We start from the raw sequence: 115343 nt of genomic DNA, 5'->3' as shown, positions 1-115343 counted from the left end.
CACTCAATTTATGGGTTTTATCTAGTACCCTAATTGTCGCAGCTGTGCTCGGTGATAGTTGTAACTTTGAAATTGGCAAGCGTTTTGGTACGCATGTCTTGCACAGCCCGCGTCTCAGTCGTTGGATTAAGCCTAAGTACCTTCAGGAATCACAAACCTTTTTTGCCGATCATGGTAGTCTTGCAATTTTTCTTGGGCGCTTTGTACCAATCATTCGGACACTGATTCCATTTACTGCCGGAATAAGTACCATGCATTACCCTACCTTTGTCCGATACAATCTACTAGGTGGTATTGCCTGGATTTCAATTGCAATCGGTGCTGGTTTCCTTTTTGGCAACATCAGCATTGTACAACAAAATTTTGAACTAATAATGCTATTAATCGTCATAATATCTTTAATTCCAGCTGGAATTAGTTTACTAACAAGTCGTTCAGCCTAATAATTAAAATTGCTTATTCTGAAACGTTAGGCTGCTTAAAATAACTTAGTTTCAACCTTTCTAATTCATTAATCATTGTTGGGCACTTCAGTTAGGAGTGCTTTTTTATATACACTGTAAGTTCTACGTCAAGACAAATCCATTAGTTCGATCCATATCACTAGCTGTTTCATATTTCTTATTGCTAAATCGTTCAATTGTGGCTAACACATGGATAAAATGATCCTAATCAGGCCGTACAATAGCAAAATGGAAAAATTCACTTAATTTTAAAGCACTAAATTCCTGAACGCTCACCTTTTTAAATCCATTGACTACTCATTGAATACACTAGACAAGTCGTCAAAATTCAATTGCCTAGTCTCGCAGCAAAGTATCCACTGACACACCTCAAATCAATTTCTAATTTTCAGCTTCTATGTCAAATAACTTTATTATCAGATCCATCCATAGGCCTCTAGATTACACTTACCTTTACCATCTCCATACTGCTTAAAACATACTAAAATTCTGAATATCGATAATTAGATTGAAAGTATCCATCAATATATTGACAAATAAAAACAACTAAATGCCATTTCCAAATTTTATCATTTGTGAACGCATTCAATTGTTTTAAATTAAATTGCTATATCCAATTTCAAGAAACGTACGTCTCGCCTATACAATAGGTCACCAGGTTACCGCTCATCCTTACTAATGTAAATTGGCCGCCGTTTTGACTCCAAATAACTTTTACTAATATATTTACCAACTATCCCTAAACAGAAAAGTTGCAAACCTCCCAACATCAAAGTAATTGCGACTAATGATGGCCAGCCCCCAGTTGGATCGCCAAATAACCAGGCACGCCCCACAATAAAAATCAAGGCGCCAATAGCTATTATAAATGAAATAATGCCTAAAAACGATGCCATTGCTAGCGGTTTATCTGAAAAATCAATTACGCCATCAATCGAATAATTGACCAAATTCCAAAATGACCAGTGGGTGGTGCTGGCCACGCGTTCCTGGTTTTCATAACTTAAATACTTCGTCCGAAATCCAATCCAACTGAACAAGCCTTTTGAAAAACGATTATACTCAGGCATATCTAACACTGCATCCACGACCTGTCGTGTCATCATGCGGTAATCTCGAGCACCCTGTTCAATCTTAGTCATCGAAATTTGATTGATAAACCAGTAAAACAACCGTGAACACAAAGAACAGATCACGGGTTCATCCTGACGATCAAGCCGCTTAACGCCAATAACATCATATTGTTCCGTTAGCACACCACTCATCATCTGCGGCAACAATGCTGGTGGCTCTTGTAAATCGACATCCATCACAACCACTAAATCACCTGTAGCATGTTGTAAACCAGCATATAGTGCGGCTTCTTTACCAAAATTGCGCGAAAACGAGACGTAATGGACATGGTCTGAATCTTGGCAAACAAGCTGTTGCAACGTCACTAATGTTTCATCCGTCGCACCATCATCAATAAACCAATATTCTAGCTGGTACTGTGGCCAAAGTGGCTGAATTTGAGTTTGATAAACTTGCTGAACAGCTTTGTAAAACAAAGGGATAGCTGTTTGTTCGTTATAACAGGGAACAATAATTGAAATCTTTTTCATTTACTGAATGCTCCTTTACATGCTTCAAAAATGTCGGTGGGATAAATGCATCAGATAATCTTGAACATGACAACGCCATCGTCCATACCACGCTTTTGCTTGATACCAACAACCGCATGCTAATAACCAGCTACCAATTGTATCCGAAGCATAATGATCTCGTAAATAGACACGGGAAATCATCACAATTAGTATCCACACCACCCCTAATCCAATCAGACTTACCCGTTTACAACTGGAGGTGATAAATGGCAACCCAATCGCTAATAAAATCGTCACTAACAAGATGGTGCCAAACACATGGCCACTAGGAAAACTATAACCACTATCCGTCACTAGTGGTTGTACTGGTCGTGCGCGATGAACAAGATATTTGAATCCTAATGCTAGCGTATCTCCACCAAGTAATGTAGTGAGAGCTAATAATCCCAAGGTGCGCTGATGATTCAGATACAACCAACCACTGAAAATAACAATAATTAATACTGAGACTGCTGGACTAGCTAATAATGCAACTATCTTAAACATAGCCGTCAAACTTGGATTGTCTATACGCACCAAGCTATTAAAAACAATGTTATCGATATTTTGAATAACATCCGCATTCAGACCTACCAAAATTGCTAAGAAACCGAAAGCCCCCCAAAAGGACCAGGCAATTTTGGTTTCATTTCCATTCCGTGCTAACACAATCTTCACTCCTCTTAGATTAAAGATAAACAATATACTAATGTCTATTTTGATTTAAAGCTTATTTTTCTTACTAAAATCGGTCAGTCACCATACCGGCTTAACGCTTTGACAGCTAAATAATTATCTGCCACTAAACTAAATTTTCAGCATGATTTAGTTGACACTCGATTATGATGATCGTGTGATAATCGAGAAACTCACCATCAATTAATTAACGCGACCTTATGGCACCATTGACAAACAATCCTCACCTGCAATGAAGAGCTCCTGAATTTTTCTCAGCAAAAAACAATTCCAGAAATCGAGTATTGTTGACTACGGGCCTTAATATGGCCGTTTGTAACGCATTATTAACGCTAAGTAGCCGCATCCCAAAACAACTAGAATAACCCATCCGACTATCGGTCCTAGCTTGATAATGTGAGTTGTTGCAACAATCGCCAACTGACTAATAAAAGTTAGCATGTTAATCACCCCAATCTTGACTGCTTAAATTGTACACAGTCGACGATGCTCGAAAAAGCACTAGCAAATCAGAACTTTATTAGTTTTTCTCAGTAATGATCTAACAACTATTATGAGAAAATTTCAGAAGGTTTTCAGGTTCACTAGGGTCCATTTTTTCACAAAATTGCTTATACTAAAGATTGGACATTAATACAACAATGGATTTATTAAAAATACATCATTTCAAGGAGCCCTTTATATGCCAAAAATTTTATTAGTTGATGATGAAGCTAGTGTGATTGATTTTTTACAACAGGAGCTGGCCTTCGAAGACTACGCAGTTCTAACTGCTACGGACGGACAAGCGGCCTTTACGACCTACCAGCAAAACCAAGACGATCTCGATTTAATTATTCTAGACTGGATGCTACCAAAAATGGATGGTTTAGAAGTGCTTCGGCGCATACGTAAACACGATACAATTCCAGTCATTATGATGACTGCCCGTGATTACGTCAGCGATAAAGTTGCCGGTTTGGACGGTGGTGCCGATGATTACATTACAAAGCCTTTTGATACTGAAGAATTGCTTGCCCGAGTACGCGTTATTTTACGGCACGCTGACCAACAACAAAACTTACAAGCAGTGTACAAATTTGCCGATTTAGAGTTAAATACTAAATCTCGCCAAGTTAAACGTAACCATCATCTCGTTCAACTCACTCAGCGTGAATATGAGCTCTTATTAACGCTAATGAAAAATGCACCCATCACTTTTACCCGTGATGAATTGTTAGACCAAGTTTGGGGCGTTGATTTTGAGGGTCAACCAAATATCGTTGATGTCTACATTCGCTATCTACGTCATAAAATCGATACGGATACCCAGCGAAAATTGATTCATACCGTCCGCGGAGTTGGCTACTGCCTGCGAGATGATACTCATGCGTAATTTTAGTGGTCAATCCAATGCTGCCCAAATCACCCGGACATTTACCGTAATAATTTTACTGATAATTCTTCTGACAGGTGTTTCAATTGCCGGTGTCGTTGGTTATCGTTTAACTAAAAATCGAATGGACGATGCCCAAATTCTCATAACCAGTCTGAAACGTTCGTTTATTGATGATGCGCCCGACTGGCAGCAATGGAAAATGAATAGTCCAATTAATACTAAAGATACTTACGTTAAAGTTAGTACTAAGATTTCCAACCAAAAACATCAAATCTTCTATTCACCGAACGCGCGCAAATTCTTGCACGCCAAGGAATGGCAGGTCCCTGGATTCAACAATATTCGTTACCGTAATGGTTTTGGTTTCTTTTACCGCTCTGGAGCTGAAAGTCGTCATATTTACTATGAGACTTGGACTAGCCTTCATGATGTCATTCATATTTTTCGTTTGATATTAGAAGATTTATTACTAGTTATTATTATTGGTGGCATTCTGGGTTACCTGATTACCGCCTGGTTAGCTCGCCGACTAAACCGACCATTGGCAGCATTGACGAACGCAGCAGCCCAAATCAATCATGCAGAAAACATCTCCTATCATGAGGCGTTACCCGTTCCCATCGAGCCAACAGAAGTTCATGATCTCGGCGTAGAAATCAATCAACTGCTACAATCACTCAACAAACAAGTCTTGCGCGATCATCAATTTGTGGCAGACGCATCACACGAGTTACGAACCCCCCTTACAGCCATCCGGGGACATATTAGTTTGATTAACCGGCGTGGAAAAGAACACCCAGAAGTCATTTCTCGATCATTAAAATTCATTGATCACGAATCAATACGAATGCAGACGCTCGTTGAGAATCTATTACAACTAACTCGCATGGATCATACTGAAGCGACCTTAAGTTACCAAAGTGTTGACAAAGTTATCCGTGAAACGGTTACCAATTATGAAACAAGTTTGCCACAAACTATCACCATGGCGTTGACCCCAACGAACGCCTACTTCAATAGTGCCAATTTACAACAAATTTTACTAGCCTTGCTCAGCAATGCTAGTAAATACTCACCGGAAAGTGGCACAGTTCAAGTCACTGTTGCTATTCAGAACGACCAACCAACTATTACGATTGCTGATCAAGGAATTGGTATCAGTGATGTGGACAAAAGCCATGTTTTTGAGCGTTTTTATCGCGTTGATCAGGCGCGTTCACAAGCAATTCCTGGAACCGGCTTGGGTTTAGCAATCGTTGCCCGGCTTGCTGAACTTAATCAAGCCCAAATCAGCGTTAGTGACAACCTGCCTCATGGCACAATTTTTACAATTCATTTAGCACGACAACTTAAGTAACCAGCATCTTCAAAACCCGTTTATTTAAAATTAAGTGACAGACTTATTATTAACCGCAACAATTCATTTAAGCTAACAAAAATGGACCTTCATAATTTCTGAAGGCCCATTTTATAACTCTAAATCCATTGTATCCTAATTTCAGTCAAATAATAACTTATTTAGCTGGTAACCATACAAGCATCAACAACAATACGGCATGTCCAAGTATTGCAATGAGCAAGCTCTGGTGATTCTCGCTCGTTTGTGGTAGCGTTGCTGCCTTCGAAACTTGACCGGATTGATCTGTGGCCACAAGCTAGTAGTTAAAAACAAATTGACGTTGACCCCCAAAATCTCTAAAATTAAGCCATTAGTCTTTTTACTAAATTAACTTTAAGGAGTATCTTCATGGCACAAATTTATATTGCTAGTCCGTTTTTCAGTCCCGAACAAGTGACGCGGGTCACACAACTTGAGGAAGCTTTAGCGCAAAATCCAACCGTCATGGATTTTTATTCACCACGTCTACACCAGGACGCTCAAGCCGAACAGTTCACCAAAACTTGGGCGACCGAAATTTTCCACCGCGATATGGCCCAAATCGCAGCCGCGCAAGTCATCGTGACTGTCTTAGACTTTGAAGCCAAAAACTTAGATTCTGGTACCGCCTACGAGCTAGGTGTGGCTACCATGCGCGACTTGCCCATCATCGCCTTGCAGGAAAAAGATGAGGCCGTCAACCTGATGATTACCGAAAGCTTACACTGGTATACCAAACAAGTGAGTGATTTTGAAACTTACGACTTCCAACAATTACCTAAAGGCGACTTTATCGGTGAAATTTTATAATAAAAAACGAAGCCAGACTTTCGACTATTATCGAAAGTCTGGCTTCATATTTTGTAGTTCTTAACTTTGCTTACCAGTGGGCCCCAATCGTCTGTTGCCAAGCAAAGTACGGGGTGCCCTTTGTCAATGCTTCAAATTGATCATCCGTCAAATTGGGCCAGTTGATATCACTGGTTGCCAATTGTAACGAATCGGTTAAGTGAAGATGAAAGTCGGTGATCCAAGCCAACAGCGGTTTCAACACTGACAAATCGGTATTTAACATCTGATAAGTAGCGGTATCGCTGGTCAACGTCACCGCCAATGTATAACGGGCCTTCATTCGTACGCCATTACCAAGTTGCCGCACGATTGAGCGATACAATCCCAGCTCGATGTCCGTGATGACTGTGGGTATTGGCGCCAAGGTTTGAAAGACTGTGCCGCGCTCATCGGCCAAACTCAGCCGACTAGGCGTGATCGTCAAACGCCCATGAGCAGCCGCGCCCTCATTCAACGCTTTCAAGATAAACGGCGTCTTTTTGCGCGCGGTCGAATACTTGTGATCATTTAAAACAATCGTCATATAAGCTGGTTGGTGCGTAATATTGTCCGCAATGTTCGTCACCGCGACTGGCATTGGTTTTTGCATGTGATAATCTCCCTTGTCGATCTGCTTCTCTCTACGGTCGATTATACACTAACACGACTCAACCAACGTAGCGACTTAATAATTGCCTTAGGCCGTCACCGGATCAACGTGCTCAGCAACAGCATGAGCAGCCGCGATTCGACCGAACGTAAAGATATCACTAAGCGAGTTACCACCTAGCCGGTTACCCGCGTGAATTCCGCCGGCTACTTCTCCCGCCGCGTATAGCCCGTCGATAATCTGACCGTCCGTATTTAAAACGTGAGCATCCGGATCAATCTTCAAGCCCCCCATCGTGTGGTGGGTTGCTGGTTTACGCGGCGTTGCGTAAAATGGTGCCACGGCAACTTTCAAATCAAAGGCTGTCTTATGAAATTCAGGATCCTCGCCGGCATCAACGTAACGATTGTAATCCGCAATCGTCTTGGTCAGGGCTGCCGGGTCCATGCCAATTTGTTGCGCTAAATCTGTCAAAGTATCAGCACGGAACAAGGTCCCATTCGCCACCTGCTGGTCAATTTTAGCTTGTGTCGTGTTGTAAGCCGTCTTTTTAATTTCATCATCGGCAATTAAATAGAAAAGACTCCCATTATCAATGGCCGCCTGAGTTAACTCATCACGACTGCCGTACTCATTGACGAACCGTTTTCCTTGCTGGTTTACCATCACAAAGTTAGCCGGTGGCACTTGGAGCCCACTGAATAATTCGCCGGTCTCCGGATCAGATACCGGCATCATTTGTGAGAAGCCCATCCCAACTAATGCTGCACCAACACTAGTCCCTAGCCGAATTCCATCACCAGTCATTGCGGGTGAATTAGTCGTCTTGACATCATCGTCGATGGCCGTCCAGTACGTATTGTACTTTTGTAACATTTTAGTATTCGCTGCGAAACCACCAGAAGCTAAAATCACCGCATCAGCATGGACAATAACTTTCTCATGAGCCGCATTAGTCGCAATGACGCCACGAACTTGCCCATCTGTCACCAGTAATTCTTTTACCGGCGTTTCCGTCATAATCGTACCACCCTGTTGTTCAACAAAGGCCCGTAAAGTCTTGATGTAAGCAAACCCTAGATCGCCCATTGGCTTATGCCCGCGCCGCCAGATGGCTCCAACTGGCATTGTCACTTGGCTTTCATCAAATTTCACACCAATCGATTGTAACCACTTGACTGAATCCAGGGCGTTATCCGTCAATTCTTTTACCAAATCATACTGACCGTGAATCTCTTGACCGTTCAAATCAGTCCGTTGACCACCTAAATAAGTTTGAATCCGATGTAACAAGGTTGAATCAAATAAGGTGCCCTTTTGATTGGTATTGGCAGTCAGGTATGCGTCAATCTGCTGTTTCAATTTACGGAAATCAGCCCGATATTCAGGTGCAATTGTACTTTCATCACGCTCACTCAGATCCTTCAACGTTTGCTTTTCACCTGGCAAAGCTACAAACTGTCGTTGCCAATCCGGATCAGCCGCATTCATGGGCCCCCCAGCGCGAACGGTATTACCACCGACAGCTGGGTATTTTTCTAGGACAACGGCTTGATGACCAGCCTGTAACACTTTGGCCGCTGCCGTCATACCAGCCCCACCAGCACCAACCACTACGACATCAGTCGTCACTTCTTTGACAGCAGGTTGAGCGACCTGCTTAGTCGCACGCCGTTTCTTCAAATCATCAGGATTGGCACCAGCTTCTTTGACCGCACGAGCGACCCCATCGATAACACCATGACTGGTAATTGAAGCCCCGGAAATCGCATCAACAGCGAGCGTTTGACCCGCAATAATCTCCTTGGGAATGCGTTCAAAAGCCACATCGGCAATCCCCTGCGTTTCACTACTGGTATCAATTTCAATATTTTCAATCCGGTCAGCGGAGAGGGTCACTCGCATTGGCAATTCGCCATTATGTCCAGTGGCCGTCACCTGATAAGTACCCGGGGCAAAGCTAAGCGCTTCTGGTGCCCGCATCTCGGCGACGATGGTCGCAAACTTCTGAAACTTTGCAAAACAACTGTCCAGAAAATCAACCGTCCCTTGCACCTTTAAATTACCTTGATCGTCAAAAGCCGTTTGGGCACGACCTAATAAGAATTCTGAACCGGGCATGACACTGGCGTTAACACCGGGAGCGTCTAAAATCTGACGCAGGTGTAGTTGCGCGCGTGACGATCCTTGGACGCTGTATGAAGCCCCAACAATCATTACTGCTTGACCATCTAATGGGTGAATTTTGAATGATAACCATTCAATAATGCTTTTCAACGCGGAAGGCACGGAATGATTGTGTTCCGGTGAGGCAATGATAACCCCGTCAGCCGTCGCAATTTTAGTGGCAAAGTTTTGAATGATGGTACTGTCAGTTTGATCATTCGATTCATCAAACATCGGGACATCAGTCAATTCTAAAATTTCGATTTCGGCTTGTGTCGCAAAATGTCGTTGCATAAATTCCAGCAACATCCGATTGTACGAATGCTGAGCATTCGTTCCAACAATTCCAACAAATTTCATGTTTATTCCTCCCCAGTCACTTGCCGCCACGAGAACTGCTTACTCTTTTCGAAAAACTGACTCGACGGCATGATTTTATTCGTTAAATCTACAAAATCAATGAATTCGCCAAACGCATTGTCTAATTCCTGAACTTTATCCGGATAAGTCAGGTCGCCCTGATCATCAAAAGCTTGTAGTGAACGGCCTAGTAAGTATTCAATATTTGGCATCACCAGTGCTTTTAATTCCGGCGCTTCTAAAATCTGGCGTAAGTGCGCTTGAGCGCGTGAGGTTCCCAGTGAGCCGTTCGAGGCCCCAACAATCATAACTGGTTTATTAATTAACGGCCGCGTGGTATATGACAGCCATTCGATTGCACTTTTTAGTACGGCCGGAATTGAATGATCATACTCCGGCGTGGCAAAGATCACGCCATCTGCTGCGGTGATCTTATCACTGAGCTGTTGAATTGCTACTGGTGCTGTTCGGTCTTCCGGTTCATTAAAAGCCGGTAAATCTTTTATTTCACAAATTTCAATCGTGGCTTGTTGCTGAAAATGCCGTTGCATATATTGCAGTAACTGCCGGTTGGTCGATTTGGTTGCATTCGTCCCAACAATCCCAACAAATTTCATAATTTCAGATCCTTTCAGGATGATTTAAACAGTCGTTTTCGACGAGTAGCTATTGAATGATTGGCCACTCTTAATACTGATTAGTGTAAGTGAAAGCGCTCTGCTTGTGAAATATTTATTTATCTATACCCCGATAACAAATTTACTATGTCGACGATTCGCGTTAAAATTAATTACGTTAAAATGGTTGGTCATAATGCTATTTGCCACTATCGCCAGGATGTTGACAGAACTTATTGAACATGTTTTGAACGTCCTTATGGCGATGCAACTAACTCAACATGACCAAATCAGCAATCAAACGAATACTCACCTAATCACAATGCGAGAGGAAGGCGCTTTATGCCAAAATCAGATTCCAGCGAAATGCGACGGTTTTTAGATGTGTTGCTCAAGCACGGCAATTTTACCCGGGCGGCTAAAGATCTCTACATTTCACAACCTTACCTCACCCAAAGCATCCGCAATGTTGAAAAAGAATTGGGCGTCACCATCATCAATCGTGAAGTCACGCCACTGCGACTGACCACGGCTGGGCGGACTTATTATCAATATTTGACGGCGCTCGAAAACGAGAAGGATTACTTTAATAAGCAAATTAGGCAATACACACATGCCAACCAGCAAGTAATTCGGCTGGGCGTCTTATCTAGCCTCGGCTATTACTTATTGCCCCTATTTTTACCTGCTTTTTTGAAAGCCCACCCGGCCACTAAGATCGAATTAACCGAAGATATCGCTAGTCGCAACGAACAGCGCGTGCTCCACGGTGAGCTGGACTTCTTAATTGGTCAAAATCCGGAAACCATCGCGCCGGGGCTTGAAAGTTATGACCGCGGTCGGGACGGGTACTACGCGATTATCCCGAACACCGTCAACTGGTACCAACCCCATCAGGCCTTCATTAATCCGGGAGCGCTACCCCTTAACGACCTGCTACAAGCGCCTCTAGTTTTGTCTCCCCACGGGTCATCGATTCGACGCCAAGTTGACTACTTATTACAAAAGCACAACGTGACACCGAATATCGTAATTGAGAGCACGAATACCGCCACCATCACCAAACTAGCCACTGCTGGACTGGGTATTACCTTTTTACCAGACAGTGTGCATACCCAGCCTGATCCAGAACGCTATAACATCTTACCTTTGCCCCAAGCGTTAATGTCCCTGAATTATTTCATTGCCTTTCCAGCCGAGCATTCACTGAACCAGGTGGAAAAAGACTTGGTGACGATCTTCTTAACCCAGTTAGAAGCCGATCTGGCACAATCGTCAACAATTTCATGATACAACAAATACCCATCTACTTAGCCGTTAAGACGGCCAATGTAGATGGGTATTTTAACAGGAACCATTATTTCAAAGACGCATCAGTTAAGATATGCTTTTCGTTGCGAAATTTTGACGCCACGCCTACAATTTAGCTAACCAATACATGCTAATCTAGTCACGAAAAGTAAGGATGGCTTATCATGATAACGAATAAATGCCGTTACGGACTGGTAGGTCTAATTTCGATAGTCCTAACGTTTGGTCTTTCCGCTTCTAATCGGCTCCGTGCGTCCTTCAACGCTATGCCGGCTATCACCTACATGTCAAAATATGGCATTATCAACCATCGCCCGCAATGGCAAGCCATGCTGCATGCGACTGATCATGGTCGCAAAATCACGTCACTGACCCAACTCAATCAAATTCTGCGCGCTGCAAATTTACATTCATTCGCCGTCGCCAATCTCCGCCAAGTTGAACATGCCACCCGTCCGACCAAGACACTGAGTGCCGGCCTCACCATCATCAATGTGCCAGCATTTTACAGCAGTCAGCACCAATTACAAAAACAGTATTGGACACAACTCCAGCACCTGATTAAACAAACTAAGCCGACAACCGATTTAATCTTAAACTTCGCAGCCAATACTGGTGGTAGTTCGGCACCGATGATTGCTGGCCTGGCCGCCATCATTCCAGACGGCACCCTCTACACCGGCATCACGAACCATCATCGCAACCGGCCGCGTGTGATGTACCATGGCCGCATCACTGGTGGACTTGGTCAAGATGACTTTAACTTTTCGCAACCAACAGCGGCCCACTTTCGTCATATTTATGCCATTATTGGTAACCAGACAGCGAGTGCCGCGGAGGTGACCATCATGGCGCTAAAACGTAACCCGCACGTTACTTTAGTTGGGCGTTCTTCCGCTGGATATACTAGTCTCAATGGTGGCGTCTTTTTAAATACCGCCGTGGCCGTCATGACGATTGGCACGCTCAAAGCGACCGTCAAAATCCATGGTCAGCAATACTTCAATAACCAGCCGTTAAAGCCAGACATACCAACGTTATATCAGCCATTGGCACCATTACAATTAGGACAATCGCCCCATTTAGATGCCGACTTTCTGTCCGAGTTACGAACCATCATGAAGCACTACCACTGACACCCCGTCCTTTCAGCTTCAACTACTAGATTCACAAACTTCAGCCTAGTCAATCGGCACTATTGTGATTCAGTTGGCCGTTCAGCTGCACTAAAAAATCAGCTTACGCAGCCACCGCCATCCCCAAATTACAATTGTAATCAGAATAGCTGTGACCAGCCAAGCAACTAACACGATACCAATACTGACGGTAGCTGCCAGTGCACGGTTCGCCATCTTCACAGTTGCCATACCAGGCACACTCTCAGGCCGCAGTACACCGTAAGCGACTAAGCGCATTGCAATCAAAACGGTACTATAACTCGCACCAAGTTGCCAAGCTGGCCGAGCCGCGCCATCTTCTTCACTCTCGTCTTCATCTTCTTCATAGTCGTCCGCCGGATCAAACCGTCGGGCCCACTGTTCAGTTGTCAACGGATCTGCTAAATCCCAGTGTTGCCAGGCATCCGCCCAGTTGGCTGTCGTCTCATCATTGAGCGTGTCATCGAGCGTGCGTTGCATCAATTTATTCTGCAAAGTTGCCTTGGCAGTCAAATCACCGTCCCACTCAAGCTGATCAAAGAACTCAATCGCTAACGACAAGCCCTGCATGAGCGTAATTGCGGCCGGATCAATCTGACTTTTCGCCACAAGCTGTGACCATTGCGCGTCCAAATCTCGATCAGCACTTTTTTGCCATTGTTCAAGTTGATTAACCAATTCAAAAATCTCAAAAGAGTCCTCAGTATCCTGGTACTTATCGAAAAAGGCCCACATCACGGCTGGTAATTGTTCAGCAGTCAACGTCAGCGGGGCGGCAGACTCCGGATGCATGCTCTGACGATGTGCACGCCACACTTGCCACCCGGCACCACTGACCTGAGTGGCCGCCCGTTTACCAATTTCTTGCAGATATTCCTGATCTTGTGCCTGCAAAAACGCGTTCATCGCTGCATAGGCTTGAACTTCTTCTAATTGACGTTCTGGTCGTACCCCAGCTGGTAGCACTAATTCGTCATCTCCGTCGGTCTCATCAACTTCATGTTCAGCATGATCATTGGGCGTAAGCACGGCCCTAACTGCCCGCTTCCATGCTTGCCACATTGGATCATCCGCCGTTACCTCATAAATTGCCCCGGCTTGCATCCGATTTAGTAGTGACTTGACGGCGTCATCGATTTCATCGTCGTCAAATTCATCCTCAAGTCCCAGATAGCTAGTTTCCAACCAACAATCCGCGAGCCAATAAAATGTCGTTACATATGCTTCGTGTTCGTTCATCCCGATAATCTCCCCTAATGCGTGCAATTTTAAATCATTTGTCTCTGTGACGGTCCCGTCACGTGCCACAGTTGCCGGATTATCGTTTAATCAATCAGTCTGGCCGCTAGATTACGCGCATCGTGCACGCCAATACTGCTCAACGTGCCCTAATTCAACACGTATGCAATGGTCAACGATAACAACTAATCACTCGTAGTAACTTATCATGTCAGGATATTAATTGCAATTAAAATTTTTATTTTATCTTTAATGACGGCCCACGCTAATTAATGGTGCACCGTCTCACCCACCCCAATGGAATTCGTCATCAAAAATAAAGGTCACAAAAAGAACTGTTAAAATCATTGATTTCAACAGTTCTTTCAAACACCGTATCGATTTAGTTAGTTTTGTTCGTCTGGTAATTCGCCCTTCGTTTGATCACCAGTTGGCCGGTAAAAATTACGACCATCCATAGCAAAGATCCGCTCCGTATACGTGCCCGGCTCTGCGTGTCCAAGTGAAGTCTGCATCATTTGAATCGACGCGTCCAACTCGTCCAAGTCATGTAAGATTTCAGCTTCCATAATATGGGGCCGAACGGGTGACCCATATTCTAACAAACCATGGTGCGCAAGAATCGTATGCCGCAAGACTAAAACAGATTCCGACTGCTCGTCAATTTTCAACTGTTGACAAGTCTCCACGATTTGTTCATCGATCAGGACAATGTGACCGACCAAGTTCCCTGCCAACGTATAAGTCGTCGAGACCGGCCCCGACATTTCAATCGTCTTACCCATGTCGTGCAAAATCGCACCGGCATATAGTAAGGCCCGGTTAACGTGGGGATACTGATCGGCAACTGCCTTAGCTAAGCGCAAAATTGATAACGTGTGATAAGCTAAGCCACCGGCGAACGCGTGATGATTTTTCTTCGCCGCGGGATAGCTAAAGAACCGGTCATGAAATGTCGTTAACATGTGGCGAACAATTCGATTCCAATTAGGTTCAGTAATTTCAAAGACAAACTGATTGATTTCATCCGCCATCGTGTCGGTCTTTAGTGGTGCGTGTTCCACAAATTGTTGCACTTCTTGCGGTTCGCCACTATGAGTGAGCCGCATTTGTTGAATTTTGATTTGCGGATTACCCTGATAGTTTTCGCGTTTACCTTTCAGATGAACGATCCGACCTGCCTGAAAGTTTTCGACATCTGTATCGCTTGCATCCCAAAACTTCCCGGAAATCTCGCCGGAAGTATCCTGAAAATTAATGGCTAAAAACTTCTTGCCGTTCTTGGCGATGCGAACTTCCGAATCTTTCAACAAAAAATAGCCATCCACGGTTTCATCTAATTGATAATCAAATAACTTCTTTGCCATGTTATCCCCCCTAGGTTAACTGCTGTACAGTCGCTGTCTTCAGTTGGGTCAGTGCCGCTGTCTCATTCGTAAAGTAGAGCACTTGATGATGCTGAGCAACTGCTGCTAAGACTTGCCAAGCAGCTTGCTTACGTTGCTCATCAAAATTCACCAAGCCATCATCAATCATTAGTGGTAGCTGAGCTGCTTGGCCCAAATGATTGATCAACGCTAGCCGTAAAGCCAAGTACAACTGTTCCTTAGTCGCCGTTGAAAGTTCCGCGACCATGAACTGCGTTGTTGCCGTCTTCACAACCATTTCATCACCGTCTAAGTCAATCTTATTATACCGCTGTGCCGTTAATTGCGCGAAAATCGTGGTTGCTGCGGCCAAAACAGTTGGTAATTGCTGTTGTGTCAATGCCTGCAGCGCCGTATCGATCCAGTTCGCACCCAACTGCCGCGTTAGCCATTGACGTGCCATGACTGTGATTTCCGTTTGTAGATCCGCCTGTTGCTGACGTAGCGTAGCGTACTGGCCATCCGCCGTCAACTCTTGGAGTTGTGCTTGCGCCGTGGCAATGTCCGTAGCTAACTGTGTCAGTTGCTGCGCCGTTTGGGTACGTTGTTGCCGTCTTTCAGCCAGTACCGCTTGCAACGCTTCAAGCGACGTATACTGCTTTAACGCCGATAGCTCAGCAGAACTGAGTTGTTGCTGTAATTGTTGACGACTCGTGGCGTTGGCCGTTTGCTTTTCGGCATCACTAACCGCTTGCGTCAACGCGTCTACATCCGCTAAACCGTTGGTCGTTGCTAACGCCTGTAGCTGCTCGGTCAGATTACGGACCTGCTGCGTCAACTGCTGGACTTGCCGCTGGACAAAGGCAAAGTCGGGGCCGGACATGGTCTGCTGTTGCATCACTTGATGGACTTGATCATAGAATTGGGCAATTCGAGTAACACTTGTCGTTAAATGATCCTGATCAACAGGAATCCATCCTGCCGCAAATTGATAAGGCTGAATCAATTGCCAGAGTTTGGCAGCCTGTGTTGCTAATGCTTGATCAGCAGTCGTGACCGCAGCTTGTGCGCGTTGCAGTGCCGCGACTAGTTCCAATTGCTGTAAGGCTTCACTGGCAGTCAGATTCGGTGCCAGACCAGCAGCCACTAATTGGTCTGATAAGTGGTCGGTTGCTTGCACCGGTTTACCCTGACTACGGGTCATCCCAAACCAACCAAGTAGGGCCACACCTGCTAACATCAAGATCCATTTAAAGCCGCCTAATGGTAGCAATAATCCCGCGACAATCCCGATTGCACCACCAATCAAGCGCCAATCAAGCGATGGACTATTCGGGGCCGGATGTTGGCGACGCGTGTTCGCCGTCGCTGCCAACGTCGCCTTCAAGGTCTCGATTGCGGCCTGTTTGTGCGGAGAGAGGCAACCTAACAGCTCAGGATGTGCATTACTTTGCGCTTGAAAATCAGCCTTGGCAGCACTTCCCTGCTGGGTCAACGTTTGGTATTGGCCTAAGGTTTGTTGCAGGGTTGGTAACTGAGCTTCTAATTGGTCAAACTGGTCTTGATGTTGGACGTAGAAGCCAACTAGTCCTTGAGATTGTGTATCAACTGGTTGCTGACTTAATTGCTGACGTGCACTCGCCAAGGCGTGTTGCAATTCCGTTCGCTGTTGGCTTAATTGTTGATAGCGTGTCCTAGTCGCCGTAGTTAGTGTCGTCGTCATATTAGTGGCTTGCAGTTGCTGCAATTGTTGATAGACCGGCCACTGATTTCGTAAATTGGCGAGCTGTTGCTGTTCATGATCCAACTTGGTTAAATCACGTTGGGTACTTGTCCGTTGTGCCTGCAAATCCAGCAATCGATTTTGTAATGTTTCGTATTCTGGGTACCGTTGCTTGGCCGCCTTGACCTGTTCTGTCAACATGCGATAGTGCTGCAATGCTTGATTCAACCTGGGTTTGCGGCCGCGGGGCTTATATAACGCCTCCGCATCTGTCCGTAACGTAGTCGCCGTTTCTCGCCATGGTGCACTGCCCACCAATCCGACTTGTTGTAATTGCACGTTCAAATCGCTGGCGTGCATAGTTTTGAGCACCGTCAATTCAGCCTGGTTAAACGTAAACAATCGCAAATACTGGTCACGATCATAAGGCGCTAACCACTTGTCAAGTAAGGCCAGCGGTTGAGCGGCCTGCGTCTGCACGTTCACCAAGGTAGCGGGTTGATCACCTAACCGGGTCAACCGGTATGTCGTCTCGTCAACCACTAGCTCTATCGAACCACCGTACTGATTCGTACCTTGTGGTTCATGGCGTTCAAGTGGGTGACGGCGGGAGGGAAAACCAAATAACATGCCGAGAATAAAGGCCCGCATTGTTGATTTACCACTTTCATTGAGGCCGTAAATCACTTGAAGCCCATCACCAAACTCGAACTGCTGCTGTTGAAATTTGCCAAAGCCCGCAATTTCAAGACGCTTAATCTGCATCATCATTCACCCCCGTCGTTAAATGGTACTGATCATTTAAGAGTCGCACCACTTGTTGTTGCCAAGCAGTGGGTGACATATCTTCCAGCAACGCGGTGTTCAGAAAGTCTTCATCCAAGAGTTTGCCTGCAAGTTCAGCGACTGCTTGATCGGTCACGACCTGCTCACCAACTTGTTGCCAGGTCGTCGCGTTAATACCAAACAAGGGGGTCATCGTATCCGTCGTTGCTTGCTCAATCGCAACCGGCCACCAATGTTCATTTGCCTGTTCCTGCAACTGGGCTAGAATGGCCCCCTGATTTAAGGCTAATTCCGCCATCGCACTCAGTTGAAGACTAGCTGGTAACGTAATCGTTACTAATTTTAAGCCGGTAACCATCTTCAATGATAATTGATCAGCTAACTGATGGACGATATGTGAACGGGACATGGGTTCTGGACTAGTGAGCGTTGGCGTCCAATCCGCCCATTCAATATCAGTCAAGGCGTGAAATACTGGTTGCAAGGTCTGATCGGCCTGGCTATTCACAATGAGGCACCCCTTCGCCCCAGTTTCACCGCGATGGCGCCCCTGCGTGTTGCCGGCATATACGATTGGTGGTTGCGAATTGAGCGTTTGCCGCTGATGAATATGACCAAGTGCCCAATAATCATAATGTTTCGTTAATAATTCACTAACGTTGAACGGGGCGTAGTGGTCACCCGCCACACCAATCTGACCGTGCAAGGTACCAATCTGATAATCAACGCCCGTGGCTTTAACAGGATAATCATCAACTGGGTCCGTCGTCACCCACCGCTGCGCATAGCTAAACCCACTAATCGCGACCCGTTCTTGTGCCACAGTCGTTAAGGTAGCCGTTGTTACCTGCGGGCCAAACACGTGCACATTGGCCGGAAAGTGCCAGCGACTTAAATCCGCTTGAAAATCATGGTTACCGAACGATAGCAGCACCGGAATCGAAGCCGTATTCAACCGCGCTAGCGCCGTCATCAGTGCCGCCTGGGCCTGAACACTTTGGCCCTGTTGGTCAAACAAGTCACCAACGAGCAGGACGAAATCGACTTGCTCAGCCACCGCCAAATCGACTAGTCGGCTGAGTGCCCTCAGTGGTGCCGTCACTAACCGTTCCTGCAAAGCTGGTGTTAAGCCACTCAGTCCTTGAAACGGTGTATCTAAATGTAAATCTGCCGCGTGTAGAAATTTCATGATAACCCCCACTAAAAAAGGGGCAATCACGGAACAGATTCCGTCATTGCCCCTCGATCCTTAATTTACTTAGTTCTGGTATAATTCTTGAACTGGTTTAGTGATAATTTGATTTAAATCATTCATCAATTGGTTCAAGTTACGTTCTTTACCCATTAAGGACTTAATTTCGTCAACGTTGCCAACCTTATCAGCTAAATCATGGGCCTTTTGAACTTCGTCATCCGTCAATTCTTCCCCATTCATCTGCTTTTGTGACAATTGCATCTGAACTTCTTGAAAGTCCTTAAACAGTGAAAAGGCACTGTCATTGGTCTTCATCGTGTCATAAGCGACCTTTAATTCCTTGAATTCTTTAGTCTGACGTAATTCTTGTTCCAATTGGTTCGCAGTATCGTAAATATTTACGGCCATCGTGAGTTCCTCCTCGAAGTATGTGTCGTCATTATTTTAGCATTTTTAACGGAACTTGAATAGCATTAGTACGTTCAGAAGCTAGCTTTACTAGTTGCCAAGGAAACTTTTGGCTTTGGAGAACCAGTCTTTAGCCTTGTTCTTAACTGCATTAGCGCCCTTCTCAACGTTTTCCCATACGGATGATCCACTATCAGAACTATCCGAATCACTACTATTAGATTCGGTTGCCAGCGTCGCAGCATCCTTCGTACCAAAACTAGTATTATTCGTATTCGGCAAAATATTTTGTAATTCATTCTTGAATAACGAGGAAAGTTGATTTTCAGATAAACTCTTCAAATAATGAGTACTGTTCGTCGTATCAAATCCGATCCAGGTCGTGACCACAATGTCCGGGGTATAAGCAATCATCCACTGATCCTTCGTTCCCGAACCCGTACTGTAATCAGCCTGCGTACTCCCAGTCTTACCAGCAACCGAGTATCCATACGGCTTGGCCGCAGCCCCGGTCCCACTATTGTACGTGCCAAGCATCATACTGGTCATTTCTTTAGCAACGCTGGCGGACATAATTTTCTTCGTCTTAGTCTTCGTATTATCGACAACGACATTGCCACTAGCATCGACAATTTTCGTAATAAAGTGGGCCGTCGTTTTCTTACCACCATTCGCAAACGCTGTATAGGCACTGGTCATTTGAGCGGGTGATACCCCCGTCGTCAAACCACCTAAGGCAAGTGCCAGGTTATCATCCGACTTGGTAACTGGTAAGCCAAACTTTTTCACCGATTGATACCCTTTATTCACACCAATTTTATTCAATAACCAAACCGCCGGAATATTCATACTTTGCGATAACGCGGTATACATTGGGACCGATTTACTATAAACATTATCATAGTTTTTGGGCGCATATTTATTGGCCCCAAAAGTTTGCTTCTTATTAGAAAGGTTCGAATCATACGTATAACCATTTTGTAGTGCTGGTGTATACACTGCCAACGGTTTGATCGTCGAACCCGGCTGCCGCTTAATCTGAGTCGCACGGTTAAAGCCCCGGAAGACGTGTTTGCCCCGACCACCGACTACGGCTAACACACCACCCGTCGACGGATCAACCGCAATTGAGGCCCCTTGGACCTTCGTACCATCGTCCGCGTTGGCCGGGAACAACGTACTATCCTTAAAAGAATCTTGCATCTGTGTCTGATCATCTTGATCAAGCGACGTATAAATCTTATAGCCCCGATTCATAATGTCAGATTCCGTTAGCCCGTACTTATTAATTGCTTCATCAATCACCGCATCGAAATAATATGGATAATTATAACCACTTTCATAATGGTAGTTATTCGTCAGCGTCATCGCCTTTTGCGAATAAAGCTTATACTCACTTTTGGAAAGCTTATTATTAGCGACCATGTTATTCAAGACGACGTTTCGACGAGCCGTAGACGCTTTCGGATGATTGATTGGATCATAACCACTGGGCGAGCTCAGCATTCCGGCCAAGGTCGCCGCCTGGTCAACAGACAACTCTGACGCGTGTACGCCAAAATATCGTTCAGACGCATCCTCAGCTCCCCAGACACCGTGGCCGAAATAAGCGTTATTCAAATACATCGCTAAAATTTGGCCCTTAGAATAGACATTTTCAGTTTCAATCGCCAAAAAGATTTCCCGAAACTTACGTGAGAAGGTCTGTTGTTGTGTTAGGTAGGCGTTTTTGACCAATTGTTGCGTCAACGTACTCCCACCACCACTAATGTAGTCACGGCCAAGTATCTTATTGATAACGAGCAGGACAAATGCCCGCCCGATTCCTTTGACTGAGAAACCATGTTCTTTATAGAAATTACGGTCTTCAGTCGAAATTACCGCGTTCTGTAAGTTTTTTGAAATACTACTCAAATGGACATAGGTTCCCTTTTGTGAATAGAGTGAACCGGCCTTTTTATTGTCCTTATCATAGATTTCAGTTGTCTTTTCTAGCTCCGCCTGTAAATTACCAACTTTAGCCGTCTTGGCTTCATAAGTTAAATAGGCACTCCCAATTAAGATGACGGTCAAGACGAGTACAATTAGCCACCGTGTGATTTGTCGCCGGTGCCATTGGTAGCCGACGACGGCAGCGAATCGCTGCCAATAGGGTGCTAACCAATTGCCAATGACTCGTAAGCCGTCTTTGATCGTGGCCCAAAAACCATTTTTTTGCATAATCTTCCCCTTGTTCAGCCGACGCACCTGTCACAACGTCCGCGTTACTTGTTAGCTTTTACAATTGTATCATAAATTTTCCGATGCTCAGTAATTGACCACAACCTTGAAAAAATCTTCAACAATCAAACGCAACTCATTTTGTAGATAACCCGATGTTTGCCAGTTGTTGCCGAAATCACTGATTTAGGCCACGTGTTGTAACCAGATTAAAGGTCACTACGATAAAACGGCCATAAACAAAAAAAGCTTCCGAGCCGTCCATATGACATACTTGAAAGCTAGCTCAGCCATTACTTGCGCCGGACACCCCGGCGGTTAGCGTTGAGCTCATTTTGTTGTTGTTTAAATTTATCGAAGGTCGCATCGCGTTGTTTTTGATTCTTTCGAGGCGCCCGTTTCTTCGTATATTTCATATCTCACACCTCTTTTAATGACAATAATCATACCGTGAACGACGGCCTAGTGCAACCAATTAGACTGCTCACCACAGTCAGTCTTCATTACTAATGTGACTAGCAAAGGATTCGTATAGCTGCTTTGCCACCGTCGTATTCGGACTCACGACAAAGATCGTGTCGTGACCAGCCAAGGTCCCACTCACTTCTGGCAAGTTCAAATCATCAATGATCGCCGCCAATAGATTCCCATTACTCGGTAACGTATGAATAATATTCATGAATTCAACACGGTCAATGCTCGTCACCACATCGTGTAGCGTTTCAAATAGCCGGTCCTGTTCATTTTTGTTAGTTGTTTTAAAAATCGCGTACCGCGTCTGACCGTGCTCATCCGGCGTCTTAACGATCTGCATCTCTCGGATATCGCGCGAAATCGTCGCTTGCGTCGCAGCAATGCCCTCTGCTTTAAGCTTAGCCATCAATTCTTCCTGGGTAGCGATCGGATATTCACTAATTAATTGTTCGATAACTGCTTGGCGCTCTGACTTTTTCATGTCGCGAAACCTCCCCAAATCTTGTAATGAATACATTATAGCAAATATTCACTTGGCAAACTACGCACAGAACTTCAAAAAGCACATTTTCCGCCACTATTAGGAAAATGTGCTTAAACAAATTTGTATAATTATTTAAAAGTAATGAGTCAACCACGGTTACCAGTCCACTAGTAACTAATCAAAGCGGCGTAAATATTGCCCTAATAAATCCAGACCCCGTTGTAACGTCGGCGTATCCGTACAGTAACCTAAACGGGCGTGCCCCGGAATATCGAAACGTGAACCAGGCACTAATAAAACACCGGTATCCCGCAGTAATTGTTGACAGAACGTCTCATCATCGATCGGTACTATTAGTTTAATACACGACACTGAAATGCCATGTGGCGTAATCAATTCGACCCGCGGTTCCTGTGCGACCCACTCTGTCAGAATTTTGAGGTTGCGACTGACTAGCTCCCGATTTCGCGCCAGAACGCGTTGGCGGTGCGCTAAAATTCTAACGGCCAGTTGGTCATTCAAAACGCCCCCGCAGATCATCGTATAATCACGATACTTCCGAAAAATATCAGCAATGGCTTGACTAGGTGTCGCCGTCCACCCGATCCGGATACCAGGCGCTGAATAGGTCTTGGATAAACTGTTGACCGCAATTCCACGCTCGTATAAATCGGCAATTGAGACGAACGGGGTTTCATCCAGTGGCTCGTAGACCTCATCGGCCAAAACGTACGCTCCAACTGAGCGAGCTAATGTGACGACCTGTTCTAACAGTGTTCGATCTAGTAAACTCCCAGTCGGATTGATGGCATTATTGAGTAAAATCATCTTTGTTTCCGGCCGGATCAAGCGTTGCAGTTCCATAATATCCGGCAACCAGCCCGCTGACTCATGAATATGCCAATAATCAACCGTAGCGCCCAATGACTTGGGAATATCATACAGCTGCTGATAACTCGGGTACAGTGCAATCACGTGATCGCCGGGTTCCACCAAACTATAGATTGCTAAATGATTAGCCCCGGTCGCCCCATTTGTTTGGAGAACATTGGCTGCTGGCACTTGCTCGTATAACTGACTAACGAGTTCTTTAAATCGTGGTGAGCCCTCGATCCAGCCATAATCCAGCCGGGCCGCCCCTAGTTCTTCGTAAAAATCCTGTGGTGCTTGTTGGTCGTCTAAAGCCGCAATTTCTGCCATCGTTAAGGCTGCGATTGAGCTTTGACTAATATCGGTGGTTGCTTCACGCTCATGTGCGTTTAACCAGGCCTCCACTCCGAAACCAGCAATCTTCATGCGTATCGTCCCTCTCATAAAAAGTCCAATACGACTAGCATACCGATTGTCAGAGGTAACCGCAACTATATTTTCGTGATGAAGGTTGCTAGCAACTTCACGCCGTATAGAATAATGATGCCACCACAGATTCGATTGATCCAGAGTAGGACTCGTGGTTGCATGAGATGTTTAAACTTACTGATCAAGCTGGTCAGACCGATGAACCAAATAATGGATGCTAGGATGACCCCCAACATAAAGAAATGGGTCAGTGCCGCCGGGATTGACACCCGAAACGCCGCCAACAACACGGAACCATCAATCAGTGCTTGCGGATTCAGCCATGCTACCGAAAAAGCGGTCAGAATCGCTGCTTTATATGAAAAGTCCGCGTCGAGGGTCCCCATTGCCGTGGCCTTTTGCCGCAACAGATTCCAGCCAATGTAAAAGACCAATAAACTCCCAATCAACAACACCCCTAATTCGAGCCAGGGAGTGGTCTGCAACAATCGGCCCACCCCATAAAAGCAAGCCAGGGAGAGCGACGTATCGAACGCAATTACAATTAAAGCCACCCGCAATGCCCGTTGCAATGGTTGTTCAATAGCTGTCGAAACCACAAATAAGTTTTGCATCCCGATTGGTGCAATGTAAACAATTCCAAATAATAATCCTTGTAAAAACACTTGCATGTTTTGACCTCCTTAAGACCAGCCAATTCGATTCTTTTACCAACCAATTATCGTTTAATCAATTGGTCATATCCGACTAGCTTTTAATTCAGAGATGATTATAATAGAGATAATTTCATTTGTAGCCAACCAATTTAACAATTTTCACCCAACCACCTGAATCAATCATCAAACTTCTGGCTAGTAGAATGACAGCTTAATTCGCCCGCATGGGCACTCAGGAGGCGTTTGCCATGGCAATTTTAACGATCAACTGGCAACCAAATAAACAGGTCAGCACACCAATTTACCAACAAATTACTAACTATTTTCAAGAACAAATCGCTAAAGGCAATTGGGCCGTTGGGGCTAAGCTTCCTGCGCAGCGTAAACTGGCCGAACAATTCGGCGTGAATCGTAGCACCCTAATTACGGCACTTGATGAACTAATGGCAGTCGGCTTAATTACGAGCAATCCAGGCTCTGGGATGGTTATTTCCGGTAACCATTGGTCCAGCTTATTGGCGGAACACGTCAACTGGTCGCAATATGTTAAAGCAGGCCAATTCAAGCCCAATTCCCACGCGCTCCAAAAAATCAACCAATTTGAAACCGATGCGGTTATTCGTTTAAGTACGGGTGAACCCGCACCAGAACAATTTCCCCGTCCACTTTTTCAACGGGCCTTTGCACATCTAGGCGAACAGTTAACGAGTTTGAACTATACCGAGCCTGCGGGCATTTTGGCTTTGCGACAACAAATTGCACGTCACTTGGAAAAAGTTGGGATTCATACCCATCCGGAAAACATTCTGATTACTTCCGGATCATTACAAGCGCTCCAACTGGTCTCAATGTCACTATTTCCCAAAGATGCCACCATCTACACGGAAGCACCTACTTATGTCAAATCTTTACACGTCTTTCAATCGGCCCACACCCATCTCGCTGGCATCCCGATGGACAGTCAGGGCTTGGCGTACTGGCAGATGAACGCCCCCATTCAGGGACACCATGCCATTCTTTACACGATTCCGACATTCAATAACCCGACTGGAATCGTCATGAGTGCCGAGCGACGTCAACAGGTCTTACAAACCGCACAAGAACACCGCTTACCAATCTTAGAAGACGCCGCTTATCAAGATGTCTGGTTCGATCAGCAGCCGCCACAGCCACTGAAGGCACTCGATAAGACTGGCAACGTTATTTATTTTGGTAGCATCTCAAAGTCCCTTGCACCGGGATTACGCATCGGCTGGACGGTGGCCGCCAAACCGGTCATCGATCGCTTGACTGACGTGCGCATGCAAACCGATTACGGCGCTAGCTCACTGTCACAACTTGTACTGGCAGAAATCTTAGCTGATCCTGAATATGAAACGTATCAAGCTGATTTCCGGTCCGTACTTGTCAAGAAGGCCGCGGCGGCAGAACAAATTCTGCATCATTACTGGGACGATTTTGCGACTTGGCAGACGCCCACGGGTGGCTTTTATCTGTGGGTCCGCTTAGCCGACAACATTAATATTCCCAAATTATTCGACCTTGCCACTGCGCACAACGTTCTCTTCAACCCTGGTAGTATCTACGATTTCCAGCCGAATCAGTACATTCGTCTGAGCTTTTCTTATGAATCCAGCGACCGCTTTGAACAGGGGATTAAAATTCTAACTGATTTAATTCACGCCAATTTTAACGTTTAATCAAGTAAAGATTTCGTTAATACACCTGATTAACCATCATCGATGATAAAACTATGCTAGAATGAAGACTGAATAATTCACAATAATGATAAGGGGCGTATTTTGATCATGGATGATGTTAAAGCAACGGTACTATCGATCTTGCAAGATTTAACTGGGGAAGATGTTTCAAACAATATGGATGCCAATTTATTTGATGAAGGTATCTTAGATTCCATGGGTTCCGTACAACTGTTACTAGAACTTCAAAATCAGCTTGGTATTGAAGTGCCCGTTTCCGAATTTGAACGTTCTGAATGGGAAACGCCTGCTAAAATCGTAGCTAAGGTCGCTAGTTTACAATAAATAAAAATTCAAATCGCCGTTAAGCACGCTGCTTAATGGCGATTTTTTAATTAGCTGGAAAAATTGTCTAATTAACAGCTGATTTCCTGCAAATAACTTTAATTTGCCGATTTCCGACATTACCCGTGGCACCAGTAATAACGACTATCACAACTTATTTTGGAAAATTTTACGAAAATGATATGCAAAGTTTACACAATTTTGATAAACAAACGTTCGCTAACTGAGTAAACTAAAATCACTAAAATCATTTTTGTAAGGGATAGTATTTTGAAAATCAGTGTTCATCAGCTCATCTGGGTCACGATTGGCGCAATTAGCTTAACTATTTTTACCGGATTCGGACACCTATTTGCCCGGCACCACCAGGCCATTGCCAGTAATCGGCCAATCACTAAAGTTAGTCATTCAGCAACTAAGGTAACCACGCCAGTCCCGGAGACCGTTGACTGGCACAAGCCCTCCCTGTCACGGCCGTATCCCAAACTGGCTAAATACGATGACATCAACATTCAGGTTTCAATCAAAAAACAGCGAGTCTACTTAAAAAACCACGATCAGACCCTTTATACCATGCTTGCTTCTACGGGCAAACATGGCTCTGATACCCCCAAAGGACACTTTGAAATCCAAGCCGAACGAGGACAACACTTTTTTAACACGCAATCGGGTGAAGGCGCCAATTACTGGGTCTCATTCAAGGATCATGGGATTTACCTATTTCACTCAGTCCCAGTCGATGCTAACGATCAATACATCGTTAAAGAAGCCCAGCAACTTGGTAAAGTCGCCAATTCACATGGTTGTATTCGCCTGACGATTGCTGATGCCAAATGGCTCTATGAAAACATTTCAACCCATACACCGGTGGTTGTCAGTTAATGAAAAAAGAATTTAGGCCACATCCTAACGACCGCCATAATCTACTCTGCTATCTCAGCAGCATGTTAATTACCTTTTTTGGCTTCTATGGCTTTACTTACCTAGTCACCTGGTTAACGATTGAAAAGACCGGTGATCCCCAGTTACTCGGCAACGTCATGGCGATGACAATGCTGCCGGCAATCGGTCTGAACCTAGTAGCTGGTCGGGTACTTAAATACTACTCAGCCAAACAAATGATGTTCATTACGGATATTTTGACGGGAATACTCTTCATTGGTGCCTATTACGCACTAAATACGGTTAGTTGGCAAATCACTTGCTTAGTCATCGTCGCCGTTCTTAATAAATCAATTGGGGTCTTTTATAAGCTCAGTAACAAAACGATTTTGCCAGACCTTTTTGCGCCCGTAAATATTCAAATCGTCAACGGCTATCAAACTCAGATTCGCCAGTTGGCCATCGTTAGCGCGACAATGCTCGTCACGATGGCATTACTATGGGTAACACCGGCTACCCTAATCTTAATAATGGGGATAGCGTTCTTGGTTTCAGCCGGCCTCGATTGGCAATTCCGAACACGTTCCAATCTCTCCTCGGATTCGGTTGTCACCGTCAAGCTAGACCGCCATCGATCATGGCCGACATGGTCGTTACTGTACGCCGTTCTCGGTTATCTGGTCGACGCGACGATTGCAGTAGCCGTTCCTTGGCTCGTCGTCAGCAAGTTGCATAGTCACTGGCCACTTAGCTGGTTCTTAACAGCTAACGCCACAGGTATCTTATTGGCACCACTATTGCTAAAACGATGGTCAAAGCAATCCCTGCTAACTTTGACGGCCTTCACCGGTGGGTGCTTACTACTTATGTGGCCGACCTTTGCCAGTCTTATGATTACCATGTTCTTAATTGGTGCATTACGCGGACAGACCAACATTAGTTTTTTCACCACTATCCAACAAATCCCCACAAACAATCGTAATATTCTAATGACGGGGGTCTTAACCGTCATCGACACCACTACCGTTATTGGTAGTTTGCTAGCACCCCGTTTGATCTTAATGCTCGGTTCTTGGACCCTCCCCTTGCTTGGTGGTGGTATCCTCTTGTTTTGTTTGACGCGGCTAATTATCTTATTGAACAACTAAAAGCAGTCTTCATCCGATATCGACGAAAACTGCTGAGCAACACTCATTTAATTTGAGGCCGAGGGACCCAGATCTTGACCATTGGATGCAATCACTCGCTGATACCAGTAGAAAGAGTCCTTCGGGATTCGGGCCAGAGTTCCACTACCATCGTCTTGACGATCCACATAAATCAATCCGTATCGTTTAGACATTTGCCCTGTACCTGCAGAAACTAAATCAATACAGCCCCAACTGGTATAACCAATCAGTTTGACGCCATGGTGAATTGCCGTTGCCATTGCTTGAATATGTTTACGTAGATAGCTAATCCGGTATACATCATGGATTTGACCATCTACTGTCAAATAATCCTTGGCACCCAATCCATTTTCAACAACCATTAGTGGTAAATGATATCGATCATTCATCAGCTCCAAATAATATTGTAGACCAGCCGGGTCATCCGCCCACTCCCATTCAGAGTATTGTAGATATGGGTTACGCGCGCCCATCGAAAAATTACCGCCAACAGTTGCACTGACCTCATGTGTTGTAACTGCCGTTGACATGTAATACGAGAAGGTATACCAGTCAACCGTACCGGCTTTCAAGGCTTCTAAATCACTGTCCGTAATGTCTAAATCAACTTGATGCTCATTCCATAAACGTCGTGCATAGGTTGGATACTGTCCCTGGCACTGCACATCACCACAGTAATAGATGTTTTGTTCCCAGACGTACCGATTCTGCAAGACATCCGCCGGATCACAGGTTAACGGATAAGACGTGATACAGCAAATCATGCAACCAACTTTATTTTCGCCATCAATCGCATGTGCTTGCTGTACGGCTAAAGCACTAGCAACAAATTGATAATGTAATTGTTGATAAGCGCGTTGGTAATCTGCATCACCGGCTTTGGCACGCAATGCCAGAAACATGATTGTATTATTAATTTCATTGAAGGTAATCCAGTGCTTTACCAGCCCACGATACGCCGTAAATAGCGTTTCCGCATAATGCTGGTAAAAACCAATCATTCGACGGTCATTCCAGCCACCATACGTTTCCTCCAGATACAGTGGCATATCGAAGTGTGAAATCGTCACCAATGGTTCAATTTCATATTTTTTCAAAGTTTCGAACACCCGGCGATAAAAATCCAACCCTGCTTGATTAGGTTCATTTTCATCGCCGCGTGGGAAAATCCGTGACCAGGAAATCGACATTCGATACATTTTGAAACCCATCTCTGCAAACAGCGCAATATCTTCTTGATATCGATGATAGAAGTCAATACTAGTCTGATTAGGATAATAGTCATCTGGCAGTACCGCTCCGTGTGCTCCAGCAGGAATTGAATCCCCTTTTCCAGGAGTACCATCCGCTTGCAAATAAGTGACTTGCCGTCGCTGATTAAGGCCTCCCATTGTCGTAATATCCTTCATAGTCAGGCCCCGACCATCAACATCATAAGCACCTTCGCATTGATTAGCTGCAGTAGCCCCACCCCAGTAAAAATCAGCCGGAAATTGCATGTTCACACCTCTTTCTCAGGCTTCACAGGTTGCATGGGCACATTACCTTGATTCGAAACTGCCGCCCGCTTTTCTTCAGCTTCAACTGCCGCCTCTTTGGCAATCAGTTGCTTTTCATAAACTTTAAAGAAGGGATACCAGATAAGCGCTGACGGAATCAGCATCAAATAGTCAGTCAATGCGTTGCGCCAACTGAGCGTACTGAGATAACTTCCAAAACCCATGGGTAAAATCGCGGTAATTACAATCCACCCCGGTGTTAAAAATCCAATCTTGTATAGTACGAGTGCACACAACATAACTACCGGAATATTCAGGACAAACGGGATACTCATAATCGGATTATACATAATTGGAATACCAAAAGTCATGGGTTCATTAATTTTGAACCAGCCGGGGATAATTGACAGCTTACCAACGGCACTCAGCTGTTTAGATTTAGAACGCATCGCCATTAGCGCTAACGGCAGGGTATTCCCAGTTCCACCTGCTACGGTCATAAATGAGAACAACATCACAGGTGCAAACACCACCGGCTTCCCAGCTGCCTGCAATGCGGCATTTTCAGAAACCGCTTGAATCACTAACGGCATCACAATTGGGACTAAAATCATCGTACCATGAATGCCAAAGGTCCATAATAAAGCACCCAAGATACACAGGAAAAAAATACCTATGGTTGAAGTCAGTGCACTCAGTGGAATTGCCAGTAATTCCATAAAACCCGAACAAATATTATACTTACCGGCTGTTCCAACCGTGACTAATAACGATGCGCCCAAGAAAATCACGGCGTTAAACAATAATGGCACAATGGATGCAAAACCGTCTTGGAGAAATTGGGGGACTGCATCTGGCATGTTGATTCGAATATTCTTGTCTGTACATAATTTCTCAACGCGGACGGAAATCCAAACTACGACGAAGCCAATAAACATTCCCTGAGCACCTAAATAGGTTGTATCAATGCTAACTGTTCCAGTCTTACTGACAATCAACCCACCGGCCACAATCCAAAAACCAAATAATGCGTCAATCGCATTCATGATTGGGGCCGTCATTTTTAAATTCTTGGCGTAATGGAATCCCAAGAATAAAACAACCCAAATTGATAAAGAATTCATTGAGAATTGGAATGGAATCTTCAAGTAGGCTAACAGAATACTCTTTGCTGATAACACGCCAAAAATCGTCGGTCCAAGTACTGACATCGTGATTTGAAAGATCGCGCCAACCATTAGAATACCCATCAAAGACATCATAGCTGCCTGTAATGCGGTAATAAACTTATTATTGCCAAGTCCCTGGCCGGCGCGTTGTAAGCCGACCATCAGTTTACTATTAAAAAAGCGTTCCATCGTCCTTCACCCCCGAATACTAATCCCTCGTCATCACACCAAGTTCTCGGCCAGTTTGAAAATATGGGCACTGTCACCCACCGCATAGTCCAATGGTGGAATAGCAGCGACGGGCAACCCAGTTGCCGCCTCAACTTCACCCTGCCGATAAGCCACTTGCGGCCCCATTAAAATAACGTCATAGTCCTGATAGACATCTTCATACGCGGACAAGCCTACTGCCTGGATTTGCCCTGCAACACCTTGTTCGTCACGATACTGCTGTAACTTTTTCATTAAAATGCTGGTTGACATACCGCCCGCACAAACTAATAACACGTTGATTGCCTTCATAAATCGACCATCCTTTCAAATTTTTGAGACATCTTTAACATCTCAGCGATTAACTCGTTAGCTAACAGACTCGTCATAAAATGATCTTGAGCATGAATTAGTAAAATATCAATGGAAACCTGTTGACCATTCGCCTCAGCCACCAGTAGTTGGGTTTGAACATCATGTGCTTTCCCCAGTGCTTCACTAGATTGCTTCAATAACATCTTAGATTCGGAGAAAGCATCGCGATGCATCGCATCTAACGCATTAAAAGCCAGCGTACGACCTTCACCAGAATACGCGATAAGTGTCATTGCAATATCTTGAGTTTCAGTATTATTGGCTAATGTCATTATCCGGTTACCTACTTTCTGTATTTGTCGACAAACATATCGTAACAAGTTTTGTCATTAACCACAAAAGCGCTTACATATGCTTGTGTATAGATTTAAGGTCCATGAATTAGCAGTATCAACACACACGTGGCGTCATAATAGCTGAATTAGACTAAATATCCAACTTCATCACTATTAGTGTATAGGTTTAATGACCAATTTATGTATTGTGTATAGCTGATTCATCGGGTGTATAGCTTACTCATTTCAACACGTTTTTTTCAGCCTTGAACTGTCTAAAATGTCTCGCTATAATCGAATCATGAAAATCATTCGCACACTTGCCGTCACGAACACGGAATTTTATGACTGGTTAGAAAAACAACTACTCATAGAGATTCAAGCCGCTACTGGTGAAATACTCACAGCAACGTCAATCAAGAAAGGACTGACATATACAAAAATGACCGCCAAAACGGCCGCTCAGATTAAAATTACGATTGACGATTATCAGCGTGGGATTAAGTACCAAATGACAGCTATTTCACCACTGGATACCGTAACCGTGACCTATTCGACCATTGCTGAAGGCACCAAAACAACCGTGACATTTCTAGAAGATGTTGACAGTTATCGGCCACAACAACACCATTGGCTACTCAGAAATTTTAGTCAAGCACTGCTACTCGGACGGATGTCTGACAAGTTATTGCAACTCGAACAACAAATCATTGCTCACCGAACGACAACTTGCAAACCGAGCCAACCATAGATACTTTGTCAACGGTTAGGCCTTTAAATTCATACGAATCGCTGACCATCTAAATAGTCGCTTCAAGCAATCGCCACCGCTTGAAGCGACTTATTTAAGTCTCATTTAAAAACTGCTCCGTCAATGCTAGAACCAACCATCATCTCCCCATCAAAATCAAAGCTGACACCTTCCTGATATCAATCTCAAACGATTATCCGTGGCACTTAAGATTAGTGTAATTGCTTTAAGATGACCAGTAACGTCCCAATCATCTCATCATTCACAATCAGTTTAAATGTCTGCTCGACCGGCCGTAGACACCGTCGTAATTGCTGATAATCTTGCGAATACTGGGTCACTAATTTCCGCGTTTGCGCCGTTGTCGTCACAATCTTGCCAGCCAAAATACGGTCAATCATGCTACCCAAGTGAACAAACAGGCCAATTTGTTGATCCTCAGTTAGTTGGTATAAGGTTGTCAAATCATCCATGAGTGGTGGTAACACACGCTGCAACTTAGCAACTTCTGCGTATTCGAACTGCGTCTTAAAATACTGATAGATCTGATTATAAGTATCCCAGCGACCAGCTTCCGGCCGAAACATCAGCACTTGATCTAACTGTTGATGTGAATGTTCAAAAATTGCTGCCATCGAAATAAACGGAATGCCGAATAATTGAGGATCAAAGGTGCCGACAAATGCATGAATCTGATAAACCTGTTGTAGTCTAAGTACGGTTGCCACCAACTCATCACGATGCCCAATTGCCAACGCTTTGACGCGCATCTGTAACCGTGAATATTGGTCAATATAATCTTTTAATTGCGCAGCACCCCCCTCACCCGTATGACACAGCGTAATAATCAATTCATCTTTTGTTGTCTTTTCGGCGTTCAGTTGGTTTAGATCGACTTGCACTAGATGATAAACATCGTCCACGTCCATTACGCGCGCACTCTTTCGAGCAGCATCGACTCCGACTAAAGTCACTGGGACTTGAATCATCCGAATTTTGGTCGCGAGTTCGCCTTGAATGGTCGTCAACATCCATTTGATTGCCCCCATATCATAAATGACTAGCACACCTGCACCGCAATCAATCTCGCTGATTTTATGCTTCAGTGCCTTCATCACCATCGTGCTATCGGCTGATAAGTCAACATCATAAGCATAAGTATTGCTAACAGCGCTGAGCGTGTTCGTTGTTCGCATCAGGGCCTGGGCAGTCCCCATTCCTTGCATGACGTAAAGCACAACCGGGTGATGACGCGTCACTGGTGATTGTGCAACTAAAAACGTTGCTAATAAAGCAACTTCAGCCGGTGAAATGGTCAAATCTAATTTTGTCGCTAAGACCTGTGCTAATTTAACAGCAGCCTCATATTCGGCCACATGTTGTGACTGTAATTGCGTGATCATTGTCGCTGATGCAGGTTTGGTCGTTGGCATTTGGCGATACATCCCATTAATGTGTAAACATAATCCATTAAACACACTCTCGGTCAACGGCCGTGCCAATAACCATTCACAATCTGGTTGCCAGTCTTTGACAATCTTAATAATTAGTGGCGCAACGATTTGTGCTAAATTTTGCGTATTGGACGCACGCTGTTGGACGATACTCGGTTTTATCACTGACGGTGATTGTTCAACTGACCTTGGCACTTGGACACTGCGAGGATTTGTTCCCGGCTCAACTTGTTGCCGACTCGCTTGCAATGAATCTGAGCTCAAACCCGAAGACGACTTGGCCGCAAACGATAAATCAGCTGCTGCCAACACGGCCGCCAATTCTTGTTGATAGTCCCGTTCGTGCGCTAACGCTTGTTGAACGGCGGGCGATAGATCCGCAAGGTACACGCGAACTTCACGGTCAGCATCAGCCATAAATCGGACATAAGCCTGCGCACAGGCCATCGTGATGGTCGCTTTCATCGTTTTCAAATTCTGATCATAATTTGCCAGCATGAGCGCCTGGGCAACGGCTAGTTCCAATCGAATCGTCCGCTTGGATTGTTGAGCTTCAATCGTCAAAAAACGACGAATCAACGCCCATCTTTCTGACCACGGTCGTTGCTTAAAATCAGGTAATTCAATTTTCATTATCAATTGCTGCGTCCTAAGAATTTCCTGATCAATCCCGCTCACTAAAATGATTAACGGTGGTTGCTTATGGGACGCCACGGCTTCCATGACACTCGTCAATTGTGCGCGTTGCGGGCCATCTAAATAGTCGTAATGGTCGATCACAACAATACCGCCCTCGGAGTGTGCCCAAAGACTGTGCGCTAGCTGGCCATGCTCACCAAATAATTGACTATCAAGTTGGTGAATATCGTCTGCATAATCACGACACTTAACAATGATGGGGCTGCTAGCTGCCGTTAATATACCCCGTTGCTCAACAAAATTCTGAATTTCGTGTACAAACGTGGTACTGCCCGCCCCACCGTTTGCCACAATGTGAATATTCAAAGGACCACTCGGATACAAAACAGCCGCTTTTGCTAGTTTGATTGCATGTTGCAAGCTATTTAAACGACCAATTAGTCCCGTAAATGGCTCTTGGAGATGGGACGCAGCTAATAAAAATTGAACTGGCCGCGTCTTAGTCTTGACCAATTTTTGTTCGCGCACTAAGGCATTCAAAGCCGCGCTAACATTTGTGCGTTGCATTTTCAATTGTGTAGCAATGACCATTGCTGTCACACCATCGTGATACCGCGTATCCGTTAAAACCAATTTGCGTACCTTATCATAAATAAGCTCTCGTGTCGTTTCCATTAGATTTCCCCCACAAAATTCACATCACTACATTTATACCAGATTTGTACATATTTCGCTGTGATTGGCATCCGCAAAAAAAGCACCCGTTGCTCATCACAGCGCGTGTCGTTTTGATCAATAATTAGCCATAATTACGCCACAAGTTTGGTTAAAATTTGCGTGGCATCCGCCAAAACTTTTTCTGGGTGCTGGCGGGCGTCAGTCAACATACCCAATGGCTCTAAATTCATTGCAGCAAATTCTGCGTGCCGAGTTTGAAATTGACGATGGAATGGGAGTAAGTCACTGGCCGTCATCGCTGACCTAACAGCTACTGGTGCTGGATAACGATTCAACACGGTGTAGATTTTAGGATTGGTCAGTGTGTATTCCATGCTAAACTGTAAGGCCCCTAAATCTTGATACAACAACGTGTTGACATCCGTTTCAGTCGAATAGGTTAAAATAATTTGTTGCGCTAATGGCAACCAGCACTCGTTGAGTAACCAAGTATAGTTATCGTGTTTCGGACCCGTAGAATCAAGATCTATCAATAAATAATCCGTCTGGACACCCTGCAACGCTATCCAAAAGTTGTTGAGCTCGTTAGCCGTTCGAATATCTGACTGCCACTCATGGCAGTGATGCTTTTGAATGGTCCGCCACGTAACGGTTTGATAATTGCAACTAACGATGGTGACCGTCATTTTCCAATTAGTCAATACGTTCGCTAACGCCAGTGTCAACAAGCTCTTGCCACTAGCAACCTGCGTTCCACCAATGACTAGTGTCTGTGGTTGTTTCCTCAAAACAAAACCCTCCTTAGCTTAATTTACACCAACAGCATACCCGGACAGTCGCTGAATTACTAGTGTTTTGCATGTATAACAGGGGGGACTTTGGGCTTTTTATGAGAAGTCACTGATAAGTTTGTTGGCGAATTAATTCACTCGTTGAATAAGTCAAGTGGGCGATGGATTAATTCTGCATAGGGTTGACAAGACACGGTTTTGGCCATAAAAAGTAAGCGCCAACATGTATGGTAATCAATTTAAACGGATACAATTGAATTTCACCATTGCTACTTATCTTCTCAAAAATTAGTTTTTACTAATAATGTTTAGTTATGTCAATTAACTAACTAGCACCCGGTTTGTAAAGAACCATCATCGACGTCTCAAGTACACGCTAACTGCCAAATAACCATCCCCAGTTACCTACGACCAGAAGATATTAATCAAAATTAGCTCGACTAGTAATGCAGAACCTAGCCGAGCTAATTTACTTTTCTCAATCAGAAGTTTCTACGTACCCTGGGCGAGCCAATATTAGAACTGGCTGCTGTCGTTAATACCAGCCCTAATGAATTAATGATCCCCACCCCTGAATAAAACGACTATTTTGCGACATCTCGCACAGTTTTTAACCACTCCTTCAAACAAGTTGACTGGTTAACATAACTTTTCCATCACGACAATTATCCAATCACTTGTTATTCAGCGGCCAAGGCTTTGATCGGATTAGCCCGCGCAGCCCGCCTTGCTGGTAAAATAGCCGCAAGCCAAGCGATAACAATTGCGATTATAAAAATTGCAATTACGTTGCTGAGCTGAATCTGAACTAGCGCATACCCGCCAGTTAGCTTAGCCAGACCATGATTGAGCCCTCGTTCAGCTAAATAGGACAGCCCAGTCGCTAACGTGGCACTGATAATGCCTAACATCAGCGCTTCACTAGTAAATAGCCGGCGAATATCACGCCGGCGCTCCCCCAGCGACCGCAGAATACCAATTTCTCGCATCCGAGCACTGACCGACATGAACATCGTTACAATAATCATTAATGCGGAAACGATTAATGAAATCCCCGCAATCGCCGCCAACACTTTAGTGGCAATATTAACGTAAGTATTGAACGAATCCAAAGTGGCCGCAATACTAGTCGCGGCAAATGGATGCTTGCCATTAATTGATAAGTGGTTAATTTCATTGACCACGACCTGATTTTGCACCCGACTCTTAATTCTAACGCTCACAAACGTTGGTTGTGTTGAGACACGTGCTGCTGAACGCATCGACTGCATCGTGGTGTAGTTAACTGCATTCAAACCGACCTCAGAGGTACTATCTACTATTCCGGCAACCGTCAACACACGCGCCACGGTCACGGGTTGCCCTTTTTGATTGAAGGTTTGATAACTCACAGTCACAGCCCGACCCACTAACTGACGCCAACGCGTTGCCGACCATTTCTGCGCAATTGAAGACTTATCTAATACGATTTGATTGTCACCCGCCACGTGGCCTGCTTTCAACTGCCGGGTCGGATCACTACTCGTCCAGGTCGTCAGTTCAGGTGCGGCATACTTTTGTTGTCCAATCGCAATCGTTGCGTTTGTAGCTGAAATCCCGGGTTCCACGTTGGTCACGTGCTTAAGGTCACGCAACGCTGTGAGTTGTGAGTCGGTGAACACCGGCATCCGGGCTGCGATACCGCCGGCTACAGCTGGATCATAGACGGCCGCAGCCTGTTCATCACGATCCTTCGCGTTATCCGCTTGGTGCATGACCATAATTGATTGTGGGTCCACCAACGCATTCATTTCGTGGTTAATATACCCTTTTATGCCGGTCCCCAGACCATTGAAAAGCATGACGGCGAATAATCCAATCGCTGTGCCAACGACAATTAGCGTATTCCAGATCCACGTATGCCACATATGCTTGAAGGCCATCATGACTGATACCCAATACGAAAGTGGCCGCGCAGGTAGTGACGCAACTGTTTGCGTGGTGCCGACATTTTGGGTGGTCACTGGTTGTGACTTAATTCGTCCATTCACCAACTCGGCAATCCGGGTCGCCGCACCCGCCACGCGCTGTGAATGGGTCACACAAATCACCAAGCGCCCTTCCCGTGCGATTTTTTGAAGCATGGCCATGACATCGGCGGTATTGTCTGCATCCAGCGCACCAGTCGGCTCATCCGCAATCAAAATTTTAGGATCACCGGCTAATGCTCGAGCGATTGCCACCCGTTGTTTTTGACCACCTGATAATTGTTGCGGGTATTTTTTTATTTGTGCCGTCAAGCCAACGTTTGCTAGGAGCTCGTGTGCCCGCCGCAATCGGTCACCATGGCTTAATTTAGTCATATCTAAGGCTAGCATGACATTCTCAAGCACGGTCAAATGACCGATTAGATTGTAGGTCTGTGAGATATAGCCAATGACTTCACGCCGGTACTGATCCAGCTGGCGCTCATGATGATAATCAAGTGGGTGTCCAGCGATACTGACGGTTCCCGTGAAATCATGGTCTAGTCCTCCAATAATATTCATCAAGGTTGTCTTACCACCACCTGATTCACCGACAATCGCCACAAACTCACCGAGTTCAAACTGCAAGTTAATGTCCTTCAAGACGTTGAATGTTTGTTTGTCAACCTGATAGTTCTTACAAATATTTGTTAGTTCTAAGTAGCTCATCACCAAGCCCCCAATATGGCATTTTGAATTAGTTTTCAGAATACCACCCCGGACGACTAAACAGGTCATTAAAATTTTAGTATTGGAAGTTGCCTTATTAAGATTTTAATGTTTGTTTCGATCATCACACCGACTTATAATCAGACATAAATCATGCTTGGTTTCACTAACTCGGATGGGCGGTCATTTGTAAGCATCACGACGCCCGCAACCCAGTTTGAGCATTTATCTGAAGAAAACACAGCCAAGCCTCAAACGGAGGGATAACCATGAAAAAGGCTTTCAGCTTAATCGGTTCCGACTATATTCGTTGCGCGATTTTTTTCGTGATTGCTTTTTATGCCGTCACCGCAGACCCCAGCGGCCGGTTTCACCTACATTGGACGTTAACCAACCTCTATCTGACTTCCGCATACTTCTTCGGCCATCCACTCCTAATGTGCCTATTGCCACGACTTGCCCATAACCCCTTTCGAATGACTTCAGTCGCTTCACGTGCCCTGAATGATGCGACCGGTCAACATCAAACAATCACTCAAATTTATCATAACGCCGTCAATCCCGTCAGTAGCCGTGATATGTTGCTCTCTCAAAATGAATATCGTGACGATATGATATCGATCAGTGTTTCCTTTGTCATTCATGGTTGCCTATTGTTACTATCTTGGCCGTTGATCGGGATCATTTTACTCGGCCGGGGCGGTAAAGCCTTGATCCGTCGACTGATAATCCACTTCACACGATAAGTCTGGTTCCAGTTACAATAGTGGGCCTCCGCTACCTACTTGCGATTTCTGCGATTGGTTCACAACTTGCGTTCGCCATCGGATGTATATCGAGTTCCGTGCCTCTACGGCCGCAACAAAAAAACGCCACGCATTCTCGCCCGGCTTTAACGGCCGGTTTAGTATGCGTGGCGTTCAAATTTGAACAGTTGTTAATTAATTCTAATTACATTTCATCGGGAGCCTTAACGCCAAGTAAGCGAAGGGCTTCCTTCAGGACGATGCTGACACTCTTGACCAAAGCCAGACGAGCGTTTAATTCATCATCTTCAACTAAGATTTTGGTGTTAGCATAATACTTGTTGTATGCCTTGGCTAAGTGGATCGCATACTTAGCAATAACGGATGGTTCGTATTCCGTGCTGGCACGTACTACAGTCGCTGGGAATTCACTCAATAACTTCAAGGTATCCCAAGCGGCTGGGTCGCTTAACGTTTGCTCGGTTGCCGCAATTTCTGGGCTACCAGCTTTACGTAAGATACTTTCAGCGCGTGCATGGGCGTACTGCACGTATGGCCCAGTCTCACCCTCGAAACGAACAACTTCTTCCAAGTTAAAGTCAAAGCTGTTCATCCGTTCGTTCTTCAAATCATGGAAGACCACAGCGCCAATCCCAACCGCATCCGCAACTTCATCCTTGTTAGGCAAGTCCGGATTCTTGGCTTCGATTTGTTCATGGGCTAACGCAACCGCATCGTCCAAGACCTTATCAAGCAGGATGACCCGGCCACTCCGAGTTGACAACTTCTTACCACCAGAAGTAATCAAACCAAATGGAATGTGGTGGATCTGGTCAGCCCAGTCAAAGCCCATCTCGGTCAACACAGCCTTTAATTGCTTAAAGTGGTTGGTCTGTTCATTCCCAACGACGTAGAGGGACTGCACGAAATCATAAGTCCGTTTCCGGTAGATCGCAGCGGCCAAGTCCCGCGTGATGTATAAAGTCGCGCCATCTGATTTCTTAATCAATGCCGGATTCAAGTCATATTTGCTTAAGTCCACCACTTCGGCGCCTTGACTTTCTTGCAAGAGGTGCTTGTCTTCCAAGATGTCGACAACTTCTTGCATCTTATCATTGTAGAAGGCCTCACCCTTGAAGGAATCAAAGTCGATATCCAAGCGTTGGTAAATCTTCTTGAACGCTTTCAATGATTCTGAGCGGAACCATGACCACAGATGGGTGGCTTCTTCATCACCATTTTCCAATTTCTTGAACCATTCACGCGCCTCGTCATCCATTTCAGGATGATCGACGTCTTCTTTATGGAAACGTACATAGTATTTTAATAAGTTATTGATTGGATCAGCTTTGACCTCAGCTTCGCTTCCCCACATTTTGTAGGCCGTGATCAACTTACCGAACTGCGTGCCCCAGTCACCTAAGTGGTTGATCTTAACGGGTTGGTAATCCAACTTACTTAAAATATTTGCCAAAGAATTCCCAATCACTGTTGACCGCAAATGCCCCATTGAGATTGGTTTGGCAATATTTGGCGATGACATATCGATGGGAACTTGACCCGCTTCACCGAGCTTAGCATCACCAAAATGGCCACCATTCGACAATACTTGATTTAAAATATCGGCTGCAAACGCATCTTTCTTGAAGAAGAAGTTAACGTACGGGCCCATTGCAACAACTTTTTCAAAGTCACTGCCATCGACTTTTTCGACGATGTCGCTGGCAATCATTTGAGGTGCCTTGTGTAACGTTTTTGCTAAGGTGAAGGTCGGAAAGGCCAAGTCCCCCTGCTTAGACGTCTTTGGTTGTTCGATCTTATCTAGAATCGCTTCCTGCGTTAAATCTGGTAGTGCTGGCGCTAAGGCCGCTGCGACGAGTTGTTTATAATCCATATTGTCCTCCTTGACTGTCTTACGGGACAAAAAAAGTCCCTCACATATTTAAAAACATGTAAGAGACGAGACGTGCCCGCGGTACCACTCTAATTGATATGACATCCACTTATTATCGAATTGTCGTCTTCAAAAGCGCGCTTCCAATAATGTTTAGATTCGGCTCCCATCATCCCGAACTCGCTGGTCTAAACGTTCATCGTACTATTCTTTCTCATTAGACGTATATATTTTTACCATGCGTTAGTATAACAGAATTCAGCCGTTTTGACTAGTTCAACGTTAAAATCATATTCTGATGCGGAATCCCATCTTCTAAATAAACGCCAGAGACTGGTTGAAAACCAAATCCACGGTAGAAGCGATCTAAGTAATGCTGGGCCTGAATATTGATTTGCGTCGTGGAAGGCCACAACGCTTGAATCTGCACAATCGCCTGTTGGAGCAACTGCTGCCCGTAGCCGTGCCCCCGTACTATCGGATTAGTGATCACCCGGCCGATACGGGCCTGCTGGTTGGCTTCACGCATTAATCGCGCATATACTAGCAGCTGTCCCGTTGAATCCAGCCCCCGTAAATGCCAAGCCATCAAGTCCGTATCGTCGACTTCTTGATACGGACAGGCCTGTTCGACGACAAAAACCGCCACTCGTAACTTGTAAATCTGTTGTAACTGCCGAACAGTTAACTCATCGAAAGATGTTGTTATAAATTGCATTTGCGCTCCTTAACGATTACTGTTGATCACCCATTCGGTCAACTATTTAGTCATCTTGATTTTTACTCAATAAAAAAGAACGGGTCATTGCTGACTAACGTTCTTGATTATCATCATCTATTGACGGTCCGTACGAGACTCGAACTCGTGATCTCCTGCGTGACAGGCAGGCGTCCTAAACCAACTAGACCAACGGACCATGCGCTCAAGGAGCTTGAGAATACAATGACTACTAACCGAAATGATTAATAGCAAAGCGGGTGACGGGAATCGGACCCGCGACGCAAGCTTGGGAAGCTTGAATTTTACCACTAAACTACACCCGCATTTGACAACAGAAATTAGTATAGCATACATTTTTTCTGTTGTCATGGTTATTTATAAATTTTTAGTCTTCTTTTTCTGGGACGACTTTCGGCTTTGGCGCCGCTTTAATGAGCTTAGCATCATCCTTACGAACAACTGCGCGGTGGTTATACTCGTTAACAATTGGTTCGTCAGCTTTTTGAAATTCCTTAATTAAGATCAAGACTGAATTTTCATACACTTTTTCAATTTCACCCTTGAAATCATGTTCCAATGAAGCAAACTTCTTACCAGCGACGTAATCGCCAATTTTTAATTCTACGGCCATTTGTAAACTCCTTAACGTTTTTCAATTCATGCCCCGTCCACAGGTGTCCGGGAGATTATATGAGTGACTTTAAAATAAAATTGATAACAAATACTATCAAATAATCCACTTGGTTGCAAGCCTTAATTACAATTTTTCCGAATCGTTTAATATCGGTTCGGCCCCTTCTGCGACCGTGTTTGTCATGCGGGCCTGTTGTCGTAAATCGTGGACTGATTTAATATAAGCAGGCAAAAGCACGGCACACGACCCTAACCAAGCTAACGGTTCCGAACTACAAGCACCGGCGTAATCGAAGATCCGAACTAAGATCAGCGCTGCAAACACCCGCATAAAGAGTTCCGCCGCGCCTGCCAAAGTTGGAATTGCGCTGCGTCCAAGCCCTTGCAAGGTATTACGCATAATAAATAACATTGATAATAGGATATACGTGCTCCCGATGACGTTAAAATACGTCTGGGATAAGTTCAATACCGCCATGTCCTGATGACCGACGAAGAACCCCACAAGCTGTTTACCCCAAATAATTTCAATCAAACCAGCAGCCACACTAAAGCTCCCCGACAGCCACATGGTCTGTTTGACTCCCGTGATAATCCGTTCATACTGATGAGCACCATAATTCTGAGCCGCGAAAGTCGCCATGGTGACCCCAAAAGACATTAATGGCTGAGTTGCGACTTGGTCGATTTTCTGAGCGGCAGTCGTCGCCGCCACTGAATTAGTACCAAGACTATTCAGTGCTGCTTGTAACACAATCGTTCCAATCGCGATGATCGACATCTGAAAGGCCATGGGTAACCCAACATTCAGGTGAGCCTTCACTTCCGACCAAACTAACTTGAAGTGGCGCCGTCCAATGTGCAAGATGGGTACTTTGACGATGATGTAAACGACACACATGAGCGTTGCAATGGTTTGTGCTAAAATGGTTGCCCAGCTCGCCCCGGCAATGCCCCATTTGAAAACCAAAATGAATAACAATTCCAAGCCAATATTAATTAACGCGCTGATAATCAAAAACCATAAAGGCGTGCGACTATCACCGAGTGCGCGAATGATGTTTGACAACAGGTTGAACGCAATTGGTGCCAGCATCCCGCCAAGCATAATTTGTAAGAATGTTCGCGCATCCGCAATGATATCCGTTGGCGTTTGCATTAACAACAAGATATGGTCAACGAAGATCAACGACAGAATCGTCAAAATGATCCCAACAATTAGACTAACTACGATACTAATCGCAAAGCTGCGCCGCACCGCTTTAAAATCACGTGCCCCAAAATGTTGGGCTGTTAATATGGATAAGCCAGCGGTTAACCCCTGCGCAAAGCCAATGATCAAAAACTGAACACTCCCAGTTGATCCAACTGCCGCTAGGGCTTTAACCCCTAACGTCTGACCAACGATCAACGTGTCCGATAAACTATAAAATTGCTGAAAAATGTTACCGATTAGTAACGGAATCGTAAACCAAAAAATTAATTTTAGCGGTTTTCCCTTTGTTAAATCGTTCATTTTCGCACTCCTTTCATTAATTAAGATGACGTACTTGTAATCGTTTTCTTGGTGCTTTACCAGACAAGCAAACTTTGCTAGTATATCAACTTTAGATTTATAATACTAGTCCTTTGTTCGCAAATATTAAATATTTTATTTTAATTAGTGAATTGGCCGTCTTGATTTACTTTTTAAGGTTATTTCACTGTGCTAAGCTGTCACCGATTTACTAACCAACACAAAAAAACTTGTCAGCAGCCACTCACAAGTCTTTTAGATTCGATTAAGTCACATCACAGCACCATATAATAGTAATAGGACACAAACACACAAACGACCATACAAATCAAATTTAACGGAATTCCGACTTTAAAGTAGTCCGTGAACTTATAATGTCCAGGGCCGTAAACAATCAAGTTTGTTTGATACCCGATTGGCGTTGAAAAGTCCGCCGTCGCAGCAATCGTAATCAACATAACAAGCATCATCACGGGTAGATTTTCCAACTTCGCTGCGGAAACGACCACTGGAAACATCAGTGATAACGCCGCCGCATTGGACAAGATGGCCGTTAAGAAATTGGTCACGAAATAAATCAGGAACATATAGATGATTGGTGACGCATTCCCGGTAATTGCTACCAATGACTTCGCGATAAACTTATCAGCACCCACGTTCGACATCGCAAGCCCAAGTCCATAACTACTAGCCACTAAAAACAACACGTTCATATCGACAGCCTTCACAATATCGCTGATTGAAACGCATTTCGTCAAGAAAAGTACCACGCACGAGGCCGCCAGACCAACGAACAAATCAATCACGCCCATAGTCGACACGATGATCGTTGCAACCAATAAAACAATCGGTAAAACATCCTTATAAGTATGTTTCCGGGACTTCACTGGTTGTGAATTAAAGACGTGTAAGTCTTTGAGACTTGCCAGCTCGTCTGGTTCACCAGTGGTAATCATGACCAAGTTGTCCCCGCCTTTTAAGCGAATACTTCCGAGATGCCCTTCGAGGTTGACATCGTTGCGTCGAATTGCGACGACGACACTCCCAAAGACATTGCGAAAACGCGCTGATTTGACCGTTTGGTTCACCAAACTGGACGTTTCCGGAATGGAGACTTCGACGAGCCGAACCCGTTCATTGGTGATATCAGTCATATTGATTTTCTGAGTGCTTGGTATTAGACCTTTAATATTCATAAGATCATTAATACAATCAAAATTTCCAGTGAAGTAAAGACGGTCACCTAACTGTAGAATCGTCTCATCCGTCACCGGCACGATCGACTGACCACTCCGATTAATCGCCACTAAGAAAGAGCGCGGTAAATTACGAAGTTTGGCGGCGACCACCGTTTGATTGAGGTGTTCAAACTCATCGCCGATCGTCATTTCAATCAAGTAATCATTCGGTTCAGCAACAACATCGTCAACACTACTCCCATAATAGGTCGGTAACATGCGGTACCCGATCGTCAGTAAGTAAATCAACCCAATAATCGTGATGGGAACCCCGATGACGGCCAAGTCAAAGGTACCAAATTGTGCTAATTTGTACTTAGACAATAATCCTTGTGCCACTAGATTGGTCGAAGTCCCTAGAACGGTCAACAACCCACTCAGAATCGTGGCGTAGGATAGTGGGATCAAGAACTTTGAGATTGCCATCCCTTTCTGCTTCGTCCAACGCTGGACCATCGGTGTCAAAGTGGACACAATCGGGGTATTATTCATAAACGGTGAAATCACACTCACGCTCGCTAACAACCGTAATAAGGAACGCTTTTCGCTGTGACCATCGCCGAGAATCCGGTCAAATAAGCGGGTAATAATATTACTTTTGGCAATGGCATAGGCAATAATATACATCAGGGCAATTGTCGCTAACCCGTCGTTAGCAAAACCTGACAGTGCGTCCGTTGGCGACAAGATGCCGACAAACATCAAGAACGCTAAGGCACACAAGATTACGGCGTTCGGGGTCGTAACTTCCATGGCCATTAATATAAATGATACTAATAACGTGATTAAAACAATTGCAATATTTAAGGTCATCGTCATCGCTCCGCTTCAACTAATTTTCATCTTGCTGAGTCTTGCGCCACTGCTCATAATCAGCCTATATCCGTCGCGCCGTTCAACATAAGAACCATTGTAGACTTGGAATGTGAACATAAATGCGACACGGTATGAAATTATTCTAGCTTTGCGGATGATTTTGCGACCAAATTGTGACTTTTTCATTAACGTTCAGTCACAACTTTGAAAACGACCTTTTCGGGCCGACAACTGGTTTAAGAACGGACGCGCTTGAAGTCGTGTGGATGACGAAATATTGATTATCAAGCATTCAAAAGTGACGCCTAGCTAGTCAACCGGCAATCATTATCCGCAGTTATTGATCAACCGATATTATGACTAGTCCGCCATTGAGCCATATTTTCATACCGGGCTACTAACGACCATCGCGCCATCAGTATCTTGGTTAGCGCAACACGCAAATAGGCGCCCCCGACCAGATGAGCCATCTAGTCAGGGGCGCCCGTTTTACATTCAATTCTTATTCATTAATACCATACGTGTGCTTCGTCGGATACAACGAGAAGCGTTCGGCCCGGTAGACATAACCACCGCTTGGAAGACCCGTTAATTCAACGTTAAACACCTGTTGCTTGCTCTTCAAATCGTATTCAATAATATTAGCTGATTTACCATTATTCAACCAACCAAAATCAATTAGCCGATTCGAAGCACTCAAGTAACGATTAGAACCAATAATATTGGCAAAGTTCTTCTTACCTAATGACTTGCCGTAACTGCCAACTTGAGAAATCGTCTTCGTCTTTTCATTAATATGATATTCGACACCTTCTGAATATTTACCAGAAGAGTCCGCCAACGATTTCTTGGTCGTACCAACTGCCACGTTATTGTTGAAGATCATCACGTTGAGCGAGTTCTTCTTGCCCAAGGTGCTTGGATCAACGATGGCGGCATGTTGCCCACCCGGCCAAGCAATCTTACCACTAGCCTTCAGCAAGTACTTGCGGTACGATTTCGGCCAAGCTGAAGTCTTCTTACCAGACAAGATCCACTTGATCTTTTCAGTCTTGTAATCGATCTTCATCACTAAGTTCTGGTTGCGACTTGAAATAATCAAGCTCTTATCCGTCTTATCATAATAGACGGAGTTCTGATGGAACCAGTCCTTCTTACCCATATATTTACTGGACTTCGTCGCGTTGTACTTCGTATAGAACTTCGCAGGTAGGATATTCTTCATGTTGATGACCTTGGTGATCTTACCCGTCTTATGCGATATAACGATCATCGTGTCTTCGACATAGGTCCGGCCGCCATCGGAAACGGTCGCAATCAGATCACCGTTTGGCAATTCCGTTACGTCATGGTGGACCTGATTATGGTTCTGCTTCTTAGAACCCTTAGCCTTACCCCAGGCCTTATGATTAAATTTATAAGTCTTATAAACTTTACCCGTATAATCCATTTCAACTAACTCATCAAAATATGAATTCTTAGCATTCGATTTGGTCCAAATCAATAAATGCCCATTGTTAAGTTGTTTGAAAATGTGGGAAGTTGGCCGCGTTGTATACCACCGAATATTACCATCCGCATCCATCCCGAACGATAAGTTTTTAGACTGCTTGCTCCCAGAGATCGTCGTCCGAACCATAAATGTCAGCTTCGAATTACCAGTCCCTAAGACCATTTTTTGTTTGTTAGCCTTCTTAACGTTGATCTTAAAATCGGTCAACGCCAATGGTAACTTCGCCGTTTTCAGTCGGATCGTCTTGGTCGTCGACGTGCCATCCTTATAAGTCACCTTAATCTTGACCTGGTTATTCGTGTTGGCGTATAACCCCAGCACGGTCAAATCATGACTCGTTGTGTACTTATTGACCGTATTAGAAATTGAAGTCTTACTACTCTTGCCGACCACCGTATAACTGACCTTGGCCGCCTTGCTCGTCTGGAAAATCACCTTGGCGGATAACGGAGACACCCCGTATGGGTTAACCTTCGTGTACATGTTATTAACGGTATAATTCTTATTGGCGACCGCCTTCTTCAGCGTCGCCGTCTCACTCGACTGGGTCTTAATCTCAGTCTTGACTAGCCGCGTGTTGATGTCCTTCTTCGTTGCACTCGCCGAACGTACTTTACTAGTGGTCGTTGTCGTTGCAGTTGACTGATGATATTTGTAATACCCAAAACCACCGCCAATCGCGACAATCACAACGACAATTAGTGCAATCAACCAATTTCGCTTTTTCATTTACCTTTCACCGACCCTATCTCACTATTTTTTCTGACGCCAATCAATTCCTCACGACTGCTACTCCAACGACATACCCGTTTTGTCAGCCAGAATATTAGGCTCATACGCTGATACTGGCGGTCTAACCTTCCCGTGGCAACCCACGTGACCGACACAGAATGACTAACAATTGCCATGTCAAACCGAATCAGTGCAGTTTATATTAAATTTATTATACTCAATCTACGGCCGTCGCAGCCAATACTTGCGCCTGCATTTGCTCAATGACTTGTCCAACTGTCACTAGATCCGGGACAAATGCCCCACTTGCTAACGGATGACCGCCGCCATTGAACGCTTTTGCGACCGCATTGACATTGATTGCTTTCGACCGAAAATGTACGCGGTATTGCCCCTGTGGGGTTTCAATGAAGAACAACCAAACTTTGACCGTCGTCAGGTTACCGGGCAACGGGACAAGCGCATCCTCATCGCCATATTCCAGACTCAAGTCACTAAATATCCGTTGTGGTAAGACAACGTGTGCCAGACCACTTGGCTCAATAGTTTGTTCACTCAGGACGTACCCATACAACTTGCTGAGTGCTGGCGTTAAATCCATTTCGTGGTGACTAATAGTGGCAATATCAATGTCCGTTGCCGCGAGTGCACTAGCAATCTTCAGAGTTCGAGTGGACGTCTCAGGAGTTGAAAAGCGAACCGTATCGCCGATAATGCCGGCATATAGCTTGGTTGCAACGGCCGCCGTCACTGTAAAGCACCCCGCTTGCGCCAACTCATAAATCATCTCCGAGCAACTGCTATAAGTTTCATCGACCCAGTTCAGTTGCCCATAGGGATCGTGATTCGGGTGATGGTCGATTTTAATCACAAAGGCACCTGTTGGCAACTCCTCAGCTAGGCGCTCATGGTTAGCACAATCTACGGCAATGACTAAGTCCGTTGCTTGGGGGGTCACTAACTGCTCATCGGTTGTATCGATCCACGCCAAATGGCCCGGAACTGGGGCCATCGCCACAACGAGTTTCTCCGGGTAAGCCGCTTTGAGCAAGGCGACTAGTCCAAATTGTGCCCCGATTGCATCGGGATCCGGATTCGTATGACGATAGACCAAGATTCGGTCCATTTTCACAATCGATTTTGTGATGGCAGTAATGATTGCACTAGTTTTCATTTGCAGTAGCCAAACTGACGTAATGATGTTCCGCCAAGTAATTCAATACTTGTTGGACGGAAGCGGTCAGTGGTTGTTTGGACGTGTCAATCGTAATCTCAGGATCGATAGGTGCTTCGTATGGTGCATCGATGCCTGTAAAGCCCGTGATTTCACCACGACGCGCCTTCGCGTACAATTGTTTCACATCTCGTTGTTCGCAAACTTCAAGCGGCGTGTCGACGAACACTTCAATAAACTCATCGACCTCAAGGTTCGCCCGCACTTTATCACGGTCGGCCCGATATGGTGAAATGAAAGCTGTCAACGTAATCACGCCAGCATCGACAAATAGTTTGGCAACTTCGCCGATTCGGCGAATATTTTCTTCACGGTCTTCAGCTGAGAAGCCTAAATTCTTATTCAAGCCAAAGCGCATATTATCGCCGTCTAAAACGTAACTACCAACTTGTTGGTCAAATAATGCTTTTTCAACGGCATTCGCAATCGTCGACTTACCGGAACCGGACAGGCCAGTAAACCATAAAACCACACTCTTATGATGGTTCAGCGCTTGCCGTTCGGCCTTGCTAACTTGCGATTGATGCCAAGTAATATTATCTGATTTTACCATGCTTAGACCTCCTGTTGCTGTTCACGTTTACGCTTCAACCCATCAATGAGAACCCGGGCAACTTCGGGACGTGAAACTTCCTTTGGTGGTACAACACCATCAGCCAGCATCTTACGCACCTTCGTCCCGCTTAATGAGATGTGATCTTCGGCACCGTGTGGACAAGTCTTCTGCGTTGCCATTGAACCACACTTTTTGCAGTAGAAGGAATTATCGAATTTGAAGAAGTGCATGCCCATCTCATCTTCGACCGAAGTGATTAATTCTTGGGCTTCATAGGTTCCGTAATAGTCACCCACACCAGCATGGTCACGACCGACGATAAAGTCAGTACAACCATAGTTTTTACGAACGATTGCGTGTAGGATGGCTTCCTTAGGACCAGCATACCGCATCGCGGCTGGATAAATGACCAACCGAACACGGTCTTCTGGATAGTAATACTTCAGAATCGTCTTATAACTTTCCATCCGAACATCTGCTGGAATATCATCCGCCTTGGTCTCACCAACCAATGGATTTAAGAATAACCCATCGACGTTTTCCAAAGCTAATTTTTGAATATATTCATGCGCCCGATGAATTGGATTCCGTGTCTGGAACCCAACGATCCGCTTCCAGCCGAGGTCATGGAACATCTTCCGAGTTTCTAATGGTTCCATATAATAATCACTAAAAGCACCATGATCTGGCTTATGCAACAATTTAATTGCGCCACCCAAGTAGACGTCACCATTGGCATACAAGCGTTTAACACCTGGATGGGCTTCGTCGGTGGTCTTGTAGACGTTTTGGGCTTCCAATTGCTTGTCTGGAACAAACTTATCTTCAACTTGCATCGTGCCATAAATGACGCCGTCAGCGCCCTTCAAAGCAATCTTAGTATTCAATTCAATCTTATCAGCATCCGCTTGGGACACACCCAGCGTAATTGGTACACTCCAGATAACGCCACTCTTCAAGTGCATCGTGTTGACCACTGAATGGTAATCATCACTGATCATGAAGCCAGTCAGGGGGCTAAAACCACCAATCCCAATTAATTCCAAGTCGGAGATATTCCAATTATTGATGGTTAAACTTGGCAGCTGCTCAGCAGCCTGACGCGCTGCTTCACTAAAATCTTCTAAATTAACTAACTTACCACCATGAGCTTTAATTCCGTACACTGTTTGCATATTGATCACCTTTCACGTTTAAAATTTCATCATAATTAAGACTTACAAAATGGTTCAATGCGGCTTGCTGTTGTTCATCCTGACTCGCACGTCGACACAACACTGTTAAAGTTGCCGCCACCTCATCCATGTCTAGCGGGGTCCGCAGCTTGAACGTTTCGTCCGGTTGTTCATCTCGTAATGGTGCTGCCTTAGTCGGTTCAGCAGCAATAAAAGCCGTCACCGCACTTTGCGACGCAGGGGTTCCCAGTTCGTCAGCCATCAGGACCAAGTATGGTGGCTGTTCAACCGCGTGCAACGTCCGTACTAAATGTTGAATCGCTAATCGGCGCTCACGTTCATCAATGATGGCTGTTAAGTCATCTGCAATCACCACGTTGTGCGTATCCGCACCTAACTCGGCACTGACCGTCGTTAACATTTCAACGATTTCATTGTTTTTAGCATCCCCAATCCCCCATAACGTCTCGCGTTTCGCGTTTTTACGGAGATAATTATTCAGGGCTTCCTTTTGCTCGACCACTAAATAGTCCAAGGGGTACGTCTGAATGGCAATCGTATTATTATTCAACCGTTCGCTCAAATCTTCAGCAACCTCATGACTGTCAGCTTCTGTGCCGACCATCTTGACTTGACCATTTCGTAAAGTCGTGTTGACCTGATCAACTTGGGCCTGATCTTCGCCGAATACAAAGAACGTTTTACTATTGATCTTGACGTTAAAGTCCCGATATAAAGCGCCATACTTGGCTAAATACTCGTCAGTCATCTCGTCGATGCGCTGTTGAAATTCAGCCGAGGCAAAGTAATCCGGGTCAGCCGCAGCTTGACGGCCTAGTAAGTAAAGTGCCTTAACATCGGGTTCCACGTCCGTTCGAGCTTCAAAATCAGCTAAATTTTCACCGCTATCACTCTTTTGGAGTGCTGGATCGATGAAGTCATCGATTTGCGCTTGGAGGGCCGCCTCGTCGCTCGTCCACGGTAAGTTAAATTGGGTCGCGATTCGTTTCAACGTCGTCAACGTCTGACCAAACAAATCTTCGTACGTGACTAAAATGCGGTGCTCACGGTCGGTATCACGTAATGAAAGCAACGTCCGGACTTGCCACTGACGCATTGCGAGCGTGGTATCGCGGTGCCAGGCGCGCTCATTCGAATTGACCACGTCCATCGGATTACGTAGCAAGACGATTTCAGCCGGCTGAACCTCAACGTCAGCCAAAACACGTTGCCACAATTCGATATAATCATTCATCCGTGGGTCTTTTATCGCCAGATACTGTTCATTCTCAAAAAAATTTCGTAGATACGTGGTTAACGCCGCCCGGTCCTTTTTAATCTTCGGGCTATCATAGTAACCCTTGAAGGCTGGCCGGTACCGGATGCGACTTCCAAGTGACTTGTGAATATTGATGACATCTTTATTTTCAAAATAGCCTTTCGGATTGATCCGCTTACTAGGTGCCAACAGGTTATCAGTCCCGAGAGAAATGCCCATCAAATTAACACACTTAGTCATTACCGATGTTCCGGAACGGCCACTCCCAAGAATTAATACGGCCTGCTTCGTTTGTTGACGGTGATTAAACAATCGTTGCCATAAGCTTTGACTCATTCTTCATCATCCTAATCATTATTATTTATTTGATCTTTGGTACTTCGCTAGTGGGCTCACCAAATATACTAGCAAGTTAATTGTGAAAATAAGTACCCTTAACTCGAAAAAAATATGATGATTTCATGAAATTTAGTGCTTTTAGCAAGTACGCACCCGGTAATCTGCTGGGTGTAGATTAGGACATTCCCCCACAGTTTCGAAGAAATATTCAAATTTTAGGACTATTAAAATCCCTTTATACCAGTGCATTGATTACCAAAGCACCTGATTTCACTCAATATCGTCAGCACCCTTAACCAACTTAATCCTTAATTGAATGCTTAGCGCAACGCCCCTGTTATGAAGACCTAAAATGTCAACCCAACCATGTGGGAGCTGCGTTTCAACCCTATTCACCAGCTCAAGTGGTCGAAATCCGACAACGGTTGCTGGCAAAGACTAGTGGCTGTTCACACTACGTTTCCTACTTGCCTGGCTCCAAATAGCGTGTGCGTCACATTACGCTTTGAATATGTCCAAAAGATTAAAAAATAATTTGACTAAATTAGAAATTGGTGGTATTTTCTAATCAATCATAAAACATGTAAACGTCCTGAAGAGGAAAGTAATCATCGCTACCCGTGCAGTGAGTTTGGAATAGTGCAAACCAAACCGGAAGACGATTGATGAAAAATGGCCTCCAAACGGCACCACTGAGCTTTTGCCAGGTGATGACAGTTAGCTACTGTTAATAAGCTTCCGTATGAAACGTACGGATTGAGGCCAATATCGTGAGGTGTTGACAAATTAAGGTGGTACCGCGAACGGCAACTTCGTCCTTTAATCAGGATGAGGTTGCCGTTTTTTCGTTTAAAATAATTTGCTAAATATAAGGAGTGGGTTTTAATGACAATTATTAATAGTAACTTGGGGTATCCACGTTTAGGTGAACATCGTGAATGGAAGCACTTATTGGAACACTTTTGGAAAGGACAATTAGACAACGTGACCTTTCACGCCACTGCTAAAAAATTACGCCTAGCTAACTTGAAAAAGCAACGCGACTTGGGAGTGGACTATATTCCGGTCGCAGACAATTCGGATTACGATCACGTTTTAGATACACTAGTCGCATTCAACGCGATTCCAAGTCGCTTTGGTCACTTCGATCACCAGTTGGACTTGCCCGACTACTATGCAATTGCCCGTGGAACTGATACCGCCGTGGCGGCCGAAATGACAAAGTGGTTCAATATCAACTATCACTACATTGTTCCTGAATTCGATGACGTGTCCTTTAAGTTATTAGATAATCGCTGGCTACGCTACTACCAAGAAGCTAAGCAAGAACTAGGCATTGATGGTAAACCAGTCATTCTGGGTCCCATCTCTTTCCTTAAACTGGGTAAACGTCACGGACAGTACTTGGATGACGCCGCCGTCAACGAACTATTACCGCAGTTATTACCGCTTTACCAACAAGTGTTTGAAGAATTAGCGACAGCTGGCGCAAAATGGATTCAATTGGATGAACCGACCCTAGTCAAAACAACGACGGTTGCGGAACTCGCACCTTATCAAACTGCACTTGAACATTTGCATGCGGCTGTCCCATCCTTAAAAATCGAACTCCAAACTTATTTTGACAGCCTTGATCAGTACGACCAAATCGTGACCTGGCCAATCCAAGCACTTGGACTGGACCTAGTACACGACCATGGTGAAAACCTGGCGCACTTGGTCGACCACGGCTTCCCAACCGACAAAATTCTCGCAGCTGGCATTATTGATGGACATAACGTCTGGGCTAGTGATCTACAAGTAAAACTTGCATTAATTCAGCAGTTACGGCAAATCGTGACCGATGATCAGTTATGGCTCCAACCCGCCAACTCATTATTACACGTTCCCATTACCACCAAAAATGAAACCAAGGCTGACCCCGTCTTACTGGGCGGCCTGGCCTTTGCGGACCAGAAATTGGCAGAACTGCATACCTTAACCGTGGCAGCCAATCAGGGGGTTGCCGCTGTTCAAGCAGTGTTCGACCATAATCAGGCCAACTTGACTGCCCTCAACCAGTCCAGTCACCGCAACAACCAGTCGGTTCGCGCCGCTGAAGCGCAACTGAGTAATCAAAAATTCGAACGCCAGGCACCATTTTCGACCCGGATTAAGTTACAACACGACCGGTTACACCTACCCCTCCTGCCAACAACAACGATTGGGAGCTTTCCGCAAAGTGCGCAAGTCCGAGCAAAACGAGCAGCATGGCGCAAGGGTAATTTAACCGATGCCGATTACCAGGCATTCCTGCATGCTGAAACCAAACGGTGGATCAAGCTACAAGAAGACCTCGGCCTCGACGTCCTAGTTCACGGTGAATTTGAACGCACTGACATGGTCGAATACTTTGGTCAAAAACTGACTGGCTTCTATGCGACCCAAAATGGTTGGGTCCAATCATACGGTTCACGAGGCGTCCGGCCACCCGTTATCTTTGGGGATGTCGCCTACACGGAACCAATCACCGTTGCTGAGTCCGTTTACGCGCAAAGTCTAACCGACCAGCCGGTTAAAGGCATGTTGACAGCACCACTGACCATTATCAACTGGAGTTTTGTTCGCGACGATATCCCTAGGGCGCAGGTTCAAAATCAGATTGCTTTGGCCCTCCGGCAAGAAGTTCAAAACTTGGAAAAAGCTGGTATTAAGATTATTCAAGTTGATGAACCAGCACTTAGGGAAGGTTTACCACTCAAGCAGCGCCATTGGCAAGCCTATTTGGATGAAGCAGTGTACTCATTTAAGATCACCACGACCGGCGTGCAAAACGACACTCAGATTCATACCCATATGTGCTACTCTAACTTTGCCGATATCATCGATACCATCAAAGCCCTTGACGCAGATGTCATTTCGATTGAAACGTCCCGTAGCCATGGGGAGATTATCAGTGCTTTTGAACAAACCGGGTACGATCAAGAAATCGGTCTGGGAGTCTATGACATTCACAGTCCACGCGTACCGAGTGTTGCGGAAATTGAAGCCAACATCCAACGCGCATTACGCGTTATCGACGCCCGGCAATTCTGGATCAATCCTGACTGTGGTCTCAAAACCCGGCAAGAATCAGAAACCCTAGCAGCCTTAAAGAACATGATTGCTGCGCGCAACGCGATCCAGGCCCAACTGACCACTAGCATCCACTAAGGAGGTGGCTTGAATGAAGTTTAAACAAGCACTCCAGCAACGGGTCCTCGTTGCCGATGGCGCAATGGGCACCCTTTTATATGGTAATTATGGCATCAATTCGGCTTTTGAAAACCTGAATTTGACGCATCCCGACACGATTTTACGCGTTCACCGATCGTACATTCGGGCTGGTGCCGATATTATTCAAACCAACACCTACGCTGCGAACCGCCTAAAGTTGACCCGGTATGATTTACAAGACCAAGTCACCACCATCAATCAGGCCGCTGTGAAAATTGCAGCGACCGCACGGGAACACGTGGATCACCCCGTTTACATTCTGGGAACGATCGGTGGACTAGCCGGCGATACCGATGCAACTGTTCAACGGGCGACCCCAGCAACGATTGCTGCCAACGTGACTGAACAACTTACCGCCCTTCTAGCCACCAACCAGTTAGATGGCATCTTGCTCGAAACATATTATGATTTGCCAGAACTACTCGCCGCGTTAAAAATCGTGAAGGCCCATACTGACTTGCCCGTCATCACGAATGTTTCAATGTTAGCCCCCGGCGTCTTACGAAACGGTACGAGCTTCACTGATGCCATCGTCCAACTCAACGCTGCCGGCGCCGACGTAATCGGCACGAACTGTCGCCTGGGACCTTACTATTTAGCTCAGTCATTTGAAAACTTGGCGATTCCAGCTAACGTCAAACTAGCCGTTTACCCAAACGCTGGCTTGCCTGGCACTGATCAGGACGGTGCGGTGGTCTACGATGGTGAACCAAGCTATTTCGAAGAATATGCCGAACGCTTTCGTCAGCTCGGTCTGAACATTATTGGTGGTTGTTGTGGGACCACACCTTTGCATACCAGCGCAAGCGTCCGCGGTCTAAGTAATCGCAGCATCGTTGCTCATGACCAGCCGGCTACAAAACCACAGCCACCAACGCTCGTCACGACAAAGAGTCAGCACCGGTTTCTGCAAAAAGTTGCGACCCAAAAAACGGCGTTAGTCGAACTCGATCCACCCCGCGATTTTGATACGACTAAATTTTTCCGGGGTGCTGAACGATTAAAAGCCGCTGGTGTCGATGGCATTACACTGTCTGACAATTCGTTAGCAACGGTCCGGATTGCTAATACGACGATTGCGGCGCAGCTCAAGTTGAACTACGGCATCACGCCGATCGTGCACTTGACGACCCGCGACCACAATCTAATCGGCTTACAATCAGAGATCATGGGTCTACACAGCCTGGGTATTGAGGACATCTTAGCTATCACTGGCGATCCGGCCAAACTCGGTGATTTTCCGGGAGCCACTTCGGTCAGCGATGTGCGCTCCGTTGAACTGATGAAGTTGATCAAGCAATTCAATAGCGGCATCGGACCAACGGGTAAGTCGCTTAAAGAAGCCAGTGACTTTCGGGTCGCAGGCGCCTTTAATCCTAACGCTTATCGCACTTCCATATCGACCAAGTCAATCAGTCGGAAGTTAAGTTATGGTTGTGACTACATTATCACCCAACCCGTGTATGATCTTGCAAATGTTGACGCTTTGGCGGATGCTCTAGCGGCTAATCACGTGAACGTGCCAGTGTTCATTGGTGTTATGCCACTCGTCTCACGGCGTAATGCTGAATTCCTACACCATGAAGTCCATGGCATTCGGATTCCAGAACCTATCTTGACACGCATGGCAGAAGCCGAACAAACCGGAAACGAACGGGCAGTGGGCATTGCCATTGCAAAGGAATTGATTGATGGTATCTGTGCGCGCTTCAACGGCGTTCACATCGTCACACCGTTCAACCGCTTTAAAACGGTCATTGAATTAGTCGATTACATCCAACAGAAAAACTTAATTAAAGTACAATAAAAGAAACCGCCGCCAACACCTACTTTCATGCTAAAATTAGACATGAATTGTAAATGTGGAGGCGGTTTTGTCATGTACTTATTAGGGCACATTATTGGTTGGCTATGGCTCATGCTGACGGTTGCGATTGGTCTCAGTCGTCACTCAGTCAAATCAGCCAATCGCTTTTTGATTCTTAGTCGCATCGGGTACCTGCTAATTATCATCACTGGGGTGGCCTTGGCAATCAGAACCTTATCAGGCAACTGGTGGTTGACCTTGCTAAAAGTGATACTCGGTCTTGGCACGATTGGCCTCATTGAAGTGGCCTTTGCCCGCAAGCAGGAAAGTCATTTGAACTCTGGACTTGTCACCCTACTCGTCTGCGGCACCTTACTAACGATTATTTGTGGCATCGGCTTGCACTGGCAATTGACGGGAAACTTGATTTAAACCATCAATGTCGTTGAAATTACTGCCTAACGATCCAAAGTGATGCTATCAAAAAAAACAAGTCGTCCGTTAGGGGACGACTTGCTTGCCTGATGCCAATTAATTGTTACGATCACTCAATCGTTTCATGATTTGCTGGCGCATTCGCATTTTCTGGTTGCTTTCCATAAAAATCAGCCGCGACGTTCCATAGTTAAAGAGTCCCACGAGAACCTGGTCGATGATTTTAACAAGTAGGGGTGCCCAGAACAACAACGAAATGCCGACGAACATGAGGAAAGTATCGAAAAAATATGATAAGCCTCGTGTCAACATGAAACTAATGAACTCGCGACACCAGTGCCAAAAGTCTTGCGATTTGGACTGAAAGACCACCGCTTTGTTGGTAAAAAAACTAAACAAAGTTGCTAGCACCCATGCGATTGTGTTGGAAAATAAATAGTGTTCCGCCAAGACTGAGTGTAGCACCCAGAATACCAAGACGTTCACCAGCGCGGCCATAAAGCCAAACAGTGCGTATTTCCAAAAATATTGATATTGATGGTAGATTTTAATCAACCACTGCACGCCGTTCGCCACCGTTTCTTCTAGCTCAAAAATATTATACAATAGCAATATCATACCTTGTTATCGGCCCCCTGACAAGCTCAGCCGTTAAATTGGCGCTTAGTGGGCTGGTCGCTTATACTTAAACTAATCTGCAATTCTTTTTGGAGTGAATTATTTATGAGAACTTATTTATTTATTGCCGGGCTGATCTTAGCCTGTCTAATTTTAATCATTATCTTAATTGCGGTGTTAGTCCATCTCCACCATGTCAATCAGGCGGCGGATAAACAGGCCGCGTTGCTTAAATCAATTCGGCAGCGCCTCGTTCATCAAACTTTGACCAATCAGGAGCAAGACCGTCAAATTACCAAGTTGCAGACTCAAAATAACGGTTTTCGGAATCGCTTGAATCAAGCCGTTCCCCATCCGGTGGCGGTTCCTCAGACTCGCCGGATCAACGCTAATTCGCGTGCAATTTTCCGCTCATACGTCATTGGTTTAGATTACTACCAAAAAGAATTTGAAGCCGCGCTGGCCGATGCGAGTGCCCGAGGTTACTTTAAACCTTATGGTGGCTATAATGATTCTGGTCTGAAAGCAGATTATCTCTATGCCAAGAAGTACCGTGTCGACGCTAACGCTAACATCGGTGAAATTCAGTTAGTTGAAGAAGTTGATGGTGCTGAGCGATCCGTACGGGTTGAACTAAAAGTTGCGGAGCATGGCTATACCATCGGCTATCTGCCGAAAAAGCAGGTCGACGAAGCCTTCAACGTGATCGACATTTACGCTAACTCGGTCATGACCCTCTCCTCCAAAACTAATTTAACTGGTGGTGAATGGAAGATGGCGATCGATGCTGTCGATGAAATGCAGTACCTGAATGATCCCAACGCTCAAAATCGGGCCCTTCCCGATTACGGTGCCATTGACACCCCCTTAAAAATCAAGACCGGTAAAAAGTCCTACTTTCTCCAATTCACCTTATATGAAATGGAAATCAGCAATGATGAGATTCCATTGTATAGTTTAGTCGACACAGTCGACGGTCAACGTGGCTCGATTGTTGAAGTCGATGCTGGTCCGATCTCATATGTGATCGACGTCCAAGCTGGGCCACAGACTGGGTCCAAGATTACGGTCATTCCTGAACAAATTGACCGCGTCATTTGGGTCCCTAACTGGAAATAGGTCAATCACCGTTATCAAGTGAGGTTATTTTAATGAAAAAATTAATCTTAGTGATCCTGTTACTTCTGTCAATCGGTGTGATGACCATCGTTGATTCGAACATCATCCGACAAGCCCCTTATCCGAGCTTGTCCCAAGAACAAACGAAATAAGGAGGTCCGAACGTGACCCGGGCAATTTTAATCAGTTTCTGCGCCCTATTCCTTTTAGCAGGCTGCACTTCCCAAGCTGAGCCAAGTATTTCCACTAAGCAAGCGAACTCAGTTGCAGCCGCTAACCGCGCGGAGCAAACTAGTCGTGCCAATGCAGCGGCTGATGCTAGTGCTAAGAAGCAATCTGGTGACCATTATCAAGCTGCTGACGACCATATCACTAGCGCAACTAGTGCAGTGGCCGCCGTCGGGCAAGTGCTCAACGATCCCAAGCAACAAACCTTTGGTGTCGTACCAACTGCCAATCAAGATGCACACGGCCACCACTATTATCAGGTCGATGCTTATCAGAAAACGGCTAATGGCGGCCGGGGGCATTATCTGAATAGTTACTTTGTTTATTTAGATGGTAGTATCACGACCAAACAAGCAAATTAATAAACAGACAAGTTGTCATCCATTCAAGCAGTGTCGTTGAACCTGCTGGGATGGGTGACTTTTTGGATGCATTTTTTGCCGGTAGTAATTTCAGTATTTCGGCGTACAGTTATTCCATGCTAATTAAGGCCAGCCCCAGTAACTAAGCAACCAATTTGCAATTACAATTAATATCAACTGCATAAATATAGAAAAAGGTTTATTTTTTTGTTACTTTTCGCTATAATGGATATTGTTGTTAAAGCAACTGCCCCAGTGGCGGAACTGGCAGACGCGCAGCGTTCAGGTCGCTGTATTGGAAACAATGTACAGGTTCGAATCCTGCCTGGGGCATAATTTGGTAAACTAGATGAAGTTTGAATCCTGTTAAACGTTGATTTAACGGCATTCAAGCTTTTTTCATTTGTACTAAAAAACACTACTAATTTCAAAAATTTGTCTTTATTTGTCTTTAAGACATAAATGTATACTTCTGAATATTAGTTATTAAAAAAATCCCCCCACACCGAAGCGCAGGGGAATTAATCAAGTTATAACTATCATCTAGAGACAGATATTATTATACTTATTGCTTACTACTCTGTAAACCCTAGTAGTTGTCTCATTAGCTATATTGACAACTAATTATGCTAAAACTAAAATCGCACTAACCAAATACACGGGTAAGTAATATAAAAAAATCTTCCACCCATCAAAGCAGAAGATTATCCTCATCACCTCTGGCATCATTAGCTGACAATCTTGGAGGAATTCGAAAGCCATGATACTAATAACAGGACAAAGGACATAATAACGCTTGTCAGTTTATATTACAATACCGAAAGTAGTCTATACAAACATATTAATAACTCCTTGTGATATTTATCCACTTTGAGGTATAATCATTATTGTTCCCTTCTTAATTCCTAGGGAGCAGAACACCCATTTTATTTATTTAAACCTTGAACCAGCCTTGGCTGGTTCTTTTTGTATGTTTCTGTTAATAAAAGGATCCCCCACACCGAAGCATGGGGGACTAGAACAGTTCACGATTATTATACTACTTTTAGCTTGCTTGTGAGGCGGATTCTGACGTTGTTTCGGCATTTGGTTGCGCATTGGTATCCAAATTAGCCGCTAGCGATGACGCTAAAGTGGCTGCTGAACTAGCCGTGGCCGTGTCACCAACTGCCGCCGCACTAGCTGCTTGACTGTAAGCCGCCACTACTGCCTGTGATGCTTGGGCTTCGGCTTGACTAGCCGCCGCTGAGTTAGCTGCTTCAATCTTAGCTTGAGCTTCCGCCAAAGCTTCCACGACCGTTTGTTCCGTATAAGCTAACGTGCTCGACTTGGTCTTGATCGTGTTGCCGGTATCTTCCAAAATAGAATTATCCGTAATTACCCCGACAAAGGCTAGGATTGCCCCCACGGCGGTAATCACTAATACAACTGCATTAGCGTCAATCTTGACACCAAAGAAGACCGTTGCGACAGCTAAGCCAATAATCAACACGGACCCGATAATCTGGGCCCAATAAGCAGGCTTCTTGTAGTTAGCTTTGAGTGTTGCCTGAATTACATTTAAAAATTTTGTCATTGTTTTTCCCTCCTAAAGGAACTTTTCTGCGATGTAAATAACTAACGTGACGAGCACGCCACTAACCAAGACCCCGATCAACCAATTTTGAATAGTTGTAACGCGGTCGATTTGATGACTAGCTTCAATGGACTTGGCCAGTGCCTTGTCCGCTTTGTCGCCAATATCGTCAACTTGATTCAATTTTTCTTCGATGTTCTCAACTTTCGTTTTGGTGGCGGCCACATCCTTTTGAATATCCATTAATAACTTAGTTGTATCGTCGTATTGTGCCATTAGTAGACCACCCGTTTCCCATAGTCATGCCCATTGGTGACACCTAGCTTGATAAAGCCATACAGACCATTTGAACGGGTATAGCGTGCCCATACATAGTCGTGTTCAATAATAACCGCGTTGTAAGTTACACTCTCACCCTTGTAATAGGTGGCTATTTGACTCACCTTGTCACTATCCGTGTAACGAACAGCTAGTGTCCGACTAGGATAGAACACCCCTCGCTGGTTGTATTTAACGACCTTAAAGGTGGCCTTCTTAGCTGCCTGAGCCTGTTTAACATTGGCCTGTGCTTTAGCCTTGCTAGCAGTCGTGTAACCCGATTTAGTAATGCCCGTTAAATCGACATTGCCATCTAATCCGCCTGCTTTATACATACTAGTGAATTGGAAAATAGCCACGCCATCCATGCTAGGGAACCAGTTATAATCAGGGGTAGTTCTAACCAGATAGTCTGGATACTCAGATACCCATAAACAACTACCGTATGCTTTTAAAATCAAGCTAACATTAACATGGTCGCTTAGATAGGCCTTGCCGGAATACAACATAGGGGTATAACCAGCCGCTTTAATGAGGGCCATTTGAGCTAGAATGACATTAGTGTTAGCTGTCACGCTATTAGAAGCCCCATCCTCATAATCCAACGCGACGATACTACCCTTGGGCGTCTTAACGCGTGGTAAGTAATAGGCCATCATAGCCTTGGCATTGGTCATATTGCCACCAACACCGTCCCATAAGTAGGTGTGGACTCGTTTACCAGCCTTCATAGCGGACTTAACTTGGCTATTGTAAGTGGTCTGAGAGATATTAGTACCGCCATAAAAGCCACCCGCCTGTGATAGCACGAACTTATCAGTACTATAGCCGAATGTCCCACTATTACCGTTATATTTAGACCAGTCGATCCCTTGGTCACGACTAGTTGAAGCCTGACTGTTTAAATTGACCATTAAAAAGGCCATAAAAATGGCGCCCACCGTTAAGATGAGTGCCTTTAACTTGTGCTTATTCAATTGTCTACCTCCTACTCAAGACTGCTGTTTACTTGGAACTGTAATGTTGACTCACTCGGGTATATTGACGTTCCAGTAGTGTCAACCACCCATACTTCTAGCTGATATTCTCCCGCTGTTAGGCCAGTCATTAAATCCGACGTTAAGGCTAGTACAATTTGACCAGTTGTCGGGTCTGTTAAACTAGTTGGGTCAACTGTGACTGATTTAAGGTAGCCACTAGCATTACCCAATTTAACAGTAATTGAAGTGGCATTAGTTAAATCGGTGCTCACATTATCATTGCCACAAATTAACGTAAAGCTAGTTGTGGTATCGCCAATTTTAACAGTCTGTGGTGAAGTATCGGTAAAACTAAGCGTCTTCGCCATCTTTAGGTGCCTCCTTCTCAGCCAACTTGGCATTAAGCTGGTCAATTTGAACTTGAGCCATCGCTAATTGCTGGTCTTTAACGGCAATTGCTTGGGCATAGTTACTCGTTAGCTTGTTAATTAAAGCTTGTGCATCGATATTCATAATTTAATCCTCCTGTGTGGTGGTTGTCGTAGTAGTGGTAACTGGCTTTAAAGCAGTCAGACTATCAATCAGCGTGTTTAACACCTTTAATTTAACGTTATCAATGCCACCTACAATGGCGGTGTTAAAGTCGTCCATGGTAATGCTGACCTGTGAGCTAATCGCTAGTGTATTAATCTGAATGCTGATCGTCATAATGTTGTTCGTGTAATCTGGTTTATAATTCGTGATTAAAATGCTATCCATTTAATTTGGCCTCCAATTCTAATAAATGCCCGTTTAATTGGTCAATTTGCTTTTGTTGTTCCTGTACCGTGGCTAGGGTGGCATTTAATAGCACACTGTCATCCACTCCATTTAACTTGCCATCTTCATCACGACTAATAAATACGTCCGGTAATTGCCACTGCTTAGTATCATTCACATCATCAACAATGCTAGATAGCCTAATATGGCTGGTATTATCGTCAGTTTTGTACTGATAAGTGGCTAGGTCGATTGCATTAATTAGCTGTGCCCAATAGGCGGTATCAGCCTTTTGAACATCCTGCTTAACACTCAATAAAGACGATTTAACTAAGCTAGTATAGTGAACGGCACCAGCATAGATGTCAGCGGCACCACCTTTCCCCATTGCAAAGTGAATAGCGCCATTATCAGCACTGGTAAACGTATGACCAGTGTTAATGTGGAAGTTACCAATATCCAACTCTCTATTAAACTGAATGACGTTAGAACCAGCCGTGTCAGTACCAAAGTTCGCGATATCAGATCCGGAAAAATTGGTAACTCGCCACCAAGTAGAAGCTTGGTCTGCAATGATATTGCCATAACTGTTAAACGTAATGCCCGTCCCATTCATTTGAAGACCACTAAAATGAATAGACTGTGTACTCCCCCAAAGATGGAGGCCATTTAATGGGCTTATAACAACTTGACCAGTTAATTGGCTTCCAGAAACGGATTGCGAGAATGACATATCCTTGCCATTCGTAAATCCGGAGTTTAAAGAAATCGTATCACCACTAAAATTACCGTCATAAGCTTCATATTGGCTACCAGAAGCATTTATCGCGCGATACATGGTTCTTAGTCCGCCACCACTCATCTCTGTTCTCAAAGCGTCCATTGAGTTAAAAAATGTCGTGGAAGTCTTCCCACTTGACTCAATGGTGAACGGATAGAAGTTACTCGTATTGTTGGAATTACTAATGATGTCGCCACCATGGAACGTTGTCCCATTTATAGTTGAACCATTAATCGTACTAGTATTGATTGTTGGTGAGGTTAATGTGCCACCAATAAGCGTCATGTTCTTAGCCGTTATCGCACCATTTTTGTCTACTGTGAACGTTCCGTTATTGGTACTAAACGTGTTGGCGACAATGTTAACACCTTTTAACGAGCCAGCAGTAACGTCGCCTAAATTGGCACTTAAAGCTGATAGTTTATCAACGTCTAGCCGGTCAGTGCTCATTGTTCCTGTTGTAATGTTTGATGCGTTGATATTTTCACCAGTAATCGTATTAAAGTCAATTGAACCAGCCGTTAAATGGTTAGCACTAATGTTGCTCATTTTAGCGTCAGTGATAGCGGCATCTGCTATCTGTGCTGTGCCTACAGCTAATGACCCTATCTTGGCATTAGTAATTGCACCATCACCTATTTGGGCGGCGCCCACGGCTAGGTTAGCAATCTTGGCACTATTAACAGCCGCATTACCAATCTGGGCATTGGTGATTGCACCGTTGGCTATTTCAGCTGTTCCAATAACTCCTTTATCAATAGCTGTGTCTGTCGTGATATGGACTATCGAGCCATCCTTAACACCTGCACTTAACGTCTGATAATCGGCACTTGCTTGACTTGCACTTACTGCTGCTTGACTACCAGTTAGTACAGCATTAGAAGCTGCTTGACTAGCACTATTAGCAATACTGGTAGCATTATTACCAGCACTTTGTGCTACCGCAGCCGCACTATAAGCTTGTGAAGCCACCTGACTAGCGCTATTACCAGTTGACGTTGCCTGACTAGCCACGATAGCCGCACCAGAAGCCGCTTGACTAGCTACCGATACACTAGACTGCATGTTATCAATGTCAGTGTTAAAGCTATCACTTAAGGCGGTCTGTACGTTGCTTAGAGCCGTATTGTAGGCATCTGTAAGGGCCTCGTAACTATCTCGGTCAACGTCACTAGCTTTAGTCGTATCCGTTAAGATGGCTGTCATAAAGGTGTTCAAGTTAGTGTAGGCTGTCGTTAAATCAGTCGTACTAACATTGGCCTCTTTAGCCCGGGCTAGCACTACATTATACTGGCTAGTTAACCCGGAATACTGTGAAGCCTCTGTCTGCTTTTCAATGACACTCATTAAATTGGGGTCATTTAAATTGGCAACTCCACTAGCCGCATTATCAGCCGTATTTTGCGCGTTGATAATCTTAATGCCATCATCGGTTAATATAACCTGAGTTGCGTTAGATTCAGCCATCTAATTCACCTCCCTTCTAATCGGCCGTGCTATCATTTTCATTGATTGTCCCTTTATCAATCGTGCTAGCTGCCGATCGTTTCGTAATGGGTATTGTGTACACCTTTTCCTTTTCAGCTGAATAGGGGTCAATTTCTAGTACCCGCGTGTTAAAGGTCACTAACAAGTACGCCTGTGAATCCTGATAAAAGACGTTACAAGTTTCCACTTCACGGCTTTCATCGGTCAGGTTGGGCATTACCATATCATTGTCAAAGTAAGCTTCAAATTCGGCCCCTTTATGCACAACATTTAAGGCCCACACTTTATGGGGATCATCGGTTGTTTCAGCTTCACCGCCACCGGCCGCAAAATAGAAGTATGGGAAGTCTAGGCATTCAGATTGGTAAGTGTTCTGGTTAAAATCAATCCCATAATTGGTGATATTAAAGTTGTATAGCACGTTATAGTTGCCTGCTAACAGGTCACTAGCGTTAAGAATGTCAGTGGAGCCATCAGAATAGCCAATTGAGACCATATCATGTTGACGGTCGTAGTTAATTCGGCCGTAACCTTTAAGCGCCATAACCTGTTGTACTCGACTATCGGTAGGCTGTAACGTTACCCCGGCCACATATGGAAAACGTACCAGAATGTAATTACCATCATTCTTTAAGCTCACAATCGTCCAAATATAAGGTGTACCATTAACCTCCTGTACCCCAAATGTACCACCATGTTGGCCATGAATTTGCAACATCACCGACTGCACAGCAAACTTGCTATCCTGCAAAGCGAACATAACATCTTTAGAACCACTAGAATCACGAGCACGACTAGTTAGGTACTGCCCATTGTTTAAACGTGCCATGTATTGAGTGGCTGAGTGCGCCCCATTATCATCAGGCCCATAGACGCCTAAATAGCTGATATTAGTGGTGTCTAGCTTAATCTCGGGGTCATCTTGAATATAGTCAGCTTCAATTGTCCCGTGTAAGGTACCCACAGCGTTACTAGCCGCATTAATTAAGTAGCCGGTTTTTTGGTAGCTGGTGTCAACCGTGCCATCAGTGTTATAACGGCGCCAAATAAAGCCCTTGCTATCAATGTAGGCTGAAATATTAGTGCTACCTTCCCAAGCTTGTAAAATCAACCGTTTAGTCTGGGTAGTATCCGTGAAGTTGTTACCGTCAGGCGTTAAAGCGACTGGTTTAATCGAACTAGCATCGGCCTTAGCTTCTTCAACCGCCTTACTGAGTGCGTTCTGGTACTGTTCCATCCATGCCGGCGTGGCTACTTGAACAGTTGTATACTCGCCAAAACCAACCGTGTTGCCATACGGGTTAGCAAAGCTGATTGTCCGTTGAATAACGCGACCGCTAGCGTCTAATACGGGCTCAATTAATTCATCTTTAAACCTAATTGTGGCACCTAATGGTGGATTAAAGTTGGGTGTTACATTCACCTCATAATACGTTCTAGGGTGGTTATACAGCTTAAGCATGTCTTTAGCCCATGACTTTAAACCGGCTGAGTTACTAATCTGATTAGCAGTAACAATGGCTTCATAGTACAGGCCAGCTTGCCAATCCGGGTTATATTTCTGGTTGGCCTCATCATCAACGATATAGGGCTTACCATCATTGACCACTGCAATCGTGCTACCATTAGCCCCATAAGGAATCAGCTTAGTCACAGGTGTTGATACCGTTGTCCGTTTAATACTAGTCATGTTTTTACCGAATACCGCCTCGTTATAAACCACATCATTGTTCAGCTGGTCGGCAATGACACATACCTTTTTCGTGATGTTTCCTTGGCTATCAATCTCAACATATGGGTCAATTTCAACATCATACGTTTGAATGAGTGTCTGAATCAGCGTACTAGCTTTAGTCTTGCCGTCAATGGTAATAGATGGTGTCATTACATTAGTGGTCTGGTAGTCTAGCGTCCAACCAGTGGCATTAAAACACTCATTAAAGGCTGTCTGAATCGAACTAGCACTAGCTGTAGTGGCTACCGGATAATGATGAGCTAAACTGTACAAGCATAGGTTGGTAAAGTTAGCCGTTGTGACGTGTTTAACAGCAGCGGTATTGCTCTCTTCCGCACTGTATATGCGCATGACGTACCAATGACCTGATAGCTCGTCATAATAGGCAAGATTGTTACCAGCCACCACTTTATCTGAATCAGGCTGGCCTTGAAGCACGTCTAGTTGGCCTTGATGATCAAACTTTTTAGATTGGGCATTTAGGTTAACTGTGCCATCAAACGTGTCATTAGTACCCACATTAACGTCATCATCATAGCTGGTGCTAGTTGTGTCTGAATCAGCTAGTTGAATCTTGACGCTGTCATTAGAGAACTTAGTGGCCCCATCAACGGTCAGGGTACCAATCCGCTTTAAATTCGAATCTAGGATTAAATACTGATTATTTAAAGCCATCTGTTAACCTCCTTATTTTAGTTATGTAAAAAGGCCACCCTTAACGGAAGCCTTTAAAGTGTTGCTATAGTAATCTGGGTAGATATTTAAGCGTGATTTGCGCGTCATCTAAGTCACCAATCATCGTTAGGCTATTAACCCCCGGACTAAGCTTAGGATAGTCCGTTGACCAAATGGGGCTAGCTAGCTTACCGCCAACCGTGGTGCTATCAGTCTCACAATTTAAGACGATCTCTTGACCAGCACTAGCAATATATTTAGGTGCGTCCTGAGCCACGTCATTAACTTGGTAAATGTCTAGGTGAGTGATTGATAGATAAGGGTTTTCATAGCCCACATTTTCGTCATCTTCGGCAATCGAGTGCTTAAAGAACACCCCACCGATACCACCTAAAGCCGATTGATAATTTGAATTAGTGTCAACGAACGTCCCGTGCACGATTAGGAACCGTTTAGGGTCGGTACAAGGCTGGCCGGAATGACTACCACTCGTGTAGTATTGCGTGATTGACCAGCTAAACACCTTACCATTTTTGATTAGGTCTAATTGAAGCCAACTAGTGCTTAGTGCTGACTTTTCTTCTTTGTTAACCACTGTCATATAATTAGTGACCGTCTCTTTAACCGACTTAGTAGTAACCTTGCCAGTTTTCTTATTTTTTGACTTCTTAGTGACCGTCTTAGTTGTAGTGCCAGTCTTAATTTTAATCTTCTGGTCACGGCCATTGCTAGAACTACCTGAGGGGCCTTTACCATTGTAGAAAGTCTCATGTTTACCGTCACCCCCGGCAAAAGTGCCACCCGGCTTGGTAATTTGTAGATAGCAAGTTGGGGTACCACCTGAACTAGAATCAGCTAGACCAAAGCGACCAATCGTTGCCCCATTCGGGTCTAATAGCAGGACTTCTACACGCCCCATCGCTCGTCCATTATGGGTACCTGAGTGCTTAATGTGATGGATTCTAGTGGTGACTCGATAGTTAGTTAGGCTGTTAGTCATACCGGTAAAGCGAACACCGGGGCCATACCAGTCTGGTTGATGGCTACCATATTGTTTAACCCCATTGGCTAGCTTGACCATTAACACTTGGGTATCTCGGTTGCTATCAGCTTCACCTTGATAAATGTAGTCACCAGCAGTCTTCATCTGAGCAATCGCATTGGCATCATTAGTCCACTCAGCCATGGTATTTAATACATCACTGTTCACGACCTGCGTATAAGGCTGTACTGCCACCGCTTGGTCTTCATCGCTATCAGGTCCCAGTCCATATTCACCACCGTTTAAGGTAAAGCCAATGTGCTTTAAATCCCGCTTAGGTACGACCTGAATAACTGGCTCCGTTCTAGCGGTGCCATCAACAGTGATTGTATTTAAACCGTTCTTTAAGGGTGTTTCAACCTGTGGCAGGGTTGCCCGTGGGTCTGATTGCACAAAGGTAATCGTTAGTGTAGCGTCCCACGCCCCCTGGTTAATGAACTGTGGATCGCTAATCGCAGTAATATGCCCCCAGTAAGTCACTTTGGGTTCAAAGCCAAATACTAGTGGGTACTCTTTACCATTATCACTTGGATCATCACTTAGCAATAAGCCGCTCAAATTATGCATAATCTGATTGTATTTGTCCTGACTGCCACGAGCGATAATAGTTATTGGAATACTGATTGTCCGACTAGTATAGTCCATACCATTAAATTGATTACCATACATGGCGGGGATATCGGTTGCTTGTTCGGCCATGGCTGGTGCACTTGGCAGTATTACTGCTCCCATAACGGCTTGCAAATCATCGCGGCTATTTAAGCCAGCATATTCAAAATCATTTTTGTTCAAAACAGACAATTATATCGCCATCCTTGTTTAATTTTAACTATGTAAAAAAGAGCCTTCTAAGGCTCTTCAATATATTAATACTAATACCCCATCATTTGACTATATTGTGACGTCTTCTTGGTATTTGACCTGACAGCATTAACCACGTCAGAGTTGGCAACAACTGCTTTAACATCTCCTTGGCCAGTGACCAAAGCATCTAGTGAAGCTATAACCCGCTGTTTGAATGCTTCGTCGGAATCAATCTGGTCGTTACCGGTATTTATCACATTAGCGCCATCTTGAGCTCCGAACTTAGCCATTATCTGTTGCATAATTTGGTAAGCCCTTGAACGCTTAGATAAGTCCATCGGAACTATGGCTTCTGGCAAGTTGCCTTCAAACAATTTGTAAACGCCCGCTTTGTTTCCGAAACCACCATTCTCAAATCCTTTAATATAGCGATAAACAGCTGACGCCTGACTTTCACGAAGCCCACCGGTGCCGTTCATAGCACCGCCTGATTCCCACGTTGCAAAGAATTTATATGCGGCTTCTGTTGGATTGGTCATACGTAGAACAGATTTTAACAAACTACTCTCACCGGGCTCGTTAAGAGCGTAATTAATTTGGCCAGCAGCTGAGTCCCATGCATATCCATGTTTTCTAAGCCAGCTTCTTAATGCTGTTTCACGAGTGAACGTCCATTGCCCCAACCCAGTACCATGATCAAGTGGATCAATGGCAGTAGGGGTCAAGTTTGATTCGATAACCCAATTTCCTAGAACACCGGCAATACCACCATTATTTGAAGCGGGATAGCCATGTTTAAATGCTCTAGCCAATTCTCGTGCACGGGAAGCAACACTACCGGACAGCTTAATGTTGCCAACTCCTCCACCGAAGTTGTCAGCTAAATCAGAAATAGCTTTCGCAAATCCCTTTAAAGCTCGGTCAACTAGTCCTTTGCCTAAATCATGACCGATTGAACCGACTCCTGGAGTTTTGGTTGGATCAAATGTCTTTAAAGCCATTGACTTTAAAGTTTTCAATGGGTGAGTTATCTTAGACAATGCATCCATTGCTTTATCACTAACGCTGTCGAAGATAGAAGTAGCACCGCTCTTAATTTTCTTTAAAAACGACGCGATATCAATAGTGCCTTTAGCATAGCCAGGAAGCGTATGTCCTAGGCCACCGTTAAAAAGCTTAGCAGTATCACCAGCATTAAGAATCTGATCACCAGGTTTAACATTAACCACTTCAGCACCATTCATACCCAGAAATGACACTTTCCCATTGTCTCTATCAATTTTAGCCTCGACACCGCCTTCACCAACTAAAGCTCTAGCAGTGCCAACAATACCGCCGGAAGCATGGGCTTCTATGCTTACTGGATTATATCCTGATTGATAAGCGCCAACATTGATTGGTTTAATACCAAATCCTTTAACTAGATTACTAAAGAAACTAGTAATGTTTTTCCAAATACTATGAATACCGGAGCCTTGCTTATCGGCAGCTTTCATGGAGCCGTTGGCTTGCTTAACAGCATGCCCCAAAACACCTTTTGACTGTGAATTGGCCTGATCAACTACCGAACTGTTTTGATCCTTAGCATGTTTAACAACTTGTGATCTTTGCTTATCTGCGTCATCAGTAGTGTGCTTGTACTGACGATCCGCATGTTGTTCAGTTTTGTTTTCCTGCTCTAAAGCGTTGTCAATTGACTTTTGTTTTTGGTCCTTAGCTTTACTAATAATAGCTGCACGTTGCTTCTCGGCATACTTAGAATTACCAGAATATTGATTTTTAGCAGCATCAACTGTTTTACTATACTGGCTCTTTGCTTGGCTGATTGCCTCGCTAGCTTGTCTTTCAGCTGCTTTTATAACCTTATTGTGTTGCTTTTCAGCCGCAGAAACACGATCTTTGTATTCTTGGTCTGCCAGTGAAACTGTCTTTTTGTACTCTTTATTCGACTGTGAAATAGCATCATTTGCTTGTTCACGAGTGATTTTTCCCTTGCTCTTGGAAAGATTTCTCAAAATATCATTCTGCTTATTAGCAGCTGACTTTATCTTTCCCGTTAAAGTTGTGTGTAAACGGGCTTCTTGTGCAGTAGTTTCCGTTGCACTTTTAATCCGTAGTTTATCAAGAGCGGCTGACTTTTTGTTTTCTTCAGCCTTAATAGCTGCTTTCTTTTTAGACATGTCTTTCTGAACAATAATCGAGTTGGCACCAAACCGTCGTTCGTCAGATGCTATTTTAGCATCCCAGCTAGAACTAGTTTTTCTCTCGCTAGCATTCCATTTACTAATGATACTTGCTTTTTGCTGCGCATAATACTTCGCAATAGCATTGCGATCAGAAGCTGACATTTTTTCAAAACGATTTGTCTCACTATCATTCTTTTTAATTGAAGCTAATTGCTTTTTATACTCCGCATCGGTTAGCATACCCGCTTTATGAAGTACGTTCACATCATTTAAATCTTGCTTCTGCTTTTTAGAATAATAGGAACTATACGCCTTACCTAGATCACTCAGTGAGTGCTTAGTAGACTCTGTCTTAATCTCGGGAGCTTCAATGGTCTTCCCTTTTAGCGCATCACTAATTCTTTTAACAATCGTATTTGCAGTTTTAGTACCACCAACACCATCACCAATGCTTGCTCCTAACATTGCTCCCGCAGCTGTTCCTGCTCCCGGGATAACACTTCCAAGGGCTGCACCAATGCCGCCCCCAATAAGTGTTCCAGCTGTTTTACCAGTTGCTTTATATTTATCAGACGCCTTACCGGAGCTAACTGCTTTCGCAATGCTACTACCAGCGTCCCAAGCAGTCATGGCTAATCCAGCACCATTGATAATCCTTGTACCAATTGTTCCTCCTAGCAATGACCATTTACTGCTTTTAGAAATTTTTTCAGTATTTTCCGCTTCAACTGATATAGAGCTTAAATCAGCGCCTATATTCCCATCCTTTCTACCTTTAACTCTCCGATAACCAGTTCCAATATTTTCTTCACTGGCCGTACTTAGTTCAGCATTAGTTTTAAGAACCGCGTTTTGTTCTTCTAAAGCTTTAGTTTCTTGTTTAATCCCTAGAACTTTTTCAGCCCAGCTAACAGTATCACTGATTTTTTTAAAAGTTGACAGAACTGAACTAGTCTCTTTGACGGCTTTACTTGTTAACCACCATGCTGCTCCAAATTTTGCAATGGTTTCTGTGTGCCCGCCAACCATACTGAGTAATGGCTTTAAAAGTGCATTGGTTATTTTAAGCGATTCAATTAACGTTTCAAAGCCCAGGCCACCCAAGTTTTTGACAGTTTTGAAGAAATTAACAATTTCCGGAGCATTTTTGGCAATAGAGTCAGAAGCTTTGGTGACACCCTTGGCCAAGTTATCCATTGCATCATTCATTGCTTTTGGTTCCGACTTGACATCAAAAGCTTTAGCAAAGGCTTTAGTAATCGTGCTAATACCTTTTTCTGCCGCTACACCTACCTTATTAAACTCCTTGTCAGTCCGTTTATCAGATACCCATTTTGAAACTGCGCCATAGATTGGATTTTGAGCGGTTAAAATCGGCTTTTCAATGTCACCGATTAAAGCTGGAACACGCGCTTTGATCGTACGTTCCATACCAACCATCGTATGTAACATGTTGTCGGCGGCTTTATCGTATTTTCCGGATCCAAGTTGATTAAACGTATTTTCAATATCTTTAGCAGATATTTTTCCTTCTTTAGCCATCTCACTCAAATCAGCAACTGTTACCTTACTACTTTTGTGAGTCTTTTGGGCGTTTGTCTCTTGTTGAGCAGCATATTGCGAGTTAACCTTAATAGCTTGCTTAATTTCTGCATTAGTCACTTTGTGCCCACTTGCAATTTGCTTGCTAAAAACTGTAAATTGCTGGGCACTGACAATACCTTTTTGACGATATGTTTCTAGGTCAGATAAACTATTATTTGTTCCATAATGCATTCCTTCAAACATCAAGGTCATTTTTTTGTTATAGGCACTTACGGCTTTAGCAGCACCTTTACCTGTTGAAGCAGCCGTATCACCCGTCTTTTTTAATCCAGATTCATACTTGGCCAATTGTTCACGGAACATCGGGAAATACTGGCTAATTTGGTTTAACATACCAGCATTGGCTTTTCCCCGTGACAGGCCGTTAACCATGTCTTGTGTAACTGCTTGTATCTGTTGTTTATCTAATCCAACCGCATCCGACATGTTTAGCATGGATTTGGTTAATTCATCTGATTCTTTTTTATTGGAATGTAAGTGATAAAAGCCTTGCTCTAGTTCATTAACAACATCTACGGCTTGACCGGTCTTAACAGATAAGTCGTTGATTGTTTTAACCATTGCGTTAGATTTGCCAACAGCGCCAGTTAAAGTCAACCAGGTGGCCGTCATCTTTTGCTGCTCTTTTTCATATTCCATACCAGCGCTAATAGCTTCGTGAATATGTGAAGTAATTGATTGAAAAGCGCTCGTAATACCACTGGCAACTAAATGAGCACCCAGAATTTTGCCAAATAAATGATTGGCCTTATCTGCGTGCTCGTTTACTCTATTTAGCTGGCTAATGACTGACGTTAATCCTGACTGTGGTTTTTTGCTTAATTGCTCATCAAGCTCTTTCATCTTAACCCGAGTTTGGGCAATTTTAGTACCTAATTCGTTCACCCTAATCTGTTGTTCTTTGAACTCTTTAGAACTGTTACCACTAGCACTCGCAATCTTATTAAGTATGCTTTGCTCAGCCTCTAGTTGCTTGTTAAGCTCATTATAAGACTGATGTAACCCGCTAGCCTTAACTTTGTTGGCTTCAAACTCGTGGCCTTCGGCTTTTAGTTTGGCTACATATGAGTCTGTTACTTTGGCTGATATTTCGGTTGCATCTTTTAATTGTAAGACACCACTTTTTTGCAGATCAAGTGACTTCTGTGCTCGTTCTTGTTGCCCCTCTAAACTGGCGATTGAGCGTTTTGCAGCGTTAATCTGATTTTCATATTTAACATAAGCTTCTCGGCCTTTTTGAGTGGTTTGGTCTAATCCGTTTTGCTCCCTTTTGAGACGCTCAATTACTAATCGTTGTGCTTCAATAGCTCGGCCAGCATCTTTGACTTTACCCGCATAAGCCGCCATAATACCTTCACCCGAACGGATTTCAGCAAAGTTAGCTTGCATACTAGATTTTAGTAATTTCGCTTCATTCTTTAATTCGCTTAACTTGCGAGTCATGCCACCATCGTCCATGTTAATTGCGAATTCGTAGCCTTGAATTTTCTCTGTTGCCATACTTTGCCTCCTTTACAATGCACCAATTTGACGTGCTAATTCGAGCGGATCTTGAACACGGTCTTTACGTGACTTGGCATTCAATGCTGTTTGCATTTCACTAAATGAGCTTTGATAAAAGTCACTAGGCAATATGCCTTGTGAAATCAATTGATTAGCGATGTAATCAATATCCTGAATAAAATTATCAAGTTGCCAAATCATTCTGGCTTTGGCAATTTTGGGTCTTCTTCCTCTTCCTGATCGCTGCTGTTGCCTACAGATGGTAATTCTACTCCCAAGAATTGTTTTAAACAGTCATTAAAGAAGTCGTATTCGTCGCTAACCGAAAATTCCATGGACATGACACGTTTCTTTTGCGAAGCATTTAGTTCCAATAAATCACAGGTCGTTTCAGCCACAACCTTTGCAAGCTTAGGTGTTAATTCGACTACACCTGTAATGCTGTCCTCAGTTTCTTCAGTAGTCTTGATGAACTTCTTATATGCTTCGGCCATTTTTTCAACATTTTGACCACTATCAATCAACGTATACTGCGTGCCCGTCCCAATTTTCTTGCCATCAAATTTAACTGATTTTGCCATTATTTATATGCCCCTTTGTGTATTGTTTATTATCATTTATTGTGAACCCGTGCTTAGAATGCGCTTCTCAGCATGTTTAAAAGCCGCCCCTAGCGGTATTGTGGATTTATTTTAGGCGACCATAATTATCATTTATTACTGGTTGGCGCAGATGAGTCACTATCAGTTTTACTAGTCTGTGAGCCTGTGTCAGTTGTAACTTTATTGACCACTGGTGCCGTTACTCGCGTTTTTATAAAACGTTTGTCCAGGAAATACAGCGTCAAACATCGCTTGCTTATCAAATTTAGGATCTGACTCAGCATATACCTTGTACGGTTGGCCGCTGAATTTATCATAGTTCAAGGCGGTAAACGTCAAATTATCATCGTCACGAGTTTCAGCTGTATCCGTGTTCGTTTGAATGTTCTGGCCAGCTTCGTTAAAAATCCCACGACCAAAGCAGAAATAAACAGCAGTACGTGTCACTGGTGAACGTGACTCAATAATAAGGCCAGCTTCAACGGGTGTGTCAGAATCAATGTAACCACCTTTACCATCTGATACCCGGCCTAATAGTTTTTGCTTGACAATGAAATTAATTTCATTTGCGTCGATTGCCACTGACGGTGCCGAAGGTGGATTAGAAACGTCCACAACTTCATTGTTGCCAGTAATCTTAGATACCGTCCCAGATAGCCCGGTAATGTTAGCAGTCTTAGTACCCAAGTTACCGTTTGCTTTGCTAGTATCAACGGGGTATACCCCAGCGGCCGACAACCCCTTATCTGCATCAATAACCGTTGACCCGTCATCAGCTTTAATACCGGTGTATAACATGTTTAAACCTAATGTTGCCATTTAAATGGCCTCCTTTATATAATTAAATTTCAAAGTGTTCGTGATACTTTCTGAATCTGGTGTTAATGTCTGGCCAGCATCGCTATAACAACGAATATCATTGGTCAATAGCACTTGTTTTAACCCGGATTCGATGGCATCCATATCGCCCAAGTAATCTTTAGGATAATAGAGCTGTATCTGGACTTGCTTCGTTGATTGGAATGGAATCCCATTGCCATAATCTTGACTGCGCTCAGGTAACCCACTGATTACTACAATAGGCTCGTCAGTTGAAGTATCGTTAGTTGGAATAAAAAAGCTATGGATATGTTCCACAGCTAGTTCTGGTATTTCATTAATATTTGCAACAATCATGCCTTTAATAAAAGCTACCGGCGTCACTTGCCCACCTTCTTGTCCATAGCAGTCTTTAATTGTTCAACAACTGCCTTGCCAACTTGGCCTTTTGCTTCACGCTGAGTAGTCTCCCAAAAGTGTTTCCCGGAAACATGGCTGTGTTTGGAACCATTACGGTCAACAACGTCCCAGCCATCATTTTGAAAACGTGCAATGTACCCTTTTTCACCTTTGGCTGTAAAGCCAACGTTAACCGAGCCATTAGGATGATCTACAGCAATTAATGAATCACGTAGATGTACTTTTTCAGCATGACCATGTACCTTGCGTAGTTTTCCTACAGGAATCTTAGGCTTCATAATTTTAATGAACTGATCCGCTCCAGCTGCATTAGCTTTAAGCTTCTCTTCACGTCCAAAGCCTTCCGCCATAGTATCTAAAATATGTTCAAATGAGTCTGCATGTTTAATCTCATTCGCCACGCCCAATCACCACCTTATGACAAGTTATGAGGTCAAAACCATCCGGTGGTAAACCATCATCGTAGGCCACATCATCAATCTGGTAAACATCCTGATGATTGCGTCGTAATTGCATGCCAGTAGCTATTTTTAGATTATGGCGCACAAAGTAAACAGCATTCTGTTGTGAGGTGTCGCCATTTAACGCTAACCTTTGCTGAAACGACAATGACCATTCGCCGGCGTACAAACTGAATTGAGGGACAAAATCAGTAATAGGATTACCAGTATTAGGGTTAACTTTTCCAGTAGCTTCCTGAGTTCCAAACTCCAATCTAAAATTCATTCGTGCAGGATTAATTGCTTTCGTCATTTGTCCCCACCTCATATTGCTTTTGACTGTACAACCCTCTGAGTTGACCAATGATTGAGTCCACGACCAGATCAACTGGATTAACAGCGATGGCTGTAATCGATGTTCGATAAGTCCAATATGAACCAGCTAAGGCGTAAACAGCAGTTTCAAACAAGTCACTCACGCCTTCCATTTCATAAAAACCCGTAACGCCGTTTTCATCACCAATGGACTGCTTAATGTAGCTAGTGGCTGCAGACAAATAGCTCTTTAGCAGCTCGTCATCATCATTCCCGTCAATTCGCAAAGATGATTTCAATGTTTCTAAATCGGCTGCCACTTAAATCACATCCTTACTTAGCCGCCCAGATTGTTACTGTACTGTGTATTTATTGGCGACATAGTTGGCTAATTACTTCCCGTCAGTCGTTGTAGCAGCGCTCGCCGCAAAGTTGGCCGTTTGGTCAGCAATTTTACTGAACGAACCTGCAACAAAGGCTTCCGTATCAGTAGCTTCAACATCAAAACGATCAATCACACGAATCTTAGTTTGATCCTTTTCAAAAGCGCCAGCTCCGATATTAGTCGTTAACAATGACGCATTTTCTCGGTCAAATAAAGTAACCGCTTGTGATAAGTCACCATAATACAATGGATAAACTGGTGCCGCTGCCGTCCCAGTATTTGGCAACCACTTGTCAGCAATCATAACCACTCGCTTACCGCGGACAATCATGCGGTCCGGCTGGGTTGGATCTGGTTGCAATAGGTAATTTCCCATAGCGTCCTTAACCTTGCATAACTCATTGTATCCTGACGTGTTCGTCAACAAGAACGATGTTGCCTTAATTGCTGGGTCAACAGCCGTGTTGATCATATCAATGATGTCATCAAACTTAGCTAAGGTTGGCTTCTTTGGCACATTATTCATGGCTTCAATAATCTTAGTGTTACGACTAACAACAACCTTTTTAGCAATCCATTGGGTAAGCCATGCCATAAGGTTGTCAGCAGTATCTTTCAATAATGAATTTGTTGCCGTCGTAATTCCACCATAACGATGAATTACATACTTAATCAAAGTAAGCTTTGGATCATCATTATCACCAATAGTGGCTGTTTCATCATCTAAATCAATCAATGGAGTGACATCTGACCATTTTTCAAAAACTCGTGATCCCGTCTGGGTGCTAACAGCTTCCCGATTAACATATTGTTGAAGGTTGTCATATTGACGAACCAGTGTATTAATTGCTGTTTGAATATCTTGTGGAATAGTCAAACCAATTGCATTGCCAGCCGCGTCAGTAGATGAAGTTACCAAGTTCATAACTTTAGGGTCACCTTTAATCATGCCTTTGAAGTTCTTAATGAACTCATCTTTGATGTCTTTTTCTTTATCATCAAGTGGGGTTTTGTCCTTATCATCCATATTGGCAATCTTTTGAGCCTTGCGTTCTTCTTCCAATTGTTCGTGTAAAGCATCACGCCGAGCAACCGCATTGTCACGGTCTTGTTTCATTGCTTTAAATTGGTCTTGATCGAAGCTGTCATCAAGGACAGCAGCATTTAACTTGTCGTTTAAGTCTGATACCTTTTGCCCTTGGGCGATCCAAGCATCATTCATCGTGTTAATATTAGCCATTAGTTGGCCTCCTTTTGATTTTTTCCAAATAAAATAGCCAATTTGCTGTTTCGTAATTCAGCAGATTGACTATTAGTAGTATTTTCTTCTTTAGACGGTTTAGTTTTATCCTTATCCGCCTTGTAAATTAGATTCAGCAGCTTATTAACTGCAGATTTAGGTGGAATGTGTGAAATAGCGTTCACCGGTTGCAATTGTTGATCATTAGCAAACATAATTTCGTCAGCGAAGCCTTTATCAACGGCATCACTAGCAGTTAACCATGTTTCATTTGCCATTAGCTGTAGCAAGTCAGCTTGATCCATGCCAGTTTTAGCTTCATAAGCACTGGCAATCGATTGATCAATACCATTTAAAATGCTGGCTTCATGCTCCAAATCGTCAGCATTACCAGCTGGTTGTGACCAAGCCTTATGGATCATAATCTGAGCAGTTGGTGAAATGTTGATATGATCGCCAGCCATAGCAACCACGCTTGCCGCACTAGCGGCTAAGCCTTGAATATTAACTGTTACATTGCCAGCATAATTCTTTAGCATAGTATAAATTTCACTAGCCGCAAAAACGTCACCACCATTGGAAGCAATGTCGACTTCAAGTGCTTCATCATCACTGTCGTCATCGTCAGTGTTGCCACTGTCATCATTTAAAATGTCAGCAACACCTGAAGGTGATACTGCTGGCATTCCAAAGAACTGATAGAAACCGGCTGTTTGATCATCAACAATATCGCCTTTAATCATCACTTTCTTTGTCATCATTATCACCTCCTTTTCCTGATTGAATCACAACTTGTTGTGTCGTTGGATTCTTAGCATCAGGCATTTCATCCGGAAAATAACCAGTCTGCTGTAATAACCAAGTTGCTTGATTATTGGCAATCGTGCCATCTTTAGCTAGTCCTGATAGAGTAGCTGCAAACGAGTCTCCCAATGGGTCTACAGCAGTCCGTATATTGGCCGTAATCTTGGCATTAAGCTTATTATCCAGCTCAGCTAAAATCGCCTGTAAATAGCGATTAAGGGCATTGGTGTACATGCCTTTGATTTGGTCAATATTACTTTGTTGGTCACCTTGGCCATTCAAATAACTATCAGGAATACCGAAGACTTTAGCAATTTGCTTACTCGTCCAATCTGTTTGGCTTAACAGCTTGGTAACATCGGCTTTCATTTCTAATGGCTTGTAATCTTCAAGTTGATCAATAACAACCGGACCACCGTTAGAACTGTTCACCTGCTTCATAAAGTTACGTGAACGGCTAGCTTTCATCTTCTCACTTAACAGTCCACCGTGCTGGATAGATAGCACGCCAGGAGCGCTGATTGAACGTGCTAATGCAGCCAACGTTAAACTGTTAGATGAACTCTTGACTTGTAACTCATTCGATAATGCTTTTAATGGACTGTTACCCGTCATACCGCCATCAGTACTAGCCCAGCGAATATGAATCATGTCAGACTGTGGTACATATTGAAGAACGCCCAAGTTAGGCTCATCAAAAGTAACCGTATAGGTTAAGCCACTACCGTCATCCAATAAGTAGGTTTGCACTTGGCTCGGTCGCAAATATTCCCAGCGTAGATCTAAGCCATTAGGATTACGCCAACGATATGCAAAGCATTCACCACCCAATAACAATTGTGAATACATAGACTGCCAAAACGTGTGACCGTTAGCTGTCGTACTAGGATTGTTTAGTATTCCCTGCGCTCGTGGCATATTAGCCATTAATTGTACCGTGGCTAAGTCTCCAGATATTTGATTAACCGCTGAATAAATATCTGAATTTTCCAAAGCATCCTTGGCGCTAACATACTCATTACTACCAGTTGGCGACAAAAAGTTAACAATATTATCGTCTTCTACTGGCACACTTTGAATACTAACTGAATTATTTATTGCCGTTGGTGGTTCAAAAAAGGGCATTATTAATCACCTCCTTTTTGGCCAGCTGTTACAACTTCTGAAAGCCATCCAACTAAAAACAAAGCTACAGCAATTGCTAGAACGCCCTGTGCCTGCCCAAATAAAAAGGCTGCATATACCCCAGCAATCACGCTTAGAATAAAACACAGCACATCAAAATAATGCCAGATAGTTGCAAAAAATTGTTTAAAAATCATCAATATCATCTCCTAACAATCCTGACTCCGGGTTATTAAACCATTCAAGAACTTGTTTTTCGTTCATACGTTCGACCTGTTTATCAGGATTGTTTACGTCTGAAAAGTCTTCAAAGTGATACATGGCTTGGAATAAGGCATCAATTAACGCATCTACCACATCAATCTTCAATGTGGCCTTAGCTTTATCGACTTGAATACCAATTTTGTCTTCATATATTTCTGCATTCAGTAGCGCCTTTTCCATAATTCGATCATCGAGTCGGTCTACCGAGCCTTCGACGAACATCGTCTGCAAAAACTTAGTTGGATCCTTCAATTCACTAGTCCGCTGCCGAATGGCTTGCAATGGCCACCCTGAATTCAAATCTAGCTGCTTGATTGTAGGCGTTAGCCCCCACGCATCATAACCAAAGAAAACAACTTCCAGTCGATGCCGCTCAACAAAGTTAAGCAACCATTGGTAAACCTGCTCATCATTGATGAGCCCCTGAGGGTGACTACTAATTGTACAAAATCCCTTTTGAGCTAAGTCCCGATAGTTAATACCGTCTTGCTTTTCTTTAGCTTCAATCGAACCAGCTTTCTGCCAGGGAATAAAGCTATGCTGATAAATAAACCATCGTGGTTTGTCATTATTATCACGATAAGGAAATACAAACGCTAGCGCCGTGTTATCACTAAACATCGAGTAGTCAAAGCCAATATAAACTTGCCGGTCATCAAAACTAAATGATGATATAATAGCCCGCTCAACGTCAGGCAGTTTCAAGAAGCTATCGGCCGATTGCTCTAGCCACAAGTTGAGGTTTTTATTTTGGAAATCGTTGAGTGTGCCCGACAAAGCGTCAGAATCACGCTTATCTGTCAAGCCGTTCAGCAACACTTCTCGTTGGCTCGGTAAATCTAGTAAGGGATTACTTTTAACCCACATATCGGGCTTATAAGTTTCGTCCAGATTGTCCTGCGACCAAATAAGCCCCAAATATGTATCAGCATCGCGCAAATAATCTTGTTCCATGGCTTGCTGAATCATACGCTCGTCGTCGTGAAACGGAACAGTGGGATCAGGATATGCCGTTGAAATTTGAATAAATTGCTTATTACGTACCTTAACTTGGCCAGAAACAATCTTAGAAATCTTTTGTCGTGTCTTAATTTCACCAATTTCATCAAATATAGCCGTTGTGAAATGAAAGCTATCGTACTGACCAGCCTCATGACTAATCGCCCGCAGTTTATTGTTATTACTACTCATCACAACTTGATCCGCTTGCGAAGACAATGTCCGAGTATCTAGCCCACTATCAGCAATCAATGACTTAAATGGCTCAATAGTTGCAATCTTAGCAAGCATTGACTTAATGTAGCCCAGAATCTTGCTCGTTTGTTTGTAATTAATGGATGAAACTAAATAGTCTTGGTTAGATAGTCCCAATGACTCAATTAAATAGCTATAAGCAGTGATAATCGCCATCAAGTATGTCTTTCCTTGTCCACGTGCAACGGAAACAATTGCCCGTGAGAAACGCTTACCACCGTCATCATTACGCCAGCCAACCAGCATAGCCATAATGAATTTTTGCCACGGCATAAGCTTAGTTGGTTCGCCTGTATCAACATTCGGACAGATGGCAGCAAATTTAAGCACTTGATCTACTTTCTTAACCGAATAAGTAAAGGGAAATTCAACGCTACCTTGCCGTTGCAAATCTCGGATATGACGAAAAGCCGCTAGCTTGATCAAATAGCCAGTTGTTACCTTCTCATCTAGGACGTCAAAAGCATATTTTGTGCCCTCATCAGTGTATTGATGACGAATTGCTGAGCAGTCTAATGATTGATAAGCCCCAATAACATCATGTGTTTGTGTTAAATCAATCTTCATTATCAGTCTCCTAGAAATTCTTTCATGCGATCACTGATACTTCGCTCGTCTTTGTGATCATCTAAGTTCAGCTTCAACAAATCGCTGCGCGATTTTGGCGACAAGCCTAATTCAGCGCCTAGTTTAGTCAGGTTTTTAACCGCTGAATCGTAAATTTGTGTCATGGGATTACGCTTGTAACCCACGAAGTCTCGACCAATTTTTTTACCGGTCTGATCTTGTAACGTTTTATAGATTGCTTGGACTTCACCGTTTTCCTGGATATGTTTATACGCATTGCGATAAATCTCATATTGGGAAGCATATTGCTCTACAAGCCCGCTATCAATGCGCTTAACCGGGGTATTTTCTTCTAAAAAAGGCACTAATCGACGCCAAACAACCTTAGCTTGCCGGCCTAAGTAAGCTGGCGGTGTGCGCGTTAATTGACCATCGTTGACATCTTTATCCGCTTTTTTCATTTTCTATGTCTCCTTTCATTATTGGTTGACCCCCCCCTACCTAAAAATTTTCAAAAATTGTTTCTATCACAAAATAACGGCAATGTGTGTGCTCTTCCTGGGACGTGTTAGGGGGCGGGGGGTTGTTTAGAAAATTTAAAAACACAATTTCATCTGCTCGTTTTAGAAAATTATTTTCTTATACCGTTTCAAATGAAAAGCTAAGATTGTTTCCCCTAAAAGAATAACTTATGCTTCCGTCCTTCAAGCCTTTTGCTACCTTGTCTCTACCGATGTGCAGTATTGAAGCTGCAGCATCTTTCGAATAGAACATGCTAGCTTCGTGAGTGACATTATTAATTACTCTAAACAAAGTTCCTTTAGTATGTGACATTTTTGCATTGTGATCCCCGTAATTAACATTATATTTCCTTGAACACCATTCAAGATTAGAAACGTTGTTGTTGGATTTGTTTTCATCTTTGTGGTTTATTTCATTTAGCTTGCTGTAGTTTTTAATAAACGCTTTGGCAACTAGTCGATGTATATAATGGCGTTTTTTAATGCCTCCATTGGAAAGCTGAACAGTATAGTATCCACATCCATTATTGGTTGGCGATAAAACTCTTCCCGACGTTATTCTTCCAAGCTTGTCAAATCTATCTAAGCTTCTAACTCTTCCGTAAGAACTAACTTCATATAATCCCTCGTATCCGTCTATGCTTTTCCATCGTTCCATAATCAATTCCCCCTCATAATCAAAGCAAGTTCATTGATGTCGTCTATCGGCTTCGCACCTGTAATAGTATTTCCCTGTCCACATCCATAATACTTCTGTTCAAACTCAGTCTTCTTGTAATGACACTCTCTACATATCACAGCAAGGTTATTTATATTATCTTTATCATCAGGAAAAGCTTCTACAGGTCTTACGTGATCAACAGTCTTAGCGGGTGTGATAGCGCCTTGAGCTTTACAGTAAGCGCATAAGTAATGGTCACGCTCCAGGACTTGTTGTCTTAGATGTGACCATTGCCTTGTCCGATAGAAATTGTATTGCTGACGCTTAGTGTCATTACGATAACGTGTAACCGTGTTGTACTTGTGCGTGTAATGCTTATCGTGGCTACGTGTCCAACGTTGCCGACTAGCTAAGTACTCAGCTTCATGCTCATGGTGTTGCTGACAATAGTGGTCAGGGAATGTAACCATCTCATGGCAGTTAGGATAATGGCATCTTCTTGTCCTTGGCATGTTGCTTCCTCCATTTCTTTTCCAAACTAAAAGCGCCATGCTGTTTAGCACGACGCTTCTTATCCCTGTACCATCTATCTAGCCGGGCATCTGCAGCTACCCATTCAGGCGGCTCATACCCATAGTTGCTGTGTATCATTATTGTCATTTCATACCACCACGACTTACTTTCCAATACTAACTGCTCGTCCGATATCTATTGATTAATCGGATATTTTGCTTGTTTATCATCATCTTTTACTGTTTTGCCGTCTTTTTTCCCAAATAAACGGTTCCTTGTTATTCTCATCTACAACCATAATATCTGTATTTTTATAATTTTCATTAAACAATTTCTCTTTCTCACTAAGGTCGTGTGTTACTACACCTTCTTGGAAATATTCCACTTTTGGAACATTGGATAATTTTAGAATTCCATTTTTATCTTTTTTCAATTCAAACATTGCCAATCCAATTTCATTGCTATTCGTATGAAAAATAATGTCAATGCTTTGAATCACATTAGGATAGTTATATAACTGGGCATAAGTAACTAATAATAGCTCATTTTCAGTGCTTTCCAGATTTGAAGCCTTGATACTTTCGTGCACAAGACTCCAATTCTTAGTGTCTCTTTTAAATGAATCCCATTCTGAATTATCGCCTTTACCCTCTTTGCCATTAATATTCGCACTTGATTTCTTATATTTACTGCAAACATTGTTATCTGCAACTAAACTAGTCACTAAAATACTGATATCGTAAACATTTTTCTTGTTAGAATTAATTATCGAAATGAAATTTGAATCTGAATAAAAATACTTTGATTCAAATTTCATCTTTTTTTGATGATCTTTACTTCCTAAAAACTCCCGGGGCTGACATGAATGAACATACACTTTCTTTGAAGGTTCAAACGACATTCGAAAGAATAGGTAAAACTTAGGATGGTTATCATCCAAACGTGTTTTTTGTTCAGATTTCAATTGCATTTGAACGCCGTACAACCCAAGCAAGGCTCCTAAATAGCCACCCCAAAATCCAAGCCATCCATCATTACTAGAATCACCCAAAAAAACAGAGTTCAAAAAGTGCATACAAACAAGTAAGATTATAGGTACCACTCCTAGGGCCACAAATCCCCCAACAATTAATTTCCAATTTATATGTGCCATTTCAATTCCTCCAAACTACTCTAACTATACAAAAGCTCCTGCCAATAAGCGAGAGCCAGTTTGAAGATTGCCCGTTTTGGAGCCGCGGGTTCGTTTAATGTGCTTGGTAGGGATTTGCACCCTACATGGTATCTTGACTTCGGGGTTGCGAGCCCTGTCTACGCCATTGAAATACCACTATGCCCGTTGTGTCTACCTATTCCGCCACAAGCACAGCCAATGTAAACAAGACGATGGGAGTTCATGTTATGAAGCTAATTGCCAACATGACTTCATCCACATCTCAAGCTTTCAGCAGTTTAGCGACTTACTTAGGTCGTAAATGGCTCCGGTAGGATTTGCACCTACTCAGTCTCTCGACAACGGTTTTACAGACCGCCACAGCTCACTGTCTCTGTCGCAGAGCCAAACAAGTATCCGCATTGTTTTGCGTAGTTAGCTTTAGCTACGATAATTTTAAGCTACATGCTCATTAACGCCTACTACTTAGGAGCTACCTAATTAGTTGTCAATGTATTACAAGGCATGGGCTAGCACCATGGCTACCAACGTTCAGATGATTTAGGCATATTTTAAACATAATTTTGTTTTAGTATGTCTGTAGATTTATCCTACTGGTACTTGACTGGTCGTTTATAAACGGTATTACCGTTTCAACTACAACACCGACTTATTGAGAATCCCATTTGGTTCTGCTAGTTCTCACACTAACATTTGCTTGGGCTTTGCGTCGGCACAACCGTCAATGCTTTTTATCTCAAACTTGCTACTATAATCTACATATCGAAACAGCTTTCTTTCACTGCAACCCAGTTGTATTAAAACTAGGTTCAATAATTATTAGGCTATCGTCTAATAACGATCGTTCAGTCGCAGACATGCTGGGCGGAATTATCAGTTCCTCATACACCAGCTTGATACTTAATATCGCTGGTAGGCCTCGAACCTACATCCCATTGTGGCTTACCAATTAGCCCACAGCGATTACCAGTCTGTAATTTTGAGGATTACTTCATGCGTATCATCATCACGCTTGGCATACTATCAATTTAGCACGATTGTAGGGGTCAAAAGTGCACGATTAGTGCACGTTTTTATATTTCATACAATCCAAACCCCTTAGCACAATCGTTAATAAAAGTTTTCTTTAAGTCGAACGCTTTTCGACGGCTAACATTTATCATGTGATTTGCAATTAATCCGTCAATTGTGTACTGCTGGTGTTTCTTAAAATATAGCTCATTTATAATTACTTCTGTATCACGGCCAACGCCGTCTAGACAATCATCAATTACTTCTCGCTGACGCTTCAATGTGTTAATGCGCCGATCATCGTCAATTGTAATGAGCGTATTTAACGCCGTATCTGGGTATTTGTATTGTGCCTTGCCACCTCCAACATTATCATCACGTGGTACAGTTGGATAACGTAATTCCTGTTCACGTTTCTCGATATACTTGTCAATTTTGGGATAATCGCGCAAAATATCTTCTACTTTTCTAATAGTTGAGCGTTTCACTACCAGTTCCCCTTTCAAATATTGTAGTCTAGCAGCGCACATGTTTAGGGTTGCCTAAATATATCGTGTGGTGTATATTATAGTTGCTTTAATTCCTAGCGTCGTATTCTCCTCAACAGATACGACGCTTTTATATGTTATACTGACAACGGTCATTCGAGTGGTCCTGTGACTGGTCGCCTTAGTAGGCGGCTTTTTGTTTACTATCGCGATTGCTCAACTCCGCAATGTCAGCAATGAAGTCCTGGCCAATTTGTGCCTGTTGCTCAGTTGTCAGTGCCGCGTTCATTTCCAGGTTGGCAACTGTGGCTTTCATTTGAATTGCTTTTGCGTATTCGGTGTCAGTCATTTGTGCCCTCCCATAAATGCAAGTCGTACATAAAAGTTTCAAATCTGGCCTTATTGAATTGATAAAGCTTCTCATCCGATCCATAAGGTCGCTCGATTACTAAACGATCATCCCTAATTCCAAGGTAACCATTATTATCAAGCTTCTTATCATAATATTCATAGTAATCATTTCCGAGTCCGGTCACATCATGATAATTCAGTGTTTTCCACGCTTGCCTCCCTGCATCTTCAAAAATACGAATGAGTTTTGGAGTAATGTTAAATTCTGACCGTTTCGAAAACAAGCTAATATTATGTGCTTTGACTGCAATCTTTAATTCATCAACTTGAACTACATTCATTTCTTTTCCTCCAATAGTTCCGGGTTCTCGTGCACGTTGCCAATAACTTTGATATTTTCAACACCAGCATTCATGATTTCGGACAACACATTAGATTCGTATAAATGTGAATGGTATTTCAATTCAAATGCTGGGTAATTGTATTTTATGCACCATTCAATTACATCGTTGTAGTAATTCCCGTCCTCGTTAAAAACTGACACAATGTCACCATCATATATATCCTTGCCATTCACGTCTTTCAAGCCAGTAAACTGCTCAAGCTTAAAATCACTTGCATCTAAGGCGTCCAAGGTCAAACCTTTCAATTCGTCATAGTCTCTAATTACGTTGCACTCGTTGTCCCACGCTCTAAACTTAATCATCGTCGCCATCTCCTATCACTAGCAGGCCTGTGCCAATTGACTTAAGATCCATTCTATTGCTTCATATGATTCACTCATTTTTAATCCTCCGGGTGTATTAGTATTAATGCTAAAGAAATCAAGATAGCACCAATCGTGCAAATTGTTCCCACAATTATTCCACCCTCAATAAATATATTAACTAGAGCTGTCACACCAAGTACGATTGAAAGACAGATGATTATTCCAAAGCCAATTTTATTTCTAGTGCTCATTTTCAATCCTCCCCGAACGTTTCAAACGCCCGCTTGCGAATATTGTATGGCTCATATTCCTTGGCCAATTGCTTTCTATCCAGCGTCTTAGCTTTATTTTCCTCGGCGTGTTCCTTCATTCGCCGGTGCTTCCGTTTAATCGTTGAACGCTTCTTAGTGTGTTTAGGCATTCTCGTCCTCCGTAATGTAGTATTTGTTTTCGTCAATCGCACGAATGCGTCTATCCAGCCAAACGTTATTGTGCTTTAGCTCCCGAGACGTCCTAGTTTTACCCTGCTTGCCTTCCATGACTAATTTAATGGCATTATACTGGGTACGCGTAATCTCCATGTAATCGCCCGATATGGCCTTAATTCCAGGCATCTTATGCAAGTTAGCTAGTTTGCTCTCAGGCACGTTGTCCATGCTGCCATATCTCGTTTCTAGCTTATGAATTACTTCCAACGCTTTCGACCAATTTTTACTTGTCATAGGCTAACTTCCTTTCAAGCTCTTGTTCGTAATTAGCGTGTATCTCATTCGTACAATTTGGGCATGGGGCAAACGTGAAACCATAACTTTCAAGTGGTTGCTGAACAGCTTTACTACCATGACATAATTCACAACTCATACACTTCTGACTCCTTCCATGTTGTCAAACAGCAATTGACAGCTAGTATCCTTGGTATATAAGCGATCGATTGTTTTGCCATCATACATACTTTCTAATTGCTTACGTGTGTTGTTAGTCGTAATGATGGTTATATGTTTAACTTCGTTATGATCAAAATCGCAACGCGCATTCGCCACTTGATACATCAGCGTCTGCAAATCTTTGTGTACTGGCTTGTAGAACCCTTTTTCAGTTGGCTTACCGCCTTCAGTACCAAAGTCGTCTAAAATTAGAACATCAACGTTTTGCATATCTTTTAGAATGTATAGTAAACGTTGACGTACATCCGGTGCTTCATACTTTTCATTAACTAGCCGTAGCAACTCAGCTGTTGAGACAAACATTGCTGTCTGTCCTGCATTCATTAGCTGATACATGATTGCTAACGCTAATGATGTTTTACCAACGCCGGGTCCACCTGCAAGCGCTACGTTGAACTGGTTAGTCTCTAATTGCCTAGCTAACTTAAATGCCTGATTACCAAGTTCTCTAGCTTTGGCTTGATTAGGCTGTTTATCAACCTGCCAATCATTAAAGCTAAATCGTAGTGGCACGCCTCCAGACCAGACTGACATGCGATAGTAATACCGTTTTCGGTTAGCAATTACGCCAGCATTCGCCCGATCAATTGTTTGATGATCCAATTCTTCTTTGGTTGGCAACTTAGTTGTATCAATGCCTCTAGCCGCTACTACTTTCTGAATCGTGGCTTGATTGAATAACTTCGTTACATTTTCCATTAGCCAAACCAGTCCTCTCGTGTTTGTGGCGCAACATTAGTCGGGCGATCCCGTTCAGCCTGACCCATGAGCGTGTCATACTGCTTGCGTAGCTTCCCTGCCGATAAAATGTTTGCTTGCCAGAATGAATTGTCCTGTGACCAATCTACCAGCCAATCTAATTTTTCATAATCACGATGATCACGTTCGTGTGCCAATCGAATATCATTAGCCCATTTTTGTAAGTTTGGTTCTTTAAAGTCAGGCTGCCGTTGTTTAATTCTGGTCAACAAATGACTAGCAATTTTGTATGGCTGAGAAGACGGGTCATAATTTGGCTTTGCCAAATGGTGACTATCTTTATTTACCTTACCTTTACTAACCTTACCTAACCTAACCTTACCTAACCTATGCGGTCCATTGTCCGTCCATTGGTTGTCCATTGGACGTCCAGTAACTTTACCCGTGTCAGCACGCGGCTTGGGCTCAATTAATTCTAGGTTTGGCATGATTTCTAATAACAAGTCTTTATATATCGAATCCACTTTTCTATCCGCTCGAATTCGATTATTTTCGTTCCAATCCGTGATATAGGCAACTAGATCATCGTTTAAAACATTTACAAAATTCTTAGCTACTAGTATTCGCAAATCGTCCTCAACTGCACCAGTTTGCCGCATAACCGAGAACGCTTCTACAACACCATCATCATCCGCATGCAACCCCAAATGAAAATAGAGTGCCTGACTGCTCAACGGCATCTTTAAAAATTTAGCGCTATCGGTTATACGGTTGCTAAACATTCTCCTTTGTGCCATCTTTTAATCCTCCCTTATTTACTAGTAGGCATTCCACCCACCCGGTGTATTAGTCACTGCTGTATTTACCTTTCAAGCCAATTCGTTTTAACGTTTCTTTATCTAGTTTTATGCCATCTACCGGGACGTGGTATTTTGCACTAAATGCCACGGATCCAATTTGCTCAATCTTGCTGTGATGGACTCGACACAATGCCATAACGTGCCGTTTGGTGTGGTCAACGTGTGTTCTGTTCAAGTCGGCTCCGATAACGTCTACATGATGGATATCAGCACGATTACCACAGATCATGCAAACTCGATGACGGCAACATTGAAACAGATAATATTCTTGCTCACGCGGCAATAGCTTATAGCCTTCCTTGAACGGCACGTGCCACTCAAACATGAAGTCGATGACTAGGTCTAACAACTGGTTAGCATCGCTCACAGACGATTCCGTGGTGTCTGACAGGCTAATCTGCTTGCCAAACGTATATGACTCATACTGCAAATAAAACAAGTTTTTCAAGAAGTCTGTCGGCATGCCTGACCACGTATAGATGTCACTAAGCAACGCGAAGAACAAGCGTCGTTGTTGCGGCCTAGCTTTACGTGTGTCAGCTAATTCAGAGTACGTGTAGTATTCGTCAGCAGAACCACTTACCGTCTCAACATGGTCAAGGTTAGGCTTATGGGTGAGCTTCTGAACCTGATACCACTCGCCATCTTTTTCAATTAACTTAGTCGGTAGCAGTTCCACACGATCACCTCTGCCTAATTTATATCACCGAATTATCTTTTAAAGTCTCCAGCAAAAATTTTCCGCCAGACAAGCCTTCATCCGCATCTTCAAATTGCTGTTGCAATCCACCTAAGTAACCTTCTAGTTCTAATAACAACCAGTCATATTCGTTAAACAGTGCAATCTTTTCCTCATCGTCTAGGTCGTCAAACGAAACAATTTTTTGACGTGTCTGTACCGCCCTGTAGGCAAAGTCAGCAGCGCTTGTGGCCGCAGATAACTTTTTTTCTACACGGTTAAGTTTCATTTCAAACGATTGGCATTCAGATAGTAAGTCCACCATTTATTTCAGCCCCCTATTAAACATCCATGCATTCAAGCAAAACGCCATTGCCATATTATTTTGAATTAGCATCCATTCTGGAGTTAATTCTTGTGGATCAATTGATCCAATCCGTGTAATACCCTGAAAAATACAATCCTGTTGTTTTTTGTAAGGTAATGGATTATCCATAACTACCGTCCTCGCTTTCTTAGCACTTGCAAACATTTCGAGTTAGCGTTAGCATATACGCACACCTTGAATTGTTTTCTTGCTCCCTACTCTTGTAATCCACTCCAGTAGGGAGTATTTTTGTCTTTTAGCTTGCAAACGAGACTGCTTTGGAATAGAGTAGATATTAGTGTTAAGCATCTCTTCCATTAGTCCATCGTTAGCCGTTACTAGCGATGGCTTTTTTGCGCTCGTTTCCACTCGTGGAGTGGTAAAATTGATACTTTTTGCATGATCATTCCTCCTACTTGAGCACTTGAATACCATTAGTAATGATTTCAAATTGCTGTCCATTTTGTTCAACTACAGCTACATCTTTTTTTGTACGCAACGTGAACGGAATTGACTTGATTTCAACTACTCTGCCAACGCCGGCTTCTCTTATCAGCTGACCACAACTATATTCAGCTTTGAAACTCACCCGGTCACCTACATGAACTTTCATGGTTATTCCTCCCGATACATTGGTGGCAACGTAAATGTCCATCCATCGTCGTTTTCTTCATCTGGATCGCAAACATTAATATCGTGTTCTTGCAATTCGCCAATAAATTCTTCTGAATAGCCAAAGCACGGGTGCCGCTTAATGATTCCGTCTGTATCGTAAGTGATAGCATTAATCAGCTCACGTTCATCTGTACGAATTGCGTTATACTTACGTGCTCTTAACGCGTGTTCGATGTCTTCTTCATACATATTGCTTCCTCCTTAAATTCCAAACCAGTTTCTAATCTCTCGGCGCTTGTACCACACGGTTGTTAGCGCCCAGGTTAATACCGCTACTTCTACCATGGAAATTCCTCCCAATGAGATTCCAAAAATTCAGCCATCACGCTAGCCTTAAACTTCCAGGCGCTACCGCGTCCTTTGTGAATTATTTGACCTTGTTGCTCCATTCTGCCAATCTGTCGGCTGTATTTTGGATTTTCAATAATATTTTCTTTAATCCATTTAATCGATTTGTTTCCACACCAGATACGTAAATCGTCCATTATCCATGTACGCCCATGTGTAGTCTGATCCAGTAGCTTGTTATACGCATCTGTATCAACTAATACATATTGGTCCATGTTTTTAACGTGCATCGGAACTGCTGCCACTTTTAGTGCTTGCATAATAGAGTCTCCTTTCTAATTTCATATTGCTAATCTTTCTATGCTGGCTTAGTTGTATACTTGACTTATTCCAATTAATCGAGGTGATAAATATGAGAAACACATACGTACTTCCTGAATCTCATTGGAACGTAACCTTCTTGGATAAAACCGATGCCGATATTTACTATCATGAATCAGTATGCAAGTTGTTAGATTTATTAACTGTAAACATCAATAACAAATTTCACATTACTGATATGCCCATCGGTAAAATAACAAACGTTCCTTCTTCTAAGAATCCGCTAAAAGTTGCCGGAGAAAATGCAATCATCTTAGATGCTTCTCCAGGATGCTACTGGGGACAATATGCTTTCCAATATGCTCACGAGCTGTGCCATTACTTAGTTGATTCGAAATGGCCGCCTATGCGTGATGAGTGGTTTGAAGAAGTCATCTGTGAATGTTCCTCAAGATACTGGCTAAACTGGTTATCTAAGAGCAATTTTTATCCATTGTCTTCTGACATTTTCAAAAACTACGCATTTCAACGAACGCTTCACATCAATTCATTCAACTTTAAAGATTTACAAAATGAAGATTCTCAAATTTTGACTTATTTCCGGGAAAATCATGAAGATCGTCCACATTTCAACTTTTTAGCTAATCAAATTATGCCGATCATCAATGATGATCCAGAAATTTGGTCAGAAATGTTTCTACTTAGAACTATTTCAGATAACTTCACCTTCATGGAAAATCTGAACAACCTTGTATACCAATCGTTCAAACATAAAAAATCATTTAAACGTATCGTTGCCCTGTTTCTTTGATACGTTGGGGTGCCCTAAAGGGCCTTTTGGACCTGGATCATCGCACCCCACATATCGCATTCTGAAGGCTTCCGTGTTACTTGCGATAACATGGAGGTCTTTTTCGATTGCCCATAATACGTGTACTAGTTGCTTTAGTGTTTTTGTCATATTGTTAATCCTCCTATGCTGGCTCCTTTCCTAATCGAAGTGACGTCTGCCGAATAATCGTCTTAGTTGCTGTAGATGGCTCCCAATCGTTGATGAAGTCCATTACCATCTGGTAGTCCTTCTTGCGTAGCATTGACCGAGCGCTCACGTTAGCAATCTTCTTGATTCCACTGCCAATATCCTTGAACAGCTCACCTCGTTGTTTCTGTGTGATATGACCATAGCTATGTGCGACTTCCGACACGCGCTGATTAACACGCCGGTTAAGTGCGCTGTATTCAGGATTAGGAATAACTTGGTTCTCTTTGAGGTCTTTCACATCGCCCTCTACACTATCTAGGCGTTGGTTAGTCTCCTCATTGGCTTGCAGTGCCAATCTGGCAATCTCTCGTGGGGATGTTGGTAGCGCAAACTGTTTCGGGTTAAAGTAGTTTTCTTCCAGCTCATCAAACATGTCCCAAGCTTGATCAGTTCCAAGCATTTTTGAATGCCGGCTAGCACCACGTTTAGCCCAAAGATAAAGTGAACGAGTCATAGGGCTAATTTGTAGGTCGAAATTTGCGACTTGCAATTTAAAGCTTGCTAGACGTTCGCCATCCAGTTTGAAGTAATGTTTACCTTCAATAAATTTGTCTCGATTATTATTGAAATTTTGCTTAATTCGATTAGAAGTTGTTCCATAGAACTCAGCTAGCTGTTCAGTGGTTAAAATTAGATCTCCGTTAAATTTAACTTGTTGTACTTCTTGCATGTGAATCATTCCTTTCTTTCTGCGATTAATGTTGATTGCCTTCAAAATTAAATGGTGCAACTTGGTTCATATCTAGTCCTCCTTAGATTTTGTATTTTTTAACAAGGTAGTCATAAACTTCATTAACTAATCGCTCTGCACCGTTTGTCGTTATCTTTTTATTCAATGCAAGATTTACAAAAGTGATTGATTTTTTGAAATGATCAGCGATAGTCCCTTGACTTTCTAACTGACGATGATTTGCCAGCCACGATTTAATCGCCTCTGCTTTATTGTTTGTTTCCATACGAATAAACATCATTTTGCCTCCTTTTAATATTTATTAAGAAAGATATTGCAAAAGTCTATAACATGTCTTAATATATAGACATAACGAAATAGCTACAAAGCTCTTATTTATCGCCCGCCAAGATGATTAATAAGCTCTTTTAGTTTTGCTAATTTGTTAACAATATTTCTTAACAAAGATAATTCTACAACATGTTTTAGATTTTTACAACTATTTTTTATACATGTTATAGAATTATCTTGCCAATCATTGGAGGAACTCTACCATGACGCTGTTTGACAGGATAAAAAGAATTTCGAAAGAACGTGGATATTCAATTGCTGAGGTTGAACGTAAAGCCGGGATAAGCGCAAATTATATGTATCAGTGGAAAAAACGTAATCCAAGCCCTAAAGCTTTGGCTTCCGTAGCCGATGTTTTAAATGTTTCTGTTGATTACTTATTAGGCAAAACAGATGACAATTCTACTTCAATGAAGCCCAAACAAGTTGATATTACAGATGACGACTATATTATGACCTATCAGGGTAAGCCTATTCCTCCTGAAGATATGGAGTACATCAAACGCATCTTAAACGGTGGGAAGGACTGATAATATTTGAATATCTACATCAAGCGTTTAATGCAGTATGCTTGGGATCATGGGATATCTTGCATCTTAACAGACAAACTAGATGCATACACTCCGTCGTCAGCCAAACCGGAAAATAACATCGTTCTAATTAACCTAAAATGGCACAATCCGTCTGAAATCGCCTTTCAAATGGCACACGAATTAGGCCACGTTATCAACCATGATGAAGGAATATTATATTTTTCTAGTTTTAGCAATAAATCTAAATACGAGCGCATGGCTAATTTAGAAGCATTGAAAATACTTATTCCAATTTATTTAAGCGAAGTTGATACGTATGCTGACAATAGTGTCATGCCGTTTATGGAAAATTTTGGTATACCCAAACGATTAGAAGATGATGTCGTTAACGCCTTCCGCACTAATGTTAGTAACTAGAAGTTAACTTATAGACCAGATACGGATGTCGGTAAAAGCTGGGGAATTTGGAGGAAAATAATATGCCAAAATGTGTGATTTGTAAAAATAAGATTGGCTTCTTTGCAAAGTATTTTACCGTCGATACTGGAGAAAAAGTATGCAAAAATTGTCTTTCAAACTCTGAACCAGAAATATTAATCGAAAATCTTTCCTCTGCGGCGGACGTAGCTTTTCATATGGATAATTCTGTTGGTGATACTTATTTATCATCTATTGGTGAAAAGTCTTTGTCAGATTCTCGTAGAGAGAATGAAGAAGCTAATAAGAAGCGCCTCCAACAAGAACTAGACCAAAAACGTCATCTTGAAGAACTGGCTAAAAAGAGAAAAGAGGCCACCGATAAAGCTTCACGACAAGAAATATTTCATTTTAAAGTACGTGGTACCACCCACTATGACCTAGCAAAAATGGTCTCTTACGCACGTAAAAATGATTTGTTTGACCCTTACGATGGATATACCGCTGCAGACATCAAAGAATTCTCACCTTACGAAGAAGTGTATGAAACAGACCTTGTAGGATTGATAAGCGCGATAGAATTTAGAACAGACCCAAATAATAAATATGATAAAAATGCAATCAAAGTCATTGCTACGCTTGACGATGGTGAATATATGTTAGGACATGTTCCTGCCGGAAACACTAAAGATATAAGTGAAATAATGACGAAACAAAATAATGGAAGCATCGCGCTAAAAATAAACTACACACTAACTGGTGGTAAATATAAAATTGCTGAGGAAAAAGAAGAAGAATTCGATTTTGACGAAGATTGGGACGTTGAAAAGGAAATGCAGCAAGAGGAAAACGAAACAGATTTTACCAAAAACCTTAGAATTAAGTCTGGAAAGAAAGAGTATGGTTTCAATATCCAATTATTTGATAATAACATTCAATGACGGAGGTTTCGTAAATGGGACTACTAATAATGATAGTCATCTTTCTAGCACTATGGAAGATATTAGGAGCACTAGGCCACATTTTTTTACCAATATTGGCCGTGCTATTTATCCTGGCAACCTGGATTCCTTCACAAGCAATTGTTATGGTGATTTGGGTGCCAATCGCGATATTATATTTTATCGGCTTAGCCGGATATAAACATGCTAAGTAGAACTAGTATAAATATATTTTAATCGGGGTAAAATCTATGGAATTGTATGTAGGAACGTACAGCACACACGTGTTCGACCTAAACGTTGTAATTGGCATCATTTGCTTCATAGCGCTAGTCGTCATGTTAGTTTACTGGATCCACAAACGAAAGTAGCACTCTCGCCCACTACCAGCCTAGCGGGCAACATGCGAGCGTAGTTCAACGGTAGAACAATATTCCAAGTCTTGAAGCCCATTCTTTCTTGGACTACTATGCAGGTTCGACTCCTGCCGCTCGCGTTGACCAAATACGGATAGCTAAAAACATCTAGAAGGAAGTGCTCTAATTTGATTACTGAAAAAATTCAATATTTATTTCCTAAATTAAGTGAAGATTCCTACGGCCCAACTTCCGTCTTTCAAATTGGAAAACAGATGAGGATCCCAATCTATTTTCAAGCTGGCTTTTTCAATATAAAAGTAGATCGCAATTACACACTGGAAACCCAAATCTTTAATGAACGTAATGAACCACTGGTCAAAACTAAACGCAGTTTATTTATTTCTACTCAAACAGCGGTTAATGAAATGAAGGTTTCTAATGAAATTGTAAAATCAAGTAAATTTGTATTTTCAGTTAATAGCATAATTGAGTCCACCCTTATTCTAAAAAGCAATTTAAATGAGGCTTACAATTATTGTGCAATAATAAATCTTTCACTAAATAATCAAGTGCTTGATACGAGCAAAACGTACTTCTCGATTTCTCCAAAGATAGGTGGCCAACAATGACTAACACAACAAAATCAACTAAAATTGTTGATTTTCAATCTCCATACAGCCCAATTGACTATCCCTCAAAAAATAGCCATAATAGTGGAAACAACAATTATAACGGAGGTAATGAAATGGACAAATATGTAACACATCCCGAACTTAAAAATAGCGAATTACGACTAACTAATAAAATTGATAATATTGATAATAAAATAGATTTAATGATGGCACATATAGATACTAAGTTTGAATCTGTAAACACTAAATTTTCTCAGCAAAAAGTTTGGCTAATAACTACTGTAATATCTGTAGCAGCGGCTACATGTACAATTGTTGGATTTATGATTAAGCTTATTCACTAACAGGTCCCCTATGAGGGGCTTCATTTAACACATCATCCGAACGTACATTCGGTAAGCTGATTAGCTTCATGAAGGTTAAAGCTAATCATATTAGCTCGCCCACTACCAGCCTAGCGGGCAACATGCGAGCGTAGTTCAACGGTAGAACAGCAAAAGTCATACAAGGTTTCCTGCTTTCAACAAGCATCACGCAGGTTCGACTCCTGCCGCTCGCATTTAAATTTTTGAATATAAAACTTAACAATTATTGGAGATGGTTAGATCGATGAATTTCAATTGGAAATATGCTCTTGTGAATAATATTGACTTTTACCCATTTTTCATAGTGCTGGCATTGGAGGAAACATATCCAAAATCAATATTTGCAGATTCACTATGGATATTGCCAGTTATCTTTATATTTTCATTAATAGCCCATTTTACTCTATATAAACCAGCTATTAAAAGTAATCCTTCACTTGATCAGAAACATTACACTTCAAGCCTACTCTCGTGGCTGATAATGATCGTAGGAGTTATTGGAATTATATTTGCTGTTTTCTACTATCATTTTCATTCTCCTTTAATGTGGATTGCTTTGTTGGCATTAGTTCTTTTAAGAGATACATTCGCTAATAACGACCTGTAAGGAGCAAAAAAGCACATCCCCTCCCGCCAAGAAGATGGATGTGCTTAACTTGAATAAATACTAACAGGGCTGTTGCACCCTTTTGCCCTTCTAGTATATCACAAGGAGGAATTTATTATGTCACAAATTAAACGTGTGAAAAAAGGTTACCTAGTAAGAATTTCGTATAGAGATCACGCGGGTAACTACCTAAGTAAACGAAAAACATTCTCCCGTAAGCGAGACGCAGAGGAATTTGCTAACTCATTCGAAGTTAGTAAATTTTCTGGTGAACTAGAAAAGAAGCCATCTATTGAGTTCTCTAAGTACTTCTATTCGTGGTATGAGACGTACCGCAAGCCTAATCTCGCCTATATCACGACTCGTAGATATGAATTAGTTCATACTGAAATAGAAAATTACTTTTCTCATGCACGTATTGCAGATATTACTCGTAAGGATTACCAAAAATTCATTAACCAATATGGCAAAAATCATGCGAAAGATTCAGTGAAGAAACTGCATAATCTAATTAAAGCTTGCGTTGGCAATGCTGTTTTCGAAAAAGATGTTGAAACTGACTTCACTTACAACGTAATTATCACTTACGACAAAAATCGTAGTCTTAAGATTGATTACCTAAGTCTAGCTGAGATTAAGCAACTAACAGCTTATGTACAGAATCACCTCAATCCTCGTTACACGTCACAATACATGATCATGACTGCCATCTTTACCGGGGCACGGTTAGGAGAAATCATGGCACTAACTTGGAAAGACATTAATTTTACGTTCAATACTATCTCGATAAATAAATCATGGAACTATGTTGAAGGTGGTGGATTCAAGCCAACCAAAACTGAAAGTTCAAATAGAACCATCCGTGTTAATAAACAATTTTTAGATAGTCTGAAAGCACTTAAGGTAAATAACCGAGAAATGGTATTTGAGAACGTTGCCCATGACATTCCAACTTCTAACGGCGTTAATAAAGTTCTACGCTCTGACTTAAAAGCATTGGGCATCACACGAAAAGGATTCCACTTTCATAGTCTGCGGCACTCTCACGTTGCGTTCCTGCTCTCTCAGAACATTGACCTATACATTATATCGAAACGTCTTGGTCATTCTGATATTGGCACCACGTCCCGAATATACGCATACCTAATTGATGAGTATAAAGCACGCTCGGATGAAAAAATTTCCGGCTCTTTAGACAAACTTTTTAATCGCCCACAGACTGAAAACGAAGCAAAATCCAGTATTCATTTTTGATAATAAACATTCATTTAATTGCATAAATAGCAAGTATAAAAAAACGCGTTTTTTTAAATTTGTCTTTGCTTGTCGCTGATGTCTTAAAAACGCTATTATAACAGCATTGTCTATGTCTGCCTGGGGCATAATTAGTCTATGAGCAATAAAAGAGCCACGGTAAACACTTATTTACTGGGCTCTTTTATTTTGTGAATTTTAACAAAGTAGTGCCTTTGCAAAGATTTTTACGCATTTCTTCAATAAGGATGAATTCATAATAATTTTGCTCAACCGATAAGTGCTGGTCCACCTCACCTATCCGTTAGACACACTAACCACGGCAAACGGGCCGTAGCTCCCATTGTTAGGGGAACTATGGCCTTTTACTAACGGTTAAGTAATTGTTGGTCACAGTAGAACCTTCACCAACACTTCAGAAACTGAGGCGATTAATTTCTGAAAATCCACAAAAAGTCCTATGCAACCCACGATTTTAGTGTATACTAGATATGTTGACGAAAAGTTAACGTGATGGCGGTAGTGGCGAAGTGGTTAACGCACCGGATTGTGGCTCCGGCACGCGTGGGTTCGATTCCCACCTACCGCCCTTCTAAAAAAGCACGTGCAATTGCACGTGCTTTTTTATTTAATCAAATTTTTCTAATCACGCCGTCAGCCAAGCCTTCAAAGCGGCTCCAGTGCGTGAAGTGGGCACGTCAACTGCTGCTCGTGGGGTTCCGCTATACTGAATTCGACCGCCATACTGACCAGCATCCGGCCCCACATCGATCAACCAATCGGCCTGGCTAATTACCGCCAGATTATGTTCGATAATAATCAACGAGTTACCAGCGGCCACTAAGGCATCGAATAATTTTAATAAGCGTTGTGTGTCTTGCAAATGCAGACCGGCAGTCGGTTCATCTAACAAGTACACCGTTCCCTGCTTGCCTAGCTCAACCGCCAGCTTCAACCGTTGCAGTTCACCACCCGACAAAGTGGTGAGCGGTTGCGCCAATGTTAGGTAACCCAAACCGACCCGGTCTAAATTCTTCAATGGCTGAGCCACTTTGTCCATCGTGGCAAAAAAAGCTAACGCCGCTGTGACTGACATCTGGAGCACGTCGGCAATCGTCTTACCCTGGTAAGCATAGCTGAGCGCCGTTTCATTATACCGCTGCCCATGACACAATTCACATGTCTGCACAACGGGATCCATAAAGGCCATATTCGTGATGGTCACGCCTTTACCCTTACACCGCGGACAAGCACCCTTACCATTATAGCTGAACCAACTAGTTGCCACGCCATTGGCTTTCGCGAATAGTTGTCGGATTTGGTCGAGCACTCCTAAGTAAGTCGCCGGTGTTGAGCGAATATTCAGGCCCACTGGTGTCTGGGCTAAATCAATATAAGCCGTCTTTAATTGCCGTTTTAGCGCGGTAACCAGCGAACTCTTCCCTGAACCGGCCACCCCCGAGACGACCGTCATCACACCGAGGGGCACGTCGACACTGACATCGTGCAGGTTATTTTCATTAATATGGTGTAATGCCAAGTGGGCTTGGACTGGTCGTTCTTGACCCCATTTATGCGGTTGTCGCAACCACCGGCCCGTCAACGTATCAGAAGCCAGTAACTCGTCATAAGTCCCAGTAAAGGTCACGTTTCCACCAGTGCGACCAGCTGCAGGCCCCATCTCGACAACATAGTCAGCTAACGTAAACATGGCTGGATTGTGTTCAACAATCAGAATTGTGTTACCCTTATCCTTCAGCTTTGTTAACGCTTGCTTGATTAACTGAATATCATGTGGGTGCAGCCCAACGCTTGGCTCGTCCAAAATGTAGACCATATCTACTAAGGCGCTGGTCAAGTATTTGGCAATCTTAATCCGTTGCGCTTCACCACCAGATAAAGAACTGGTCCCACGATCCAATGTCAGATAGCCCAGACCAATATCGACCAACGATTGGATCTTGGTCGTCAGCTCCCGCACAATATCTTGGGCTAACGGCGCATCAATCGCTTGTAAAAATGTCAGAACATGCTTTAAATCCATCGCCGTCACCTGAGCAATGTTGACCCCGTTAATATGATTGGTCAACACGACCGGTTTGAGTCGTGTGCCATCACACGTTGGGCACGGTTTGCGCGTGACGATCGCCGCAATCGCATCGCGATGGTGTTCGGCTTCCTTCTTACCAATAATCGAGCGCTTGATCCGCGGAACAACGCCTTCATACAGGGCCGTTCTAGGAAAACCTTCTCCAGGATGGGCTAATTTCTGTTGCGGTGCGTGCATTAGTAAATCGTATTCCGCAGCACTATAATCCTTGATGGGTTTACCATTGTCAAACAAACCACTCGTCGCATAACGGCGCCAACGCCACGTATCCGGTGCAAAACTCACAAACGTGATGGCCCCCTCATTTAATGATTTCTCAGGATCAATCAATTGTTGCTCATCAATATCGTCAACATAACCTAAACCTTGGCAGGTTGGGCACATGCCTTGGGGTAAGTTAAACGAAAAACTGTCCGAATACCCGATAAACGGTTCCCCAACCCGTGAAAACAAGAGCCGCAGTAACGAATAAATCCCAGTATAGGTTGCCAAGGTTGAACGCGCATTCTTGCCGAGGCGTTGTTGAGCAATCACAATCGCAACGGGCAAGTGCTCGATATGCCCGACGTGTGGTTGACCATACTTCGGTAAATATTGTTGCGTAAAACTGGGAAACGTTTCATTCAGTTCGCGCCGTGACGCCGCTGCAATCGTATCAAAAACGAGTGACGACTTACCGGAACCTGACAAGCCCACGAACACCGTGGTTGCATATTTAGGAACGCGAAGACTAACGTGCTTTAAATTGTTTTGGGTAGCGTCGTATACGTCAATGGCGCCATGTGGAAATGAATAACTGGTCATCAAACCTTCCTTTCTATCACTTGTTTGCTATCAAAAAAGGACCTGAAAATTCAGATCCTAAGTATCAGACTGATTCATCAACGAGCTTGACGACCGTCCCATAGCCGGTTACGATCAAAAACCGTGGTGCAACACTCATCTGAGCGACTTCAGTATTGAAGTTCACATAAATTAACCCGTCGCCACCTTGATCCTCTGCCTTTTGTAGCAGTAGTGGCTTGACTTGCTCGATTAAATCGTCAAACCGTTCAAACTGATCAACACCATCAGATTCAAACATCAGGTGTTTTGTGACGGAGACGACGCCCTTAATCATATGGGAGCGCTGTAAATCACCAGTTGTCATAAACATTTTTCCAACCCCCTATCACTTTAATTTTACTTGAAAACGACGTCACTCGCAAACGTAACCAATTATTTGACCACAAGTTTTTAAAGGACTAAATTAATCGTAGGGAGTGATAGTTTGAAAACAGCAACACAACTTTTACAACAATATACCTTTGAGCCCGTTAAGGATAAAATGCGGGTCGAACAACACGCCTTAGCCATCCAACATCAGGATCGCGCCATTCCATTCGGACACTTCAAGATCCGGTTGAAAAATATTGATAATCAACAAACTTATTTATTGGAATTAAAGCAAGCGTTACAGTTGACCACCACGTCTGGGTTCCAGTTACGTTCCCGACTACACGGGGTGCATGTCAAACACGCGCAACACATGATGCCGACCGGTTATCACGTATTGGCATCACTGACGATTAAGGCCGCCCCACGTGACGCTCATGAATTTGTACACGACAAAACAAAAGTCGCCTGCCTGATTCCAGTTGATGATCACGCGGCCAAAACATTGCCAGCACAAATTCCACTTTATGCGTTCACGGACAACCATCAACTTGCCATCAATCAGCAGGCCATGGCCCAGTTATTCCTGACATGCATTAAGTCCCAACAACGCCAACAGGTCAATTAATTAACCCGCTTTTATAAATAAATCGTTCGAAAACAATGTATTTGCGCAATATTAATTGCATTTGGCGAATTAATTGCGTACAATGTACTAAAATAGATAGTAAAGGAGGCGGTTTGATGGCAACCCCAACAAAAAACATTTTGCTCGACGAACAGCTCTGTTTTGCGCTCTACACCGCCAGCAAACGATATAATCATTTTTATTCCGAAGCTTTAGCACCTTTCAAGCTGACTTATCCGCAGTACATCACTTTATTGGCACTCTGGGAAAAGAGTCCGATGACGGTCCGGGAACTTGGTTCACACGTTAACCTTGATAGCGGGACTCTGACCCCGTTATTGAAACGGATGCAAACCCAAGGCTGGGTCGAACGCAAGCGCGATACGGACGATGAACGCCAAGTCAACATCTCGTTGTCGCAAAAAGCCATCGATGCTAAACCAGAGATTTTTGCCCACGTTAATTCTTGCATGGATTTACTTGGTTTAGATGAAGCAACCTATAACCAGATTCGCGAAACGGTTAACTTTGCTTCCGAACACATCAAAAATGCCGATCCTAAAAAGGTCGACTATTCTGGTGAAGCATTCTAACTGACTGCTTAACTAGGTCGAGGTTTTTCTAACCTCGGCCTTTTTTGTTGCGATTAAACCAATTGATTTTTGACACTAGCGTCACTTTGTTTTGAGACTAGCCCGTTCAAGGCTAATATGAACAATCGTTAGCTAGCACCAATCAAATAATTATGGGTGTTTGCAGCCACATTAATTCCGCAAAAAATAAATCAAATGATAAAACCCAGTTGAATTTGATAGTTTAGACCGCTAAAAATAATTTAAGTATGTATTAAGGGACGATTTTTTGCAGGTACTGTATTCGGTGACTTTGGGGACGTGCAACAAAAAAATGACTCTACCACTTAGTAGCAGTAGGGCCAAAGAGTTAGGTTTAAGTACAATATGGGGGATTGTACTTGCTCGTCCATCCACTTTGGGGGAGTAAAATGAACAAGTGTATAACTATTAGGTACAAGTATATACTATTACATAATTGTGAAGAAAGTGTGAAGATTTGTCCGAATTATGCTTTTTTATTCTTTATTTTTATAGAGCATCAACCATTATTTCTACAATTATTATATTTTTAGCATTCAACCAGATTAATATCATCCGCTTGTGCCTGGCATCGATGCCTTTCTCAGATTTGCAAATCCGTGTCGAAACCTGAACACTGCGGTAAAATCAACCATGGGAGGTGAAGTCCGATGGAAATTATTGACCGCGGCTTGGGGTGGCTCGGACGCGTGTTGCTCACTGCTGGCCTAATTGTTGGGGTCGTGATCCCACCAATGTTACTTAAATTAATTAACCAATTATATCGCCAGCATCAGCTCACAGCCTGGCAGATCACCTTGGCAGGTGTCTATCTGTTAATTTTTGTGATCCTAGCACTGGCGGCAACCGCCCTAATGCGGCACTATACCGGCAACTATCAATCAGAAAACTTACAATACCATGACTGGCAAATTATTGGAATGGCCTATCTCACCATCTTAATTTTTGAGGGCGGCTTTCAATTTATAAACCAGCTTCTGTATCACCAGAATCAAACACAAAACAACGCCGCCATTAAAAATTTAATGGCCGGCAGTCCTCTGTCGCTTTGGCTTATGGCGTTGAGCGCCGTTTTTTTGACTCCAATTGTTGAAGAGTTAGTTTTTCGTGGCGTTCTGACTAACCTTTTCTTTCAACAAGAATGGCTCAAGGTCGGGCTCAGCGGGATTGTTTTCGGTAGCCTCCATAGTAGTTCAACCTTACCGAGCTTCCTCATATACGTCACCATGGGACTCGTGCTAGCTATTGTTTATCGGCTGACCCGTAAAATTCGCGCGGCCATTGCGCTCCACTTTGTGATCAATAGCCTAGCAATTACCATCATGTTACTGCATTGACGACCTTCACGCACAACTTCGTCACGGCACTGGCCACCCTAACTTTTATAACTCCCCTGCCAGACTAATAACACGTCAAAAATCAAAAATAGCACATTAAAATGTAATAGCCACCAATTCATCAGGCCTTTCTCACGCACCATTCCCAGAATTGCCAAGCCAATGCCAATAACGGGAATCAAACCTCCTTGTAACAACCGATAAATCGGCAAGTAGGCCCATTCTGATAGCAGGATTGGTCCCGTTAACTGACCCAATAAAATAAACAACAAAAATACCCCGATATTCAACAATGAGCAGGCAAACGCCGTCTCGGTAATGGTGCCCATCGCGAGGCGAAAGTGAAATTGAAATCGTAAAACCAGTGTCCCGATGATTCCAATCACCAAAATAATGCCAACCACTAACATACAGCCACGACTCCTTTTCTTGTCATTGTTACTGTACGCTAAAATCAACAATACGCCTAGCGCAAAACTAGAAGCTTAATGATTTTTTAGCAACCCCGTAACGCGACTAACAACTAAATAAATTCGAGTAGTTCACCGTAGCTTTTATATGGCACGCTGTCCTAGTCATTAACCATCAAAAAAGAGCCGGCAACTTGCCCGCTCACCCATCTAACTCTTTGTCCCGGTTGGTACTGTTAGTACTTTGGCTTTTAGCCCCACGACTTTAATTGTAATCCGCTTATGAACTGGCATTTTAACATAGAATTGACCACTCTGCTTATTCGAAATAACCTGACGGACATGTTTCCCACTCTTTAAGGTGACAATGACACCGTGCTTGGTACGGCCACTGATTGTTGCAGAGGTAGCATTTTGATGGTAAACCACCTTTGACACAGTGAGCCGATGAATTCGTCGATGATAATCACCTTGCAAGCTGTATTCCGAACCAAATATTAACAAACAACCGGCCAAAATCATTAAGATTAGTGACCAGAACTGCTTCATGACGCCACCTCCAGACCAGCTCCCACAGCTGGCATTTAATAGTCTAAGCATACATGCAAATTAATCTAAAAAGCCAAAAAAGGTGCAAAGCTCATAATAGCCTGCACCAACGTCATAAAAATTCACTTTTGATTAACGATTTTGTTACATTAGAGTCTTAAGCGAAGCTAGCTAAACGTGACTGCCAGTTCGGAACGCTTGATTAATGCGATTAAATCATGCATTTTACGAATCGCAATATCGACCGACTCGCCATTTTCAAAGTAGCCAAGCTGATGTTGCTTATCAATTCGTACTAGCATTTGCGGGTTCACCAAGAAACTCTTATGAACCCGGAATAACTCTGGGTGGGCCACGGTTTCATCACTAATCTTACCATTGTATTGAACAATTCGATCTGTTAAATGGAGAACCAGCTTATTACGAACTGCTCCAGTCTCGATAAATAACACCTGATCTAATGGAACATTGAAGAGCTGACCACCCTTAGAGTAAGAAAACATGGCCTTGCTGGTGACTGCTTGCTTGGTATAACGTTCATAAGCAACCCGAATATCTGTCTCCACTTTGGCTTTGACCGTTTCTTGACCCAAATCTTTCACAATAAAGTCCAGTGGTTCGATTCGTCGTTCAAAGGTCAAAAAGGCCATTTCAGAATGGGTCGACACGAAGACAATCCGCGCATTAACATCCGCCTCGCGAATTCGAGTCGCCAGTGCTAGGCCATTTAAGTCTTGCCCAGGATATTCAATATCTAAAAAGTAGAGTCCCTCAAGATCGGAATTGGTCTCGACATAGTCCAACAACGTTTGTGCTTGTCCGGTTGCTAAGGTCAGTTCCATATCAAAATCATTAATCATAATATGATTCTTAATGATTTGCTTTAAGGTTGCTAATTGTTCAGGATCGTCTTCCACAACAAAGGTCTTTAACACGCTGCTCACTCACTTTCAATACTAATAATAAATTCGAATCGTTGATGGGAGCTCACTTCATAAGTCACGTTAGCTAATGGATCTAACAACTCACGAACGGTTGCTAACCCTTGCCCATGACCAGCACCTTTCGAAGTATGCCCAGCAACCATCAGCTCATCCAGGCGCTCAATCGGATGATTCAATGAATTGGCAAAAATCAACTCCACCATGCGGGGATACTTAACAAGTGCGACCGCAATCTGACCACCACTCTGACCCTTCACCGCTTCGATGGCATTGTCTAACAAGATGCCACTCACCCGTGATAACGTCACTGAATCAATTGCAATTGCCGCAATCGGGTCGTTGGCTTCCAAGCGTACTTGAATTCCAGCTTGGCGCGCAACGGAAAACTTACTCTGAATAATGGCTTTCAATGGTTTGTCCTTGATTTGTTCTAAATTGTCAAAGTGTCCAAAATCACGATTTAGGCTTTGCTTAGACTTGGTTACAACTTGACGAAAATATTGTTGTAATTCAGGATCATCAGCTGTCTGAATATACTCACCCAAGGACAGTAAGATGTTTTGATAATCATGGCGAAACTTACGTAAATTTTGATAACTATTTTCCAAGTTTTTGACATAAATATCATATTGTTGCCGTTCCAAAGCTTGCCGGTTATTTTGAACCCGCAATGTATAACTATAGAACAGGTAAAGAAACGTTCCGGCGTTGATCAGCAAGATAGCCACTAGAATCAACATTAGAATCCCCAAAAATCCTGAGCCAATATTATAATTGTCCGCTGCAGTCGTGATGGTGAAAAACGCGACCGCGACTACGGCTAAAGCACTGACAATCACGTTCAACGTTAGACCGTCTACAAATTGCCGCGGATAACGCTTCTTTAAGACCTTGAAACTAGCGGCGACTGCCAACATACAAGCTGTGACGATTGTTTCACCGATGGCTTCAAATAGCCAGCCACTCCAGTCATTCAAACCCAGGTTGAATAAGTGAAAAATCGACTCCGTCGCATAATTGCCAAAGAAACTAAAAAGAATGTAGGCGAGTGTGGCCGTTAGACTCGTCACAATAAAGTACTTTTTGCGCCGTACAAACGCCAGTAACCCCATGTTCACAATGAACGTGATGATATCCGAATAGTCGTCATACAACATGTAGATCACAGTTAGAAGTACGGTCATAACCGCAACGGTCGCATAGACTCGCTTCTGTCGAAGCTCACGATTGATTAATATCTGCAGTAAAAAAACCAACATGACCGAGTACCAATGGTCAAAAGCTGCAATATACCAATAGACGTAAACGATAACTGCTCCCCTCCCCGCATGATGCTCAATACTACCATTGTAGCGAAATACGGCCAGTTTGTATATTTGTGCGATAAAAACTTAACAATCTTTACCAAATCGCTGACTGACCAATTAATACCCGTAACCGTCTCCAAAGCTTGCTATACACGCCTTTATTGTCTTAAAAGACACACATGATCGACGGTATAAAAAAAGCGACCCCCGTTCATTAACGGTGCCGCTCACAGATCATTATTAGTGAAAATCACCCGGCATAAAACTCTCGATAACCGCGGTTGTATTAAAGGTTTCAAAACTATGGAAACTGGCCTCATCAATTTCAGCGTAGCGAATAGCAATTTGTGGGCGCTTTGCAAGATCGAACATATCAACGTAATTAAATTCAATATATTTCTTATGTTCACTATGAATAAAGCCAGCATAGCTGTCACCATGTTTTTTGATTCGACCAGATAGCTGAATCACTTGATCGTGGTGAAAAGCTTGCTTCAACAATGTTTTTAAGAGCGAATGTTTAGTCTTATTCTGCTTCTTCAGCAGCTTATTCATCAATCGTTCAGTGTTCCAAACATCATAATAGCCCCGTTGCTTAGCCAGCGCAATGATCGTCGCCATGCTCTTCAAATAATCAGTGTCACTAATTACGCGGGCTAACGATGCCTTACGAAAGACCACTAACCCATCTAGTTCACCATCGACATTAACGGCTTGGACCAGCACAAACTTCTCATCCTGCTGAATCACATAGCCAACACTAAATTGCTCATTGGTTCCCTTGGAATAGATTTCAACGAGGTTGGTATTCTTAATCGCTTTAGCTAAATCGTCGCGAATCGCACTCATGCGTGTTCCCCCATTCAGTAATTTGTAACAAATAATTTATTTCATACTACCACATTTTCAATTATCATGATACCACTTGTAAAAGTTGAACGCCAAATGGCAACTTTCATTTTCTAAATAAAATTTGTACTATAAAATAAACTTGTTAATAACCTCTGCTAACGCGTCATGGTTGTTATCAGCGACCGTCACGTACTTAGCTGCGGCCTTGACTGCATCGATACCATTGGCGACACTCACAGGCAGTCCGACCGCCTTCAGCATGGGGAGATCATTGCTGTTATCGCCAGCTGCAATAATTTCATCCGCCGTAATTCCCAGTAGCTTTCCTAATTGAACCGCTGCGGTCCCCTTGTCAACGCCAGCCGGATTAAACTCAACGTAACGGTCGGACGAATAAGTGACGGCTAATTTGCTTGGATCAACAATAGCTTCAACGTCTGCGCGCATTTGCTTGCGGTCAGTCATCGTTGGCAAGGCCATAATAATCTTCATGACGTTCATCGTTTTGAATTGTTCAAAGTCCGGCGTCGTCATAGTTGTGAACGTCACGCCCCGGTTTTGTAGATAATCTGAATCACTTGGAACCGGATTGTAAATATATAACGTATCCTGCGTGTACACATGCGTCGCCGCCTGCTGATTCGCAATTCCCGCTTCAAACACCCCTTTAGCAACCTCATATGGCATGGCATTCACCGCCAATGGCCGATTATCCTTATTCTCTAAAATCAAACCACCATTATAAGAAATCGAATATTGATGTGGTTGGTCCCGCAACCCCATCGTCTCCAAATCGTTCTGAAACGAGGTATAACTACGACCAGAATTCGGCACAAAATAAACACCCTTAGCCGCCGCAGCTTGAATTGCCGCCGCATTCTTTTCTGACAACGTACCATCGTCATTCATCAGGGTCTCATCCAAGTCACAAACAATCATTTTATACATATTAAAGTTCCCTCTCATCCGCTTGACCATCTGAAACTTGGTCATTTTAGGTTTACTATTCCACTCTAGCGAAAGACGTGCGGAAATGCAACCGCTTTATTTTTGCGTTGAAATCTCAATGTTTATCCATACATACGCGCAATTTTTAGCACAGCGTGCAATTATAGGTGCTACAGCCATTTGTGAAATTTAACTTAGTCGTTTGTTAAGACATTTCAAAAATGCGACCTGCTAAGAATCAATTTCTAAAACTGAAACAGTCAATTACTGTGCTCAATGACCCAACTTTCAAAAAACAATAGCTTTATATGATTACGAAAAGGTAATCGCAGTATCGACGTTTTAATTGGCAGTATTTCTTCAATATGTTGTTAAAGCCAGTACTTTTGATATTATTGATTGCTTATCATTCCCTACTGATTAGACATCGTACATTGACAGGGTTTGCTGGGAACAGGTGCCGTGATATGGTGAGGTAAATTCAGTATCATAATTGCACCCACAACCAATATAATACCAACCAAGGCCTGAGGAACCAAGATTTGGTGCAAGAATAACATGCCAAAAAGTACGGAACTGATTGGTTCAAATAGTCCAGTCATAGTTGCCAGAAACCCGTCTATTAGCTTTAAACTTTCTAAATAAAGATCATACGCAACAACGGTGGCTAGAATAACAATGATAAGAACCGCTAAAAGCTGCATTTTTGAAAATCTAACTAAATTTGGTAACGGTGTGTGAATCAACGCTATCACACCGCCAATAACTAGTGCCCATCCCAAAATATCCACTGCGGCAATTTGGTTTAACAATGGAACAGGTAGTTTGGTGTATAAGATAACCCCGATAGCCGCAATCAGGCCAAAAATAATTGCTTCCGGTTTTATTAATCCGGTCTTAAATCCGGATTCAACAATAAGCCAGATTCCCATCAATGCGCTTATTAAGCTCATTCCTGCTAATAAACTGGGAAGTCTTTTCGCTTTCAGCGCGGTAAATACAAGCAGAATAAACGGACTAGTGGACTGAAAGACAGTTGCAACTGCTGCATTACTGTAATTAATCGCAGAAAAAAAGGCAATTTGTGCCGTGCACAAGCCGGCGATGCCGTATATCATAATTCGTGTTAAAATTCGCCAATGTGTCCAAATCTTTTTCGTGCTTTTTCTAGCCTGCTTGAAAAACAAGTTACGATATAGCAACAACATTGCCCCACCGATTAACAGCCGTAACAATACAATCTGTTGCGGAGTCAGAACTTGCTCACTTAACAAAGGCTGTGCTAGTATTCCACCTAGCCCAAATAAAGCGGCACTAATAATACCGCACAGAGTTCCAACTAAACGCTTCATACAAAAGTTTCTCCTCTATAATAGTTCACCATTAGAAATAGCAACACTTTGATTGTGGTAGTCATCATTAAATAAGGCATTGGCTGCTGCCCTAGCAAACGTATCTCGATTAATTGCAAATTCAGACTCCGGTATCGCTCTAAATTCAGGACCGTGCGTAATAATTTTTGTTTCGGGTCCATTCTGAATTAATCCTGGTCTAAAGATTGTAAAGGGAATACCACTATTTGCAAATAACAACGGTTTGTCTAACTGATCATGGGTATACTGAGGATGTTGCGTGCGAACAGCCGATAAATAAGGTAAATTACCAGACAAATATTCACCGTAAATACCACCTGCCGAAATATCGACTATTCGTTTAATTGTTGCCTGTGTTTCCTTAATTGCACGTAACAATAACTTAACGTACGGACCAGTGCTCAGCCCACCAACGGAATCATAAATATAATCGACATCCTCGAGTGCCGCTACATAATCAGTATATTTCGCTGCATCTCCCAGAAAAATAACATGTTCTCGTTTCTGATAGGCCGGGACCTTTTTGCGATTACGAACAAATAATTTTAAAGTCATTTCTGGATAATCACGTTCCATTAATTTAATGAAGGCCTGGGCAGTTGGCGAAGTTGCACCAATAACTAAAACTGTATTCATCGTTCATCGGACTCCTTTTCCATTTGCTGATATGTTTTAATAAACCCGTTCATGAATGCGACCTGTTTCTTAAGTTCAGCCTGTTTTTT

General features: G+C 43.3%; 116 protein-coding genes, 6 tRNA genes and 1 pseudogene (2 of these 123 cut by a window edge). 32 read left to right on the top strand and 91 right to left on the bottom strand.

Going from position 1 to position 115343, the window contains the following annotated elements; all coding sequences use genetic code 11:
• A protein-coding gene (locus MZO41_RS00870; RefSeq protein ID WP_013355475.1) for a VTT domain-containing protein crosses the window boundary here: on the top strand, nucleotides 1-443 show its 3' portion. 193 nt of this gene lie to the left of the window's left edge; 443 of the gene's 636 nt are visible here — the last part of the coding sequence; its start codon lies off the left edge, out of view; its stop codon occupies nucleotides 441-443.
• A 680-nt stretch (nucleotides 444-1123) separates the two neighbouring features.
• Here MZO41_RS00870 and MZO41_RS00865 read toward each other — a convergent pair.
• Both MZO41_RS00865 and MZO41_RS00860 read right to left on the bottom strand, forming a co-directional pair.
• On the bottom strand, nucleotides 1124-2068 hold the full coding sequence (locus tag MZO41_RS00865; RefSeq protein WP_013355474.1) for a glycosyltransferase family 2 protein: 945 nt from the start codon (nucleotides 2066-2068) through the stop codon (nucleotides 1124-1126).
• Between the two features lie 24 nt (nucleotides 2069-2092).
• Nucleotides 2093-2758, bottom strand: coding sequence for a phosphatase PAP2 family protein (locus MZO41_RS00860; RefSeq protein ID WP_013355473.1), 666 nt, complete (start codon nucleotides 2756-2758; stop codon nucleotides 2093-2095).
• Nucleotides 2759-3467: 709 nt separating this feature from the next.
• On the opposite strand from MZO41_RS00860, the gene MZO41_RS00855 reads away from it, so the two are divergent.
• Entirely contained in the window at nucleotides 3468-4160 is a 693-nt protein-coding gene (locus tag MZO41_RS00855) for a response regulator transcription factor (RefSeq protein WP_021356352.1), read from the top strand.
• Nucleotides 4153-5520: a sensor histidine kinase gene (locus MZO41_RS00850; protein ID WP_022638019.1), complete on the top strand. Its 1368-nt coding sequence runs from the start codon at nucleotides 4153-4155 to the stop codon at nucleotides 5518-5520. Before MZO41_RS00855 ends, MZO41_RS00850 begins: the two co-directional genes overlap by 8 nt.
• Nucleotides 5521-5677: 157 nt before the next feature.
• Here the strand turns inward: MZO41_RS00850 and MZO41_RS00845 are convergent, their stop codons facing one another.
• Nucleotides 5678-5815, bottom strand: coding sequence for an LPXTG cell wall anchor domain-containing protein (locus MZO41_RS00845; RefSeq protein WP_022638020.1), 138 nt, complete (start codon nucleotides 5813-5815; stop codon nucleotides 5678-5680).
• Nucleotides 5816-5910: 95 nt separating this feature from the next.
• Here MZO41_RS00845 and MZO41_RS00840 point away from each other — a divergent pair, with 95 nt between their 5' ends.
• Nucleotides 5911-6351 carry a nucleoside 2-deoxyribosyltransferase gene (locus MZO41_RS00840; RefSeq protein WP_013355470.1) on the top strand — a complete coding sequence of 147 codons (441 nt, stop codon included), beginning with the start codon at nucleotides 5911-5913 and terminating at the stop codon, nucleotides 6349-6351.
• Between the two features lie 70 nt (nucleotides 6352-6421).
• On the opposite strand, the gene MZO41_RS00835 is transcribed toward MZO41_RS00840, so the two are convergent.
• From MZO41_RS00835 to MZO41_RS00825, 3 genes are all read right to left on the bottom strand, one after another.
• Nucleotides 6422-6982, bottom strand: a complete 561-nt coding sequence (locus tag MZO41_RS00835) for a hypothetical protein (protein ID WP_013355469.1) — start codon at nucleotides 6980-6982, stop codon at nucleotides 6422-6424.
• Between the two features lie 87 nt (nucleotides 6983-7069).
• Nucleotides 7070-9508 (bottom strand): flavocytochrome c, encoded by a 2439-nt coding sequence (locus tag MZO41_RS00830; RefSeq protein WP_022638021.1) that lies wholly within the window; start codon nucleotides 9506-9508, stop codon nucleotides 7070-7072.
• A gap of 2 nt (nucleotides 9509-9510) precedes the next feature.
• Complete coding sequence (locus tag MZO41_RS00825; RefSeq protein ID WP_003643097.1) at nucleotides 9511-10125, bottom strand: NADPH-dependent FMN reductase; 615 nt, start codon at nucleotides 10123-10125, stop codon at nucleotides 9511-9513.
• Nucleotides 10126-10467: 342 nt separating this feature from the next.
• Between MZO41_RS00825 and MZO41_RS00820 the strand changes: the two genes are divergently transcribed.
• Both MZO41_RS00820 and MZO41_RS00815 read left to right on the top strand, forming a co-directional pair.
• Nucleotides 10468-11415, top strand: coding sequence for a LysR family transcriptional regulator (locus MZO41_RS00820; protein ID WP_003643099.1), 948 nt, complete (start codon nucleotides 10468-10470; stop codon nucleotides 11413-11415).
• Nucleotides 11416-11600: 185 nt separating this feature from the next.
• Nucleotides 11601-12572: a S41 family peptidase gene (locus MZO41_RS00815; RefSeq protein WP_013355468.1), complete on the top strand. Its 972-nt coding sequence runs from the start codon at nucleotides 11601-11603 to the stop codon at nucleotides 12570-12572.
• A 90-nt stretch (nucleotides 12573-12662) separates the two neighbouring features.
• Here the strand turns inward: MZO41_RS00815 and MZO41_RS00810 are convergent, their stop codons facing one another.
• From MZO41_RS00810 to MZO41_RS00770, 10 genes are all read right to left on the bottom strand, one after another.
• Nucleotides 12663-13901, bottom strand: a complete 1239-nt coding sequence (locus tag MZO41_RS00810; RefSeq protein ID WP_013355467.1) for a hypothetical protein — start codon at nucleotides 13899-13901, stop codon at nucleotides 12663-12665.
• 317 nt (nucleotides 13902-14218) lie between these two features.
• Nucleotides 14219-15199 carry a 3'-5' exoribonuclease YhaM family protein gene (locus tag MZO41_RS00805; protein ID WP_003643103.1) on the bottom strand — a complete coding sequence of 327 codons (981 nt, stop codon included), beginning with the start codon at nucleotides 15197-15199 and terminating at the stop codon, nucleotides 14219-14221.
• A 10-nt stretch (nucleotides 15200-15209) separates the two neighbouring features.
• A complete protein-coding gene (locus tag MZO41_RS00800) occupies nucleotides 15210-17690 on the bottom strand; it encodes an ATP-binding protein (RefSeq protein ID WP_013355466.1) in 2481 nt (826 codons plus the stop codon).
• On the bottom strand, nucleotides 17677-18897 hold the full coding sequence (locus MZO41_RS00795) for a metallophosphoesterase family protein (protein ID WP_003645226.1): 1221 nt from the start codon (nucleotides 18895-18897) through the stop codon (nucleotides 17677-17679). The genes MZO41_RS00800 and MZO41_RS00795 overlap by 14 nt, the downstream gene beginning before the upstream one ends.
• 69 nt (nucleotides 18898-18966) lie before the next feature.
• The gene (locus tag MZO41_RS00790; RefSeq protein WP_003643106.1) at nucleotides 18967-19311 is read right to left on the bottom strand and encodes a YlbF/YmcA family competence regulator; all 345 of its coding nucleotides are present in this window, start codon (nucleotides 19309-19311) and stop codon (nucleotides 18967-18969) included.
• Nucleotides 19312-19401: 90 nt separating this feature from the next.
• Nucleotides 19402-21531 carry a transglycosylase domain-containing protein gene (locus tag MZO41_RS00785; protein ID WP_003643108.1) on the bottom strand — a complete coding sequence of 710 codons (2130 nt, stop codon included), beginning with the start codon at nucleotides 21529-21531 and terminating at the stop codon, nucleotides 19402-19404.
• A gap of 293 nt (nucleotides 21532-21824) precedes the next feature.
• Complete coding sequence (locus MZO41_RS16750) at nucleotides 21825-21947, bottom strand: hypothetical protein (RefSeq protein WP_003643109.1); 123 nt, start codon at nucleotides 21945-21947, stop codon at nucleotides 21825-21827.
• A gap of 77 nt (nucleotides 21948-22024) precedes the next feature.
• A complete protein-coding gene (gene argR, locus MZO41_RS00780; protein WP_003644266.1) occupies nucleotides 22025-22486 on the bottom strand; it encodes an arginine repressor in 462 nt (153 codons plus the stop codon).
• A gap of 177 nt (nucleotides 22487-22663) precedes the next feature.
• Nucleotides 22664-23785 carry an aminotransferase gene (locus MZO41_RS00775; protein WP_013355465.1) on the bottom strand — a complete coding sequence of 374 codons (1122 nt, stop codon included), beginning with the start codon at nucleotides 23783-23785 and terminating at the stop codon, nucleotides 22664-22666.
• A 65-nt stretch (nucleotides 23786-23850) separates the two neighbouring features.
• The gene (locus tag MZO41_RS00770) at nucleotides 23851-24459 is read right to left on the bottom strand and encodes a LysE/ArgO family amino acid transporter (RefSeq protein ID WP_003645229.1); all 609 of its coding nucleotides are present in this window, start codon (nucleotides 24457-24459) and stop codon (nucleotides 23851-23853) included.
• Between the two features lie 233 nt (nucleotides 24460-24692).
• Between MZO41_RS00770 and MZO41_RS00765 the strand changes: the two genes are divergently transcribed.
• From MZO41_RS00765 to MZO41_RS00750, 4 genes are all read left to right on the top strand, one after another.
• Entirely contained in the window at nucleotides 24693-26144 is a 1452-nt protein-coding gene (locus MZO41_RS00765) for an aminotransferase-like domain-containing protein (protein WP_003644264.1), read from the top strand.
• Between the two features lie 108 nt (nucleotides 26145-26252).
• Entirely contained in the window at nucleotides 26253-26489 is a 237-nt protein-coding gene (gene dltC, locus MZO41_RS00760; protein ID WP_003643114.1) for a D-alanine--poly(phosphoribitol) ligase subunit DltC, read from the top strand.
• Between the two features lie 270 nt (nucleotides 26490-26759).
• Nucleotides 26760-27371, top strand: a complete 612-nt coding sequence (locus tag MZO41_RS00755) for a L,D-transpeptidase (protein ID WP_011101393.1) — start codon at nucleotides 26760-26762, stop codon at nucleotides 27369-27371.
• On the top strand, nucleotides 27371-28519 hold the full coding sequence (locus MZO41_RS00750; protein WP_050578340.1) for an MFS transporter: 1149 nt from the start codon (nucleotides 27371-27373) through the stop codon (nucleotides 28517-28519). The genes MZO41_RS00755 and MZO41_RS00750 overlap by 1 nt, the downstream gene beginning before the upstream one ends.
• 47 nt (nucleotides 28520-28566) lie before the next feature.
• Here MZO41_RS00750 and MZO41_RS00745 read toward each other — a convergent pair whose 3' ends face one another.
• The 4 genes from MZO41_RS00745 to MZO41_RS00730 are packed head-to-tail and all read right to left on the bottom strand — an operon-like array spanning nucleotide 28567 to nucleotide 32065.
• The gene (locus tag MZO41_RS00745; RefSeq protein ID WP_013355462.1) at nucleotides 28567-30039 is read right to left on the bottom strand and encodes a glycoside hydrolase family 1 protein; all 1473 of its coding nucleotides are present in this window, start codon (nucleotides 30037-30039) and stop codon (nucleotides 28567-28569) included.
• A gap of 2 nt (nucleotides 30040-30041) precedes the next feature.
• Nucleotides 30042-31397 (bottom strand): PTS sugar transporter subunit IIC, encoded by a 1356-nt coding sequence (locus MZO41_RS00740; protein ID WP_013355461.1) that lies wholly within the window; start codon nucleotides 31395-31397, stop codon nucleotides 30042-30044.
• Nucleotides 31398-31430: 33 nt separating this feature from the next.
• A complete protein-coding gene (locus tag MZO41_RS00735; RefSeq protein WP_003643121.1) occupies nucleotides 31431-31730 on the bottom strand; it encodes a PTS sugar transporter subunit IIB in 300 nt (99 codons plus the stop codon).
• On the bottom strand, nucleotides 31727-32065 hold the full coding sequence (locus MZO41_RS00730) for a PTS lactose/cellobiose transporter subunit IIA (protein WP_003643122.1): 339 nt from the start codon (nucleotides 32063-32065) through the stop codon (nucleotides 31727-31729). Before MZO41_RS00730 ends, MZO41_RS00735 begins: the two co-directional genes overlap by 4 nt.
• A gap of 304 nt (nucleotides 32066-32369) precedes the next feature.
• Between MZO41_RS00730 and MZO41_RS00725 the strand changes: the two genes are divergently transcribed.
• Nucleotides 32370-32819: a DUF3284 domain-containing protein gene (locus tag MZO41_RS00725; protein ID WP_224272056.1), complete on the top strand. Its 450-nt coding sequence runs from the start codon at nucleotides 32370-32372 to the stop codon at nucleotides 32817-32819.
• Nucleotides 32820-33031: 212 nt separating this feature from the next.
• Here the strand turns inward: MZO41_RS00725 and MZO41_RS00720 are convergent, their stop codons facing one another.
• The 3 genes from MZO41_RS00720 to MZO41_RS00710 form a co-directional block, all read right to left on the bottom strand.
• Nucleotides 33032-35587 carry a PRD domain-containing protein gene (locus tag MZO41_RS00720; protein ID WP_058906897.1) on the bottom strand — a complete coding sequence of 852 codons (2556 nt, stop codon included), beginning with the start codon at nucleotides 35585-35587 and terminating at the stop codon, nucleotides 33032-33034.
• Nucleotides 35588-35721: 134 nt separating this feature from the next.
• Nucleotides 35722-36378 (bottom strand): hypothetical protein, encoded by a 657-nt coding sequence (locus tag MZO41_RS00715; RefSeq protein ID WP_003643125.1) that lies wholly within the window; start codon nucleotides 36376-36378, stop codon nucleotides 35722-35724.
• 683 nt (nucleotides 36379-37061) lie between these two features.
• Complete coding sequence (locus MZO41_RS00710) at nucleotides 37062-39056, bottom strand: ABC transporter ATP-binding protein/permease (protein WP_013355458.1); 1995 nt, start codon at nucleotides 39054-39056, stop codon at nucleotides 37062-37064.
• A 269-nt stretch (nucleotides 39057-39325) separates the two neighbouring features.
• Here MZO41_RS00710 and MZO41_RS00705 point away from each other — a divergent pair, with 269 nt between their 5' ends.
• Nucleotides 39326-39802: a hypothetical protein gene (locus tag MZO41_RS00705; protein ID WP_013355457.1), complete on the top strand. Its 477-nt coding sequence runs from the start codon at nucleotides 39326-39328 to the stop codon at nucleotides 39800-39802.
• A 205-nt stretch (nucleotides 39803-40007) separates the two neighbouring features.
• Here the strand turns inward: MZO41_RS00705 and argS are convergent, their stop codons facing one another.
• The 12 genes from argS to MZO41_RS00645 form a co-directional block, all read right to left on the bottom strand.
• Entirely contained in the window at nucleotides 40008-41696 is a 1689-nt protein-coding gene (gene argS, locus MZO41_RS00700) for an arginine--tRNA ligase (RefSeq protein ID WP_003643128.1), read from the bottom strand.
• A 271-nt stretch (nucleotides 41697-41967) separates the two neighbouring features.
• Nucleotides 41968-42414, bottom strand: a complete 447-nt coding sequence (locus MZO41_RS00695) for a GNAT family N-acetyltransferase (protein WP_013355456.1) — start codon at nucleotides 42412-42414, stop codon at nucleotides 41968-41970.
• Nucleotides 42415-42538: 124 nt separating this feature from the next.
• Nucleotides 42539-42613 (bottom strand) — tRNA-Asp (locus MZO41_RS00690).
• A 56-nt stretch (nucleotides 42614-42669) separates the two neighbouring features.
• Nucleotides 42670-42740, bottom strand: a tRNA-Gly gene (locus tag MZO41_RS00685).
• A gap of 62 nt (nucleotides 42741-42802) precedes the next feature.
• Nucleotides 42803-43048, bottom strand: coding sequence for a hypothetical protein (locus MZO41_RS00680; protein WP_003643130.1), 246 nt, complete (start codon nucleotides 43046-43048; stop codon nucleotides 42803-42805).
• Nucleotides 43049-43174: 126 nt separating this feature from the next.
• Nucleotides 43175-44566: an MATE family efflux transporter gene (locus MZO41_RS00675; protein ID WP_003643131.1), complete on the bottom strand. Its 1392-nt coding sequence runs from the start codon at nucleotides 44564-44566 to the stop codon at nucleotides 43175-43177.
• A 275-nt stretch (nucleotides 44567-44841) separates the two neighbouring features.
• The gene (locus tag MZO41_RS00670; RefSeq protein ID WP_013355455.1) at nucleotides 44842-46617 is read right to left on the bottom strand and encodes an SLC13 family permease; all 1776 of its coding nucleotides are present in this window, start codon (nucleotides 46615-46617) and stop codon (nucleotides 44842-44844) included.
• A 505-nt stretch (nucleotides 46618-47122) separates the two neighbouring features.
• A complete protein-coding gene (locus tag MZO41_RS00665) occupies nucleotides 47123-48862 on the bottom strand; it encodes an aryl-sulfate sulfotransferase (protein WP_013355454.1) in 1740 nt (579 codons plus the stop codon).
• 220 nt (nucleotides 48863-49082) lie between these two features.
• Entirely contained in the window at nucleotides 49083-50039 is a 957-nt protein-coding gene (locus MZO41_RS00660) for a DHH family phosphoesterase (protein WP_013355453.1), read from the bottom strand.
• The gene (gene cysC, locus MZO41_RS00655) at nucleotides 50029-50652 is read right to left on the bottom strand and encodes an adenylyl-sulfate kinase (RefSeq protein WP_013355452.1); all 624 of its coding nucleotides are present in this window, start codon (nucleotides 50650-50652) and stop codon (nucleotides 50029-50031) included. Before cysC ends, MZO41_RS00660 begins: the two co-directional genes overlap by 11 nt.
• Nucleotides 50653-50654: 2 nt before the next feature.
• Nucleotides 50655-51830: a sulfate adenylyltransferase gene (gene sat, locus MZO41_RS00650; protein ID WP_013355451.1), complete on the bottom strand. Its 1176-nt coding sequence runs from the start codon at nucleotides 51828-51830 to the stop codon at nucleotides 50655-50657.
• Complete coding sequence (locus MZO41_RS00645) at nucleotides 51808-53445, bottom strand: sulfotransferase family protein (RefSeq protein WP_013355450.1); 1638 nt, start codon at nucleotides 53443-53445, stop codon at nucleotides 51808-51810. Before MZO41_RS00645 ends, sat begins: the two co-directional genes overlap by 23 nt.
• An 888-nt stretch (nucleotides 53446-54333) precedes the next feature.
• Between MZO41_RS00645 and metE the strand changes: the two genes are divergently transcribed.
• From metE to MZO41_RS00630, 3 genes are all read left to right on the top strand, one after another.
• Nucleotides 54334-56640, top strand: coding sequence for a 5-methyltetrahydropteroyltriglutamate--homocysteine S-methyltransferase (gene metE, locus MZO41_RS00640; protein WP_013355448.1), 2307 nt, complete (start codon nucleotides 54334-54336; stop codon nucleotides 56638-56640).
• A gap of 13 nt (nucleotides 56641-56653) precedes the next feature.
• Nucleotides 56654-58510 (top strand): bifunctional homocysteine S-methyltransferase/methylenetetrahydrofolate reductase, encoded by a 1857-nt coding sequence (locus MZO41_RS00635; protein WP_003643140.1) that lies wholly within the window; start codon nucleotides 56654-56656, stop codon nucleotides 58508-58510.
• A gap of 72 nt (nucleotides 58511-58582) precedes the next feature.
• A complete protein-coding gene (locus tag MZO41_RS00630; protein WP_003645248.1) occupies nucleotides 58583-58942 on the top strand; it encodes a YisL family protein in 360 nt (119 codons plus the stop codon).
• A 99-nt stretch (nucleotides 58943-59041) separates the two neighbouring features.
• On the opposite strand, the gene MZO41_RS00625 is transcribed toward MZO41_RS00630, so the two are convergent.
• Nucleotides 59042-59563: a GtrA family protein gene (locus tag MZO41_RS00625; RefSeq protein ID WP_003643142.1), complete on the bottom strand. Its 522-nt coding sequence runs from the start codon at nucleotides 59561-59563 to the stop codon at nucleotides 59042-59044.
• Nucleotides 59564-59668: 105 nt separating this feature from the next.
• Here MZO41_RS00625 and MZO41_RS00620 point away from each other — a divergent pair, with 105 nt between their 5' ends.
• The 3 genes from MZO41_RS00620 to MZO41_RS00610 all read left to right on the top strand — a co-directional run bounded on the left by MZO41_RS00620 (nucleotide 59669) and on the right by MZO41_RS00610 (nucleotide 61605).
• Nucleotides 59669-60682, top strand: coding sequence for a hypothetical protein (locus MZO41_RS00620; protein ID WP_003643143.1), 1014 nt, complete (start codon nucleotides 59669-59671; stop codon nucleotides 60680-60682).
• 164 nt (nucleotides 60683-60846) lie between these two features.
• Nucleotides 60847-61272, top strand: a complete 426-nt coding sequence (locus MZO41_RS00615; protein WP_003645249.1) for a hypothetical protein — start codon at nucleotides 60847-60849, stop codon at nucleotides 61270-61272.
• Between the two features lie 249 nt (nucleotides 61273-61521).
• Nucleotides 61522-61605, top strand: a tRNA-Leu gene (locus tag MZO41_RS00610).
• A gap of 712 nt (nucleotides 61606-62317) precedes the next feature.
• Here MZO41_RS00610 and MZO41_RS00605 read toward each other — a convergent pair.
• From MZO41_RS00605 to MZO41_RS00400, 42 genes and pseudogenes are all read right to left on the bottom strand, one after another.
• Nucleotides 62318-62848: a phage holin gene (locus tag MZO41_RS00605; protein WP_016058344.1), complete on the bottom strand. Its 531-nt coding sequence runs from the start codon at nucleotides 62846-62848 to the stop codon at nucleotides 62318-62320.
• 12 nt (nucleotides 62849-62860) lie between these two features.
• Nucleotides 62861-63124, bottom strand: coding sequence for a hemolysin XhlA family protein (locus MZO41_RS00600; RefSeq protein ID WP_003644510.1), 264 nt, complete (start codon nucleotides 63122-63124; stop codon nucleotides 62861-62863).
• An 8-nt stretch (nucleotides 63125-63132) separates the two neighbouring features.
• Nucleotides 63133-64143 (bottom strand): annotated as a pseudogene (locus tag MZO41_RS00595) (GH25 family lysozyme); the annotation flags it as partial.
• 11 nt (nucleotides 64144-64154) lie between these two features.
• Nucleotides 64155-64514, bottom strand: a complete 360-nt coding sequence (locus MZO41_RS00590; RefSeq protein WP_062689601.1) for a hypothetical protein — start codon at nucleotides 64512-64514, stop codon at nucleotides 64155-64157.
• Nucleotides 64498-64659, bottom strand: coding sequence for a hypothetical protein (locus tag MZO41_RS00585; RefSeq protein WP_171030852.1), 162 nt, complete (start codon nucleotides 64657-64659; stop codon nucleotides 64498-64500). Before MZO41_RS00585 ends, MZO41_RS00590 begins: the two co-directional genes overlap by 17 nt.
• A gap of 3 nt (nucleotides 64660-64662) precedes the next feature.
• Complete coding sequence (locus MZO41_RS00580) at nucleotides 64663-64905, bottom strand: hypothetical protein (protein ID WP_062689603.1); 243 nt, start codon at nucleotides 64903-64905, stop codon at nucleotides 64663-64665.
• Nucleotides 64898-67153, bottom strand: a complete 2256-nt coding sequence (locus MZO41_RS00575) for a hypothetical protein (RefSeq protein ID WP_062689605.1) — start codon at nucleotides 67151-67153, stop codon at nucleotides 64898-64900. The genes MZO41_RS00580 and MZO41_RS00575 overlap by 8 nt, the downstream gene beginning before the upstream one ends.
• A gap of 16 nt (nucleotides 67154-67169) precedes the next feature.
• A complete protein-coding gene (locus tag MZO41_RS00570) occupies nucleotides 67170-69584 on the bottom strand; it encodes a phage tail spike protein (protein WP_063205951.1) in 2415 nt (804 codons plus the stop codon).
• Nucleotides 69585-69648: 64 nt separating this feature from the next.
• Nucleotides 69649-71427: a phage tail domain-containing protein gene (locus MZO41_RS00565; RefSeq protein ID WP_062689609.1), complete on the bottom strand. Its 1779-nt coding sequence runs from the start codon at nucleotides 71425-71427 to the stop codon at nucleotides 69649-69651.
• Nucleotides 71428-71498: 71 nt separating this feature from the next.
• Complete coding sequence (locus tag MZO41_RS00560) at nucleotides 71499-76721, bottom strand: phage tail tip lysozyme (protein WP_252129634.1); 5223 nt, start codon at nucleotides 76719-76721, stop codon at nucleotides 71499-71501.
• 12 nt (nucleotides 76722-76733) lie between these two features.
• Nucleotides 76734-76925 (bottom strand): hypothetical protein, encoded by a 192-nt coding sequence (locus MZO41_RS00555; protein WP_016058335.1) that lies wholly within the window; start codon nucleotides 76923-76925, stop codon nucleotides 76734-76736.
• Nucleotides 76922-77305 carry a hypothetical protein gene (locus MZO41_RS00550; RefSeq protein ID WP_016058334.1) on the bottom strand — a complete coding sequence of 128 codons (384 nt, stop codon included), beginning with the start codon at nucleotides 77303-77305 and terminating at the stop codon, nucleotides 76922-76924. The genes MZO41_RS00555 and MZO41_RS00550 overlap by 4 nt, the downstream gene beginning before the upstream one ends.
• A gap of 201 nt (nucleotides 77306-77506) precedes the next feature.
• Complete coding sequence (locus tag MZO41_RS00545; protein ID WP_062689614.1) at nucleotides 77507-78145, bottom strand: phage tail protein; 639 nt, start codon at nucleotides 78143-78145, stop codon at nucleotides 77507-77509.
• Entirely contained in the window at nucleotides 78146-78529 is a 384-nt protein-coding gene (locus tag MZO41_RS00540) for a DUF806 family protein (RefSeq protein WP_062689616.1), read from the bottom strand.
• Nucleotides 78526-78966 (bottom strand): hypothetical protein, encoded by a 441-nt coding sequence (locus MZO41_RS00535; RefSeq protein ID WP_016058331.1) that lies wholly within the window; start codon nucleotides 78964-78966, stop codon nucleotides 78526-78528. The genes MZO41_RS00540 and MZO41_RS00535 overlap by 4 nt, the downstream gene beginning before the upstream one ends.
• Entirely contained in the window at nucleotides 78956-79318 is a 363-nt protein-coding gene (locus MZO41_RS00530; protein WP_062689618.1) for a phage head closure protein, read from the bottom strand. The genes MZO41_RS00535 and MZO41_RS00530 overlap by 11 nt, the downstream gene beginning before the upstream one ends.
• Complete coding sequence (locus MZO41_RS00525) at nucleotides 79302-79640, bottom strand: head-tail connector protein (RefSeq protein ID WP_062689621.1); 339 nt, start codon at nucleotides 79638-79640, stop codon at nucleotides 79302-79304. The genes MZO41_RS00530 and MZO41_RS00525 overlap by 17 nt, the downstream gene beginning before the upstream one ends.
• Before the next feature lie 72 nt (nucleotides 79641-79712).
• Complete coding sequence (locus tag MZO41_RS00520; RefSeq protein ID WP_062689623.1) at nucleotides 79713-80945, bottom strand: phage major capsid protein; 1233 nt, start codon at nucleotides 80943-80945, stop codon at nucleotides 79713-79715.
• A complete protein-coding gene (locus MZO41_RS00515; protein WP_062689625.1) occupies nucleotides 80945-81703 on the bottom strand; it encodes a head maturation protease, ClpP-related in 759 nt (252 codons plus the stop codon). Before MZO41_RS00515 ends, MZO41_RS00520 begins: the two co-directional genes overlap by 1 nt.
• Nucleotides 81681-82874: a phage portal protein gene (locus tag MZO41_RS00510; RefSeq protein ID WP_062689628.1), complete on the bottom strand. Its 1194-nt coding sequence runs from the start codon at nucleotides 82872-82874 to the stop codon at nucleotides 81681-81683. Before MZO41_RS00510 ends, MZO41_RS00515 begins: the two co-directional genes overlap by 23 nt.
• A 2-nt stretch (nucleotides 82875-82876) precedes the next feature.
• A complete protein-coding gene (locus MZO41_RS00505) occupies nucleotides 82877-83071 on the bottom strand; it encodes a DUF1056 family protein (protein WP_062689630.1) in 195 nt (64 codons plus the stop codon).
• Nucleotides 83061-84959: a terminase large subunit gene (locus MZO41_RS00500; protein WP_062689632.1), complete on the bottom strand. Its 1899-nt coding sequence runs from the start codon at nucleotides 84957-84959 to the stop codon at nucleotides 83061-83063. The genes MZO41_RS00505 and MZO41_RS00500 overlap by 11 nt, the downstream gene beginning before the upstream one ends.
• Before the next feature lie 2 nt (nucleotides 84960-84961).
• Nucleotides 84962-85420 carry a phage terminase small subunit P27 family gene (locus MZO41_RS00495; protein WP_062689634.1) on the bottom strand — a complete coding sequence of 153 codons (459 nt, stop codon included), beginning with the start codon at nucleotides 85418-85420 and terminating at the stop codon, nucleotides 84962-84964.
• Nucleotides 85421-85598: 178 nt separating this feature from the next.
• Nucleotides 85599-86138, bottom strand: a complete 540-nt coding sequence (locus MZO41_RS00490) for an NUMOD4 domain-containing protein (protein WP_062689636.1) — start codon at nucleotides 86136-86138, stop codon at nucleotides 85599-85601.
• Between the two features lie 2 nt (nucleotides 86139-86140).
• Nucleotides 86141-86653 carry an HNH endonuclease gene (locus MZO41_RS00485; protein WP_062689638.1) on the bottom strand — a complete coding sequence of 171 codons (513 nt, stop codon included), beginning with the start codon at nucleotides 86651-86653 and terminating at the stop codon, nucleotides 86141-86143.
• A complete protein-coding gene (locus MZO41_RS00480; protein WP_062689639.1) occupies nucleotides 86622-86801 on the bottom strand; it encodes a hypothetical protein in 180 nt (59 codons plus the stop codon). Before MZO41_RS00480 ends, MZO41_RS00485 begins: the two co-directional genes overlap by 32 nt.
• Nucleotides 86802-86883: 82 nt before the next feature.
• Nucleotides 86884-87807 (bottom strand): hypothetical protein, encoded by a 924-nt coding sequence (locus MZO41_RS00475; protein WP_062689642.1) that lies wholly within the window; start codon nucleotides 87805-87807, stop codon nucleotides 86884-86886.
• 1094 nt (nucleotides 87808-88901) lie between these two features.
• Nucleotides 88902-89327 (bottom strand): DUF722 domain-containing protein, encoded by a 426-nt coding sequence (locus MZO41_RS00470; protein WP_033608385.1) that lies wholly within the window; start codon nucleotides 89325-89327, stop codon nucleotides 88902-88904.
• Nucleotides 89328-89508: 181 nt separating this feature from the next.
• Nucleotides 89509-89676, bottom strand: coding sequence for a hypothetical protein (locus tag MZO41_RS00465; RefSeq protein ID WP_072535789.1), 168 nt, complete (start codon nucleotides 89674-89676; stop codon nucleotides 89509-89511).
• On the bottom strand, nucleotides 89669-90019 hold the full coding sequence (locus MZO41_RS00460; RefSeq protein WP_062689645.1) for a hypothetical protein: 351 nt from the start codon (nucleotides 90017-90019) through the stop codon (nucleotides 89669-89671). The genes MZO41_RS00465 and MZO41_RS00460 overlap by 8 nt, the downstream gene beginning before the upstream one ends.
• The gene (locus MZO41_RS00455) at nucleotides 90016-90384 is read right to left on the bottom strand and encodes a YopX family protein (protein WP_062689648.1); all 369 of its coding nucleotides are present in this window, start codon (nucleotides 90382-90384) and stop codon (nucleotides 90016-90018) included. The genes MZO41_RS00460 and MZO41_RS00455 overlap by 4 nt, the downstream gene beginning before the upstream one ends.
• 80 nt (nucleotides 90385-90464) lie before the next feature.
• Complete coding sequence (locus MZO41_RS00450; protein ID WP_154698934.1) at nucleotides 90465-90638, bottom strand: hypothetical protein; 174 nt, start codon at nucleotides 90636-90638, stop codon at nucleotides 90465-90467.
• Nucleotides 90639-90640: 2 nt separating this feature from the next.
• Complete coding sequence (locus MZO41_RS00445; RefSeq protein WP_141686194.1) at nucleotides 90641-90808, bottom strand: hypothetical protein; 168 nt, start codon at nucleotides 90806-90808, stop codon at nucleotides 90641-90643.
• A complete protein-coding gene (locus MZO41_RS00440) occupies nucleotides 90801-91109 on the bottom strand; it encodes a hypothetical protein (protein WP_062689651.1) in 309 nt (102 codons plus the stop codon). The genes MZO41_RS00445 and MZO41_RS00440 overlap by 8 nt, the downstream gene beginning before the upstream one ends.
• 135 nt (nucleotides 91110-91244) lie before the next feature.
• Nucleotides 91245-92030: an ATP-binding protein gene (locus MZO41_RS00435; RefSeq protein WP_062689654.1), complete on the bottom strand. Its 786-nt coding sequence runs from the start codon at nucleotides 92028-92030 to the stop codon at nucleotides 91245-91247.
• A complete protein-coding gene (locus MZO41_RS00430) occupies nucleotides 92030-92827 on the bottom strand; it encodes a phage replication protein O (protein WP_046947735.1) in 798 nt (265 codons plus the stop codon). The genes MZO41_RS00435 and MZO41_RS00430 overlap by 1 nt, the downstream gene beginning before the upstream one ends.
• A 49-nt stretch (nucleotides 92828-92876) precedes the next feature.
• Nucleotides 92877-93569, bottom strand: coding sequence for a putative HNHc nuclease (locus MZO41_RS00425; protein ID WP_062689657.1), 693 nt, complete (start codon nucleotides 93567-93569; stop codon nucleotides 92877-92879).
• A 19-nt stretch (nucleotides 93570-93588) separates the two neighbouring features.
• Entirely contained in the window at nucleotides 93589-93894 is a 306-nt protein-coding gene (locus MZO41_RS00420) for a hypothetical protein (RefSeq protein ID WP_063486285.1), read from the bottom strand.
• Entirely contained in the window at nucleotides 93895-94065 is a 171-nt protein-coding gene (locus MZO41_RS00415; protein WP_172794814.1) for a hypothetical protein, read from the bottom strand.
• Between the two features lie 283 nt (nucleotides 94066-94348).
• The gene (locus tag MZO41_RS00410; protein WP_062689658.1) at nucleotides 94349-94549 is read right to left on the bottom strand and encodes a hypothetical protein; all 201 of its coding nucleotides are present in this window, start codon (nucleotides 94547-94549) and stop codon (nucleotides 94349-94351) included.
• A gap of 2 nt (nucleotides 94550-94551) precedes the next feature.
• The gene (locus tag MZO41_RS00405) at nucleotides 94552-94800 is read right to left on the bottom strand and encodes a hypothetical protein (protein WP_062689660.1); all 249 of its coding nucleotides are present in this window, start codon (nucleotides 94798-94800) and stop codon (nucleotides 94552-94554) included.
• An 89-nt stretch (nucleotides 94801-94889) separates the two neighbouring features.
• Nucleotides 94890-95219, bottom strand: coding sequence for a DUF771 domain-containing protein (locus MZO41_RS00400; RefSeq protein WP_062689663.1), 330 nt, complete (start codon nucleotides 95217-95219; stop codon nucleotides 94890-94892).
• Nucleotides 95220-95311: 92 nt separating this feature from the next.
• On the opposite strand from MZO41_RS00400, the gene MZO41_RS00395 reads away from it, so the two are divergent.
• Complete coding sequence (locus MZO41_RS00395; protein ID WP_062689665.1) at nucleotides 95312-96031, top strand: hypothetical protein; 720 nt, start codon at nucleotides 95312-95314, stop codon at nucleotides 96029-96031.
• Between the two features lie 163 nt (nucleotides 96032-96194).
• Here MZO41_RS00395 and MZO41_RS00390 read toward each other — a convergent pair whose 3' ends face one another.
• Both MZO41_RS00390 and MZO41_RS00385 read right to left on the bottom strand, forming a co-directional pair.
• The gene (locus MZO41_RS00390) at nucleotides 96195-96932 is read right to left on the bottom strand and encodes an ORF6N domain-containing protein (protein ID WP_063486293.1); all 738 of its coding nucleotides are present in this window, start codon (nucleotides 96930-96932) and stop codon (nucleotides 96195-96197) included.
• 82 nt (nucleotides 96933-97014) lie between these two features.
• Nucleotides 97015-97230, bottom strand: a complete 216-nt coding sequence (locus MZO41_RS00385; RefSeq protein WP_003644552.1) for a hypothetical protein — start codon at nucleotides 97228-97230, stop codon at nucleotides 97015-97017.
• A gap of 256 nt (nucleotides 97231-97486) precedes the next feature.
• Between MZO41_RS00385 and MZO41_RS00380 the strand changes: the two genes are divergently transcribed.
• The 10 genes from MZO41_RS00380 (at nucleotide 97487) to MZO41_RS00335 (ending at nucleotide 102980) form a co-directional block, all read left to right on the top strand.
• Nucleotides 97487-97813 (top strand): helix-turn-helix domain-containing protein, encoded by a 327-nt coding sequence (locus MZO41_RS00380; protein ID WP_062689671.1) that lies wholly within the window; start codon nucleotides 97487-97489, stop codon nucleotides 97811-97813.
• A gap of 30 nt (nucleotides 97814-97843) precedes the next feature.
• Nucleotides 97844-98233 (top strand): ImmA/IrrE family metallo-endopeptidase, encoded by a 390-nt coding sequence (locus tag MZO41_RS00375; protein WP_003641360.1) that lies wholly within the window; start codon nucleotides 97844-97846, stop codon nucleotides 98231-98233.
• A gap of 62 nt (nucleotides 98234-98295) precedes the next feature.
• The gene (locus tag MZO41_RS00370; RefSeq protein WP_016511000.1) at nucleotides 98296-99174 is read left to right on the top strand and encodes an HIRAN domain-containing protein; all 879 of its coding nucleotides are present in this window, start codon (nucleotides 98296-98298) and stop codon (nucleotides 99172-99174) included.
• 14 nt (nucleotides 99175-99188) lie between these two features.
• A complete protein-coding gene (locus tag MZO41_RS00365; RefSeq protein WP_021336772.1) occupies nucleotides 99189-99389 on the top strand; it encodes a hypothetical protein in 201 nt (66 codons plus the stop codon).
• Nucleotides 99390-99579: 190 nt separating this feature from the next.
• Nucleotides 99580-99670: transfer RNA gene (locus MZO41_RS00360), tRNA-OTHER, on the top strand.
• Nucleotides 99671-99718: 48 nt separating this feature from the next.
• Nucleotides 99719-100162, top strand: coding sequence for a hypothetical protein (locus tag MZO41_RS00355; protein ID WP_062688392.1), 444 nt, complete (start codon nucleotides 99719-99721; stop codon nucleotides 100160-100162).
• Nucleotides 100159-100509 carry a hypothetical protein gene (locus tag MZO41_RS00350; RefSeq protein ID WP_062688390.1) on the top strand — a complete coding sequence of 117 codons (351 nt, stop codon included), beginning with the start codon at nucleotides 100159-100161 and terminating at the stop codon, nucleotides 100507-100509. Before MZO41_RS00355 ends, MZO41_RS00350 begins: the two co-directional genes overlap by 4 nt.
• Nucleotides 100510-100633: 124 nt before the next feature.
• Nucleotides 100634-100724 (top strand) — tRNA-OTHER (locus tag MZO41_RS00345).
• A gap of 530 nt (nucleotides 100725-101254) precedes the next feature.
• Nucleotides 101255-102391 carry a site-specific integrase gene (locus MZO41_RS00340; protein WP_062688388.1) on the top strand — a complete coding sequence of 379 codons (1137 nt, stop codon included), beginning with the start codon at nucleotides 101255-101257 and terminating at the stop codon, nucleotides 102389-102391.
• Between the two features lie 516 nt (nucleotides 102392-102907).
• Nucleotides 102908-102980, top strand: a tRNA-His gene (locus tag MZO41_RS00335).
• 57 nt (nucleotides 102981-103037) lie between these two features.
• On the opposite strand, the gene MZO41_RS00330 is transcribed toward MZO41_RS00335, so the two are convergent.
• On the bottom strand, nucleotides 103038-105305 hold the full coding sequence (locus MZO41_RS00330; RefSeq protein WP_022638033.1) for an ATP-binding cassette domain-containing protein: 2268 nt from the start codon (nucleotides 105303-105305) through the stop codon (nucleotides 103038-103040).
• A 64-nt stretch (nucleotides 105306-105369) separates the two neighbouring features.
• The gene (locus MZO41_RS00325) at nucleotides 105370-105657 is read right to left on the bottom strand and encodes a hypothetical protein (RefSeq protein WP_003643147.1); all 288 of its coding nucleotides are present in this window, start codon (nucleotides 105655-105657) and stop codon (nucleotides 105370-105372) included.
• 114 nt (nucleotides 105658-105771) lie between these two features.
• Between MZO41_RS00325 and MZO41_RS00320 the strand changes: the two genes are divergently transcribed.
• The 3 genes from MZO41_RS00320 (at nucleotide 105772) to MZO41_RS00310 (ending at nucleotide 108235) form a co-directional block, all read left to right on the top strand.
• Nucleotides 105772-106284 carry a hypothetical protein gene (locus MZO41_RS00320; RefSeq protein WP_013355446.1) on the top strand — a complete coding sequence of 171 codons (513 nt, stop codon included), beginning with the start codon at nucleotides 105772-105774 and terminating at the stop codon, nucleotides 106282-106284.
• Nucleotides 106285-106400: 116 nt separating this feature from the next.
• Nucleotides 106401-106877: a MarR family winged helix-turn-helix transcriptional regulator gene (locus MZO41_RS00315; RefSeq protein ID WP_003643149.1), complete on the top strand. Its 477-nt coding sequence runs from the start codon at nucleotides 106401-106403 to the stop codon at nucleotides 106875-106877.
• Between the two features lie 671 nt (nucleotides 106878-107548).
• A complete protein-coding gene (locus MZO41_RS00310) occupies nucleotides 107549-108235 on the top strand; it encodes a CPBP family intramembrane glutamic endopeptidase (RefSeq protein WP_003645251.1) in 687 nt (228 codons plus the stop codon).
• Between the two features lie 38 nt (nucleotides 108236-108273).
• On the opposite strand, the gene MZO41_RS00305 is transcribed toward MZO41_RS00310, so the two are convergent.
• The 9 genes from MZO41_RS00305 to MZO41_RS00265 form a co-directional block, all read right to left on the bottom strand.
• Entirely contained in the window at nucleotides 108274-108645 is a 372-nt protein-coding gene (locus MZO41_RS00305; protein WP_003643152.1) for a hypothetical protein, read from the bottom strand.
• Between the two features lie 210 nt (nucleotides 108646-108855).
• Nucleotides 108856-109194, bottom strand: coding sequence for a membrane protein (locus tag MZO41_RS00300; RefSeq protein ID WP_003644251.1), 339 nt, complete (start codon nucleotides 109192-109194; stop codon nucleotides 108856-108858).
• Between the two features lie 167 nt (nucleotides 109195-109361).
• Nucleotides 109362-110129: a LytR/AlgR family response regulator transcription factor gene (locus MZO41_RS16955; RefSeq protein WP_003645252.1), complete on the bottom strand. Its 768-nt coding sequence runs from the start codon at nucleotides 110127-110129 to the stop codon at nucleotides 109362-109364.
• A gap of 5 nt (nucleotides 110130-110134) precedes the next feature.
• Nucleotides 110135-111397 (bottom strand): sensor histidine kinase, encoded by a 1263-nt coding sequence (locus MZO41_RS00290; RefSeq protein WP_003643155.1) that lies wholly within the window; start codon nucleotides 111395-111397, stop codon nucleotides 110135-110137.
• Nucleotides 111398-111685: 288 nt separating this feature from the next.
• A complete protein-coding gene (locus tag MZO41_RS00285; RefSeq protein ID WP_003643156.1) occupies nucleotides 111686-112294 on the bottom strand; it encodes a hypothetical protein in 609 nt (202 codons plus the stop codon).
• Nucleotides 112295-112423: 129 nt separating this feature from the next.
• On the bottom strand, nucleotides 112424-113245 hold the full coding sequence (locus tag MZO41_RS00280; protein ID WP_003644247.1) for a Cof-type HAD-IIB family hydrolase: 822 nt from the start codon (nucleotides 113243-113245) through the stop codon (nucleotides 112424-112426).
• 413 nt (nucleotides 113246-113658) lie between these two features.
• Nucleotides 113659-114597, bottom strand: a complete 939-nt coding sequence (locus MZO41_RS00275) for an EamA family transporter (protein WP_013355444.1) — start codon at nucleotides 114595-114597, stop codon at nucleotides 113659-113661.
• Nucleotides 114598-114612: 15 nt separating this feature from the next.
• Entirely contained in the window at nucleotides 114613-115254 is a 642-nt protein-coding gene (locus MZO41_RS00270; protein WP_003643159.1) for an NAD(P)-dependent oxidoreductase, read from the bottom strand.
• Nucleotides 115251-115343, bottom strand: partial view of a MerR family DNA-binding protein gene (locus MZO41_RS00265; protein WP_243463912.1) — the end only. The gene runs 132 nt beyond the window's last position; only the last 93 of its 225 coding nucleotides appear in the window; its start codon lies off the right edge, out of view; its stop codon occupies nucleotides 115251-115253. Before MZO41_RS00265 ends, MZO41_RS00270 begins: the two co-directional genes overlap by 4 nt.

The sequence above is a fragment of the Lactiplantibacillus sp. C232 genome, from assembly GCF_023806725.1.
Lineage (GTDB): Bacteria > Bacillota > Bacilli > Lactobacillales > Lactobacillaceae > Lactiplantibacillus > Lactiplantibacillus plantarum.
The sequence above is the reverse complement of the archived record's forward strand: the minus strand, read 5'-3'. Positions and strand labels throughout refer to the sequence as shown.

Bases quoted from the DNA above. Each gene is read 5' to 3' on its own strand.
- MZO41_RS00730 (WP_003643122.1), bottom strand. From the start codon at position 32,065: ATGACATTAGCCAATAATACTGAAACTCAAGATATTGCAATGACACTT.
- MZO41_RS00740 (WP_013355461.1), bottom strand. From the start codon at position 31,397: ATGGAACGCTTTTTTAATAGTAAACTGATGGTCGGCTTACAACGCGCC.
- MZO41_RS00315 (WP_003643149.1), top strand. From the start codon at position 106,401: ATGGCAACCCCAACAAAAAACATTTTGCTCGACGAACAGCTCTGTTTT.
- MZO41_RS00520 (WP_062689623.1), bottom strand. From the start codon at position 80,945: ATGGCTAATATTAACACGATGAATGATGCTTGGATCGCCCAAGGGCAA.
- MZO41_RS00745 (WP_013355462.1), bottom strand. From the start codon at position 30,039: ATGCAATTTCCGGCTGATTTTTACTGGGGTGGGGCTACTGCAGCTAAT.
- MZO41_RS00705 (WP_013355457.1), top strand. From the start codon at position 39,326: ATGAAAAAGGCTTTCAGCTTAATCGGTTCCGACTATATTCGTTGCGCG.
- MZO41_RS00445 (WP_141686194.1), bottom strand. From the start codon at position 90,808: ATGCCTAAACACACTAAGAAGCGTTCAACGATTAAACGGAAGCACCGG.
- MZO41_RS00440 (WP_062689651.1), bottom strand. From the start codon at position 91,109: ATGACAAGTAAAAATTGGTCGAAAGCGTTGGAAGTAATTCATAAGCTA.
- MZO41_RS00775 (WP_013355465.1), bottom strand. From the start codon at position 23,785: ATGAAGATTGCTGGTTTCGGAGTGGAGGCCTGGTTAAACGCACATGAG.
- MZO41_RS00490 (WP_062689636.1), bottom strand. From the start codon at position 86,138: ATGGAACGATGGAAAAGCATAGACGGATACGAGGGATTATATGAAGTT.
- MZO41_RS00435 (WP_062689654.1), bottom strand. From the start codon at position 92,030: ATGGAAAATGTAACGAAGTTATTCAATCAAGCCACGATTCAGAAAGTA.
- MZO41_RS00480 (WP_062689639.1), bottom strand. From the start codon at position 86,801: ATGACAATAATGATACACAGCAACTATGGGTATGAGCCGCCTGAATGG.
- MZO41_RS00850 (WP_022638019.1), top strand. From the start codon at position 4,153: ATGCGTAATTTTAGTGGTCAATCCAATGCTGCCCAAATCACCCGGACA.
- argR (WP_003644266.1), bottom strand. From the start codon at position 22,486: ATGAAAAAGTCAGAGCGCCAAGCAGTTATCGAACAATTAATTAGTGAA.
- MZO41_RS00545 (WP_062689614.1), bottom strand. From the start codon at position 78,145: ATGGCAACATTAGGTTTAAACATGTTATACACCGGTATTAAAGCTGAT.
- MZO41_RS00305 (WP_003643152.1), bottom strand. From the start codon at position 108,645: ATGTTAGTGGTTGGCATTATTTTGGTGATTGGAATCATCGGGACACTG.
- MZO41_RS00590 (WP_062689601.1), bottom strand. From the start codon at position 64,514: ATGGCGAAGACGCTTAGTTTTACCGATACTTCACCACAGACTGTTAAA.
- MZO41_RS00710 (WP_013355458.1), bottom strand. From the start codon at position 39,056: ATGAGCTACTTAGAACTAACAAATATTTGTAAGAACTATCAGGTTGAC.
- MZO41_RS00580 (WP_062689603.1), bottom strand. From the start codon at position 64,905: ATGGATAGCATTTTAATCACGAATTATAAACCAGATTACACGAACAAC.
- MZO41_RS00665 (WP_013355454.1), bottom strand. From the start codon at position 48,862: ATGAAAAAGCGAAATTGGTTGATTGCACTAATTGTCGTTGTGATTGTC.
- MZO41_RS00530 (WP_062689618.1), bottom strand. From the start codon at position 79,318: ATGACGAAAGCAATTAATCCTGCACGAATGAATTTTAGATTGGAGTTT.
- MZO41_RS00815 (WP_013355468.1), top strand. From the start codon at position 11,601: ATGATAACGAATAAATGCCGTTACGGACTGGTAGGTCTAATTTCGATA.
- MZO41_RS00820 (WP_003643099.1), top strand. From the start codon at position 10,468: ATGCCAAAATCAGATTCCAGCGAAATGCGACGGTTTTTAGATGTGTTG.
- MZO41_RS00785 (WP_003643108.1), bottom strand. From the start codon at position 21,531: ATGCAAAAAAATGGTTTTTGGGCCACGATCAAAGACGGCTTACGAGTC.
- MZO41_RS00390 (WP_063486293.1), bottom strand. From the start codon at position 96,932: ATGCAAGAAGTACAACAAGTTAAATTTAACGGAGATCTAATTTTAACC.
- MZO41_RS00380 (WP_062689671.1), top strand. From the start codon at position 97,487: ATGACGCTGTTTGACAGGATAAAAAGAATTTCGAAAGAACGTGGATAT.
- MZO41_RS00330 (WP_022638033.1), bottom strand. From the start codon at position 105,305: ATGACCAGTTATTCATTTCCACATGGCGCCATTGACGTATACGACGCT.
- sat (WP_013355451.1), bottom strand. From the start codon at position 51,830: ATGCAAACAGTGTACGGAATTAAAGCTCATGGTGGTAAGTTAGTTAAT.
- MZO41_RS00725 (WP_224272056.1), top strand. From the start codon at position 32,370: ATGAAAATCATTCGCACACTTGCCGTCACGAACACGGAATTTTATGAC.
- MZO41_RS00430 (WP_046947735.1), bottom strand. From the start codon at position 92,827: ATGGCACAAAGGAGAATGTTTAGCAACCGTATAACCGATAGCGCTAAA.
- MZO41_RS00585 (WP_171030852.1), bottom strand. From the start codon at position 64,659: ATGAATATCGATGCACAAGCTTTAATTAACAAGCTAACGAGTAACTAT.
- MZO41_RS00270 (WP_003643159.1), bottom strand. From the start codon at position 115,254: ATGAATACAGTTTTAGTTATTGGTGCAACTTCGCCAACTGCCCAGGCC.
- MZO41_RS00765 (WP_003644264.1), top strand. From the start codon at position 24,693: ATGGCAATTTTAACGATCAACTGGCAACCAAATAAACAGGTCAGCACA.
- MZO41_RS00405 (WP_062689660.1), bottom strand. From the start codon at position 94,800: ATGTATGAAGAAGACATCGAACACGCGTTAAGAGCACGTAAGTATAAC.
- MZO41_RS00575 (WP_062689605.1), bottom strand. From the start codon at position 67,153: ATGGCTGAATCTAACGCAACTCAGGTTATATTAACCGATGATGGCATT.
- MZO41_RS00865 (WP_013355474.1), bottom strand. From the start codon at position 2,068: ATGAAAAAGATTTCAATTATTGTTCCCTGTTATAACGAACAAACAGCT.
- MZO41_RS00510 (WP_062689628.1), bottom strand. From the start codon at position 82,874: ATGCCCTTTTTTGAACCACCAACGGCAATAAATAATTCAGTTAGTATT.
- MZO41_RS00375 (WP_003641360.1), top strand. From the start codon at position 97,844: ATGCAGTATGCTTGGGATCATGGGATATCTTGCATCTTAACAGACAAA.
- MZO41_RS00560 (WP_252129634.1), bottom strand. From the start codon at position 76,721: ATGGCAACAGAGAAAATTCAAGGCTACGAATTCGCAATTAACATGGAC.
- MZO41_RS00455 (WP_062689648.1), bottom strand. From the start codon at position 90,384: ATGATTAAGTTTAGAGCGTGGGACAACGAGTGCAACGTAATTAGAGAC.
- MZO41_RS00385 (WP_003644552.1), bottom strand. From the start codon at position 97,230: ATGTTTATTCGTATGGAAACAAACAATAAAGCAGAGGCGATTAAATCG.
- MZO41_RS00605 (WP_016058344.1), bottom strand. From the start codon at position 62,848: ATGACAAAATTTTTAAATGTAATTCAGGCAACACTCAAAGCTAACTAC.
- MZO41_RS00770 (WP_003645229.1), bottom strand. From the start codon at position 24,459: ATGCAAGTGTTTTTACAAGGATTATTATTTGGAATTGTTTACATTGCA.
- MZO41_RS00495 (WP_062689634.1), bottom strand. From the start codon at position 85,420: ATGAAAAAAGCGGATAAAGATGTCAACGATGGTCAATTAACGCGCACA.
- MZO41_RS00350 (WP_062688390.1), top strand. From the start codon at position 100,159: ATGACTAACACAACAAAATCAACTAAAATTGTTGATTTTCAATCTCCA.
- MZO41_RS00400 (WP_062689663.1), bottom strand. From the start codon at position 95,219: ATGCAAGCACTAAAAGTGGCAGCAGTTCCGATGCACGTTAAAAACATG.
- MZO41_RS00680 (WP_003643130.1), bottom strand. From the start codon at position 43,048: ATGGCCGTAGAATTAAAAATTGGCGATTACGTCGCTGGTAAGAAGTTT.
- MZO41_RS00275 (WP_013355444.1), bottom strand. From the start codon at position 114,597: ATGAAGCGTTTAGTTGGAACTCTGTGCGGTATTATTAGTGCCGCTTTA.
- MZO41_RS00485 (WP_062689638.1), bottom strand. From the start codon at position 86,653: ATGCCAAGGACAAGAAGATGCCATTATCCTAACTGCCATGAGATGGTT.
- MZO41_RS00290 (WP_003643155.1), bottom strand. From the start codon at position 111,397: ATGTTGGTTTTTTTACTGCAGATATTAATCAATCGTGAGCTTCGACAG.
- argS (WP_003643128.1), bottom strand. From the start codon at position 41,696: ATGGATTATAAACAACTCGTCGCAGCGGCCTTAGCGCCAGCACTACCA.
- MZO41_RS00800 (WP_013355466.1), bottom strand. From the start codon at position 17,690: ATGATGCAGATTAAGCGTCTTGAAATTGCGGGCTTTGGCAAATTTCAA.
- MZO41_RS00825 (WP_003643097.1), bottom strand. From the start codon at position 10,125: ATGAAATTTGTTGGGATTGTTGGGACGAATGCAACCAAATCGACCAAC.
- MZO41_RS00720 (WP_058906897.1), bottom strand. From the start codon at position 35,587: ATGGAAACGACACGAGAGCTTATTTATGATAAGGTACGCAAATTGGTT.
- MZO41_RS00660 (WP_013355453.1), bottom strand. From the start codon at position 50,039: ATGAAAACTAGTGCAATCATTACTGCCATCACAAAATCGATTGTGAAA.
- MZO41_RS00395 (WP_062689665.1), top strand. From the start codon at position 95,312: ATGAGAAACACATACGTACTTCCTGAATCTCATTGGAACGTAACCTTC.
- MZO41_RS00410 (WP_062689658.1), bottom strand. From the start codon at position 94,549: ATGAAAGTTCATGTAGGTGACCGGGTGAGTTTCAAAGCTGAATATAGT.
- MZO41_RS00340 (WP_062688388.1), top strand. From the start codon at position 101,255: ATGTCACAAATTAAACGTGTGAAAAAAGGTTACCTAGTAAGAATTTCG.
- MZO41_RS00420 (WP_063486285.1), bottom strand. From the start codon at position 93,894: ATGGTGGACTTACTATCTGAATGCCAATCGTTTGAAATGAAACTTAAC.
- MZO41_RS00460 (WP_062689645.1), bottom strand. From the start codon at position 90,019: ATGAATGTAGTTCAAGTTGATGAATTAAAGATTGCAGTCAAAGCACAT.
- metE (WP_013355448.1), top strand. From the start codon at position 54,334: ATGACAATTATTAATAGTAACTTGGGGTATCCACGTTTAGGTGAACAT.
- MZO41_RS00310 (WP_003645251.1), top strand. From the start codon at position 107,549: ATGGAAATTATTGACCGCGGCTTGGGGTGGCTCGGACGCGTGTTGCTC.
- MZO41_RS00450 (WP_154698934.1), bottom strand. From the start codon at position 90,638: ATGAGCACTAGAAATAAAATTGGCTTTGGAATAATCATCTGTCTTTCA.
- MZO41_RS00630 (WP_003645248.1), top strand. From the start codon at position 58,583: ATGTACTTATTAGGGCACATTATTGGTTGGCTATGGCTCATGCTGACG.
- MZO41_RS00675 (WP_003643131.1), bottom strand. From the start codon at position 44,566: ATGAACGATTTAACAAAGGGAAAACCGCTAAAATTAATTTTTTGGTTT.
- MZO41_RS00790 (WP_003643106.1), bottom strand. From the start codon at position 19,311: ATGGCCGTAAATATTTACGATACTGCGAACCAATTGGAACAAGAATTA.
- MZO41_RS00300 (WP_003644251.1), bottom strand. From the start codon at position 109,194: ATGAAGCAGTTCTGGTCACTAATCTTAATGATTTTGGCCGGTTGTTTG.
- MZO41_RS00600 (WP_003644510.1), bottom strand. From the start codon at position 63,124: ATGGCACAATACGACGATACAACTAAGTTATTAATGGATATTCAAAAG.
- MZO41_RS16750 (WP_003643109.1), bottom strand. From the start codon at position 21,947: ATGAAATATACGAAGAAACGGGCGCCTCGAAAGAATCAAAAACAACGC.
- MZO41_RS00695 (WP_013355456.1), bottom strand. From the start codon at position 42,414: ATGCAATTTATAACAACATCTTTCGATGAGTTAACTGTTCGGCAGTTA.
- MZO41_RS00285 (WP_003643156.1), bottom strand. From the start codon at position 112,294: ATGAGTGCGATTCGCGACGATTTAGCTAAAGCGATTAAGAATACCAAC.
- MZO41_RS00475 (WP_062689642.1), bottom strand. From the start codon at position 87,807: ATGGCACATATAAATTGGAAATTAATTGTTGGGGGATTTGTGGCCCTA.
- cysC (WP_013355452.1), bottom strand. From the start codon at position 50,652: ATGGTAAAATCAGATAATATTACTTGGCATCAATCGCAAGTTAGCAAG.
- MZO41_RS00835 (WP_013355469.1), bottom strand. From the start codon at position 6,982: ATGCAAAAACCAATGCCAGTCGCGGTGACGAACATTGCGGACAATATT.
- MZO41_RS00550 (WP_016058334.1), bottom strand. From the start codon at position 77,305: ATGGCAAAATCAGTTAAATTTGATGGCAAGAAAATTGGGACGGGCACG.
- MZO41_RS00620 (WP_003643143.1), top strand. From the start codon at position 59,669: ATGAGAACTTATTTATTTATTGCCGGGCTGATCTTAGCCTGTCTAATT.
- MZO41_RS00370 (WP_016511000.1), top strand. From the start codon at position 98,296: ATGCCAAAATGTGTGATTTGTAAAAATAAGATTGGCTTCTTTGCAAAG.
- MZO41_RS00635 (WP_003643140.1), top strand. From the start codon at position 56,654: ATGAAGTTTAAACAAGCACTCCAGCAACGGGTCCTCGTTGCCGATGGC.
- MZO41_RS00500 (WP_062689632.1), bottom strand. From the start codon at position 84,959: ATGAAGATTGATTTAACACAAACACATGATGTTATTGGGGCTTATCAA.
- MZO41_RS00505 (WP_062689630.1), bottom strand. From the start codon at position 83,071: ATGATTTTTAAACAATTTTTTGCAACTATCTGGCATTATTTTGATGTG.
- MZO41_RS00625 (WP_003643142.1), bottom strand. From the start codon at position 59,563: ATGATATTGCTATTGTATAATATTTTTGAGCTAGAAGAAACGGTGGCG.
- MZO41_RS00555 (WP_016058335.1), bottom strand. From the start codon at position 76,925: ATGATTTGGCAACTTGATAATTTTATTCAGGATATTGATTACATCGCT.
- MZO41_RS00465 (WP_072535789.1), bottom strand. From the start codon at position 89,676: ATGACTGACACCGAATACGCAAAAGCAATTCAAATGAAAGCCACAGTT.
- MZO41_RS00805 (WP_003643103.1), bottom strand. From the start codon at position 15,199: ATGGCAAAGAAGTTATTTGATTATCAATTAGATGAAACCGTGGATGGC.
- MZO41_RS00830 (WP_022638021.1), bottom strand. From the start codon at position 9,508: ATGAAATTTGTTGGAATTGTTGGAACGAATGCTCAGCATTCGTACAAT.
- MZO41_RS00840 (WP_013355470.1), top strand. From the start codon at position 5,911: ATGGCACAAATTTATATTGCTAGTCCGTTTTTCAGTCCCGAACAAGTG.
- MZO41_RS00515 (WP_062689625.1), bottom strand. From the start codon at position 81,703: ATGACAAAGAAAGTGATGATTAAAGGCGATATTGTTGATGATCAAACA.
- dltC (WP_003643114.1), top strand. From the start codon at position 26,253: ATGGATGATGTTAAAGCAACGGTACTATCGATCTTGCAAGATTTAACT.
- MZO41_RS00365 (WP_021336772.1), top strand. From the start codon at position 99,189: ATGGGACTACTAATAATGATAGTCATCTTTCTAGCACTATGGAAGATA.
- MZO41_RS00795 (WP_003645226.1), bottom strand. From the start codon at position 18,897: ATGAAATTTCTACACGCGGCAGATTTACATTTAGATACACCGTTTCAA.
- MZO41_RS00280 (WP_003644247.1), bottom strand. From the start codon at position 113,245: ATGTATAAAATGATTGTTTGTGACTTGGATGAGACCCTGATGAATGAC.
- MZO41_RS00735 (WP_003643121.1), bottom strand. From the start codon at position 31,730: ATGAAGGCAATCAACGTGTTATTAGTTTGTGCGGGCGGTATGTCAACC.
- MZO41_RS00645 (WP_013355450.1), bottom strand. From the start codon at position 53,445: ATGAGTCAAAGCTTATGGCAACGATTGTTTAATCACCGTCAACAAACG.
- MZO41_RS00855 (WP_021356352.1), top strand. From the start codon at position 3,468: ATGCCAAAAATTTTATTAGTTGATGATGAAGCTAGTGTGATTGATTTT.
- MZO41_RS00670 (WP_013355455.1), bottom strand. From the start codon at position 46,617: ATGACCTTAAATATTGCAATTGTTTTAATCACGTTATTAGTATCATTT.
- MZO41_RS00325 (WP_003643147.1), bottom strand. From the start codon at position 105,657: ATGTTTATGACAACTGGTGATTTACAGCGCTCCCATATGATTAAGGGC.
- MZO41_RS00750 (WP_050578340.1), top strand. From the start codon at position 27,371: ATGAAAAAAGAATTTAGGCCACATCCTAACGACCGCCATAATCTACTC.
- MZO41_RS00570 (WP_063205951.1), bottom strand. From the start codon at position 69,584: ATGGCTTTAAATAATCAGTATTTAATCCTAGATTCGAATTTAAAGCGG.
- MZO41_RS00415 (WP_172794814.1), bottom strand. From the start codon at position 94,065: ATGGATAATCCATTACCTTACAAAAAACAACAGGATTGTATTTTTCAG.